Annotated in this window: 94 protein-coding genes and 1 tRNA gene; 65 read left to right on the top strand and 30 right to left on the bottom strand. The window is 64.8% G+C overall.

Features of this window, described 5'->3' with window-relative positions; genetic code table 11:
- Positions 1–137: 137 nt before the first annotated feature.
- Positions 138–599, bottom strand: coding sequence for a transcriptional regulator NrdR (gene nrdR / locus L0D16_RS03785; protein WP_243030116.1), 462 nt, complete (start codon positions 597–599; stop codon positions 138–140).
- Complete coding sequence (locus tag L0D16_RS03780) at positions 596–1,303, bottom strand: SDR family NAD(P)-dependent oxidoreductase (RefSeq protein WP_243030115.1); 708 nt, start codon at positions 1,301–1,303, stop codon at positions 596–598. Before L0D16_RS03780 ends, nrdR begins: the two co-directional genes overlap by 4 nt.
- A 28-nt stretch (positions 1,304–1,331) precedes the next feature.
- Between L0D16_RS03780 and L0D16_RS03775 the strand changes: the two genes are divergently transcribed.
- Positions 1,332–1,811: a macro domain-containing protein gene (locus tag L0D16_RS03775; protein WP_243030114.1), complete on the top strand. Its 480-nt coding sequence runs from the start codon at positions 1,332–1,334 to the stop codon at positions 1,809–1,811.
- A gap of 50 nt (positions 1,812–1,861) precedes the next feature.
- Here the strand turns inward: L0D16_RS03775 and L0D16_RS03770 are convergent, their stop codons facing one another.
- Entirely contained in the window at positions 1,862–2,764 is a 903-nt protein-coding gene (locus tag L0D16_RS03770) for a putative Ig domain-containing protein (RefSeq protein ID WP_243030113.1), read from the bottom strand.
- A 30-nt stretch (positions 2,765–2,794) separates the two neighbouring features.
- Here L0D16_RS03770 and dcd point away from each other — a divergent pair, with 30 nt between their 5' ends.
- From dcd to trmH, 5 genes are read left to right on the top strand one after another with little or no spacing between them, the layout of a single operon-like run.
- Entirely contained in the window at positions 2,795–3,340 is a 546-nt protein-coding gene (gene dcd, locus L0D16_RS03765; RefSeq protein ID WP_243030112.1) for a dCTP deaminase, read from the top strand.
- A gap of 3 nt (positions 3,341–3,343) precedes the next feature.
- Positions 3,344–3,946 (top strand): peptidylprolyl isomerase, encoded by a 603-nt coding sequence (locus L0D16_RS03760; protein ID WP_243030111.1) that lies wholly within the window; start codon positions 3,344–3,346, stop codon positions 3,944–3,946.
- Positions 3,943–5,028: an ATP phosphoribosyltransferase regulatory subunit gene (locus tag L0D16_RS03755; protein ID WP_243030110.1), complete on the top strand. Its 1,086-nt coding sequence runs from the start codon at positions 3,943–3,945 to the stop codon at positions 5,026–5,028. Before L0D16_RS03760 ends, L0D16_RS03755 begins: the two co-directional genes overlap by 4 nt.
- A complete protein-coding gene (gene hisG / locus L0D16_RS03750; RefSeq protein ID WP_243030109.1) occupies positions 5,025–5,648 on the top strand; it encodes an ATP phosphoribosyltransferase in 624 nt (207 codons plus the stop codon). The genes L0D16_RS03755 and hisG overlap by 4 nt, the downstream gene beginning before the upstream one ends.
- The gene (gene trmH / locus L0D16_RS03745; RefSeq protein WP_243030108.1) at positions 5,632–6,207 is read left to right on the top strand and encodes a tRNA (guanosine(18)-2'-O)-methyltransferase TrmH; all 576 of its coding nucleotides are present in this window, start codon (positions 5,632–5,634) and stop codon (positions 6,205–6,207) included. The genes hisG and trmH overlap by 17 nt, the downstream gene beginning before the upstream one ends.
- Positions 6,208–6,360: 153 nt before the next feature.
- On the opposite strand, the gene L0D16_RS03740 is transcribed toward trmH, so the two are convergent.
- Together L0D16_RS03740 and L0D16_RS03735 are read right to left on the bottom strand one after the other, a co-directional pair.
- On the bottom strand, positions 6,361–7,308 hold the full coding sequence (locus L0D16_RS03740; protein ID WP_243030107.1) for a branched-chain amino acid transaminase: 948 nt from the start codon (positions 7,306–7,308) through the stop codon (positions 6,361–6,363).
- 37 nt (positions 7,309–7,345) lie between these two features.
- Positions 7,346–8,242, bottom strand: coding sequence for a hydrogen peroxide-inducible genes activator (locus tag L0D16_RS03735; RefSeq protein ID WP_243030106.1), 897 nt, complete (start codon positions 8,240–8,242; stop codon positions 7,346–7,348).
- Between the two features lie 101 nt (positions 8,243–8,343).
- Between L0D16_RS03735 and L0D16_RS03730 the strand changes: the two genes are divergently transcribed.
- Complete coding sequence (locus L0D16_RS03730; protein ID WP_243030105.1) at positions 8,344–9,252, top strand: manganese catalase family protein; 909 nt, start codon at positions 8,344–8,346, stop codon at positions 9,250–9,252.
- A 39-nt stretch (positions 9,253–9,291) separates the two neighbouring features.
- Here L0D16_RS03730 and dprA read toward each other — a convergent pair whose 3' ends face one another.
- Positions 9,292–10,305: a DNA-processing protein DprA gene (gene dprA / locus L0D16_RS03725; protein WP_243030121.1), complete on the bottom strand. Its 1,014-nt coding sequence runs from the start codon at positions 10,303–10,305 to the stop codon at positions 9,292–9,294.
- 125 nt (positions 10,306–10,430) lie between these two features.
- On the opposite strand from dprA, the gene era reads away from it, so the two are divergent.
- From era to L0D16_RS03710, 3 genes are read left to right on the top strand one after another with little or no spacing between them, the layout of a single operon-like run.
- On the top strand, positions 10,431–11,336 hold the full coding sequence (gene era, locus L0D16_RS03720) for a GTPase Era (RefSeq protein ID WP_243030104.1): 906 nt from the start codon (positions 10,431–10,433) through the stop codon (positions 11,334–11,336).
- 43 nt (positions 11,337–11,379) lie between these two features.
- On the top strand, positions 11,380–12,261 hold the full coding sequence (locus L0D16_RS03715; RefSeq protein ID WP_243030103.1) for an acyltransferase: 882 nt from the start codon (positions 11,380–11,382) through the stop codon (positions 12,259–12,261).
- A 2-nt stretch (positions 12,262–12,263) separates the two neighbouring features.
- Entirely contained in the window at positions 12,264–13,073 is an 810-nt protein-coding gene (locus L0D16_RS03710) for a HesA/MoeB/ThiF family protein (RefSeq protein ID WP_243030102.1), read from the top strand.
- A gap of 146 nt (positions 13,074–13,219) precedes the next feature.
- Here L0D16_RS03710 and L0D16_RS03705 read toward each other — a convergent pair whose 3' ends face one another.
- Entirely contained in the window at positions 13,220–14,353 is a 1,134-nt protein-coding gene (locus tag L0D16_RS03705) for a citrate synthase/methylcitrate synthase (protein ID WP_243030101.1), read from the bottom strand.
- Between the two features lie 77 nt (positions 14,354–14,430).
- The gene (locus tag L0D16_RS03700; protein WP_243030100.1) at positions 14,431–15,576 is read right to left on the bottom strand and encodes a class I SAM-dependent rRNA methyltransferase; all 1,146 of its coding nucleotides are present in this window, start codon (positions 15,574–15,576) and stop codon (positions 14,431–14,433) included.
- Positions 15,577–15,609: 33 nt separating this feature from the next.
- Here L0D16_RS03700 and sppA point away from each other — a divergent pair, with 33 nt between their 5' ends.
- Both sppA and L0D16_RS03690 read left to right on the top strand, forming a co-directional pair.
- Entirely contained in the window at positions 15,610–16,542 is a 933-nt protein-coding gene (gene sppA / locus L0D16_RS03695) for a signal peptide peptidase SppA (RefSeq protein WP_243030099.1), read from the top strand.
- Positions 16,536–16,976 carry an RDD family protein gene (locus L0D16_RS03690; protein WP_243030098.1) on the top strand — a complete coding sequence of 147 codons (441 nt, stop codon included), beginning with the start codon at positions 16,536–16,538 and terminating at the stop codon, positions 16,974–16,976. The genes sppA and L0D16_RS03690 overlap by 7 nt, the downstream gene beginning before the upstream one ends.
- 55 nt (positions 16,977–17,031) lie before the next feature.
- On the opposite strand, the gene L0D16_RS03685 is transcribed toward L0D16_RS03690, so the two are convergent.
- Positions 17,032–17,400, bottom strand: a complete 369-nt coding sequence (locus L0D16_RS03685) for a metal-sulfur cluster assembly factor (RefSeq protein WP_243030097.1) — start codon at positions 17,398–17,400, stop codon at positions 17,032–17,034.
- 216 nt (positions 17,401–17,616) lie between these two features.
- Between L0D16_RS03685 and L0D16_RS03680 the strand changes: the two genes are divergently transcribed.
- Together L0D16_RS03680 and L0D16_RS03675 are read left to right on the top strand one after the other, a co-directional pair.
- The gene (locus L0D16_RS03680) at positions 17,617–18,312 is read left to right on the top strand and encodes a TerC family protein (protein ID WP_243030096.1); all 696 of its coding nucleotides are present in this window, start codon (positions 17,617–17,619) and stop codon (positions 18,310–18,312) included.
- 1 nt (position 18,313) lies between these two features.
- A complete protein-coding gene (locus L0D16_RS03675; protein WP_243030095.1) occupies positions 18,314–18,844 on the top strand; it encodes a DedA family protein in 531 nt (176 codons plus the stop codon).
- 17 nt (positions 18,845–18,861) lie between these two features.
- Here L0D16_RS03675 and L0D16_RS03670 read toward each other — a convergent pair whose 3' ends face one another.
- Entirely contained in the window at positions 18,862–19,164 is a 303-nt protein-coding gene (locus tag L0D16_RS03670; RefSeq protein WP_243030094.1) for a P-II family nitrogen regulator, read from the bottom strand.
- A 3-nt stretch (positions 19,165–19,167) separates the two neighbouring features.
- A complete protein-coding gene (locus L0D16_RS03665) occupies positions 19,168–20,124 on the bottom strand; it encodes a sodium-dependent bicarbonate transport family permease (RefSeq protein ID WP_243030093.1) in 957 nt (318 codons plus the stop codon).
- A gap of 47 nt (positions 20,125–20,171) precedes the next feature.
- On the opposite strand from L0D16_RS03665, the gene purE reads away from it, so the two are divergent.
- The 4 genes from purE to L0D16_RS03645 all read left to right on the top strand — a co-directional run bounded on the left by purE (position 20,172) and on the right by L0D16_RS03645 (position 24,117).
- Positions 20,172–20,666 (top strand): 5-(carboxyamino)imidazole ribonucleotide mutase, encoded by a 495-nt coding sequence (gene purE / locus L0D16_RS03660; RefSeq protein ID WP_243028589.1) that lies wholly within the window; start codon positions 20,172–20,174, stop codon positions 20,664–20,666.
- On the top strand, positions 20,663–21,766 hold the full coding sequence (locus L0D16_RS03655) for a 5-(carboxyamino)imidazole ribonucleotide synthase (RefSeq protein WP_243030092.1): 1,104 nt from the start codon (positions 20,663–20,665) through the stop codon (positions 21,764–21,766). Before purE ends, L0D16_RS03655 begins: the two co-directional genes overlap by 4 nt.
- 37 nt (positions 21,767–21,803) lie before the next feature.
- Positions 21,804–22,940, top strand: coding sequence for a phenylacetate--CoA ligase family protein (locus L0D16_RS03650; RefSeq protein ID WP_243030091.1), 1,137 nt, complete (start codon positions 21,804–21,806; stop codon positions 22,938–22,940).
- A gap of 256 nt (positions 22,941–23,196) precedes the next feature.
- On the top strand, positions 23,197–24,117 hold the full coding sequence (locus L0D16_RS03645) for a carbohydrate kinase family protein (protein ID WP_243030090.1): 921 nt from the start codon (positions 23,197–23,199) through the stop codon (positions 24,115–24,117).
- Here the strand turns inward: L0D16_RS03645 and hisH are convergent.
- Genes hisH through L0D16_RS03625 form a run of 4 tightly spaced genes read right to left on the bottom strand, consistent with a single transcriptional unit; the run spans position 24,088 to position 27,283 of the window.
- Positions 24,088–24,684: an imidazole glycerol phosphate synthase subunit HisH gene (gene hisH / locus L0D16_RS03640; protein ID WP_243030089.1), complete on the bottom strand. Its 597-nt coding sequence runs from the start codon at positions 24,682–24,684 to the stop codon at positions 24,088–24,090. The two genes, L0D16_RS03645 and hisH, sit on opposite strands and share 30 nt — an antisense overlap.
- Positions 24,685–24,687: 3 nt before the next feature.
- Complete coding sequence (hisB, locus tag L0D16_RS03635; RefSeq protein WP_243030088.1) at positions 24,688–25,272, bottom strand: imidazoleglycerol-phosphate dehydratase HisB; 585 nt, start codon at positions 25,270–25,272, stop codon at positions 24,688–24,690.
- Complete coding sequence (locus L0D16_RS03630) at positions 25,265–26,308, bottom strand: pyridoxal phosphate-dependent aminotransferase (RefSeq protein WP_243030087.1); 1,044 nt, start codon at positions 26,306–26,308, stop codon at positions 25,265–25,267. The genes hisB and L0D16_RS03630 overlap by 8 nt, the downstream gene beginning before the upstream one ends.
- Before the next feature lie 39 nt (positions 26,309–26,347).
- Positions 26,348–27,283, bottom strand: coding sequence for a thiamine-phosphate kinase (locus tag L0D16_RS03625; RefSeq protein WP_243030086.1), 936 nt, complete (start codon positions 27,281–27,283; stop codon positions 26,348–26,350).
- Positions 27,284–27,310: 27 nt separating this feature from the next.
- On the opposite strand from L0D16_RS03625, the gene L0D16_RS03620 reads away from it, so the two are divergent.
- From L0D16_RS03620 to L0D16_RS03610, 3 genes are read left to right on the top strand one after another with little or no spacing between them, the layout of a single operon-like run.
- Positions 27,311–28,027, top strand: coding sequence for a 2-phosphosulfolactate phosphatase (locus tag L0D16_RS03620; protein WP_243030085.1), 717 nt, complete (start codon positions 27,311–27,313; stop codon positions 28,025–28,027).
- The gene (locus L0D16_RS03615; protein ID WP_243030084.1) at positions 28,015–28,719 is read left to right on the top strand and encodes a WecB/TagA/CpsF family glycosyltransferase; all 705 of its coding nucleotides are present in this window, start codon (positions 28,015–28,017) and stop codon (positions 28,717–28,719) included. Before L0D16_RS03620 ends, L0D16_RS03615 begins: the two co-directional genes overlap by 13 nt.
- Positions 28,720–28,728: 9 nt before the next feature.
- Positions 28,729–30,621, top strand: coding sequence for a tetratricopeptide repeat protein (locus L0D16_RS03610; protein ID WP_243030083.1), 1,893 nt, complete (start codon positions 28,729–28,731; stop codon positions 30,619–30,621).
- A 36-nt stretch (positions 30,622–30,657) separates the two neighbouring features.
- On the opposite strand, the gene L0D16_RS03605 is transcribed toward L0D16_RS03610, so the two are convergent.
- Positions 30,658–30,733: transfer RNA gene (locus L0D16_RS03605), tRNA-Ala, on the bottom strand.
- A gap of 37 nt (positions 30,734–30,770) precedes the next feature.
- A complete protein-coding gene (locus L0D16_RS03600) occupies positions 30,771–31,133 on the bottom strand; it encodes a hypothetical protein (protein WP_243030082.1) in 363 nt (120 codons plus the stop codon).
- Positions 31,134–31,195: 62 nt separating this feature from the next.
- Here L0D16_RS03600 and L0D16_RS03595 point away from each other — a divergent pair, with 62 nt between their 5' ends.
- The 18 genes from L0D16_RS03595 (at position 31,196) to L0D16_RS03510 (ending at position 47,932) form a co-directional block, all read left to right on the top strand.
- Positions 31,196–31,837, top strand: coding sequence for a Rad52/Rad22 family DNA repair protein (locus L0D16_RS03595; protein WP_243030081.1), 642 nt, complete (start codon positions 31,196–31,198; stop codon positions 31,835–31,837).
- On the top strand, positions 31,834–32,580 hold the full coding sequence (locus tag L0D16_RS03590; protein ID WP_243030080.1) for a metallophosphoesterase: 747 nt from the start codon (positions 31,834–31,836) through the stop codon (positions 32,578–32,580). The genes L0D16_RS03595 and L0D16_RS03590 overlap by 4 nt, the downstream gene beginning before the upstream one ends.
- On the top strand, positions 32,573–33,391 hold the full coding sequence (rsmA, locus tag L0D16_RS03585) for a 16S rRNA (adenine(1518)-N(6)/adenine(1519)-N(6))-dimethyltransferase RsmA (RefSeq protein WP_243030079.1): 819 nt from the start codon (positions 32,573–32,575) through the stop codon (positions 33,389–33,391). The genes L0D16_RS03590 and rsmA overlap by 8 nt, the downstream gene beginning before the upstream one ends.
- 167 nt (positions 33,392–33,558) lie before the next feature.
- Complete coding sequence (locus L0D16_RS03580) at positions 33,559–33,918, top strand: NADH-quinone oxidoreductase subunit A (protein ID WP_243030078.1); 360 nt, start codon at positions 33,559–33,561, stop codon at positions 33,916–33,918.
- Positions 33,909–34,454, top strand: coding sequence for a NuoB/complex I 20 kDa subunit family protein (locus L0D16_RS03575; RefSeq protein ID WP_243030077.1), 546 nt, complete (start codon positions 33,909–33,911; stop codon positions 34,452–34,454). The genes L0D16_RS03580 and L0D16_RS03575 overlap by 10 nt, the downstream gene beginning before the upstream one ends.
- 3 nt (positions 34,455–34,457) lie before the next feature.
- Positions 34,458–35,078 (top strand): NADH-quinone oxidoreductase subunit C, encoded by a 621-nt coding sequence (locus tag L0D16_RS03570; protein WP_243030076.1) that lies wholly within the window; start codon positions 34,458–34,460, stop codon positions 35,076–35,078.
- Positions 35,075–36,295 carry an NADH dehydrogenase (quinone) subunit D gene (gene nuoD / locus L0D16_RS03565; RefSeq protein WP_243030075.1) on the top strand — a complete coding sequence of 407 codons (1,221 nt, stop codon included), beginning with the start codon at positions 35,075–35,077 and terminating at the stop codon, positions 36,293–36,295. Before L0D16_RS03570 ends, nuoD begins: the two co-directional genes overlap by 4 nt.
- A 9-nt stretch (positions 36,296–36,304) precedes the next feature.
- Positions 36,305–36,850, top strand: coding sequence for an NADH-quinone oxidoreductase subunit NuoE (gene nuoE, locus L0D16_RS03560; RefSeq protein WP_243030074.1), 546 nt, complete (start codon positions 36,305–36,307; stop codon positions 36,848–36,850).
- Entirely contained in the window at positions 36,847–38,160 is a 1,314-nt protein-coding gene (gene nuoF, locus L0D16_RS03555) for an NADH-quinone oxidoreductase subunit NuoF (RefSeq protein ID WP_243030073.1), read from the top strand. The genes nuoE and nuoF overlap by 4 nt, the downstream gene beginning before the upstream one ends.
- 2 nt (positions 38,161–38,162) lie before the next feature.
- Positions 38,163–40,511 (top strand): NADH-quinone oxidoreductase subunit NuoG, encoded by a 2,349-nt coding sequence (gene nuoG, locus L0D16_RS03550; protein WP_243030120.1) that lies wholly within the window; start codon positions 38,163–38,165, stop codon positions 40,509–40,511.
- Complete coding sequence (gene nuoH, locus L0D16_RS03545) at positions 40,508–41,602, top strand: NADH-quinone oxidoreductase subunit NuoH (RefSeq protein WP_114313818.1); 1,095 nt, start codon at positions 40,508–40,510, stop codon at positions 41,600–41,602. The genes nuoG and nuoH overlap by 4 nt, the downstream gene beginning before the upstream one ends.
- Positions 41,599–42,147: an NADH-quinone oxidoreductase subunit NuoI gene (gene nuoI, locus L0D16_RS03540; protein ID WP_114313817.1), complete on the top strand. Its 549-nt coding sequence runs from the start codon at positions 41,599–41,601 to the stop codon at positions 42,145–42,147. The genes nuoH and nuoI overlap by 4 nt, the downstream gene beginning before the upstream one ends.
- Positions 42,144–42,683 carry an NADH-quinone oxidoreductase subunit J family protein gene (locus L0D16_RS03535; protein ID WP_243030072.1) on the top strand — a complete coding sequence of 180 codons (540 nt, stop codon included), beginning with the start codon at positions 42,144–42,146 and terminating at the stop codon, positions 42,681–42,683. Before nuoI ends, L0D16_RS03535 begins: the two co-directional genes overlap by 4 nt.
- Positions 42,680–42,967, top strand: coding sequence for an NADH-quinone oxidoreductase subunit NuoK (nuoK, locus tag L0D16_RS03530; protein ID WP_114313815.1), 288 nt, complete (start codon positions 42,680–42,682; stop codon positions 42,965–42,967). The genes L0D16_RS03535 and nuoK overlap by 4 nt, the downstream gene beginning before the upstream one ends.
- A 2-nt stretch (positions 42,968–42,969) precedes the next feature.
- Complete coding sequence (nuoL, locus tag L0D16_RS03525) at positions 42,970–44,787, top strand: NADH-quinone oxidoreductase subunit L (protein WP_243030071.1); 1,818 nt, start codon at positions 42,970–42,972, stop codon at positions 44,785–44,787.
- Complete coding sequence (locus tag L0D16_RS03520; protein WP_243030070.1) at positions 44,781–46,190, top strand: complex I subunit 4 family protein; 1,410 nt, start codon at positions 44,781–44,783, stop codon at positions 46,188–46,190. Before nuoL ends, L0D16_RS03520 begins: the two co-directional genes overlap by 7 nt.
- Complete coding sequence (locus L0D16_RS03515; RefSeq protein ID WP_243030069.1) at positions 46,187–47,467, top strand: NADH-quinone oxidoreductase subunit N; 1,281 nt, start codon at positions 46,187–46,189, stop codon at positions 47,465–47,467. The genes L0D16_RS03520 and L0D16_RS03515 overlap by 4 nt, the downstream gene beginning before the upstream one ends.
- An 81-nt stretch (positions 47,468–47,548) precedes the next feature.
- Positions 47,549–47,932, top strand: a complete 384-nt coding sequence (locus L0D16_RS03510; RefSeq protein ID WP_243030068.1) for a hypothetical protein — start codon at positions 47,549–47,551, stop codon at positions 47,930–47,932.
- Between the two features lie 60 nt (positions 47,933–47,992).
- Here L0D16_RS03510 and L0D16_RS03505 read toward each other — a convergent pair whose 3' ends face one another.
- Both L0D16_RS03505 and rocF read right to left on the bottom strand, forming a co-directional pair.
- A complete protein-coding gene (locus tag L0D16_RS03505) occupies positions 47,993–48,142 on the bottom strand; it encodes a hypothetical protein (RefSeq protein ID WP_243030067.1) in 150 nt (49 codons plus the stop codon).
- A 247-nt stretch (positions 48,143–48,389) separates the two neighbouring features.
- Positions 48,390–49,280: an arginase gene (rocF, locus tag L0D16_RS03500; protein ID WP_243030066.1), complete on the bottom strand. Its 891-nt coding sequence runs from the start codon at positions 49,278–49,280 to the stop codon at positions 48,390–48,392.
- Positions 49,281–49,364: 84 nt separating this feature from the next.
- Here rocF and L0D16_RS03495 point away from each other — a divergent pair, with 84 nt between their 5' ends.
- From L0D16_RS03495 to lysN, 9 genes are all read left to right on the top strand, one after another.
- Entirely contained in the window at positions 49,365–49,901 is a 537-nt protein-coding gene (locus L0D16_RS03495) for a YceD family protein (protein WP_243030065.1), read from the top strand.
- A gap of 59 nt (positions 49,902–49,960) precedes the next feature.
- Complete coding sequence (gene rpmF / locus L0D16_RS03490) at positions 49,961–50,143, top strand: 50S ribosomal protein L32 (RefSeq protein ID WP_243028511.1); 183 nt, start codon at positions 49,961–49,963, stop codon at positions 50,141–50,143.
- Between the two features lie 90 nt (positions 50,144–50,233).
- A complete protein-coding gene (locus L0D16_RS03485; RefSeq protein WP_243030064.1) occupies positions 50,234–51,202 on the top strand; it encodes a beta-ketoacyl-ACP synthase III in 969 nt (322 codons plus the stop codon).
- Entirely contained in the window at positions 51,202–52,119 is a 918-nt protein-coding gene (fabD, locus tag L0D16_RS03480; RefSeq protein ID WP_243030063.1) for an ACP S-malonyltransferase, read from the top strand. Before L0D16_RS03485 ends, fabD begins: the two co-directional genes overlap by 1 nt.
- Positions 52,112–52,849, top strand: a complete 738-nt coding sequence (fabG, locus tag L0D16_RS03475; protein WP_243028508.1) for a 3-oxoacyl-[acyl-carrier-protein] reductase — start codon at positions 52,112–52,114, stop codon at positions 52,847–52,849. Before fabD ends, fabG begins: the two co-directional genes overlap by 8 nt.
- A 53-nt stretch (positions 52,850–52,902) precedes the next feature.
- Entirely contained in the window at positions 52,903–53,145 is a 243-nt protein-coding gene (gene acpP / locus L0D16_RS03470) for an acyl carrier protein (protein WP_243030062.1), read from the top strand.
- Positions 53,146–53,290: 145 nt separating this feature from the next.
- On the top strand, positions 53,291–54,517 hold the full coding sequence (gene fabF, locus L0D16_RS03465; RefSeq protein ID WP_243030061.1) for a beta-ketoacyl-ACP synthase II: 1,227 nt from the start codon (positions 53,291–53,293) through the stop codon (positions 54,515–54,517).
- On the top strand, positions 54,518–55,648 hold the full coding sequence (locus L0D16_RS03460) for a deoxyguanosinetriphosphate triphosphohydrolase (RefSeq protein WP_243030060.1): 1,131 nt from the start codon (positions 54,518–54,520) through the stop codon (positions 55,646–55,648). It abuts the gene before it with no gap.
- Between the two features lie 25 nt (positions 55,649–55,673).
- Positions 55,674–56,867, top strand: a complete 1,194-nt coding sequence (lysN, locus tag L0D16_RS03455) for a 2-aminoadipate transaminase (RefSeq protein ID WP_243030059.1) — start codon at positions 55,674–55,676, stop codon at positions 56,865–56,867.
- On the opposite strand, the gene L0D16_RS03450 is transcribed toward lysN, so the two are convergent.
- From L0D16_RS03450 to L0D16_RS03420, 7 genes are all read right to left on the bottom strand, one after another.
- Positions 56,850–57,791, bottom strand: coding sequence for an RluA family pseudouridine synthase (locus L0D16_RS03450; protein WP_243030058.1), 942 nt, complete (start codon positions 57,789–57,791; stop codon positions 56,850–56,852). The genes lysN and L0D16_RS03450 overlap by 18 nt on opposite strands.
- Positions 57,792–57,864: 73 nt before the next feature.
- Complete coding sequence (locus L0D16_RS03445) at positions 57,865–58,695, bottom strand: ABC transporter ATP-binding protein (RefSeq protein WP_243030057.1); 831 nt, start codon at positions 58,693–58,695, stop codon at positions 57,865–57,867.
- A gap of 42 nt (positions 58,696–58,737) precedes the next feature.
- On the bottom strand, positions 58,738–59,940 hold the full coding sequence (locus L0D16_RS03440; protein WP_243030056.1) for an ABC transporter substrate-binding protein: 1,203 nt from the start codon (positions 59,938–59,940) through the stop codon (positions 58,738–58,740).
- A gap of 41 nt (positions 59,941–59,981) precedes the next feature.
- The gene (locus L0D16_RS03435) at positions 59,982–61,049 is read right to left on the bottom strand and encodes a branched-chain amino acid ABC transporter permease (protein WP_243030055.1); all 1,068 of its coding nucleotides are present in this window, start codon (positions 61,047–61,049) and stop codon (positions 59,982–59,984) included.
- A complete protein-coding gene (locus tag L0D16_RS03430) occupies positions 61,046–61,939 on the bottom strand; it encodes a branched-chain amino acid ABC transporter permease (RefSeq protein ID WP_243030054.1) in 894 nt (297 codons plus the stop codon). The genes L0D16_RS03435 and L0D16_RS03430 overlap by 4 nt, the downstream gene beginning before the upstream one ends.
- The gene (locus tag L0D16_RS03425; protein WP_243030053.1) at positions 61,936–63,870 is read right to left on the bottom strand and encodes a long-chain fatty acid--CoA ligase; all 1,935 of its coding nucleotides are present in this window, start codon (positions 63,868–63,870) and stop codon (positions 61,936–61,938) included. The genes L0D16_RS03430 and L0D16_RS03425 overlap by 4 nt, the downstream gene beginning before the upstream one ends.
- A complete protein-coding gene (locus L0D16_RS03420) occupies positions 63,867–64,628 on the bottom strand; it encodes an ABC transporter ATP-binding protein (RefSeq protein WP_243030052.1) in 762 nt (253 codons plus the stop codon). The genes L0D16_RS03425 and L0D16_RS03420 overlap by 4 nt, the downstream gene beginning before the upstream one ends.
- Positions 64,629–64,791: 163 nt before the next feature.
- Here L0D16_RS03420 and rpmH point away from each other — a divergent pair, with 163 nt between their 5' ends.
- From rpmH to prmC, 6 genes are read left to right on the top strand one after another with little or no spacing between them, the layout of a single operon-like run.
- The gene (gene rpmH / locus L0D16_RS03415; RefSeq protein ID WP_015716485.1) at positions 64,792–64,938 is read left to right on the top strand and encodes a 50S ribosomal protein L34; all 147 of its coding nucleotides are present in this window, start codon (positions 64,792–64,794) and stop codon (positions 64,936–64,938) included.
- A complete protein-coding gene (gene rnpA / locus L0D16_RS03410; protein ID WP_243030119.1) occupies positions 64,908–65,273 on the top strand; it encodes a ribonuclease P protein component in 366 nt (121 codons plus the stop codon). Before rpmH ends, rnpA begins: the two co-directional genes overlap by 31 nt.
- A gap of 5 nt (positions 65,274–65,278) precedes the next feature.
- Positions 65,279–65,536, top strand: coding sequence for a membrane protein insertion efficiency factor YidD (gene yidD, locus L0D16_RS03405; protein ID WP_243028494.1), 258 nt, complete (start codon positions 65,279–65,281; stop codon positions 65,534–65,536).
- Positions 65,533–66,828 carry a YidC/Oxa1 family membrane protein insertase gene (locus tag L0D16_RS03400; RefSeq protein ID WP_243030051.1) on the top strand — a complete coding sequence of 432 codons (1,296 nt, stop codon included), beginning with the start codon at positions 65,533–65,535 and terminating at the stop codon, positions 66,826–66,828. Before yidD ends, L0D16_RS03400 begins: the two co-directional genes overlap by 4 nt.
- 9 nt (positions 66,829–66,837) lie before the next feature.
- On the top strand, positions 66,838–67,425 hold the full coding sequence (locus L0D16_RS03395; RefSeq protein ID WP_243030050.1) for a Jag family protein: 588 nt from the start codon (positions 66,838–66,840) through the stop codon (positions 67,423–67,425).
- Positions 67,388–68,206: a peptide chain release factor N(5)-glutamine methyltransferase gene (gene prmC / locus L0D16_RS03390; RefSeq protein ID WP_243030049.1), complete on the top strand. Its 819-nt coding sequence runs from the start codon at positions 67,388–67,390 to the stop codon at positions 68,204–68,206. The genes L0D16_RS03395 and prmC overlap by 38 nt, the downstream gene beginning before the upstream one ends.
- Here the strand turns inward: prmC and L0D16_RS03385 are convergent.
- Both L0D16_RS03385 and lptB read right to left on the bottom strand, forming a co-directional pair.
- On the bottom strand, positions 68,153–69,580 hold the full coding sequence (locus tag L0D16_RS03385; protein WP_243030048.1) for a DUF3084 domain-containing protein: 1,428 nt from the start codon (positions 69,578–69,580) through the stop codon (positions 68,153–68,155). The genes prmC and L0D16_RS03385 overlap by 54 nt on opposite strands.
- 3 nt (positions 69,581–69,583) lie before the next feature.
- The gene (gene lptB / locus L0D16_RS03380) at positions 69,584–70,312 is read right to left on the bottom strand and encodes an LPS export ABC transporter ATP-binding protein (RefSeq protein WP_243030047.1); all 729 of its coding nucleotides are present in this window, start codon (positions 70,310–70,312) and stop codon (positions 69,584–69,586) included.
- A gap of 54 nt (positions 70,313–70,366) precedes the next feature.
- Between lptB and gltX the strand changes: the two genes are divergently transcribed.
- The 8 genes from gltX to L0D16_RS03345 all read left to right on the top strand — a co-directional run bounded on the left by gltX (position 70,367) and on the right by L0D16_RS03345 (position 79,874).
- Positions 70,367–71,779: a glutamate--tRNA ligase gene (gltX, locus tag L0D16_RS03375; protein ID WP_243030046.1), complete on the top strand. Its 1,413-nt coding sequence runs from the start codon at positions 70,367–70,369 to the stop codon at positions 71,777–71,779.
- Positions 71,780–71,784: 5 nt separating this feature from the next.
- Positions 71,785–72,225, top strand: a complete 441-nt coding sequence (locus L0D16_RS03370; RefSeq protein WP_243030045.1) for a hypothetical protein — start codon at positions 71,785–71,787, stop codon at positions 72,223–72,225.
- A 27-nt stretch (positions 72,226–72,252) separates the two neighbouring features.
- Positions 72,253–73,167 (top strand): signal recognition particle-docking protein FtsY, encoded by a 915-nt coding sequence (gene ftsY, locus L0D16_RS03365; protein ID WP_243030044.1) that lies wholly within the window; start codon positions 72,253–72,255, stop codon positions 73,165–73,167.
- Between the two features lie 75 nt (positions 73,168–73,242).
- Entirely contained in the window at positions 73,243–76,590 is a 3,348-nt protein-coding gene (locus tag L0D16_RS03360) for an Eco57I restriction-modification methylase domain-containing protein (protein WP_243030043.1), read from the top strand.
- Positions 76,587–77,717, top strand: coding sequence for a hypothetical protein (locus L0D16_RS03355; RefSeq protein WP_243030042.1), 1,131 nt, complete (start codon positions 76,587–76,589; stop codon positions 77,715–77,717). Before L0D16_RS03360 ends, L0D16_RS03355 begins: the two co-directional genes overlap by 4 nt.
- A gap of 180 nt (positions 77,718–77,897) precedes the next feature.
- Positions 77,898–78,755 (top strand): hypothetical protein, encoded by an 858-nt coding sequence (locus tag L0D16_RS12380; protein WP_279231148.1) that lies wholly within the window; start codon positions 77,898–77,900, stop codon positions 78,753–78,755.
- Positions 78,756–78,783: 28 nt separating this feature from the next.
- Complete coding sequence (locus tag L0D16_RS12375) at positions 78,784–79,413, top strand: ATP-binding protein (protein WP_279231147.1); 630 nt, start codon at positions 78,784–78,786, stop codon at positions 79,411–79,413.
- A gap of 50 nt (positions 79,414–79,463) precedes the next feature.
- A complete protein-coding gene (locus L0D16_RS03345) occupies positions 79,464–79,874 on the top strand; it encodes a disulfide bond formation protein B (protein ID WP_243030041.1) in 411 nt (136 codons plus the stop codon).
- Here L0D16_RS03345 and L0D16_RS03340 read toward each other — a convergent pair.
- Complete coding sequence (locus L0D16_RS03340; RefSeq protein WP_243030040.1) at positions 79,862–80,587, bottom strand: hypothetical protein; 726 nt, start codon at positions 80,585–80,587, stop codon at positions 79,862–79,864. The genes L0D16_RS03345 and L0D16_RS03340 overlap by 13 nt on opposite strands.
- 4 nt (positions 80,588–80,591) lie before the next feature.
- Complete coding sequence (locus tag L0D16_RS03335; RefSeq protein ID WP_243030039.1) at positions 80,592–82,700, bottom strand: ATP-dependent helicase; 2,109 nt, start codon at positions 82,698–82,700, stop codon at positions 80,592–80,594.
- A gap of 33 nt (positions 82,701–82,733) precedes the next feature.
- Here L0D16_RS03335 and L0D16_RS03330 point away from each other — a divergent pair, with 33 nt between their 5' ends.
- From L0D16_RS03330 to L0D16_RS03320, 3 genes are all read left to right on the top strand, one after another.
- Complete coding sequence (locus L0D16_RS03330; protein ID WP_243030038.1) at positions 82,734–83,630, top strand: phosphohexomutase domain-containing protein; 897 nt, start codon at positions 82,734–82,736, stop codon at positions 83,628–83,630.
- Positions 83,627–84,580, top strand: a complete 954-nt coding sequence (locus tag L0D16_RS03325; RefSeq protein WP_243030037.1) for an MBL fold metallo-hydrolase — start codon at positions 83,627–83,629, stop codon at positions 84,578–84,580. Before L0D16_RS03330 ends, L0D16_RS03325 begins: the two co-directional genes overlap by 4 nt.
- 57 nt (positions 84,581–84,637) lie before the next feature.
- Positions 84,638–85,818 (top strand): AMP-binding protein (locus tag L0D16_RS03320; RefSeq protein ID WP_243030036.1); only part of this gene is annotated, 1,181 nt, incomplete at its 3' end.

The following is an 85,818-nucleotide window of genomic DNA, read 5'->3' as shown; positions in this document are numbered from 1 at the left end:
GCGTTCACCCTGAGCCAGGATCAAACTCTCCAACAAAAAAACGCCTAAAGGCGTTATTGGCTTGGTGTTGGCCTCTGCTCTCCCCTTTTCAAGATCCCCCTGCTTGGGCTTTCGCCCGCGCAGCAAAAGCTATGCTATCAAGCCCCCTCCTTCTTGTCAACACCCCCCAGGCGGCGGATCTCCTCGATGAAGCGCTCCACCGAGTCAAACTCCCGGTACACGGAGGCGAAGCGGATGTAGGCTACATGGTCCAGGTCGCGCAGAAAGGCCATGGCCTTGAGGCCGATCTCCTCGGAGGACACCTCCGGCCCGGCCACCTGGTCCTCAAAGGTATAGGCAAAGCGGCGGAGGGCCTCCGGATCCACGGGGCGCTTTTCGCAGGCCAGGAGGAGCCCCCTCAGGAGCTTATCCGGGTTAAAAGGCTCCTTGCGCCCATCCCGCTTGATGACCATCAGGGGCTCCAGCTGGGTGCGCTCGTAGGTGGTGAAACGGCGGCCGCAGGCCGGGCATTCCCGCCGGCGGCGGATGGCTGCCCCCTCGTCGGAAGGGCGGGAGTCCACCACGCGGGTATCGGGATGGCCGCAGTAAGGGCACTTCATGGCACTTCCCTAAGAAGCTCGTAGATCTCGGGGGATGGGGGAGGCTCGGGAAGCTCCACCTCCAGCACCACCCCCCGGATTCCCTCAGAGACCATGGACCCCAGGCCCAAGGCCGCCCGGACCAGGGCCTGGTCATACACCTCGGAAACCGGGTCCCGGGAGGGCACCACCCCGTTGACCCGCACCCCGGGGAAGGTCCGGGTAACTCCCTCGATGAGCCCTTCCACCGCCCGGCGCACGGAAAGGGTATGGGGCTCGATGCGCACCGCTGGCGGTAGCACCAGGGTGACAAACCCACCCCCGGCCAGGTGGCGCAAACCCTGCTGGAGCACGTACAGGCTGGACTTCACATCCTGGCTCATGAGGTCGTACCACTCCCCCTCCAGAAGCTCCACGAAGGGGGTCTTGCTCTCGGCGGTGGTCACGTGGACGATGCCATCCAGTAGGCCAAAGAGTTCCTCCACCTTTTCAAAGGTGCTGGTCACGTCCAACACCACGCTCATATCGCCCCGAATGGGGATGGCCGTGGCCCCCAGGGCCTCCACCTCCGAGGCCACGCCGGTGGCCATCTCCACGTCGGGGTCCACGGCGATAACCGTGGCCCCATTGCGCCCGTAGCCGTGGGCAATGGCCCGGCCGAAGCCCCTGCCGGCTCCCGTGACCATGACGATCCGCCCCTCGAGGCCCAAGATATCCCGTGACATCAGGCCCATTGTACGGGAAAATGGGGACATGGCCCGCATCCGCGTCCAAGAAGGGGACATCACCGAGTTCCGGGGGGATGCCCTCGTCAACGCCGCCAACAACCACTTGAAGCTGGGCGCTGGGGTGGCGGGGGCCATCCTAAGGAAAGGGGGCCCCTCCATCCAGGAGGAGTGCGACCGGATCGGGAAGATCCGGGTGGGGGAAGCGGCGGTCACGGGGGCGGGGAACCTGGGGGTGCGCTACGTGATCCATGCCGCCGTCTTGGGCGACGAGCCCGCCAGCTTGGAAACCGTGCGCCAGGCCACCCGTAGCGCCCTGGAAAAGGCGGTGGAGCTGGGGCTAAGGACCGTGGCCTTCCCCCTTTTGGGCACCGGGGTGGGGGGGCTTCCCGTGGAAAGCGTAGCCCGGGTGATGCTGGAGGAGATCAAGAAGGCTCCGGATACCCTCGAGGTCACCCTCTACGGCTTTCGCCGGGAGGATGCCGAGGCCATCCGCAAGGCCCTGTGAGACCACCCCGCCTTGCCTGGCCAAAACCCCCCGTGCACGCCCCCACGGTCTCAGGGGGAGCCTTGCTCCTGGGGTGGAGGGGGGCTTTCTTCCTGTCCGGCCGGAGGGGGGCCCCCAGGGGGCACCGGGGCGCTGGCCTTGGGGAAGTAGCCCTGGCCCAGGGCCTGGAGGTCGGCGCCTTCCACCTTCCCGTCCCCGTTCAGGTCCCCTTTGAGCTCCTTCCCCTCCTTGCCCCAGTTCTGGGCCAGCCCTAGGAGTTCGGCAAAGGGCTTGCCCCGCTTCAAGGCCTCCCCCAGGGGTTTCCCCTCCTTGTCGTAGAAGACCACCCGGGGGGCCAGCCTCGGGGTAAGGGGTTTTTGCGGGGTGAGGAGGAGCCGGAAGACCTCCTGGTCCTTCACCGGCCTCAGAAAGGCCATATCCAGGCGCAAAAGCCCCGTTGCCGGGTCATAGTCCACCAGGTGGACAGGGCTTAAGGTCTTCAAGCTGGCCAGGTCCGGCACCAGGTCCCTCAAGGGCAGCTCCAGCTGGAACCCCAGGGCCTCCCGCACCTCTACCCGTCCCAGGAGCACAAAGGGACCCTCCACCTGGGCGGGCGGGGCCACCAGGGTGAGCCGGGGCGGGGGCGGGTCGGAGACGGTGAGGGTAAGCCGCTGCACCCGGCTATTCTTGGCCCCGTCCTCCACGGTGAGGGTAAGGGAAAACTGGCCCTTCTCCTTGGGGGTTCCCGTGATCCGCCCCCCCTGGAAGGTAAGGCCCAGGGGGAGTTGGCCCTCGAGGCTAAAGGCGTAGGGCCGCACCCCCCCTTCGGCGCTGAAGGTGGCGGTGTAGGCCTCCCCCAGGTAGGCGGGGGGCAGGGTGGTGCTGGTGAGGCGCAAAGGTTCCATCCCCACCCCCGTGGGGTCTTGGGTGCCGCAGGCGGCCAGGAGGAGGAAGAGGGGCCAGAGCTTTCGCATAGGTCCAGTCTAGCGGGTATAGTTGAAGGCATGATTAAGCCGGACTGGTGGATCCGGGAGATGGCCAGAAGGGGCATGATCGAACCCTTTGAGGAAAGGCTGGTGCGGGAAGGAGTTATCAGCTATGGGCTTTCCAGCTTCGGTTACGACCTCCGCGCCGCCCCGGAATGGAAGATCTTCACCAACGTCTTTTCCACGGTGGTGGACCCCAAGGGCTTTGACCCCAAAAGCTTCGTGGAGTATGAGGGGGAAGAGGTCATCATCCCCCCCAACTCCTTCGCCCTCACCCGGAGCGTGGAGTACATCCGCATGCCGGAAAACGTGATCGCCATCGCCCTGGGTAAGAGCACCTACGCCCGCTGCGGCATCGTGGCCAACGTGACCCCCCTGGAACCCGGCTGGGAAGGGCATGTCACCCTGGAGATCTCCAACACCACCCCCCTGCCCGCCAAGGTTTACGCCAACGAGGGCATTGTCCAGATCCTTTTCCTGGAGGGCCCAAAGCCCGAGACCACCTACAAGGACCGCCAGGGCAAGTACCAGGGCCAAAGGGGCATCACCCTGCCCCGGGTGTAGGCTATGGGTGTGCGCGCCCTTTTCCTCTTCCTTCTCCTCTTGAGCGCCTGCAAAGGGGAAAGCATGAAGCCGCTGCCCTACCTTTCGGAAACACCGGTGCGCTCCTTTAAGGCTCCAGAAGCCGTTTTGCAGCCCGGAAAAGACTACTACGCCCGCATCAAGACCACCCAGGGGGACATCCTCCTGGACCTCCTGGAAAAAGAGGCCCCCAACACGGTGAACTCCTTCGTCTTCCTGGCCCTCCACCGCTACTTTGAGGGGGTGGAGTGGCACCGGGTCATCCCCGGCTTCGTGGCCCAGACCGGGGACCCCACGGGCACGGGCCGGGGTGGGCCCGGGTACAGCTTTGGCCTGGAGATCGCCCCGGGTCTGGCCTTTGACCGGGAAGGCATGGTGGGCATGGCCCGCACCCAGGACCCCAACTCCAACGGCAGCCAGTTCTTCATCACCCTGGCCCCCACCCCCCACCTCACCGGGCAGTACACCCTCTTCGCCCAGGTGGTGGAGGGGATAGAGGTGGTAAGGCGCCTGGCCCCCACGGAGGGCCCCGGGGCCCGGAGGGAGCGGGACAAGATCCTCAGCGTGGAGATCCTGGTCAAGGAATGATTCCCGAAGGTACCCGCTTCCTCCTCCCCCCGGAGGCCCGGCTCAAGGCCGAGCTCATGGCCCGGCTCCGGGATCTGTTCCTCCGCCACGGGTATGAGCCCGTGGAGCTTCCGGCCCTGGAGGTCTACGACCCCACCCATCCCCTGGCGGAACGGGCCTTCAAGCTGGTGGACAAAACGGGGGAGGTTCTGGCCCTAAGGAGCGAGTTCACCACCCTCTTGGCCAAGCTCTTAAGGCCCCACCTGGGGGAAGGGGTAACCCGCTTCCAGTACGCGGGGCCCCTCTGGCTTAGGGAAGGGGATGCGGAGCTGGGCCGCTACCGGGAGTACACCCAGGTGGGGCTCGAACTCATCGGGGCCACGGGGCCCTTGGCGGATGCGGAGATCCTCTCCTTAGCCTTCGCCGCCCTCGAGGCCCTGGGCCTGGAAGGGGAGGTGGAGGTGGGCCTTCCCAGCCTGGTGGGGGAGGTGCTTAAGGCCTCGGGCCTACCGGAAGAGGCCCGGAAGGAGGCGCAAAAGGCCATTCACCGCAAGAACCTCCCCGAGCTCACCGAGCTCCTCTCCCGCCACCCCGTATCCCCCGAGGCCAGGCGTACCCTCCTGGCCCTCCCCGACCTCTACGGGGAGGTGGAGGTGCTCTCCGAGGCCAAGCGCCTGCCCCTCCCCGAGCGGGCCAGGAAGGCCCTGGAGGATCTGGAAAGGACCCTGGAGCTTTTGGAAAGGCCCGTGCTCCTGGACCTGGGCATGGCCCGGCGCTACGAGTACTACTCGGGGATCTTCTTCCGGGCCTACACCCCAGGTTTCGGCCTACCCCTTCTGGGAGGCGGCCGGTACGACGGGGCCCTCCTCCCGGTGGCGGCGGGCTTCGCCATAGGGGTAGAGCGGGCCTTGGAGGCCTTGAGGCCCCCCCAGGCGGAGGAATCGCCCGAGGTCTTGGCCCTGGACCTTAAGGCCCTCCGCCTCCAGGCAAAGGAAAAACGGGTGGAGCTTTTCCATGGGGAAGACCCGGTGGCCTACGCCAAGGCCCGGGGCATCCGCTACCTGGCCCAAGGGGAGCGGGTCTTCCAGGTGGAGGAGGCATGAAGCGCTTTGCCCTCACCATCGCCCTGCCCAAGGGGAGGATGTTCCGGGAAGCCTACGAGGCGCTAAGCGAAGCGGGGCTGGAACTCCCCGCCATAGAAAACGAGCGGGCCCTCCTCCACGGCCAGGAAGGGGGAATCGCCCTCCTGGAGCTTCGTAACAAGGATGTGCCCGTCTACGTGGACCTGGGGATCGCCGAGGTGGGGGTGGTGGGCAAGGATATCCTTTTGGACTCGGGCCGGGACCTGTTTGAGCCCGTGGACCTGGGTTTCGGGGCCTGCCGGCTTTCCCTCATCCGGCGCCCCGGGGACACCTCCCCCATCCGCCGCATCGCCACCAAGTACCCCTCCTTCACCAACAGACTCCTGAAGGAGCGGGGCTGGGTAGCGGACGTGGTGGAGCTATCCGGCAACATTGAGCTGGCGGCGGTTACGGGCCTGGCGGATGCGGTGGTGGACGTGGTCCAGACCGGGGCCACCCTCAAGGCGGCGGGCCTCGTGGAGGTGGAGGTTCTGGCCCACTCCACCGCCCGCCTCATCGTGAACCGCCAGGCCCTGAAGCTCAAGCGCTGGCTTTTAAAGCCCCTGATCGCTAAGCTGAGAAACCGTGACCGAGGCCCGTAGACGCCGCATTGAGGAGGTCCTAAGGAGGCGCCAGCCCGACCTTACCGTTTTGCTGGAAAACGTGCACAAGCCCCACAACCTCTCGGCCATACTCCGCAGCTGTGACGCCGTGGGGGTCCTGGAGGCCCATGCCGTGAACCCCACCGGTGGGGTGCCCACCTTCAACGAGACCAGCGGGGGAAGCCACAAGTGGGTCTACCTGAGGGTGCACCCCAGCATCCGGGAGGCCATGGCCTATCTCAAGGAAAGGGGCTTTAGGGTCTACGCCACCGCCTTGCGGGAGGATGCCCAAGACTTCCGGGAGGTGGACTACACCCAGCCCACGGCCATCCTCCTGGGGGCGGAGAAATGGGGGGTATCCGAGGAAGCCTTAGCCCTTTCCCATGGGGCCATAAAGATTCCCATGCTGGGCATGGTGCAAAGCCTCAACGTGAGCGTGGCGGCGGCGGTGATCCTCTTTGAGGCCCAAAGGCAAAGGCTGGAAGCGGGGCTTTACCAAAACCCCCGCCTGGACCCTAACCTCTACCAAAGGGTCCTCCAGGACTGGCTGGGGAAATAGCCTCCAGCGAAGCGGTAGGGCCCCGCCCCTCGTACCTCCTCCGCCCGCTTGGCCCTGGCCTTCCCAAAGGGCAGGCAACCCCGGAAGGAGCCCCCCGGCCCCAGGTCCCGGACCTCCTCGCCCATGGGGGGTTTCCGGCCGGCGCTCACGCGGTCACACGTAGGTGAGCCAGCCCTGGTACTCTGGCCTCAGGCCCCGCACCGCCTCCAGGTAGACCTCCCGTAGCCTTAAGGTGATGGGCCCGGCACTCCCCGAGCCGATGGGCCGCCAATCAATCATGGAAACCGGGGTCACCTCGGCGGCGGTGCCGGTGATGAAGACCTCGTCCGCCATGTAGAGCTGGTCCCGGGTGGCCCGCACCACCTGCACCTCATAGCCCAGGTCCTTGGCGATGCGGATCACCGAGTCCCGGGTGATGCCCTCCAGGTTCACCGAGTGCTCGAGGGCGTAGACCACCCCATCCCGCACGAAAAACACGTTCTCCCCACTGCCCTCGGCCACATAGCCTTCCTCGTCCAGCAACAGGGCCTCGTCCGCCCCCGCGGCCACCGCCTCCATCTTGGCCAAGGCCGAGTTCACGTAGTTCCCCCCCACCTTGGCCTTTCCCGGCATCACGTTGGCGGGGAAGCGGGCCCAGGAGCTGGTGATGAGCTTAGCCCCCTTGCGCACCGCCTCCTCGCCCAGGTAAGCCCCCCACTCCCAGGCGGCCACCATCACCTCCGCGGGGTTGTTGGGCAAGGGGTTCACCCCCAGGGCCTTGGCCCCCATCCAGGCCAGGGGGCGGATGTAGCAGCTCCTATACCCGTTTCGCCGCACCACCTCCTTGATGGCCTCCTCTATCTCCTCGGGGGCAAAGGGAATCTCCATGCGCAACACCTTGGCGGAGTGGAAAAGGCGCCGCACGTGCTCCCGAAGGCGGAAGATGGCCGGACCCCTTGGGGTTTCATAGGCCCGTATGCCCTCAAAAACGCTGGTCCCATAGTGAAGGGCGTGGCTTAGGACGCTGGTCTTGGCCTCCTCCTGGGGCAGAAGGGCCCCATTCATCCAGATGAGCCCCGCTTGGATATGCACATCCCCACCTTTGGCCTCGGGCTTGATCATGGCCAACCTCCGCCCCCATCATAACGCTTTTTTACCCTCAGGCCTTCCACCGTAACTCTTGGAAGATACGCTTGGCCTCCTCCCCCAAAACCCGGGCCACGGGTGCCTTCAGGCTCCCCTCCCGCACCAAGAGGTACACGGTCCGCCCAGCACCGGGAGGGCTTAGGGGCCTTAAGTGAGTATGCTTATCCCTGGGCAGGGTCCACAGGGCCACCTGGGGAAGAAGGGTAAGCCCCCCCACCTCTTCCACCAAGAGGACCAAGGTCTCCAGGTTGCCGCTTTGGAAGGACACCTTGGGCCTTTCCAGGCTTGGGCGGCAAACGGAAAGGACCTGGTCGCGAAAACAGTGCCCCTCCGATAGGACCCAGGTGTCCTCGAGGGGTATTTCCAAGGGGTGAAGCCTCTCCTTAGCGTAAAGGGAGTGACCAGGGGACACATAGGCTAGAAACTCCTCGGAAAAAAGGGGCAGGGTTTGCACACCAGGTACCCGCTCTTCTGTACCCACAAGCCCTGCATCTAAGCGCCCTTCCCGAAGTCCCCTGAGAACATCAGGGGTAAGTTCCTCCCGTATTGAAACCTCGAGGGCCGGATACCTTTCCGCAAGCCGAGGCAACAGCTTGGGAAGCAAATAGGGAGCAAGGGTGGGGATAACACCTAAATGGAAAGGACCCAGAAACACCCCCTTCTCCCCCCGGGTCATGGCTTTGATCCTGGCCACCTCCTCTAAAACCTTTCGGGCCTGGGCCGCCACAGCCTGCCCTATCTCGGTGGGTTCTCCCCGCCTGCGGTCAAAGAGCTTCACCTGTAGCTCCTCCTCCAGCTTTCGGATCTGCACGCTTAAGGCAGGTTGGGAGAGGTAGATCCGCTCCGCTGCCCGGGTGAAGCTCCTCTCCTCCACCAAAGCCACCACGTAGCGCAGTTGGTCTAAGGTCATAGTTTTATGTTATCTCATCGGTCATCATAATCTATTAGACTTATAGGCAAAACTTTCTTAAGGTGAAAAGTGCCTGGCTAGACCAGGCAGGAGGTGTAAGGATGTTTTTGAGGATAGATCGCCTACAGATAGAGTTGCCCATGCCCAAGGAACAGGACCCCAATGCAGCAGCAGCAGTGCAAGCCCTTTTGGGAGGGCGCTTCGGGGAGATGTCCACCCTGATGAACTACATGTACCAGTCCTTCAACTTCCGGGGGAAGAAGTCCCTCAAACCCTATTATGACCTCATCGCCAACATCGCTACCGAGGAGCTGGGCCATATCGAGCTGGTGGCTGCCACCATCAATAGCCTCCTGGCCAAGAACCCTGGTCAGGACCTGGAAGAAGGCACGGACCCGGTACAGGCCCCTCTGGGCTTCGCCAAAGATGCCCGCAACGCCGCCCACTTCATCGCCGGCGGGGCTAACAGCCTGGTGATGGGAGCCATGGGGGAGCATTGGCACGGGGAGTACGTCTTCACCAGTGGCAACCTCATCCTGGACCTCCTGCACAACTTCTTTCTGGAGGTGGCCGCGCGCACTCATAAACTCCGGGTCTACGAGATGACCACCAACCCCGTGGCCCGGGAGATGATCGGTTATCTCCTGGTGCGGGGCGGGGTACACGCCGCCGCCTACGGCAAAGCCTTGGAAAGCCTTACCGGGGTGGAGATGACCAAGATGCTCCCCATCCCCCGGATTGAGAATGACAAGATCCCCGAGGCCAAGAAATACATGAGCCTAGGCTTCCACAAAAACCTTTACCGCTTCAGTCCCTCAGACTATCAGGACCTGGGGCTTATCTGGTCCGGCCCTTCCCCAGAGGACGGTAGCGAGGTAAGGGTAGTAGATGGACCCCCCGAAGGCGGACCGGTCTTTGACGCTGGCCACGACGCCGCCGAGTTCGCCCCCGAGTTCCACCCAGGTGAGCTCTACGAGGTAGCCAAGAAACTTTACGAGAAGGCCAAGTAAGCGGGCACCCCCTAGCCGGGCCCTTGGGCCCGGCTAGGGCTATAAAGACCCATACCTCCCCCCCGGCAAGGCCTGGGCCAGGCCCTTCAGCTCCAGGAGGGTGAGGAGGGAAAGCACCCGCTCTGGGGGCAACCCCAAGGCTTGGGCCAGGTCCTCGGGCAAGGCCTCCCCCTGCCGCAGCAGGGCGTAAAGCCCCTCCTCCTCCTGGGAAAACTCCAGCGCCTTCCTGGGCTTTCCGGAAAACCCCAGGTAGGAGAGGACGTCCTCCGCAGAAAGCACCGGGTAAGCCCCGTCCTGGATAAGGCGGTTGGCTCCCAGGGAGTTTTCGTCCGTGGGCCGGCCCGGCACCGCCAAGACCTCCTTGCCCAGTTCCAGGGCGTAGCGGGCGGTGATGAGGGCCCCGGACTCCAAGGGGGCCTCCACCACGATCACCGCCCGGGCAAGCCCAGCGATGATGCGGTTTCTCCGCGGGAAAAACTCCGGCTTGGGACCGGTGCCCAAGGGAAACTCGGAAACCAGGTCCATCCTGTGGGCCAGCTCCCGGTGCTCGGGGGGATAGAGGCGGTCCAAGGCACTCCCCAAAACCCCCAGGGTCCGCCCTCCTCCCTCCAAGGCCCCAAGGTGAGCCTCCCGGTCAATGCCCCGGGCCAGACCGGAAAGCACCGCAACCCCCGCCTCGGCCAGCTCCCGGGCCAGCCTCCGGGTAAAGAAAAGGGCCCAGGAGGTGGCCTTGCGGGTACCCACGATGGCCACCGCCCGCCCTTCTTCCGGAAGTTCTCCCTTCAGGTAAAGATGGGTGGGAGGCTGGGGAAGCCGCCTGAGCCCCTCGGGAAAAGCTTCCTCCCACAGGCCCAGGATGCGCACCCCCAAGGCCGCTGCCCGCTCCCTTTCCCTCCCGGCTTCCTTTTCCGCCTGGGGAAGCCCTATCGCCGCCTGAGGAAAGCGCTCTTTTAAAGAACGCACCGGGTTTTCCTCAGCCAAAAGCTCCAGAAGCCGCTTGGGCCCGATGCCGGGAAGCAGGGCCAGGGCTAGGGATCCACGGCTTAGGAGTATACTGAAAAACCTGGGCCACGGGCAAAGCCCGTATTCCGCCCTTGGTTGCGGGCCAGGCCCGTGGCTGGAAGGTCCGGCCCCAGGCCTCAAGGCCAATCCCCGGGGGCCGGGATGACCTAAGGACCATGGAAGAGAAAACCTATTCCGGATTCGTGGCCATTGTGGGCAAGCCCAACGTGGGCAAGTCCACCCTCCTCAACAACCTCCTGGGGGTGAAGGTGGCCCCCATCAGCCCCAAGCCCCAGACCACCCGCAAGCGCCTTCGGGGCATCCTCACCGAAGGCAACCGCCAGATCGTCTTCGTGGACACCCCAGGCCTCCACCAGCCCATGGACGCCCTGGGGGAGTTTATGGACCAAGAGGTGTATGAGGCCCTGGCCGACGTGAACGCCGTGGTCTGGGTGGTGGACCTGCGCCACCCCCCTACCCCGGAGGACGAGCTGGTGGCCAAGGCCCTAAGGCCCCTGGTGGGGAAGGTGCCCATCCTCCTGGTGGGCAACAAGCTGGACGCGGCCAAGTACCCTGAGGAAGCCCTAAGGGCCTACCATGCCCTCCTTCCCGAGGCGGAAACCCGGACACTCTCCGCCTTGGACGAGCGCCAGGTGGCCGAGCTTAAGGCGGAACTCCTAGCCCTCCTCCCCGAAGGCCCCTTCTTCTACCCCGAGGACTTCGCCAAAAGCGATCAAGACTTCGGGGAGTGGGTGGCGGAGATCATTCGGGAAGAGGCCATGAAACGCCTTTGGCACGAGGTACCCTACGCGGTGGCCGTGAAGACCGAGGAGGTGGCGGAAAGGGAAAACGGCGTCCTCTACATCAAGGCCATCCTCTACGTGGAACGCCCCTCCCAGAAGGCCATCGTCATCGGGGAAGGGGGCCGGAAGATCAAGGAGATCGGCCAGGGGGCCAGGAAGCAGCTGGAGGTCTTCTTGAACCGGAAGGTGTACCTGGACCTCGAGGTCAAGGTCTACCCCGACTGGCGCAAGGACCCCGAGGCCCTAAGGGAGTTGGGCTATCGCTCCAGCCTCGGGTGAGGCCGGCATTCCCCGTTTGGCCTTTTCCGGTTACCATAACCCTATGCCCTGGCTCCTTCCTCGAGGCATCGCCCCCCTTCAGGAAAAGGCCCTGGAGCGTTTCCTTGGGGGTCTGGTGGAAAGGCTTTCCGACCCCAGCGTGGACCGGAGCGCCCTGGTGCGGGAGGAGCTGGCCCGCCTCCTCTATGGCCGGCCCTATGCGGAGCTCTTGGAGCTAAGCCCCTTGGCCGCCATGGGGCTAGACCCCGAGGGCATCACCTTTGAAGCCGAGTACTACGCCGCCACCGACCAGGAGAAGTTCCAAAAGGTGAAGCCCCTCCTCTGGTTCTGGAAGGTTTTGGACCTCACCCCCATCGGCCAGTCGGTGCACTCGGGGGTGGCCATCCGCCGGGCCTTAGCCCCCTTTATCTTCAAACGGGTGGGCAAAAACCCCAAGTTCTTCCAGAACGTGGAGTTTTCCGTGGGCTACAACCTGGAGCTGGGCGATGACGTGGTGGTCCACCGCTACGTGCTCTTGGACGACATCGGGGGGATAAAAATCGGGGACCGCACCTCCCTTTCCGACTACGTGAACGTCTACAGCCACACCCACCACGTCCTGGCCTCCCCCGACGTGACCCTTAAGGAAACCATCATCGGCAGCGGGGTACGCATCACCTACCACGCCACCATCCTGGCCGGGGTGCGCATTGGGGACGATGCCATGGTGGGCACGGGGGCCATTGTCACCAAGGATGTCCCCCCCCACGCCATCGCCCTGGGCATACCCGCCAGACCCGTGCGCTACAAGGTGCGCCACGACTGCCCTTACTGCCGCAAAGGGGAACCTCACCCCTCGGACCTCATTCCCAAGGCTCCCGACCGCAAGGGCAACCCCGACTACCCCGATTTCCTGCCCCCCGGCTTCGGCACCCGGGAGGCCTAGGCATGTGGACCAAAGAGGAGCTGGATCGGTACCACCGGCAGATGATCCTGCCCCAGGTGGGGCCCGAGGGGCAGGAAAGGCTGAAGGGCTCCTCCGTGGTGGTGGTGGGGGCCGGAGGGCTTGGGGTTCCCGTCCTGCAGTATCTGGTGGCAGCCGGGGTAGGCCGGATCGGCATCGTGGAGATGGACCGGGTGGAGGTTTCCAACCTCCACCGCCAGGTGCTCTACACCACGGAGGACGTGGGCAAGCCCAAGGCCCTGGCCGCCAAGGAGCGCCTGGTTGCCCTCAACCCCTGGGTGCAGATAGACCCCTACCCCGTGCGCCTCACCTCGGAAAACGCCTTGGAGATCCTGAGCCCCTATGACCTGGTGGTGGACGCCTCCGACAACTTCCCCACCCGCTACCTGGTCAACGACGCTTGCGTGTTTCTGGGAAAACCCTTGGTCTACGGGGCCATCTACCAGTTTGACGGCCAGATGGCGGTCTTCCACCACCCCACCCCCGAAGGGGAGATGGGACCCTGCTACCGTTGCCTCTTCCCCAAGCCCCCTCCCCCGGGAAGCGTTCCCTCCTGTGCCGAGGCGGGGGTTTTTGGGGTTTTGCCGGCGGTGGTGGGAAGCCTCATGGCCGCGGAGGCCCTCAAGGTGCTCCTGGGTATCGGAAAACCCCTAGCCGGGTCTTTGGTCCTCTACGACGCCCTGGAAGGCCAGTTCCGTAGGCTATCCCTACGCCGCAACCCCGCCTGCCCGGTGTGTGGGGACCATCCCACCCAGCGGGAACTGATGGATTATGAGGCCTTTTGCGGCCTATAGACCGGCCTTTAGGAAGCGCTTGGCTTCCCCACCCCATTGCCCTCCGGGGGCGCTGGAGGGCGTGGCCTGTGCAGGGATTAACCAGGGTCCCCACCTTGGCTTCCGCCAAGGTGGGGTGGGATTGGGCCCCCGCCTCCCCAACGCCCTTAAGCCCGGGCCTCCAAGGGCACGTAGGGCACGCCCAGCTCACCGATGTACTTGGCATCCGGCCTGAGAAGGCGGTTATCCAGAGCCTTGTACTCCAAGATGTGCCCCACCCAGCCGGAGATGCGGGCCACGGCGAAGATGGGGGTAAAGAACTCCAGGCCAAAGCCCAGGTCCGAGTAGACCACCCCGGAATAGAAGTCCACGTTGGGGTAGATGCCCCTGGGGTTCAGAACCTTCCCCGCCTCCTCCTCCACGATCTTCAGGATCTGGTACTCGGTGGAATGCCCGTGGGTTTCCGCCACGATGCGGGCCAGGCGCTCCAGGACCCCGGCCCTGGGGTCAAAGGCCTTATAGACCCGGTGGCCCATGCCCATGATGCGCTCCTTTTTGGCCAGCTTCTCCCGCACCCAGTCCCGGGCCCTTTCCGGGGTGCCGATCTCCTGGATCATCTTCATCACCGCCTCGTTGGCCCCGCCGTGCCTGGGGCCCTTGAGGGAGGCCACGGCGGCGGTGATGGCCGAGTAGAGGTCGGTTTCCGTGGAAAAGGCGGCGATGGCGGTAAAGGTGCTGGCGTTAAAGCCGTGCTCCGCGTGCAGGATGAGGGCAGCGTCCATGAGGCGCTCCTGCTCCTTGGAGGGCTCCACCCCGTTGGCCATATACAAAAAGTTGGCGGCGTGGGAAAGGTCCTCCCGGGGAGGGAGGGGCTCCTTGCCCTCCCTTAAGCGCTTGTTGGCGGCCACGATGGTGGCGAACTTGGCGATGAGGTCTAGCCCCTTACCGTAGAGGGCCTCTTGGGAGATCTCCCCCTCGGTGGGATCCAGCATCCCCAGCTCGGAAACCGCCGTGCGCAGGAAGCTCATGGGATGGGCCCCTAGGGGATACCGGCGGAAGGACTCCAGAAGGTGATCCGGCAAGGCCCGCCTTCGGGCTAGCTCTCGCTTGAAGGCCTCCAGCTCTTCCCCTTTGGGAAGTCTCCCGTGTAGCAGAAGAAAGGTGGTCTCCTCAAAGGTGCTCTTCTCCGCCAGCTCCTGGATGGGGATGCCGTAGTAGTAGAGGCGGCCCGCCTCCCCGTCAATGAAGCACATCCGGCTTTCCGTGAAGAGCACGCCCTCCAAACCCCTTGCCACTTCCATATCCGGCCTCCTTTTCTGCACCCCAAAGGTGCTTCCCTGCTCATCATACCAGGGCCCAACCGGCCTTCTGCTAGACCCTATAGGGCATCCTCCTGCAGGATGAGGGTCTTCAGGTAGAGGCTTTCCGGCACGTGCAGGCTCCAGGGATGGTCCTGGGGCTGGTAGGTGAGGCCGTGCACCCTAAGGCGCATCCCCCGGTCGGCGGCCGCCCGCCGGGCCACCTCCAGAAGGTCGTCCGCCTTTAGGTAGTAGCTACACGTGGAAAGCCAGAGGTACCCCTCGGGGGCCAAGAGGCGCAAGGCCTCCCGCAGGAGGTCCACCAGGTGCCGCTTCATGGGGGAAACCTCATCCGGACGCTTCACCAGGGTGGGCGGGTCCAAGAGGATGTGGTGGAAAGGCCCTTGAAGACCCCTCAGCACCTCCAGGGCCTCCCCGTGGCGGATGTCCACCCTAAGGCTCAGCCGCATGGCCGCCCGGTCCAGGACGGAGAGGGCCTCGAGGTCCTTGTCCACTGCCAGGGCGTAGGCCCCTTTCCGGGCAGCCCTGAGGGCAAAGCCCCCCACGTAGCTATAGACGTCCAACACCCTCTCCCCTGGGCGCACCAGGCCTTCAAAAAGGCGGCGGTTTTCCCGCTGGTCCAGGTAAAACCCCGTCTTCTGGGCCAGGACCAGGGGAATGGGAAAGAGGAGGCCATCCTCCTCCACCTCCAAAACCCCAGGCACCTCCCCATAGACCACCCCTACCCTCTCGGGAAGGCCTTCCTGCCTCCTGGCCTCCACATCGCTTCGCTCATAAACCCCCTTGGGGGACACAACCTCCAGAAGGGCCGGAAACCACACCCCCCTTAAGGCCTCCATCCCCCGGGTACGGACCTGGAGGACCAACACCTCCCCAAAACGGTCCACCACCAGCCCAGGAAGCCCGTCCGCCTCCCCGTGCACCAGGCGGTAGCTTGGGCCCATCCCTTCCCGCCTCCTGAGGGCCCGCTGAAAGCGGGCTAGAAAAAAGGCCCGGTCCAGCGGCCCAGGGTCAAAGCGGTAAGCCCGGAAAGGGATGCGGGAACCGGGGTCCAGGTAGCCCACCGCCACAAAGCTCCCATCGGTAGCCACCGCCTCCGCCACCCCTGCTTGGGAAGGCATCTCCTCCAGCTCATCCCGATAGAGGTTGGGGTAGAAGTTGCGGACCTTCCTCTCCTTTCCCGGCTTGACCACCACCCTAAGCACAGGCCCAGCATACCCTTGTGCTACCTTGGAACCATGAACCGAAAGCGTTGGCTAGCCCTTCTCCTTTTCCTGACGGTGGCCCTTCTGGTGGTGGGCCTGGGGCGCCTAACCCAATCCCGGGAAAACGGCCATCCCTGGCGGGAAACCCCCCTATATGGCCGCGGCGAAAAAGTGGTCCTCCTGGAAGTGGTGGGGAGCATCCCCGCGGGGAAAGACCTCGAGGACCTCCTCTCCAAGATCCGCCAGGCCCGGGAGGACCAAAGCATCCGGGCCGCCGTCCTCTTCGTGAATAGCCCTGGGGGTAGCGTAACGGAAACCGAGGCCATCCACCGGGCCCTAAAGGGCCTGGCCCAGGCAAAGCCCCTGGTGGCCGCCTTCGGCACGGTGGCCGCCAGCGGGGGCTACTATGTGGCCACCGCCGCCCAGGAAATCCTTACCCCGGCCACGGCCATCACCGGCTCCATCGGGGTCATCGCCACCCTCCCCCAGGTCCAGGGTCTGTTGGCCAAACTGGGCGTCCAAGTGGAGGTTCTCAAGGAAGGAAGGTTCAAGGACATGGGTTCTGGCCTAAGGCCCCTCACCCCCGAGGAGCAAGCCATCCTCCAGGGCTATATGCGGGAGGCGTACCGGCTTTTCCTGGCCAGGGTTAGCGAAGGAAGGCGCCTTTCCCCGGAGAGGGTGCGGCTCCTGGCCGATGGCCGCATCTACACGGGAGCCCAGGCCATCGCCCTGGGACTTGCGGACCGGGAAGGCTACCTGGAGGACGCCGCCAGGCGCGCTGCAGAGCTGGCCGGCCTGGCGGAGTTTCGCCTGGTGCGTTATACAAAACCCAAGGGACTTCTGGACGAGCTCCTGGGCGAGAGCCTTCCCCTGGGCCTTTCCTCGGAAACCGAGCAGCTGGTTTCCTGGCTCAGCCAGAAAGGGTTCCGCCTCGAGTACCGCTACCTGGGGGGTGGCCTATGGTGATCGCAAGCCCCTGGCGCCGGCTCCTAGCCTCCCTCATAGACGGGCTTATCCTGGTGCCCCTGAGTTTTCTTTTAATGTCCCTTGCCGGTATCAACCCCTTGACGGCAAGCACCACCTTCCTCCAGGATTTCCTCTTCAACTGGCTACCCAGCTGGGCCTACTACGTGATCTTCACCGCTTTGTATGGGGCCACCCCAGGAAAAATGGCCTTGGGCCTCAGGGTGGTCCGCACGGACGGCCAACCCGTGGACTGGCTCACCGCCTTCATGCGGGAGGTGATCGGCAAGACCCTCTCCACCCTCCCCCTTCTCCTGGGCTACCTCTGGGCCTTCTTCCATCCCCGGCGCCAGGCCTGGCACGACCTCATCGCCGATACCGTGGTGGTGCGCCTAGGCCAGGCCCGGGGCAAGACGGAAGAGGGCAGCCTTGGGTGAAGCCGCCAGGATGGGGGAAGCCCCTTCCGGCGAGGCAGGGAAAGGGGTAGGCCGCCTACACGTTGAAGCCAAACATCCGCATCATGCGCTTGCCCTCCTCGGTCATGCGGGCAGGGGTCCAGGGAGGGGTCCAGACGAACTCCACGTTCACCCCCTGTACCCCGGGCAGGCGCATCACCGCCATCTCCGCATCGGCCTTCACCATGTCCTGGGCCGGACAGCCGATGGCGGTGAGGGTCATGGTGAGGTCCACCACCCCGTTTTCGTGGATTTCCACGTCGTAGACCAGACCCAGGTCCACGATGTTCACGGGAATCTCGGGGTCATAGACCACCTTCAGGGCCTCGAGGACCTGCTCCTTGGTGGGCAAACCCTCCCCAGCTGGCCCTTCCCCTTGGGGCAAGGCTTCCTGGCGCTCGTCCATACCCCCAAGGATACCCCGCCTTCCCACCCTTTGCCTAGCCAAGCTCACCTTCCCCCCTGGATAAAAGAGGGCAAATGTGCCACAATATCCCCGGTTGGGGAGTAGCCCCAATACCAGCCTTCCGTCAGGACGGGTCCACACCCCGGGAGGCTGGGGGCAGAAAGCCCGGGCGAGACCACCGCCATGGCGGTGGTCTTCCTTTTTTGGGAGGTTGACATGGAAGGTAGCGTTCTCTCGGTGATCCTCATCCTGGTGGCCCTGGAGGTAATCCTCTCCGCCGATAACGCCCTGATCCTGGGGGTCATCGTCCAAAAGCTACCCGTTCACCTGAGGCGAAAAGCCCTTTTCTACGGCATCCTGGGGGCCTACGTGCTTCGGGGCCTGGCCCTTTTCTTCGCCGCCTTGGTCATCAAGCTTTGGTGGGTCCAGGTCCTGGGGGCGGCCTATCTCCTCTACATCGCCCTCCGGCACTTCCTGAAACCTGAGGACGCCCACGCCCCACCTCCCCTAGCGGTGAGCGCCACCCAGTTCTGGAAGACGGTAGCCCAGGTGGAGGTCATGGACCTGGCCTTTGCCGTGGACTCGGTGCTGGTGGCCGTGGCCCTTTCCGACAAGCTTTGGGTCATCTACACCGGGGTCTTCCTGGGCATCCTGGCCCTGAGGGTGCTGGCTAGCCTGGTGGTCTCCCTTCTGGACCGCTACCCCCGGTTCAAGCACCTGGCCTATGGGGTGGTGGGGCTTGCCGGGGTTAAGCTCCTCGTGGGCGGCTGGGACAAGCTGATGAAGGAGGTCCTCCACCGCCCCGAGCTGGTGGTGGGCCTGGACAAGGAGACCTTTAGCCTCTTCATCCTGGGGGTGCTCCTTTTGGGAAGCCTCTGGGCCCTGCGTAAGCCGGCGGTCCAACCCTCCTGAGATGAGCCTCTGGGCGTATCTATTGCCAGCCCTCCTCCTGCTCTTGGAAGTGGGCTTTCCCTTAGGCGTCTTCGTGCCCGGAGGGGATACCCTGCTCCTGGCCTTGGGAGCCCTGGCGGGAAAGGAAAAGCTAAGCCTCTTTCCCCTGCTTCCCCTTCTCTTTTTGGAAAGCTTCCTGGGCCATGGCCTGGGGTACGGGTTGGGGCGGATCCTGGGTCCCAAACTGCTGAAGCGGTTTCCGGAGAGGCTTAGGCAACGAGCCAACCGGTTCCTCAACCGCTTCGGCCCCCCGGCCTTGCTCCTAGCCCCCTTTGTACCGGGCCTTCGCACCGCCGTGCCCATCCTGCTGGGGGCCATGGGCTTTCCCTGGCTACCCTACCTGGCCCTCGCCGCCCTGGGAAGCCTTCTTTGGACCCAAGGCCTGGTGCTCCTAGCCTACTTGGTGGGGGAAAGGCTCCCCGCTTGGCTGCTGTGGCCCGTCCTCCTCCTGCTGCTTGCCCTTGCCCTTTTGCGGCGAAAGCCTGGGGACTAAAGCGCCTTGAATCCCGCCTACACGTATTTCTCCCCCCGCACTACCCAAACGTTCTCCACATAGGCGATCACGGCATAGTGGGGGAAGTAGGCCTCCTGCAGCCGGGCTAGGATGCGGAGGGCCACCTCCTCAGGGACGATGGTCTCCAAGCGGATGTTCTGCCCCTCCCAGTCCAGGCTGCGCATGCCCCTAGAACCCTCCCCCCTGGCGGGCACGATGGTGTACCCTTTGGCCCCCAGGCGCTTGATCTCCTCCACCAGCTTCTTCTCCAGGATGCTTTCCGCCACGATGGTCACCAGCTTCAAAGGCACCAGGTCCATGCTTCACCCCCCCATCCACTGGGCCAAGGCGTGGTAGATGGGAATGCCCAAGACCAGGTTAAAGGGAAAGGTCACCGCCAAGCTGGCGGTGAGGTACAGGCTGGGATTGGCCTCCGGCAAGGCGATGCGCACGGCAGCGGGGGCGGCGATATAGCTGCTGCTGGCGGCCATGGCCCCCAAAACCGTTGCCCCTCCCACGGAAAGCCCCACCCAATGCCCGAGATACACCCCGATAGCCCCATGGAAGATGGGCAGGAGGGTGCCATAGAGGACCAGGCGGAAGCCCACCTGTTTAAGGGCCGCGAACCTCGAGGCCGCCACCATCCCCAGATCCAGCAGGAAAAGGGTGAGGACCCCATAGAAGGGATCCACAAAAAAGGGTTTTACCCGGTCCATCCCCCCCTCCCCGGAAAGGGCCCCGATGAGAAGCCCTCCCACCAGGAGGACCACGCTCCTCCCGGTAAGGACCTCCTGGAAGGCTTCACCCAGGTTCCCACCTCCCCGCTTGGCCAAGAGCAGGGCCACCACGATACCCGGCACCTCCAAAAGGGCCACCAGGGTGGGCAAGAAACCCTCGGGCCTGTGGCCCACCCCTTGGGCAAAGGTGAGGGCCGCCAAAAAGGTCACCGCAGAGACCGAACCGTAATGGGCGGCCAAGGCCCCAGCATCCACCCGGCCTAAGGCGAGAAAGCGGCGGGCCAGAAAATAGCTGGAAAGGGGGCGGAACATCCCCAGGCCCAGGGTGGCCAAGGCGGGAAGGAGCAGGGTGGCCGCGGGGGTCTTGGAAAGCTCCACCCCCCCTTTGAAGCCAATGGCGAAGAGCAGGTAGATGGATAGGGCGGTGTACAGGGCCTCGGGAAAGGCCAGGTCGCTCTTGAGAAGCCGGGCCGCCACCCCCAGGGCGAAGGCCAGCACCATGGGGGAAAGGAGGTTGAGCCGAAGCAGTTCCAAGGCATCCATGGCCTGCCTTTTACCACGAGGGGGAAGGCTTGGTACAATCCGGTACGATGCGGCCTTTGGTGGGCGTTATCATGGGTTCTAAGTCTGACTGGGAAACCCTGCGCCATGCGGCGGAGACCCTGGAGGCCCTAGGGGTTCCCTATGAGGTGCGGGTGGTCTCCGCCCACCGCACCCCGGACCTCATGGCGGAGTACGCCAAAACCGCCAAGGAGCGGGGGCTTTTGGTGATCATCGCTGGAGCGGGTGGGGCGGCCCACCTCCCGGGGATGACCGCCGCCCACACCCCCCTGCCCGTGCTGGGGGTACCGGTGGAGAGCAAGGCCTTAAAGGGCCTGGACTCCCTCCTCTCCATGGTGCAGATGCCGGCGGGCGTCCCCGTGGGCACCCTGGCCATCGGCAAGGCGGGGGCGGTGAACGCCGCCCTGCTTGCCGCCAGCATCGTGGGGCTTTCCCACCCCCAGGTGATGGAGCGCCTCGAGGCCTACCGCAAGGCCCAGACCGAAGCCGTCTTGGCCCACCCCGACCCCCGGGAGGAAGGATGAGGATAGGCATCCTGGGCGGGGGACAGCTGGGCCGGATGCTGGCCCTGGCCGGCTATCCCTTGGGACTTTCCTTCCGCTTCCTGGACCCCTCCCCCGAGGCCTGCGCCCGCCAGGTGGGGGAGCTCTTGGTGGGTGATTTTCTGGACGAAACCCTTCTCCAGCGGTTTGCCGAGGGGCTTGATCTGGTCACCTACGAGTTTGAGAACGTCCCCGTGGAGGCGGCCCGCTTCTTGGCAAAGAGGCTTCCCGTATTCCCTCCCCCCAAGGCCCTGGAGGTGGCCCAGGACCGCCTGGCGGAGAAGGCCTTTATGGGAGGCCTGGGGGTACCCACCCCTCCCTTCCACCCGGTGGACAGCCTCGAGGAGCTGGAAGAGGGCCTGAGGGCCCTGGGCTTTCCCGCCCTCCTCAAGACCCGCCGGGGCGGGTACGACGGCAAAGGACAGGTGCGGATCGGCTCTTGGGAGGAAGCGCCTAAGGCCTTCCAGGCCCTGGGGGGAAGGGGATTGGTCCTCGAGGGGCATATCCCCTTTGACCGGGAGCTCTCCATCCTGGGGGTGCGAAGCCGAACCGGGGAGGTGGCCTTCTACCCCCTGGTGGAGAACCGCCACCAGGAGGGCATCCTGCGCCTCTCCCTGGCCCCGGCTCCCGGGACCTCCCAAGCCCTCCAGGAAAAGGCCGAGACCTACGCCAAAAAGGCCATGGAGGCCCTGGGGTACGTGGGGGTTCTGGCCCTGGAGCTTTTCCAGGTGGAAGGGGAGCTCCTCTTCAACGAGATGGCCCCCCGGGTCCACAACTCCGGCCACTGGACCATAGAGGGGGCGGAAACGGGCCAGTTTGAAAACCACCTGCGGGCCCTCCTGGGCCTCCCCCTGGGGAGCACGGCCCCCAGGGGCCATAGCGCCATGGCCAACCTCATCGGCCACAGACCCGACTTCGCCCAGGTCCTCGCCCTTCCCGGAGCCCACCTCCACTGGTACGGCAAGGCGGTGCGCCCAGGGCGGAAGGTGGGGCATATCACCTTGCGGCGGGACACTTGGGAAGGCCTAGCCCAGGACCTTCCCCATCTCCTCACCCTGGCCCAGGCTCCTGAGCGGGTATAATCCCCGTGTTCCCTGCGGGAGCGGAAGGAGGCGATCCATGGACCGGAACGCTCGGCTCAAAGAGGTGGTGCGCGCGGCCAGGGAACACCCCGTCTACCGGGAGAAGCTTAAGGGGATCCACCCGGAGGAGGTCACCCTGGACAACCTGGGGGAGCTTCCTCCCACCACCCGGGAGGAATGGGTGGCCTACCTTAAGGAAAACCCCAGGCCGCCCACAGGGGCCAGCCTCATGCACCTGACCCCGAGCCCTTTCATGGGCTGGATGCCGGAGTACCTCTCCCAGGAGGACCTCCGTTACCAGACCGAGGCCCTGGCGGAACACTACCGGCGGCTTGGCCTCACGGGGAAAAAGGTGCTGGTGGCCTTCAGCTACCACGTGTATGCCGGGGGGTGGCTCTTCCACCAAGCCCTTTGGCGGGCGGGGAACCTGGTCTTCCCCCATGGGCCCGGGGAGGCCAGCCGCATCGCCGAGATCGGCCAGGCCTACGGCTTTGACGTGCTGGTCACCAACCCCTCCTTCGCCCTCAAGGTGGGCCAGGCGGGGGGGCGGTTCGCCCTCCTTCTGGCAGGGGGCGAGCCCTTCACCTCCGTCCCCGGTTTCCGGGAAAAGGTGGAGGCCGTTTTGGGGTGCACCGCCCTGGATGCCTATGGCACCAGCGAGCTGGGGATCGTGGCCGGGGAGCAGCCCGCCAAGGATGGCCTTTGGGAGATCCCCGAGATGGCGGTGCTGGAGGTGTTGGACCCGGAAACCCTGAAGCCCGTGCCCGACGGGGAAAAGGGGGAGCTGGTGGTCACCGCCCTAAGCCGCACCCTCATGCCCATGGTGCGCTTCCGCACCGGGGACCTGGCCATCGCCGAGAGGCGGGAAGGCCTCACCGTCCTACCCCGGGGAGTCTTTGGCCGCACCGACCAGATGGTGAAGGTGAAAGGGGTAAAGTTCTACCCCACGGAACTGGCCCCCATCCTGGGCGGGTTCGGCCTGGACCCCAGGGGCTACCAGGTGGTGGTGGAACGCAAGCTGGAGGGCACGGACAAGCTGGTCCTTCGGCTTAAGGCGGAGAAGGTGCCCGCCGGGCTTCTGGAGGCCATCACCAAGGCCACGGGCCTAAAGGTGGACGAGGTGGAGCTGGTGGGGGAGCTGGAAGGAGGCCTGGTGGTGGATCGGCGCTTTTAATGCCACCCCACCTTGGCTTTCGCCAAGGTGGGGGCCCCGGTAATCCCACCCCACCTTGGCTTTCGCCAAGGTGGGGGCCCTGGTATGTTCACACCCAGAGGGCATGGTGAAGAGAGGGTATAAGGGGGTGTAGAGGCGTCCTCTTGGGGCCACTTGTTACATTCTTCTCATAACCCCGGGGTATACTCCTCCCAAAGCAACGGGGCCCTTGGGCTATAGTAAGGGCAAACCCTGTGCCTTGTGGGAAGGAGGCAAGATGCGGTTTTTCGTGGTGGGCGACGTTTCCGTGGACCTGCTCTTCTTCGTAGAGCGCATACCGGAGCCGGGGGAGGAGGTTCCTTCCCGCCGCGCCCTGATGAAACCAGGAGGCGCCGGAGCCACCCTGGCGGTGCAGCTCGCCAGCCTGGGCCACCGGGTCTACCTGGCGGGCCGGGTGGGGCAGGACCCCTTCGCGGAGCTGGCCCTTTCCCGGGTGCGGGAGGCAGGGGTGGACCTCAGGCACCTTCAGGAGGACCCCGACCACACCACCAGCTCCGTGCTGATCCTTTTGGTGCCCGGGGGGGAAAGGGCCATGGTGAGCGCCGAGGGGGCAAGCCGTTACCTGGATCCCTCCCTCTTCAAGCCCCGTTTCCTAGACCAGGCGGACGCCGTGGTCCTCTCCGCCTACGCCCTGGTGGGAGGGCCCAGCCGCAGCTATGCGGTGGAGGTCCTCGAGGCCGCCCGCAAGCGGGAGATGCCCATCTTCGCCGATCTGGGGACGGGGGCGGTGCGGGTAGCGGGCAAGGAGCTTTTGCGTTACCTCCGGGGGGTGAGCTGGCTCCTCATGAACCAGACGGAGCTCCTGGCCCTGACCCAGGCTTCCTCCCTTTCCGAGGGGGTAGCCCGCCTCCGGGAAGAGGGTTTCCACCATCTGGCCATCAAGGTGGGGGCCCTGGGGTCCATCGTGGTCACCCCGGAAGGGGAGGAGCTCATTGAGCCCTTTCCCGTGGAGGACATCGTGGACTCCACGGGGGCCGGGGATGCCTACACCGCCGCCTTCGCCCACGCCATTCTGAGCGGAAAGAGCCCCCTGGAGGCGGGCAGGCTGGCCAACCTGGCCGGGGCCCTGGCCGCCACTGCCATCGGGGCCCAGGGCAGGCTCATCCGCCTAGAGGACCTGGAAGTAGCGGTGGGCTAAGGACAGGAAGGCCAGCCCGGCCCTCCCGCTTTTTTCCGGGTGAAACTGGGGGGCAAGGAGGTTGTCCTTGGCCAGGAGGGCGGTGAAGGGCGTACCCTCATACTCCCCCTGGCCCAAGGCATGGGGAGTGAGGGGGCCATAGTAGGAGTTGGCAAAGTAAAAGTGGCGTCCCGAAAGCTCCTGGAAGGCCCCAGCAAAGCGCACCCGGTTCCAGCCCATCTGGGGTACCCGACCCCGGGGAAAGCGCCTCACCACCCCTTGCACCAGGCCCAAACCCCTAACCCCGGGGGCCTCCTCGCTTTCCTGGTAGAGGACCTGCATGCCCACGCAGATGCCCAGGAAGGGGAGGCCCCTTTCCAGGTGGGCCAAGACCCTGTCCACAAAGCCGCTGTTTCGGAAGGCCTGCATGACCTGGCCGAAATGCCCCTGGCCGGGGAGGACCAGGAGGCTGGCCTCGAGGTGGGCCCGGGGGTCCGAGGAGACGGCCACCTGGAAGCCGGCCACCTCCAGGGCCTTGGCCGCACTCCGGAGATTCCCCGAACCGTAGTCAATGAGGAGCGCCTGCATGCCCTAAAGGACCCCCTTGGTGCTGGGAAGCCCCTCCCCCGTGATCCGGGTCGCCCGGTGAAGGGCCCGGGCCAGGGCCTTGAAACTGGCCTCCAGCACGTGGTGCACCTCCCTGCCGGAAAGGAGCCTCAGGTGCAGGGTAAGGCGGCCGTGGTTCACCAGCCCCCGCAGGAACTCCCGCAGGTGGTAGTGGTTCACGCCCCCCGCCTCCCCCACCAGGGGCCATTCCTCGGGGCGGTACTCCAGGTGGGGCCTACCCGAAAGGTCCACCACGCAAAGCACCAGGGTCTCGTCCATGGGGGCGAAGGCCTCGGCGTAGCGCTCCAGGCCCATCCCCTCTCCCAGGGCCTCCTTCAGGGCCTGGCCCAGGGTGATGCCCACATCCTCCACCAGGTGGTGCACGTCCACCTCCAGGTCCCCCTGGGCCTTCACCTCCAGGAGGAAGCGGCCATGCCGCTGAAGCTGGAGAAGCATGTGGTCCAGAAAGGGAAGGCCCGTGGCCATCTCGCCCCCTGGGGGCCCATCCAAGCCCAGGCGCACCCGCACCCAGGTTTCCGCCGTGGCCCGCTCCACCGTAGCCTCACGCATACGCCACCTCAAAGGCCGCCTTCAAAAAGGCATCCATCTCCTCCTTGAGGCCCACCGTGACCCGGATACACCCCGAAAGGCCGGGGTAGTGGTCCTGCCGGCGCACCAGGATCCCCTGGGCAAGCAGGTGGCCAAACGCCTCCGCGGCATCCGGGGTGCGCACCAGGAGGAAGTTGGTGTGGCTCCTATGGGGCCGCCAGGTGGGATGGGAAAGAAGCCTCCCATACACCCTCTCCCGCTCAGAGCGCACCGTTTCCACCACTTCCCCGACATACCCCGGGTTCTCCAGAACCACCTCCAGGATGGCCCCGGTATGGGCGGGTAGGACGAAGGGAGGAAGCAACTCCCGCACCACCTGGGCCACCTCCGGAGCCGCAAGCAGGTATCCAGCCCGGATGCCCCCCAGGGAAAAGGCCTTGGAAAAGGTGCGCAGGAGGGCCACATGGGGGTTTCCCCGGCCTAGGTGGCTGAAGTCGGTACCGGCGAACTCCCGGTAGGCCTCGTCCACCACCAGTAGACCCCCCACCTCCTTGGCCCTTTCCGCCAAGGCCTTTAGGGCCTCCTCAGCAAACAAGGTCCCGGTGGGGGCGTGGGGGTTGGGCAAGAAGAAGACCCCGCCTTGGAAGGAGGCCAAGGCCTCTTCCAGGGGAAGGGAAAACCCTTCCCTAAGGGGCAGCGTCCGGTAGGGGGTTCCCGCCATCCGGGCCGCATGGGCGTAGTGGGGAAAGGAGGGGCTTAGGTCCAAGACCTCCTCCGCCGCCACCGCCAGGGCCAGGATGAGGAGGTTGGACCCAGGAGCCAACACGATTCCCTCCTCGGGCCAGTCCAGGAGGCCGGCTAGCCTCCTTCGCAAACCCTCAGCATGGATCTCGGGATAGCGGTTCCAGGGAAGCCGGGCCAGGCGCCTTAGGGCCTCCTCCTTCAAGGGAAGGGGCAGGTCAAAGGGGCTTTCGTTCTGGTCCAGCTTCACCGGGGCCTCCACCTTTTGGTAGGGGTACGGCGCCAGGCCCAGGAGGTGCGCCTTAAAGGCCCGCATGGGTCAAGTATAGCCAAAGGGCAGGAAGCCCCCTCCGGGCTAAAAGTGGGTGTACCCCCTTCGGGGCACAGGCCTGGCCCCAAAGTACACCCCCTTCCCTTCCCCTATATGGCCGGCAAAGAAGAGGGGAAGCCCCACCCCTTGCGCCCGGAGCAGAACCTCCTCTTCCCTCTCCTGGGGCACCACCAGGACCGCTTCAAACTCCTCCCCCCCGTAGAGGACCAGCTCATAGGCCTCCTCCTCCCCACCCGCAAAGGCCAAGACGTCGGGGTATAGGGGTAGGGCCTCGAGGTCCACCCGCACCCCCAGATCGGCAAGCTGCCAAAGGGTTTCCGCCAGGCCATCGGAGGAGTCCAGGCTTCCCCGCAGGAGGCCCTTAAGGCCGAGAAGCTCCAGCCGGGGCAAGGGGTAAAAGGCGGCCTCTTGGATGAGGGGGAAACCCTCTAGGTCCCTACCCCGGTAGTGGGCGGCAATGGCCGCCCCCGTCCTGCCCCAGCGGTCCCCGGCCAAATAGACCCGGTCCCCGGGCAAGGCCCGGCGGGGCAAGGGAGCCTCGGCGTAGGCGAAGCCGGAAACGGTAAGGGCCACCTCTTGGCCCCTATTGGTGTCCCCCCCCAGAAGGCAAGCCCCAAGCCGCCTCGCCGCCTCCGCGGCCCCTTCCACCAGCTCCAAGGCGAAGGCCTCCTCGAGGTCCTCCGGCAAGAAGAGGCCCAGGGTAAACCCTAAGGGCTTGCCCATCTTGGCGATCAGGTCCGAGGCCGTGGCCGCCACCCCCCTAAAGCCCACCGCAAAGGGCCGCATCCCCAAAAGGGCCACCTCCCGGTAGAGGAAGCCGTCCGTCTTCAAAAGCCAGGCCACCCCCTCCACCCAGACCCCCCCGGCGTCATCCCCTGGGGGCAAGGGGGCACCCAGGGGATAACCGATGGGGGCCAGTTTCCCAAGAAGCGCCCGCTCTCCCAAGTCCCTAAGCCGCATAGGCCCAGGCTACGGTATCATGGCGGGGTGTGCCGGGTTGACCTTTGCCTAAGGCCCGCCCCTGGACCCTTGGTGCTGGTGGAGGTCCTCCCCGCAGGAAGCCTCCTCAGCCAGCTCCTGGCCCAGGGGGCCGAGGAGGCCTGGGTAACCCCCGGGCCCAAGGTGGCCCGTCTGCTGGCGGAGGAGTTGGGAAAGGAAGCCCTTCTCCTGGGCGAGGCGGAGGGGTTTCCCCTCGAGGGTTTCCATGGCCGTCTCTCCTTGGTGGAACTGGAAGGCTTGAACCTGAAGGGAAAACGGGCCATCCTGGTGGCCCCGACGCTGAACGCTAGCCTTCTTCCGGGAGAGGAGGAGGTTTACCTGGTGGGCTTCCGTAACGCCAAGGCCGCCTGGGAACTCCTCCGCCCGCTAAAGGGCCTCGTGCTCCGGCCTGCGGGAGCCCCCGAGCCCCTGCTTTCTGCGATGGTGGCGGCGGGTTTCCTGCAGAAAAAGCTGGCCCCCCATGCCCCTTTAAGTCTGGCCTCCGCCCTCCTCAGGGCCTTCCCCGACCCCCAGGAGGCCCTTTTCCAAAGCCCTGAGGGCCAGGCCCTCCACAAGGAGGGGCGCACGGAGGAACTGGCCCGGGCCAGCCTCATCGGGGTGGACCCGGTGGTGCCCCGGCTGGCCGGGGTGCGCTTCTTCCCCAAGTGGGAGTACGGCCTGACCCAGGACCGCTACGCCCAGAGGTTCGTGCCGTGGAACGGCTAGAGATCCTCGGCCTGCCCTTGGACCCCGTGGACATGGAAGGGGCCCTGGCCCGCATCGGGGACTTCTTGAAGGAAGAGGGCACCCATCAGGTGGTGACCCTGAACCCCGAGATGGCCGTGCGGGCCCAGAAGGAGGAGGCCTTAAGGCGGGCCATCCTCGAGGCGGAGTTGGTAACCCCAGACGGGATAGGTATTCTCTGGGCCGCCAAAAAGCTCCTCGGCCTGGACCTCAAGGAGCGGGTCACCGGGGTGGACCTTACCCTGGCCCTCTTGCGGCGCTTTCCCCGAATCCGGGTCTACCTCCTAGGGGGAAAACCCGGGGTAGCCGAGCGGGCCGCGGCCGAGGCCCGGCGGCTGGGGGCCGAGGTGGTGGGTTTCCATCACGGCTACTTCCAGGAGGAAGAAGGGGTGGTGGAGGAGATACGGCAAAAGGCCCCCGACCTCCTCCTGGTGGGCATGGGGGAAAGGCAGGAGGTCTTTATCCACCGGCACAAACCCCACCTGGGCGCCAAGGTGGCCATGGGGGTGGGGGGCACCCTGGACGTCCTGGCCGGCGAGGCGAAGCGCCCCCCCGCCTGGGCCCAGAGGCTGGGTCTGGAATGGCTTTTAAGGGTGGGCCTGGACCCCAAGCGCTGGAAAAGGGCCCCCAGGCTTTTCCGCTTCGCTTACCTTGTCCTTAGGGAAAAGCGCTAGAATGCCTCCATGGCCATCCCACGCTTTCTGGCCCTTTTCCTCCTCCTGGGACTGGGATTAGCCCAGGGGCTGGTCCTGCCCTTTGAAGGCCCCGAGGGCTTCCGCCGGGCCCAGGCTTTCGCGGAGGGCCTTAAGGCCCCTCCCCCCACCCTCCTGGCCCTTCTCCTTCCCGACCTCCCCTGGCAAGGCAGCTACGACCTGGCCGGGGGGCTTTACACCAAGGCCGGGGCCCGATTGGCCCAAGCAGCCACCGGGGCCGATTGGGTTCTCCTGGGCAAAGAGGAGGAAAGGGGCCTAAGGCTTTTTTTGGCCCGCAAGGACGGGGTCAAGGAGGGGCTTTTTGCCACCCCAAGCCTGGCCTGGCTTTGGCTGCAGGGGGAGGGCCTGGCTCCCAAGTGGGTCCCCTTGCCCAGCCCTAGCCCACCTGAGGAGGCGCTGAGAAGCCTTGCCCAAGGGCAGAACCCTGACCCCTTACACCAGTCCGCCTTGGACCTAAAGGAGGGGCGTGGAGCCGGCCTTTTGCAAGGGCTTTTACCGGAAAGGCTGCTCCTCCTTTGGCAAGGGAAACTCCCCCCGGCGTACCAAGCCTTCTTCCTCCTCTCCCAAGGGAAGCGGGAAGAGGCCCTCAAGCAGGCGGAGGCCCTGCTCCAGGGAGATGTTTTGCAGCGGACCGCCGCCCACTTGGTCCTGAGGGCCCTCGAGGACCCGCGCTGGAAGGAGTCGGCCCGCAGCCTAGCCCAGGCCTTCCCCGAGCTTCCCCTGGCCTGGGAGGAGGTGAGCTTTGCCGCCTTCCACGAGGGCAAGGGGGAGGAGGCCAGGGATGCCCTGCTGAAGGCCCTCAGGCTCAGGCCGGATTACTGGCTCTACTGGACCAACCTGGGCTGGGCCTACTACCTCACGGGGGACATCCCCCGGGCCATCCTGGCCTCCCAGCGGGCGGTGGCCTTAAGGCCTAACGCCACCGCCTACTACAACCTGGGGCTTTTTAAGGCCATCCACGGGGACTACCTGGGGGCCAAGGCCGCCTACGACCGGGCCCTGCGGCTAGACGAGGGGGAGGACTTCCCCGAGGCCCTAAAGGACCTGGAGGAGCGCCAGGAACCCCTGGCCCTCTTCTTCCGGGCCTACCTTTCGGAGCGGGCAGGGCTTCCGGCCAAAGCCCTGTACCAAGCCTTCGTGGAAACCCACCCCCGGCATCCCCTGGCCCAGGCGGCAAAGAGGGCCCTGGACCGGGGAGAAGGGGGGCTGGTTTTGGAGGTGAAGCGGCTTTCCCTGATCCCCGGGGACCTTGAGGCCCGGCCCTTCCGCGCCGGGGAAGCCGTTTTCCCCGAGGTAAGGCTCAGCGCCCACCCTTACCTGCCGCGCGGGGAGCTGGAAACCCTCCTCTACCGGGAAGGAACCCTCCTGGCCCAGGAGAAAAAGCCCTTGGGCTTCCCACCCCTCACCGCGGCCCTCGAGGAGGTAGCCCCCGCCGTCACCCTGCCCGAGCCCGGGCGGTATCTCCTGGAGGTCCGCTACGGCCAAGCCCAGGTGGCCATTCCCCTGGAGGTGGGGCCGGAAAGCCTGGCCCGCAAGCTCTACGCCTTGGGCCTGGAGGTGCGGGACTTGGATGGGGCCCTTCTGCTTACCGCCAAAGAAGCGTTGGGCCCTGAGGGGGAACGCCTCCTCGTGGAAAGGACCCTGGAGGCCCTAAGGCAAGCCGCCCCCCTGGCCACGGGAGAGCGCCTCACCGCTCCCCTCGCCCAAGGCCCCTACGCCGGCAAAAGCGTGCAAAGCCTCCTGCAAAGCCCATCCCCGGAGATGGTAAAGGCCTTTTTCCATGCGGTGTTGGAAGCTCCCGAACTCCTGGCGGAAAACGACGTGGTCAACGCCCTGGTGAACTGGCTTCTGGAAAGCCGGTAGCAAGAAAGCCTCCCGCCTTCAGGCGGGAGGCTTTGCTGGTGGAGCCGACGGGACTCGAACCCGTGACCTCCTGAGTGCGATTCAGGCGCGCTCCCAGCTGCGCCACGGCCCCACGCGCCCTATATGGTAGCCGGGGGCCTTGGCCTTGTCTAGTCCCCTTCCTTGAGGCGGACCTCTACCCGGCCCTTCTTGTCCTTCACGGAAAGCTTGGCCTTGGCCTTGCCCTTTTTGTACTCCGCCTTCCACTCACCCTTTTTCACCTCGTACTTCACCCGCACCCAGCCCCGGCGGCGAAGGTCCTCGTCGTGGTAGCGGAAGATGGCCTCCGCCTGGGAGTGACGGTAGACCACCACCATCCCTTGGGGCTCCGGAAGGCGCTCCACCACCACCGCCTGAGGGAAGAGGTTGAAGGAGAGGCTGGCGCTGATGCGAAGCTCCAAAGAGGGGGTGGGGCCGACCTCGAGGGCCCAGGCCAGAAGCAGCAAGGGGAGCATTCCCAGGATCCTGCGCATAAGCCTAGCTTAGCCCATCCTTCCCCCTAACCCCTGAGGGTAGCCTAAAGTACACTTTAACTATGGACGAAGTTTGGCAGAAACTCTCCGAACCCTTCCCCCCCGGCGAGGTGCAGTGGCGCATAGAAGCCCTCTCCCGCGACAAAAAGAGGGCCTTGGTGGTCCCCTACGTGGACGCCCGCACCGTCCTGGACCGCTTGGACCGGGCGGTGGGCCCTGAGGGCTGGCAGGATGCCTACGAGGTCCTGGCCGATGCCGAACGCACGGTCAAGGACGAGCGGGGGGAGCGGCGCGAACGCCTGGTGGAGGTGAAGTGCCGCCTCACGGTCCTGGGGGTGACCAAGGAGGACGTGGGGGAAGGGGATTCCCTAAAGGCGGCCTTCTCCGATGCCCTAAAGCGGGCGGCGGTGAAGTTCGGGGTAGGCCGCTACCTCTACCGCCTGGAAAAGCAGTGGGTGGACTACGACCCGGAAAAAGGACGCTTTACTCCGCCCAGGCTCCCCGAACCCCCAGGGGAAGAAGCCCCGCCGAAAGAGGAAAAACCCGAGGCCTACCGGCTCATTGACCAGCTCCTGGAAAGGCTTAAGGAGAAGGGGCTGGGCAAGGAAGCCGCCAAAATCGTCACCAAATACGGGGGCTACGGCAAAACCCTCGAGGAGACCAAACGCCTTTACGGGGAGCTCAGGGCCCTGCTCAAGGGATGAGGATCATCGCCGTCGGGGACCTCCACGCCGACTTCCCCACCCTCTGGCGCATCCTGAAGGCGGAGGGGTTGGCCGACCCCGGCCTTAGGCCCACGGAGGAGCTGGTTTCGGGAAGGACCCACCTGGTCCTCCTGGGGGACCTGGTCCACCCCAAAACCCCCAGGGGTTACGAGCGCCTCACGGGGCTTAGCCCCTTTGACCCCCAAGACCCCCACCACCTGCGCCTGGCCGCGGGGGCCCAGATCCGGGAACTCTACCGGATCAAGGCCTTCCAGGAAGCCGCCCAGGGACAGGTGACCATCCTTCTGGGCAACCACGACGAGGCGGTGCTGAGAGGGGAGCCCATCCTGGGAAACCAGCACCTCAAGCACCTGGAGTTCCACCCCGAGCACGGGGGGCGCTCCCTTCCCCAGGCCCTAAGGGCCTGGATGGCGGGCTTCCCCCGGGAGGTGGTCTTCCACGGGGTGCACTTCGCCCACGTGGGCCCCGTGCCCTGGCTCCAGGAGTACGACGAACTCTTCTACGCCCAAAGCGAGCCCAAGACCTGGTGGTTCCGCACCCCGGACTACGTGGAGCGCATGGGCTACCGCTTTGGCGTGTACGGCCACGTGCCCATGAAGCAAGGCATCCTCCTAAAGGAACGCTTCGCCCTCATTGACGCCCTGGACCTGGGGGAGTACCTGGAGCTCTTCCCCAAAGAAGACCCCTTGCGCCCCCGGGTGAAACGCCTGAACCATGCTTAAAGACTTGCTTTCCCCCAAAGGGGTGCGGGAGTTGCTGCAGCGCCACGGGCTTTTCGCCGACAAGCGCCTGGGGCAGAACTTCCTGGTCTCGGAGGCCCACCTAAGGCGCATCGTGGAGGCGGCCAAGCCCTTCACCGGGCCCGTCTACGAGGTGGGACCTGGCCTTGGGGTCCTCACCCGCGCCCTGGCGGAGGCTGGGGCCCAGGTCACGGCGATAGAAAAGGACCTGCGGCTAAGGCCCCTGCTGGAGGAAACCCTAAGGGGCCTGCCCGTGACCTTGGTCTTCGCCGATGCCCTCGAGTTCCCCTGGGAAGGGGTACCGGAAGGAAGCCTTCTGGTGGCCAACCTCCCCTACAACATCGCCACCCCCCTCATCACCCGGCTCTTGCAAAGCGGGCGCTTCGCCCGCCTGGTCTTCCTGGTGCAAAAAGAGGTGGCCGAGCGCATGGTGGCCCGGCCCAACACCCCTGCCTATGGCCTCCTCTCCCTGCGGGTGGCCTACCATGCCCAGGCGGAAAAGCTTTTTGACCTCCCCCCAGGGGCCTTCTTCCCGCCCCCCAAGGTGCAAAGCAGCCTGGTCCGCCTCACGCCCCGAAAGTTGCCCGATGACCCCCAGCTCTTCCGGCTCCTGGAAGCCGCCTTCGCCCAACGGCGCAAAACCCTAAAAAACGCCCTTTCCGCCGCAGGCTACCCCAAGGAAAAGGTAGAGGAGGCCCTCAGGAGCCTGGGCCTACCCCCAGAGGTGCGGGCCGAGGCCTTAGACCTAGGCCAGTTTCAGCGGCTTAGAGAGGCTCTTTACACAGGGGTGTAGGGTGCTCACAACCGATAACCAAAGGTCCTACACCGATTAGCCACCCCCCTGGTGTAGCCTGGCCCATTTGTCCCAAGATAGGGGTGATAAGATGGGCGGGAAATGAGGAGGGGGCCCGGGGGTCTTGGGCTTCCTCCTCGTGACAAGAGGCACGAAAGGAGGGGACCTTGGCGCCAATAGCGGAGTATGTGAACATCCTGATCTATCTGGGGGTGGCCCTTTTCATCGGGGTGGCGGCCCTGGTGGTGGGGGCCCTCCTCGGTCCCAAGAAGCCGGGCCGGGCCAAGCTGATGCCCTACGAGTCAGGGAATGACCCCGCGGGGGAGGTCAAGCGCTTCCCCGTGCACTTCTATGTGGTGGCCATGCTCTTCATCCTCTTTGACGTGGAGGTGGCCTTCCTGTGGCCCTATGCGGTCAGCGCAGGGGGGCTCGGCCTTTACGGCTTCTTGGGCGTGGCGGGCTTTAGCCTGCTCCTCTTCGTGGGCTTCCTCTACGAGTGGTGGAAGGGGGTGATGCGGTGGCACTGAAGGACCTCTTTGAGCGGGATGTCCAGGAGCTGGAGCGGGAGGGCATCCTCTTCACCACCCTGGAGAAGCTGGTGGCCTGGGGAAGGTCCAACTCCCTTTGGCCCGCCACCTTTGGTCTGGCCTGCTGCGCCATTGAGATGATGGCCTCCACCGACGCCAGGAACGACCTAGCCCGCTTCGGGAGCGAGGTTTTCCGGGCAAGCCCCCGCCAGGCGGACGTGATGATCGTGGCGGGCCGGCTTTCCAAGAAGATGGCCCCGGTGATGCGCCGGGTCTGGGAGCAGATGCCCGACCCTAAGTGGGTGATCTCCATGGGGGCCTGCGCCAGCTCGGGGGGCATGTTCAACAACTACGCCATCGTGCAGAACGTGGACTCGGTGGTGCCGGTGGACGTCTACGTCCCCGGTTGCCCTCCGCGCCCGGAGGCCCTCATCTATGCGGTGATGCAGTTACAGAAAAGGGTGCGGGGCCAGGCGGTGAACGAAAGGGGCGAGAAACTGCCCCCCGTGGCCGCCTGGAGGCGCACCAGGGGGTGAGGTATGAGGCTGGATAGGGTGCTGGAAGAAGCCCGGGCCCAGGGCTACGCCATAGAGGACAACGGCCTGGGCAACCTCTGGGTGGTGGTGCCCCGGGAGGCCTTCAAGGAGGCAATGGCCCACTACAAGGCCCTGGGCTTCAACTACCTGGCGGACATCGTAGGCCTGGACTACCTGGAATACCCGGACCCTCGCCCGGAGCGCTTTGCTGTGGTCTACGAGCTGGTTTCCCTGCCGGGGTGGCGGGATGGGGATGGGAGCCGGTTCTTCGTCCGGGTCTACGTGCCGGAAAAGGACCCCCGCCTCCCCACCGTCACCCACCTCTGGGGAAGCGCGAACTTCTTGGAAAGGGAGGTGTACGACCTTTTTGGCATCGTGTTTGAAGGACACCCCGACCTGCGCAAGATCCTGACCCCGGAGGACCTCGAGGGCCACCCCCTGCGCAAGGACTTCCCCCTAGGGGAAACCCCCACCCTCTTCCGCGAGGGGAGGTTTATCGTGCCCAGCGAGTTCCGGGCCGCCCTAACCGGTAAAAACCCCGGCCTCACCATGTACCGGGGGGGTAGCCGCAAAGGATACCGGGCCCTTTGGGCCGATCTCACCAAGGCCAAGGAGGTCAAATGAAGGACTACCTGGACCTGGACCCCCCGGTGACGGAGGAGCCCAAAGAACTCCGCACCGAGGTGATGACCCTCAACGTGGGCCCCCAGCACCCCTCCACCCACGGGGTCTTGCGGGTGGTGGTGACCCTTTCGGGGGAAGAGGTTCTGGACCTGGTTCCCCACATCGGTTACCTCCACACCGGGTTTGAGAAAAACATGGAGAACCGGACGTATACCCAGGTGATCACGTATACGCCCCGGATGGACTACCTCCACTCCTTCGCCCACGACCTGGCCTACGCCCTGGCGGTGGAGAAGCTGGTGGGGGCGGTGGTGCCCCCCAGGGCCGAAACCATCCGCATCATTCTGAACGAACTCTCCCGCCTGGCCAGCCACCTGGTCTTCCTGGGGACGGGCCTGCTGGACCTCGGAGCCCTTACCCCCTTCTTCTACGCCTTCCGCGAGCGGGAAACCATCCTGGACCTCTTTGAGTGGGTCACGGGCCAGCGCTTCCACCACAACTACATCCGCATCGGCGGGGTCAAGGAGGACCTGCCCGAGGAGTTCGTGCCCGAACTCAGGAAGCTTTTGCAGGTTCTGCCCCACCGCATAGACGAGTACGAGGCCCTTTTCGCAGAAAGCCCCATCTTCTACGAACGGGCCCGGGGGGTGGGGGTGATCCCCCCCGAGGTGGCCATCAACCTGGGCCTCACCGGGGGTTCCCTACGGGCCAGCGGGGTCAACTACGATGTGCGCAAGGCCTATCCCTATGCGGGCTACGAAACCTACCAGTTTAACGTACCCCTAGGGGAACACGGGGATGTCTTTGACCGCATGCTGATCCGCATCCGGGAGATGCGGGAGTCGGTGAAGATCATCCAGCAAGCCCTGGAAAGGCTGGAGCCGGGGCCGGTGCGGGACCCGAATCCCCAGATCACCCCGCCCCCCAGGCACCTTTTGGAAACCTCCATGGAGGCGGTCATCTACCACTTCAAGCACTACACCGAGGGCTTCCACCCCCCCAAGGGGGAGGTGTACGTGCCCACGGAGTCCGCCCGAGGGGAGCTGGGATATTACATCGTTTCCGACGGAGGCAGCATGCCCTACCGGGTCAAGGTGCGGGCCCCCAGCTTCGTGAACCTGCAAAGCCTTCCCTATGCCTGCAAGGGGGAGCAGGTGCCCGACATGGTGGCCATCATTGCCAGCCTGGATCCCGTCATGGGCGACGTGGACCGATAGGGAGGGAAGATGGGATTCTTTGATGACAAACAGGATTTCCTAGCGGAAACCTTTGCCAAATACCCGCCGGAAGGACGCCGCGCCGCCATCATGCCCCTCTTGAGGCGGGTGCAACAGGAGGAGGGTTGGATCCGCCCGGAGCGTGTAGAGGAGATCGCCCACCTGGTGGGCACCACGGCCACGGAGGTCATGGGGGTAGCCAGCTTTTACTCCTACTACCAGTTCGTGCCCACGGGGCGCTACCACCTCCAGGTCTGCGCCACCTTGAGCTGCAAGCTGGCCGGGGCCGACGAGCTTTGGGACTACCTCACGGAAACCTTAGGCATCGGGCCAGGGGAGGTAACCCCGGATGGCCTTTTTAGCGTGCAGAAGGTGGAGTGCCTGGGAAGCTGCCACACGGCTCCGGTGGTGCAGGTGAACGACGAGCCCTATGTGGAATGCGTGACCCGGGCCCGCCTCGAGGCCCTCCTTTCGGGCCTGAGGGCCGGCAAACGCCTGGAGGAGGTGGAGCTTCCCGGCAAATGCGGGCACCACGTACACGAGGTGGAGGTATGACCGGGCCCATCGTTTCCGGACGCGACCCCCGCTTTGAACGGACCCTCTACGCCCACGTGGGCCGGGAGGGAAGCTGGACCCTGGACTACTACCTGAAGCACGGGGGGTACGAAACCGCCAAGCGGGTGCTCAAGGAGAAGACACCCGAGGACGTGATTGAGGAGGTGAAGCGCTCGGGCCTCCGGGGCCGGGGCGGGGCAGGCTTCCCCACGGGGGTGAAGTGGAGCTTCATGCCCAAGGATGGGAGGCAGCATTACCTGATCTGCAACGCCGACGAGTCCGAGCCGGGAAGCTTTAAGGACCGGTACATCTTGGAGGATGTTCCCCACCTGCTCCTCGAGGGCATGATCCTGGCGGGCTACGCCATCAGGGCCACGGTGGGGTACATCTACGTGCGGGGGGAGTACCGCAAGGCCGCGGACCGGCTGGAGGCCGCCATCCGGGAGGCCCGCGCCCGGGGCTACCTGGGGGATAACCTCTTCGGCACGGATTTTTCCTTTAACGTGCACGTGCACCGGGGAGCCGGGGCCTACATCTGCGGGGAGGAGACCGCCCTCATGAACTCCCTGGAGGGCCTGAGGGCCAACCCCCGCCTTAAGCCCCCCTTCCCCGCCCAGTCGGGGCTTTGGGGCAAGCCCACCACCATCAACAACGTGGAAACCCTGGCCGCGGTGGTGCCCATCCTGGAGCGGGGCGCCGACTGGTTCGCCAGCATGGGCACGGAGCAGTCCAAGGGGATGAAGCTCTACCAGATCTCCGGGCCCGTGAGGCGGCCGGGGGTGTATGAGCTTCCCATGGGAACCACCCTGCGGGAGCTCATCTACGATTGGGCCGGTGGCCCCTTGGAGCCCATCCAGGCCCTCATCCCCGGGGGCTCCTCCACCCCGCCCTTACCCTTTACCGAGGAGATCCTGGACACCCCCATGAGCTACGAGCACCTGCAGGCCAAGGGCTCCATGCTGGGCACCGGGGGCGTGATCCTCATACCGGAAAGGGTCAGCATGGTGGACGCCATGTGGAACGTGACCCGCTTTTACGCCCACGAGTCCTGCGGCAAGTGCACCCCCTGCCGGGAAGGGGTGGCGGGTTTCATGGTGAACCTCTTCGCCAAGATCGGCTCCGGGGAGGGAGAGGAAAAGGACGTGGAGAACCTGGAGGCCCTCCTGCCCCTCATTGAGGGCCGGAGCTTCTGCCCCTTGGCAGATGCGGCGGTGTGGCCGGTAAAGGGCTCCTTGAAGCACTTCAAGGACCAGTACCTGGCCCTGGTGCGGGAAAAGCGGCCCGTGCCCAGGGTAAACCTCTGGAGGTGAAGGTGGTTAGGGTCAAGGTCAACGACCGCACAGTGGAGGTGCCCCCGGGGACCAGCGTCATGGACGCGGTCTTCCACGCGGGGTACGACGTGCCCCTTTTCTGCTCGGAAAAGCACCTCTCCCCCATTGGGGCCTGCCGCATGTGCCTGGTGCGCATCGGCCTGCCCAAGAGGGGCCCGGACGGCAAGCCGGTTCTGAACGACCAAGGCGAGCCCGAGATCGCCTGGCAGCCCAAGCTGGCGGCCAGCTGCGTCACCGCCGTGGCGGACGGGATGGTGGTGGACACCCTCTCGGAGGTGGTGCGGGAGGCCCAAGCGGGGATGGTGGAGTTCACCCTCCTCAACCACCCCTTGGACTGCCCCACCTGCGACAAGGGCGGAGCCTGTGAGCTTCAGGACCGCACGGTGGAGTACGGGCTTTACGAGAAGTATTACCAAAAGGACCCGCTGGCCCCACCCACCTATACCCGCTTTGCGTTCACCCGCCGCCACGTGGACAAGCACCACCCCCTATCCCCTTTCGTGGTCCTGGACCGGGAGCGGTGCATCCACTGCAAGCGCTGCGTGCGCTACTTTGAGGAGATTCCGGGGGACGAGGTCCTGGACTTCATTGAGCGTGGGGTGCACACCTTCATCGGCACCATGGACTTCGGGCTTCCCTCGGGGTTTTCCGGGAACATCACCGACATCTGCCCCGTGGGGGCCCTGCTGGACCTCACCGCCCGCTTCCGGGCCCGCAACTGGGAGATGGAGGAAACCCCGAGCCACTGCGCCCTGTGTAGCCTGGGGTGCGGCATCACCGCGGACACCCGAAGCGGTGAGCTTCTCCGGATCCGAGCCCGAGAAGTGCCCGAGGTGAACGAGATCTGGCTTTGCGATGCCGGCCGGTTTGGGCACGAATGGGCGGACGAAAACCGGATCCACTATCCGCTGGTGCGCAAAGGGGGGAGGCTGGTGGAAGCCAGCTGGGAGGAGGCCTTGGCCGCCCTACGGGAGGGTCTCAAAGGGGCGAAAAAGGAAGAGGTGGGGATATACCTGCCCCACGACGCCACCCTCGAGGAGGGCCTCATGGCCGCGGAGCTGGCCCGGGCCCTCAACACCCCCCACCTGGACTTCCAGGGCCGCACCGCCGCCCCCGCAAGCCTCTTCCCGCCCGCCACCCTTGAGGACCTCCTAAGGGCCGACTTGGCCCTCATCCTGGGGGACCCCACGGAGGAAGCCCCCCTCCTCCACCTCCGCCTAAGCGAGTTCGTGCGGGACCTAAGGCCCGCCCCCAGGTTGGCCCACGGCACCCCCTTCGCCGACCTCGCCATCAAGGAGAGGATGCCCCGCCGCACCGACAAGCTGGCCCTCTTCGCCCCCTACCGGGTGCCCCTCATGAAGTGGGCCGGCATCGCCCAGGTCCATGCCCCGGGGGAGGAGCGGGAAATCCTCCTGGCCCTTCTGGGGGATAAGGAGGGAGGGGAGGCGGTGGCCCGGGCCAAGGAGGCCTGGGAGAAGGCCCAAAACCCCGTTCTCATCCTGGGGGCCGGGGTCTTGCAGGATACGGTGGCCGCGGAAAGGGCCAGGCTCCTTGCCGAGCGCAAGGGGGCCAAGGTCCTGGCCATGACCCCGGCGGCCAATGCCCGGGGCCTCGAGGCCCTGGGGGTGTGGCCTGGGGAGAGGGGAGCGGGCTGGGACGAGGCCGGAAGCCCCTACGCCTACTACGGCTTCGTGCCCCCGGAAAGCGCCCTAAAGGGCAAGCGCTTCCTCCTGATGCACCTAAGCCACCTCCATCCCCTGGCGGAGCGGTATGCGGACGTGGTCCTCCCCGCCCCCACCTTCTACGAGAAGCGGGGCCGGGTGGTGAACCTGGAGGGCCGGGTCCTCCCCTTAAACCCCGCCCCCATCCATAGCGGCGAGGCGGAAGGGGCCTTGCAGGCTTTGGCCCTTCTGGCCGAGGCCCTGGGAGTGCGGCCCCCCTTTAGGCTGGGCCTCGAGGCGGAAAAGGCCCTTAAGGGCAAGGTACCCCCTCCTTTGGGCCTCCTTTCCCACCGCACCAAGGAACTCCGGCCCCAGGCCCAGGAGGGAAGGCTTTACCTTAGGCCCACCATGTGGAAGGCCTGGCAGCTTACCGGCAAGGTGAAGGAAACCGTGCGCCCTGAGCTTTGGGTCCACCCGGAAACCGCCAAGGCCGAGACCCTTTTGGAAGGGGCCTGGGTGGAGGTGGAAACCCCCTTAGGAAGCGTGCGGGCCCAGGTGGTCCACCGGGAGGACCTGGCTAGGGGCTTCCTTTACCTCTCCGCCATGGGCCCCTTGGCGGGGCGAAGGGTGGAGGCCAAGGTATTGGTGCCCACGGGAGGTGAGGCATGAACCCGTACCCCCTGGATCCCTACTGGATGGTGGCCCTGAAGGCTTTTTTGGTGGTGGTGGGCCTTCTCACCGCCTTCGCCTTCATGACCCTGATCGAACGCCGCCTCCTGGCCCGCTTCCAGATCCGCTTGGGCCCCAACCGGGTGGGGCCCTTGGGGCTCTTTCAGCCCATCGCCGATGCCATCAAGAGCATCTTCAAGGAAGACCTGGTGGTGGAGCGGGCGGACAAGGTGCTCTTCGTCCTAGCCCCCTTGATCGGTGTGGTCTTCGCCCTCCTGGCCTTCGGGGCCATCCCCTTTGGCCCTCCCGGGAGCTTCTTCGGCTACCAGCCCTGGGTCTTGAACCTGGACCTGGGCCTTCTCTACCTCTTCGCCGTGAGCGAGATGGCCATCTACGGCATCTTCCTGGCGGGTTGGGCCTCGGGGAGCAAGTATAGCCTCCTGGGCTCCTTGCGCTCCTCGGCCAGCCTCATCTCCTACGAGCTGGGCCTGGGTATCGCCCTCCTCTCCCCAGTGCTCTTGGTGGGAAGCCTCAACCTGAACGACATCGTGAACTGGCAAAAGGAACACGGTTGGCTAGCCCTTTACGCCTTTCCCGCCTTCCTCATCTACGGCATCGCCGCCTTGGCCGAAGCCGCCCGCACCCCCTTTGACCTGCCCGAGGCCGAGCAGGAGCTGGTGGGGGGGTACCACACGGAGTACAGCTCCATCAAGTGGGCCCTTTTCCAGATGACCGAGTACATCCACTTCATCACCGCCAGCGCCCTTATCCCCACCCTTTTCCTGGGGGGCTGGACCATGCCCTTCCTGGAAGTGCCCTACCTCTGGATGTTCCTCAAGATCGCCTTCTTCCTCTTCCTCTTCATCTGGATCCGGGCCACCTGGTTCCGGTTACGCTACGATCAGCTTCTGCGTTTCGGCTGGGGCTTCCTCTTCCCGGTGGCCCTGGTCTGGTTCCTGGTGACCGCCTTGGTGGTGGCCCTGGACCTTCCCCGCTCCTACCTCCTCTACCTCTCCTTGGCCGCCTTCTTGGTCCTTCTGGGAGCGGTGATGTATAGCCCCAAACCCGCCCGCAAAGGAGGTGGCGCATGACCCTAAAGGCCCTGGCCCAAAGCCTTGGCATCACCCTCAAGTACCTCTTTTCCAAACCGGTGACCGTCCCCTACCCCGACGCCCCCGTGGCCCTCAAGCCCCGCTTCCACGGCCGCCACGTGCTCACCCGCCACCCCAACGGCCTGGAGAAGTGCATCGGCTGCTCCTTGTGCGCCGCCGCCTGCCCGGCCTATGCCATCTACGTGGAGCCCGCGGAAAACGACCCGGAAAACCCGGTCTCCGCGGGGGAGCGCTATGCCAAGGTCTACGAGATCAACATGCTCCGGTGCATCTTCTGCGGGCTTTGCGAGGAGGCCTGCCCCACCGGGGCCATCGTGCTGGGCTACGACTTTGAAATGGCCGACTACGAGTACTCGGACCTGATCTACGGCAAGGAGGACATGCTGGTGGACGTGGTGGGCACCAAGCCCCAGCGCCGGGAGGCCAAGATCACCGGTAAACCGGTGAAGCCCGGCTACGTGGTTCCCTATGTCCGCCCCGAGTTGGAGGGGTTCAAGGCCCCCACGAAAGGAGGCGGAAAATGAGCCCCTGGGAAGCCTTGGCCCTTCTCCTACTCCTCTTCTCCGGGGTCCTGGTGGTCACCTTGAAAAACGCCATCCACGCCGCCTTGGCCCTCATCGGGAACTTCCTCATATTGGCTGGGCTCTATGTGGCCCTCGAGGCCCGCTTCCTGGGTTTCATCCAGATCATCGTCTACGCAGGGGCCATCGTGGTCCTCTTCCTCTTCGTCATCATGCTCCTCTACGCCGCCCAGGGCGAGGTGGGGTTTGACCCCCTGGTGCGAAGCCGCCCCTTGGCCTTGCTCCTCTCCGTGGGGGTAGCCCTGGTCCTCCTCTCGGGGCTTTGGGGCCTCAATCTGGCCTTCACCAAGGACCTCCAAGGTGGCCTGCCCCAGGCCCTGGGGCCCCTCCTGTACGGGGACTGGCTCCTGGTGCTTCTGGCGGTGGGCTTCCTCCTCATGGCGGCCACGGTGGTGGCGGTGGCCCTGGTGCAACCGCCAAGGCCCCTGGATGCCCTGAGCCCCGAGGAGCGCAAGGAGGAAAAGGAGGTGGTGCGGTGAGTTACCTATTGGCCTCCGCCCTGCTTTTCGCCTTGGGGGTCTATGGGGTCTTGACCCGCAGGACCGCCATTTTGGTTTTCCTTTCCATTGAGCTCATGCTGAACGCCGCCAACCTCTCCCTGGTGGGCTTCGCCCGGGCCTACGGCCTGGAGGGCCAGGTGGCGGCCCTCATGGTGATCGCCATCGCCGCCGCCGAGGTGGCGGTGGGCCTCGGCCTCATCGTGGCCATCTTCCGCCAACGGGAGAGCACCGCGGTGGACGACCTTTCGGAGCTTAGGGGGTGAAGATGCTTCTCCTGACCATCCTCCTTCCCCTCTTGGGCTTTGCCCTTTTGGGTCTTTTCGGCAAGCAGATGAAGGAACCCCTACCCGGGGTGGTCGCCTCCCTACTGGTCCTGGCCTCCTTCCTGGTGGGGGTGGGCCTTCTCCTTTCGGGTGGGGCCCGGTATGAGGCGGAATGGCTCCCGGGAATCCCCTTCAGCCTCCTTTTGGACAACCTCTCGGGCTTCATGCTCCTCATCGTCACCGGGGTGGGGTTCCTCATCCACGTCTACGCCATCGGCTACATGGGGGGGGATCCCGGCTACAGCCGCTTCTTCGCCTACTTCAACCTCTTCATCGCCATGATGCTCACCCTGGTCCTGGCCGACAGCTACCCGGTGATGTTCATCGGCTGGGAGGGGGTGGGATTGGCCAGCTTCCTCCTCATCGGCTTCTGGTATAAAAACGCCCAGTATGCGGACTCCGCCCGCAAGGCTTTCATCGTCAACCGCATCGGCGACCTGGGCTTCATGCTGGGCATGGCCATCCTCTTTGCCCTTTACGGCACCCTTTCCATCAGCGAGCTCAAAGAAGCCCTGGAAGGCCCCTTGAAAAACCCCAGCCTGCTGGCCCTGGCAGGCCTTCTCCTCTTCCTGGGGGCGGTGGGGAAAAGCGCCCAGGTGCCCCTCATGGTCTGGCTTCCCGACGCCATGGCCGGCCCCACCCCGGTTTCCGCCCTGATCCACGCGGCCACCATGGTGACCGCCGGGGTCTACCTCATCGCCCGTAGCTCCTTCCTCTACGCCAACCTCCCCGACGTTTCCTACACCATCGCCGTCATAGGCTTGATCACGGCCGCCTACGGGGCCCTTTCCGCCTTTGGCCAGACCGATATCAAGAAGATCGTGGCCTACTCCACCATCAGCCAGCTGGGGTACATGTTCCTGGCCGCCGGGGTAGGGGCCTACTGGGTGGCCCTCTTCCACGTCTTCACCCACGCCTTCTTCAAGGCCCTCCTCTTTCTGGCCTCGGGGAGCGTGATCCACGCCTTGGGTGGGGAACAGGATGTGCGCAAGATGGGCGGGCTTTGGAAGCACCTGCCCCTAACCCGCTGGCACGGGCTCATCGGGGCCCTGGCCTTAGGGGGCCTGCCCCTCCTCTCGGGCTTCTGGTCCAAGGACGCCATCCTCACCGCCACCCTCACCTACCCCTTCGGCGGCCTGGGCTTCTACCTGGGGGCGCTACTGGTGGCGGTGCTCACCGCCATGTACGCCATGCGCTGGTTCGTCCTGGTCTTTCTGGGGGAGGAGCGGGGGCACCACCATCCCCATGAGGCCCCTCCGGTAATGCTCTGGCCCAACCACCTTTTGGCCCTGGGCTCGGTGCTGGCCGGGTACCTGGCCCTGCCCCATCCCCTGCCCAACCTCCTCGAGCCCTTCTTGAAGCCCACCCTGGCGGAGGTGGAGGCCCACCACCTCTCCTTGGGAGCGGAATGGGGCCTCATCGCCCTCTCGGGGGTGGTGGCCCTCGGGGGGCTCTGGCTGGGCTTCACCTTCTTCCAACGGAAAACCTTCCCTGCCTGGTACCTCACCTTTGAAGCCTGGAGCCGGGAAAGCTTCTATGCGGACCGGGTGTACAACGCCCTTTTGGTGAACCCCTTGAAGGCCTTGGCGGAGGCCCTCTTCCTGGGGGACCGTAGCCTCCTGCGCGGCTACTTCGGCCTGGGCGGGGGGGTACGTAGCCTAGGCCAAGGGATCACTCGGCTGCAGACCGGTTACCTAAGGGTTTATGCCCTTCTTTTCGTGCTGGGCGCCTTGCTGCTACTGGGGGTGATGCGGTGGTAATCCTGGCGATTCTTTTACCCCTTCTCTTGGGCGGTCTCCTCCTTTTAGGCCTTCCCCGCACCCTGGGGGTTTGGGGGGCGGGGTTAAGCTTCCTCCTCAACCTCTACCTCTTCCTCACCCACCCGGGCGGAATGGCCCACGAGGTAACCCTTCCCTTGCTTCCGGGGTTCGGGGTTTACTGGGCCTTTGGGCTGGATGGGCTTGCCGCCCTCTTCTTCCTCACCATCGGCCTTACCGTCTTCCTGGGGGCTTTGGTGGCCCAGGTGGAAGGCCGGTTCTTGGGCCTGGCCCTTCTCATGTCCGGCCTTCTCCTGGGGCTTTTCGCCGCCCGGGACCTTTTGGTCTTCTACCTGTTCTTTGAAGCGGCCTTGATCCCCGCCCTCCTCATGCTCCTCTTCTATGGCGGTGAGGGGCGGCTTAAAGCCCTCTACACCTTCCTCCTCTTCACCCTGGCGGGATCCCTGCCCATGCTGGCCGCCATTCTGGCGGTGAAGGCCCTGGGGGGGAGCCCCAGCTTCCTCCTCGAGGACCTCCTGGCCCACCCGGTGGGGGGAAGCGTTGCCTTCTGGGTGTTTTTGGGCTTCGCCCTAGCCTTTGCCATCAAGACACCTCTTTTCCCCCTGCACGCCTGGCTTCCCCTCTTCCACCAGGAAAACCATCCCTCGGGGCTCGCCGACGCCATGGGCACCCTCTACAAGGTGGGGGTCTTCGCCTTTTTCCGCTTCGCCATCCCCTTAGCCCCGGGAGGATTTGCCGAACTTCAGGGGCTTCTCCTCTTCCTGGCGGCCATCTCCGCCCTATATGGCGCCTGGGTGGCCTTCTCCGCCAAGGACTTCAAGACCCTTTTGGCCTATGCCGGGGTTTCCCACATGGGGGTGGCCGCCTTGGGGGTCTTCTCCGGCACCCCGGAAGGGGCCATGGGGGGGCTTTACCTCCTGGCGGCCAGCGGGGTCTACACGGGGGGGCTTTTCCTCTTGGCGGGTAGGCTTTACGAAAGGCTTCACACCCTGGAGATCGGGCGCTTCCGGGGCCTAGCCGAAAGCGCCCCTGGGCTGAGCGCCCTGGCCCTTTTCCTGTTCCTGGCCATGGTGGGGCTTCCGGGGCTTTCCGGCTTTCCGGGAGAGCTTATGACCCTCCTTGGGGCCTACAAGGCCAGCCCCTGGCTCACCGCCCTCGCCTTCCTCTCGGTGATCGCCGGGGCCGCCTACGCCCTCACCGCCTTCCAGAAGGTCTTCTGGGAGGAGGGTCCGAGGGGGGCGGAGGACCTGAAGGGGGCGGAATGGCCCTTCGCCTTCCTGACGGTGGCCGCCTTGGTCCTCATGGGCGTCTTCCCCGGGTTCTTCGTAAAGGGCCTTGAGCCTCTGGCGGAGGCCTTCGCCAAGATCCTTGGAGGTGGCGCATGACCCTGATGGTGCTCACCGTGTTCTCCGTGGCCCTTACCCTTTTGGGCTTCTTCGTTTCCGTGCCCCTTTACAAACGGCTCACCATCCTGGGGCTCTCCTTGGCCCTTCTTTCCCTCCTTCTCACCTGGGGAAGGCCCTTCGCCCTTGGCCCCTACCAGGTGGACGGCATCGCCCAGGTCTTTACCCTGCTGGCCCTTTTGGGAGCCCTCTGGACCGTGGGGTTGGTGCGGAGCCGGCGCTTTGAGTTCTACCTCCTGGTCCTCTACGCCGCCTTGGGGATGCACCTTCTCGCCTCCACCCAAAACCTCATCCTGATGCTGGTGGCCCTCGAGGCCCTTTCCCTCCCCCTTTACGCCCTGGCCACCTGGCGGAAAGGGGAAGGTTTGGAAGCCGCCCTAAAGTACTTCCTCCTGGGGGCCTTGGCCGCCGCCTTCTTCCTCTACGGCACCGCCCTCCACTACGGGGCCACGGGCAGCCTCCTGGCGGGGACCCCTGGCGAAGGCCCCCTTTACGCCCTCGCCCTGGGCCTCCTCCTGGTGGGACTGGGCTTCAAGGTGGCCTTGGCCCCCTTCCACTTCTGGACCCCCGACGTCTACCAGGGTAGCCCCACCCCGGTGGTGCTCTTCATGGCCACGGGGGTGAAGGCGGCCGCCTTTGCCGCCCTGCTTCGGGTAGCCGCGCCGGGCGTCCCCGACGCCTTGACCCTCCTCATCGCCCTCTCCGTGATCCTGGGGAACCTGGCCGCCTTGGGCCAGCAGGAGGCGAAAAGGCTTTTGGCCTATAGCTCCATCGCCCACGCTGGGTACATGGCCTTGGCCCTCTACACGGGAAACGCCACGGCCTTGGGCTTCTACCTCCTCACCTACGTGCTGGCCACGGGACTGGCCTTCGCCGTGCTCTCGGAGGTCTCCCCCGACCGGGTGCCCCTAGAGCGGATCAAAGGCCTCTTCCACCGGGACCCTCTCCTCGGCCTGGGCCTTTTTGTGTCCTCCCTCTCCCTCCTGGGCCTACCTCCCCTGGCGGGCTTTTGGGGCAAGTACCTGGTCTTCAGTGAAGCGGCCAAGGCAGGCCAGTGGGGGCTCCTGGTGCTGGCCCTCCTCACCAGCGCGGTGAGCGCCTACTATTATCTGGCCTTGGGCTTGGCCGTGTTCCAGAAGGGGGCTGCCGAGGCCCACCCCCGTCCCTGGGCCCGGAGCGTGGCCCTGGGGGTAGCGCTTCTTCTCATCCTGCTGGGCCTCATTCCCGGAGCCGTGCTCCCCGCCCTGGCCGCGGGCTAAGCCCGTGGCCTTCCGGCCCTGGGGTACGGAAGGTATCCTGGGGCCCGGGACTTTTCCCCACACCAGGTTTACACTCAAGGCATGGAGGACCCCCTGGCCCATCTCCCGCGGGAGCTTTTGCACAAGGATCCCCTGGGGTACGTGGCCCGGGGGGCCCAGGCCTTGCCCAAGCACCTCCGGGGGGCCTGGCTCCTGGGGGTGGTAAGCGGCTTCCTCTGGCCGGAGGCCCCGCCGCCCAAGGACCTCTCCGCCTTTTTCCGCCGGAGCGAGGGGGCCTGGCGGGAGGCAGAGGCGTACTTCCTGGAAACGGGGCTGGACTTCCCGGTGCTGGTGAGCCAGTGGGCCAAGGAGGCCCTGGACCCCCTTCTCCACCGCAAAAAGGAACCTCCCTGGGAAAGCCTGGCCCTGGCCTTCCAGGGAGGGCAGAGGCTGGGACGGTACCTGCGGGGCCAGGCTAGGGGTTAAGCCCCATCCGTACCCCCCGGCACCTTAACTTAACCCCTGGCGCCCCATGACCCAACCGGTTTACGGATCCTCCCGGCGGTAGACCAAGGCCCGGGAAAGCCCTTGCGGTTTGAGCCGCCATTGGCCCCCTTCTTCCAGTCCCGCCTCGCCGGGATTCCTTCCCGTGCCCAGGCTGGCAAGACCCCCGGGCGCAAGCAGGGCATCCACCAAGGCCTGGGGGAAGAATAGCCCTAAAGCCGCAAAGGATAGTCCTGGGCCTTCCCCAGGACGGCATTGCCATCCGCCTCGAGGCCGGGAAAAGACCACGTACCGCTCCAGTGCCGCCGCATGCCGGCGCTCAATGGCCCCCTGGAGCCCCGCGAAAGGACCAGGTGGCCTTCCAAAACCATGAGGAGGAGGGCCCCACCCACCAACGCTTTGACGGGGATATAGCCGGCACAACCCCTGGCGCCAATCCCTAAAGGATACGTTTCCCTAAAAGGCTCAGGGCCAGGCCTACCATCATCTCCGCCGTGCGGTTGCGCTCGTCCAAAATGGGGTTCACCTCCACCAGGTCCAGGCTTCGCACCCGGCCCGAATGGGCCAGGATTTCCATGAGCAGGTGCGCCTCCCGGTAGGAAAGCCCCCCCGGGACCGGGGTCCCCACCCCGGGGGCCAGAGTGGGGTCCAGGACGTCGGCGTCCAGGGACACGTGAAGGGGAAGGCCAGCAAGCCTTTCCAAAACCTCCTCGGCGATGCGGGCCACCCCCAGGCGGTCCACCTCGTGCATGGTGTACACGGTAACCCCCATTTCCATAAGGAGACGCCTCTCCCCAGGGTCTAGGCTCCTTACCCCCACCAGGACCACCCGCTTGGGGTCCACCGCCTGGAAGGCCTCGGTCAGGCGGGGATGCCCCAGGCCGCAGAGCACCGCCAGGGGCATGCCGTGGATGTTGCCGCTGGGGCTGGTTTCCGGGGTGTTGAAGTCCGCGTGGGCATCCACCCAGACTACCCCCAGGGGCTCCCGGGCCACCCCGCTCACCGAACCCATGCTTAGGGAATGGTCCCCCCCTAGCACGATGGGGAACACCCCTTCCGGCAAGGAGCGGAGCCTTTCCCTAAGCTCGAGGGCCGCCTGGCGGATCTCCTCCAGGTAGGTCTGGCCATTCCCATGGGTTCTCCCTTTCCTAAGGGTTTCCGCCAGGGGCACCCCCACATCCCCCAGGTCCTCCACCCAGAACCCTAAGCCCTCCAGCTCCTCGGCAAGCCGGGCGTAGCGCAAAGCGGAAGGCCCCATGTCCACCCCGCGCCGCCCCGCACCCAAGTCCATGGGCACTCCTAGGATGGCCACCCGCTCCATGGGGGGCATGGTAGCAGAAAACCCCATACACCGCTTGGGAACTTTATGCCTCCCCTCTAGGAGAAAGGAGGGGGGAGCGCTATACTTAGAAGGATGGAATACCGCGAGGTGGCAAGCATCAATCTGGCCCGCCTCTTGCGAGAAGGAGGAACGGTTCGCGCCACAGGCGTGGTGCAGGAAGCCTTCTTTGTCGGGGAGGAGCGCTTCCCCTTGGAAGGCGAGGCCACCTGGAAGGTGGCGGTTTCCGCCGTGGGCGGGGACGAGTACTGGCTTTCCGGTGAGGTGGAGGGCGTGGCCCTCATGGAGTGCCGCCGCTGCCTCAAGCCCACCCCTACCCCCATCCACGCCCACTTCCAGCACCTTTTGCGCTACCAGCAGGGCCTGGGCGAGGTGGTCTTCCACGAGGAGGCGGAGGAGGAGTACTACACCTTTGGCGAGCCCGACTTGGACCTTCTTCCCTTCCTGACCGAGGCCTTCGTCACCGAAATGCCCTACACCGTCTTGTGCCAGGACGGATGCAAGGGCCTCTGCCCCGTGTGCGGGGCGGACCGCAACCTGGTGGACTGCGGCCACGAGCCGGAGGTCCACCACCCCTTATTGGGCCTTAAGGACCTCCTTCCCGAACTCTAGCGGGTCTGCTATACTACCAGGGGTTTAGCGGGGGCCTTAGCCCCCCTGGAGGACTGGAGATGGCCAAGCATCCTGTACCCAAGAAGAAGACCTCTAAGGCACGGCGCGATGCCCGTAGGAGCCACCACGCCCTGACCCCCCCGACCCTGGTACCCTGCCCCGAGTGCAAGGCGCCCAAACCCCCCCACACCGTCTGCCCGGAGTGCGGCTACTACGACGGGCGCAAGGTCCTGGAAGTCTAGACCGGGTCAAGATAAGAGGCCCCTAAACCCGGGGCCTCAACTTTTTTCACTGCTAGTGGGTATAGTGGTGCCCATGACGGGAGGTCAGGCATGAGCGGCATCCTGGCCCTGGGGGCTTACGTCCCCGAGAGGGTCATGAGGAACGAGGACTTTGAGGCCTATTTGGACACCTCGGACGAGTGGATCGTGACCCGCACCGGCATCCGGGAACGGCGCATCGCCGCCCAGGACGAGTACACCTCGGACCTGGCCTTCCAGGCGGTGGAGGACCTCCTCAAGCGGCACCCGGGGGCTTTGGAGGGAGTGGACGGGGTCATCGTGGCCACCAACACCCCCGACGCCCTTTTCCCCGACACCGCCGCCCTGGTCCAGGCCCGCTTTGGCATCCAGGGCTTCGCCTACGACCTGTTGGCGGGCTGCCCAGGATGGCTTTACGCCCTGGCCCAAGCCCACGCCCTGGTGGAGGCGGGCCTGGCCCGGAAGGTCCTGGTGGTGGGAGCCGAGGCCCTTTCCAAGATCCTGGACTGGAACGATCGGGCCACCGCCGTCCTCTTCGGGGACGCCGGGGGCGCGGCGGTGGTGGGAAGGGTGCGGGAAGGCTTCGGCTTCCGCTCCTTCGTGCTGGGGGCGGACGGCAGCGGGGCCAAGGAGCTCTACCACGCCTGCGTGGCCCCTAGGCTTCCCGACGGCACCTCCATGCGCAACCGCCTCTACATGAATGGGCGCGAGGTCTTCAAGTTCGCCGTGCGGGTGATGAACACCGCCACCCTCGAGGCCATAGAGAAAGCCGGCCTCACCCCGGAGGACATCAAGGTCTTCGTGCCCCACCAGGCGAACCTGAGGATCATTGACGCCGCCCGGGAGCGCCTGGGCCTTCCCTGGGAGCGGGTGGTGGTGAACGTGGACCGCTACGGCAACACCTCCACCGCCTCCATCCCCTTAGCCCTTAAGGAGGCGGTGGACGACGGCCGGATCCAAGAAGGGGATCACGTGCTCCTGGTTTCCTTTGGGGCCGGGCTCACCTGGGCCGCGGCGGTACTCACCTGGGGGGGAGCCTGATGTACGCCGCCCTCTTTCCCGGCCAAGGCTCCCAGCGGGTGGGCATGGGAAAGGCCCTCTACGAGGCCTTTCCCGCCGCCAAAGAGGTCCTGGACCGGGCCGAGGCCACCTTGCCCGGCCTCCTAAGGCTCATGTGGGAAGGCCCGGAGGAAGCCCTCACCCTCACGGAGAACCAGCAACCCGCCCTCCTGGCGGTGGGCTACGCCGCCTACCGGGCCTTTTTGGCGGCCGGGGGGAAGGAACCCCTTCTGGCCGCAGGCCATTCCCTGGGGGAATGGACCGCCCACGTGGCCGCCGGCACCCTGGGGCTGGAGGATGCCCTTAGGCTGGTGCGCCTCCGGGGCCGGTACATGCAGGAGGCCGTACCCCCAGGAAAGGGGGCCATGGCCGCCATCCTAAAGCTTCCCCTCGAGGCCATCCAGGAGGCCTTGGCCGGGCTAGAGGGGGTGGAGGTGGCCAACCTCAACGCCCCCGAGCAGACGGTGATCTCCGGGGAGAAGGGGGCGGTGGAAGAGGCGGCGGAAAGGTTAAAGGAAAAACGGGCCCGGGTGGTCTTCCTGCCGGTCTCCGCCCCCTTCCACTCCTCCCTGATGGCGCCCGCCAAGGAACGCCTGGCCCGGGACCTGTCAGGGGTGGCCCTAAGGAAACCCCGTTTTCCCGTTTACTCCAACGTGACCGCCAAGCCCGAGGAGGACCCCGAGCGCATCCGTGCGCTTCTCCTGGAGCAGATCACCGCCCCGGTGCGCTGGGTGGAGATCCTAAGGGATATGGAAAAGAGGGGCCTCCGGCGCTTTTTGGAGTTTGGTAGCGGCGAGGTGCTCAAGGGCCTGGTGGCCCGCACCCTGAAGGAAGCCCAGGCCCTTTCCGTGGGAGACCCAGAAGGGGTAAGAAAGGCCTTGGAGGTGGAGGATGCGTAAGGCACTGGTGACAGGGGCCAGCCGGGGCATCGGCCGGGCCATCGCCCTGAGGCTGGCCCAGGAAGGCTACGCCTTGGTGATCCACTACGGCCAGAACCGGGAGAAGGCGGAAGAGGTGGCGGAGGAGGCCAGGAGGCTGGGTAGCCCCCTGGTGGGGGTCCTGGGGGCCAACCTCCTGGAGGCGGAAGCCGCCACGGGTTTGGTCCACGCCGCGGCGGAGATCCTGGGCGGGCTGGACACCCTGGTGAACAACGCCGGCATCACCCGGGACACCCTCCTCATCCGCATGAAGGACGAGGACTGGGAGGCGGTCCTCGAGGCCAACCTCTCCGCGGTCTTCCGCACCACCCGCGAGGCCATCAAGCTCATGATGAAGGCCCGCTTCGGGCGCATCGTGAACATCACCAGCGTGGTGGGCATCCTGGGCAACCCCGGCCAGGCCAACTACGTGGCCTCCAAGGCGGGGCTCATCGGCTTCACCCGGGCGGTGGCCAAGGAGTACGCCGCCAGGGGGATCACGGTGAACGCGGTGGCCCCGGGGTTCATAGAAACGGAGATGACGGGAAAGCTTCCCAAAGAAGTCCAAGAGGCCTACCTGAAGAGCATCCCCGCAGGCCGCTTTGGCCGCCCGGAGGAGGTGGCCGAGGCCGTGGCCTTCTTGGTCTCCGAGGCCGCCGGGTACATCACCGGCCAGACCCTGTGCGTGGACGGGGGGCTCACCCCCCATTGAGGGGGCCAGGCCCGGGGCTAGACCCCGTGGTAAAATCCCCAAGGGAGGTTTTCATGACGGAGCAGGAAATCTTTGAAAAGGTCAAGGCGGTTATCGCGGAAAAGCTCTCGGTGGAGCCGGAGAAAGTCACCCTCGAGGCCCGCTTCATTGAGGACCTGGGGGCGGACAGCCTGGACACCGTGGAGCTGATCATGGGCCTGGAGGACGAGTTCGGCCTGGAGATCTCCGACGAGGAGGCGGAAAAGATCCGCACGGTTAAGGATGCGGTGGCCTTCATCCAGGCCAAGCTGGGCTAGGCTTTACCCCGCCCCACCCTGGTTTTGGCCAAGGTGGGGGCCCCGGTAAATCCCTAGGGGAGAGGGCACGGGTACTAGAGCCTCGAGGAGGGCGCATCCGCGCGCCCTTTCTCCTTTCCCTGGCTCCTTTCGGTATACTACCCCCATGCGACGCGTGGTCATCACCGGCCTCGGCCCCTTAACCCCCATCGGCGTGGGGGCCGAAGCCTACCACAAGGCCCAACTTGCCGGGAGAAGCGGGGTGCGCCCCATCACCCGCTTTGATGCCTCCACCTTGCCGGTGCGCATCGCCGCCGAGGTGGACGTCAACCCAGAGGCGTTCCTAGACAAAAAGGAACTCCGGCGGCTGGACCGCTTCGTCCAGTACGCCCTGATCGCGGCGGAGCTGGCCCTTAAGGATGCGGGGCTGGAGCCCGGGGCCCTAGACCCCGAGCGGGTGGGGACCCTGGTGGGCACGGGTATCGGGGGCATGGAGACCTGGGAGGCCCAGAGCAAGGTCTTCCTGGAGCGGGGCCCAAACCGCATCAGCCCCTTTTTCATCCCCATGATGATCGCCAACATGGCCTCGGCCCACATCGCCATGCGCTATGGCTTCATGGGACCGAGCTCCACCGCGGTCACCGCCTGCGCCACGGGCTCGGATGCCATCGGCAACGCCTTGCGCATGATCCAGCTGGGGGAAGCGGACATCGTGCTGGCTGGGGGCACCGAGGCCGCCATCACCCCCATGGCCATCGGGGCCTTTGCCGTGATGCGGGCCCTTTCCACCCGGAACGAGGAACCCCAAAAGGCCAGCCGCCCCTTCACCCTAAGCCGGGATGGCTTCGTGATGGGGGAAGGAGCGGGGGTCTTGGTGCTGGAAGAGTACGAGCACGCCAAAAAGCGGGGCGCCAGGATCTACGCCGAACTGGTGGGCTTTGGCCGGAGCGCCGACGCCCACCACATCACCGAGCCCCACCCCGAGGGCAAAGGCGCCGCCTTGGCCATGCGCCGCGCCCTCTGGGATGCCCGAGTGGACCCCGAGGCGGTGGGCTACATCAACGCCCACGGCACCTCCACCCCCGTGGGGGACCGGGCCGAGGTCCTGGCCATCAAGGAGGTCTTTGGGGAGCACGCCAAAAGGCTTATGGTCTCCAGCACCAAGAGCATGACCGGCCACCTCCTGGGGGCCGCGGGAGGGATTGAGGCCATCGCCACGGCGCAGGCCCTCTACCACGGGGTCATCCCCCCCACCATCAACCTGGAGGACCCCGACCCCGAGCTGGACCTGGACTTCGTGCCCGAGCCCCGGGAGGCCAAGGTGACCTACGCCCTCTCCAACTCCTTCGCCTTCGGCGGGCAAAACGCCGTCCTGCTCTTCAAACGGGTTTAGATGCTGATAGACCGGGAAAGGCTTCTGGAGGAGGAGGCCCAGCGCCTGGCCCCCTATGCGCAAAAGGCCCGGGACACCCGGGGAAGGCAGCACCCGGAGCCCGAGTCCCCCTACCGCACCCCTTACCAGAAGGACCGGGACCGCATCCTGCACACCACCGCCTTCCGCCGCCTGGAGTACAAGACCCAGGTCTTCCCCAACTGGGCCGGGGACTACTACCGCACCCGCCTGACCCATACCCTCGAGGTGGTCCAGGTGGCCCGTTCCATCGCCCGGGCCTTAGGCCTCAACGAGGACCTCACCGAGGCCATCGCCCTTTCCCACGACCTGGGCCACCCGCCCTTCGGCCACACGGGGGAGAAGGTCCTGAATGGCCTGATGCAGGGGCACGGGGGGTTTGAGCACAACGCCCAAGCCCTCCGGATCCTCACCGAGCTAGAGGTCCGCTACCCCAGCTTCCAGGGCCTTAACCTCACCTACGAGGTCCTGGAGGGTATCGCCACCCACGAGGCCGCCTACGATACCGGTTTCAAGGCCGAATACCCGGGGAAGGGTACCCTCGAGGCCCAGGTGGTGGATCTCTCCGACGCCATCGCCTACGCCGCCCACGACCTGGACGACGGCCTCCGTAGCGGCCTCCTCCGCCCCGAGGAGCTTACCGAGGTCCCCTTTCTGCAGGAGCTGGCCCAGGAAGAAGGCTTGGACCTCTCCCGGCTCACCGAGCTTTCCCGCCGCATCCTGGTGCGCCAACTCCTGGGGTTCCTCATCACCGCTGCCATAGAGGCCATCCACCAGGAGGTGGAACGGGCGGGGGTAAGGAGCGCCGAAGAGGTACGCCGGCACTCCCAGCGCCTGGCCCGCCTCACCCCGGAGGCCGAGCAGGCCCACCAGGAGTTGAAAGGGTTTCTCAGGGAGCGTTTCTACCGCCACCCTGAGGTCCTAAGGGAACGGCGCAAGGCGGAAATAGTTCTAGAACAGCTTTTCCACACCTATACCCGTTACCCGGAAATCCTCCCCAAAGAGGTCCAGGCCCGGATCCCCAAAGGGGGCTTGGAACGGGCAGTCTGCGACTACATCGCCGGCATGACGGACCGGTACGCCCTCGAGGCCTACCGAAAGCTCTTTCCCTGAGGGCCCTAAGCGCTAGAATGGGTGGGTGAAAACCCTGGACTGGAATACCCGTTTTGGCGAGCGGGCAGGGCGCATCCAGGCCTCCACCATCCGCGAGCTGCTAAAACTCACCCAGCGCCCCGGCATCCTGAGCTTTGCCGGGGGGCTTCCTGCCCCTGAGCTTTTCCCCAAGGAGGAGGCGGCAGAAAAGGCAGCGGAAATCCTCAGGGAAAAGGGCGAGGTGGCCCTGCAGTATGGCCCCACGGAGGGATACACCCCCTTAAGGGCCTGGGTGGCGGACTGGCTTGGGGTCAGCCTGGAAGAGGTCCTCATCACCACGGGAAGCCAGCAGGCCCTGGACCTCTTGGGCAAGGTCTTTCTGGACGAGGGAAGCCCCGTGCTGCTGGAAGCCCCCAGCTACATGGGGGCCATCCAGGCCTTCCGGGCCTATGGTCCCCGCTTCCTCACGGTGCCGGCAGGGGAGGAAGGCCCGGACTTAGGAGCCTTGGAAAGGGTCCTGGCCCGGGAAGAGCCCCGTTTCCTCTACCTCATCCCCTCCTTCCAAAACCCCTCCGGGGGCCTAATGCCCCTGGAAGCCCGCAAAGGCCTTTTGGAACTGGCCATGGAGCAGGGCCTCATCCTGGTGGAGGACGATGCGTACCGGGAGCTTTACTTCGGAGAAACCCGCCTGCCTAGCCTCTTTGAGCTTTCCCGGGAGGTGGGCTATCCCGGGGTCATTTACCTCAGCAGCTTCTCCAAGGTGCTGGCCCCGGGCCTTCGGGTGGCCTTTGTCGTAGCCCAACCGGAGGTCATCCGCAAACTGACCCAGGCCAAGCAAGGGGTGGACCTGCACACCCCGGTCCTCAACCAGATCCTGGTGCACGAGCTGGTGAAGGAGGGCTTCCCCGAGCGCCTGGCAAGGATCCGCGCCACCTATAGGGCCAAGGCCCAGGCCATGCTGGAGGCCCTGGGGAAGGAGATGCCCAAGGAGGTGGCCTACACCCGGCCCAAGGGGGGGATGTTCGTCTGGATGACCCTGCCCGAAGGCCTATCCGCCGAGGCTCTTTTCGCAAGGGCCATAGAGGAAAACGTGGCCTTCGTGCCTGGCGGAGCCTTCTTTGCCAACGGGGGCGGGGAGAATACCTTAAGGCTTTCCTACGCCACCTTGGACGGGGAGCGGATCCAGGAGGGAATCCGCCGACTGGGGAAGGCGCTAAAAGGCCTACTGGCCTTGGCCTAGGGCCTGGAGCGCCTCCAATCGTATACCCGCCGGCCACCTCCCCCCCACCCCCTCCCAGGCCTGGACCATATCGGCGGGCACCGGGGCCTGGAACTCCAGGATGCGGCCGGTGCGGGGGTGGGGGAAGCGGAGCTCATAGGCATGGAGGGCCTGGCGCGGGATGTGGGGGCTTAGCCGCCCGTAGACCGCATCCCCCAGGATAGGGGCCTGCAAATGCTTCAGGTGGACGCGGATCTGGTGGGTGCGCCCCGTATGGGGCCGGGCCTCCACCAGGGCCAACGCCCCCGCCGTGGCCAGGATGCGAAACTCGGTCTCCGCATACCGAGGCGCAATCCCCCCGACATGCATCTTGTGCCGCTCCACGGGATGGCGGCCGATGGGGGCGATGAGGGTCCCTTCCCGGGGATGCCCTTCGGTGATGGCCAGGTAGCGCTTCATCACCAACCGGTCGCGGAAAGCCTTGGCCAGGGCCTCGTGGGCCCCTGGGTGCTTAGCCACCACCAAGACCCCGCTGGTATCCTTGTCCAAGCGGTGCACAATGCCCGGGCGCACCAGCTCGGGGCGGGAGGCCTCGGCCTCCTCGAGGGGGAAATGCCGGCCCAAAAGGGCGTTCACCACGGTACCCGTGTAGACCCCAGGGGCCGGGTGGGTGAGGAGGCCTGCGGGCTTGTTGAGGACCAGGAGGTCCTCGTCCTCATAGAGCACGGGGAGAGGGAGGTCCTCCGGAAGCACGAAGGGCTTGTCCTCCTCGGGGAACACCTGGACCTCCTCCCCCTTAAGGCGGTAGGAGGCCTTCGCCACCACCTTCTCCCCCACCTGGACCCGGCCCTGGGCGATCCACTCCTGGGCCCGGCTGCGGCTCACCCCACAGGCCTCGGCCACCGCCTGGTCCAGGCGCACCCCCTCGGCACGAAAGCGCACCATCCCCCTCATGATAGCGGGCCGGGCGGCTTCCTGGCCTTCCCTTACAGGAGGGGGCTCCTTGCGCGCAAACGGGCTACATGAACCGCTTTCGCCGCTTGTAGGCCTTGACCTCTTTAAAGCTTTTCCGCCCACCCCCCTTGGCCACCCCCAGGTAGAACTCCTGCACGTCGGGGTTTTCCAGCAAGTACTCCCGGTCCCCTTCCAGCACGATCCGGCCCGTTTCCATGATGTAGCCGTAGTGGGCAATGGAAAGGGCCACCCGGGCGTTCTGCTCCACCACCAAGACCGTAACCCCTTCCTCCGCATTCACCCGGGCCACGATGTCAAAGATCTCCCGCACCAAAAGGGGAGCCAGGCCCAAGGAAGGCTCGTCCAGGAGGAGGAGGCGCGGCCTGGCTAGGAGGGCCCTACCGATGGCGATCATCTGCTGCTCCCCCCCTGAGCAGTACCCAGCCAAGCGGTTGCGGAGGTCCGCCAGGCGGGGGAAGTAGTGGTAGATGCGCTCCAGTTCCTCCTTTAGGCGCACGGCCTTTCGGGTCAGGGTGCCCACCCAGAGGTTTTCCTCCACCGTGAGGTGCTTAAAGACCCGGCGGCCTTCCAGCACCTGCACGATCCCCATCCGCACGATCTCCTCGGGGGGGCGGTTATGGATGGGCTTCCCCTGGTAGAGGATCTCCCCCCTCACCACCTCCCCATCCTCGGGGATGAGGAGGCCGGAGATGGCCCTCAAGGTGGTGGTCTTCCCCGCCCCGTTAGGGCCTAAGAGGGCGGTGATGCGCCCTTCGGGCACCTTTAGGGAAACACCGCGGAGCACCTGGATGATGTCGTGGTAGACCACCTCGATGTTGTTGACCAAAAGGAGGATGGGGCCTAAGTCTTCGGGGCGTGTGGGGTTCAGGCTCATGGCGAAAGGAATGCCCGGGGGTTGCCCCCCGGGCCTAACGGACTACTTGCCGTAGTGCACCTTGCGGAAGAGGGCCGAGGTGAAGGGCTCGGTGATGGGGACAAAGCGGCCGCCCTTGGCCTCGAGGATCCTCAAGCCCTCCGCCCCGGTACGCTCCGTCTTGGTGAAGTCAATCTCAATGCCCTGCTTGGTGGAAACGGCAAAGCCCGGCTTAAAGGCGTTGGGGCCGTTCATGCCAATGAGGGCCTGGTAGACCGTCTCCCCAGTGATGCGCTTGAACCGCTCCTGGGCCCGGCGCATGGCTTCCACCGCGATGGCGGTGGCCAGCATGCCGTTGGTGTAGTTCACGCTCTCCACGATGGCCTGGGAACGCTTGTACTTCTCCCCCAGCTCCTTCTGCAAACGGATACCCGGGGTGTCCTCGTGGTACATGTAGAAGCTGGTGGCCCACAAGAACCCCTCCGCCGCATCTCCCGCCAGGTTGATGAGGTCAGGGCCGCCCGTGTAGTGGGCCCCAAGCTGCTTGATCTTCTTGTCCAGCCCCAGGCGCTTGGCATCCTTAAGGATGTTGGCCACCGGCCCGGCCACATTCTGGTGCACGATGAACTCCACCCCTGCCGCCTCAAAGCGCTTGAGGAGGGCGGTGTTGTCCAGGTTCCCCGCCCCCACCTCCTGCACGTCCACGATCTGCAGGCCAAGCTGGGCCGCCGCCTTGCGGGCATCGGCCACCGGGGCCCGGCCAAAGGGCGAGGGGTGGACCACTAGGGCCACCTTGGCCCCCTTCTTCTGCTTGGCGATGTACTCCAAAAGGGCCACCACCTGCTCGGAGTAGGTGGTGGTGGGGATGAAGAAGTACTCGTTGTTGGGGGGGTCAATGAGCTCCACGTGCATGGAGGCGGGAATGGTGGGGACCTTTACCTCTTGGATCAAGGACTTCAGCTGCAGGTTGGCCCCGGTGGCGTAGGAGAGGAAAACCGGGATCTTGAAACGGTCCAGGGCCTCCTCAAAGAAGCGCTGGGTGTTGGCGTTGTTGTACTGGTCGTCCCGTACCAGGCAGTTCAGCACCACCCCCGGGATGAGCTTTCTTTCATTGGCGTACTTACAGTAGTCCTCTACCCCCGCGGCATAAGGCGCCCCCGCATCCGAGGTGGGACCGGTGATGGCCCCCGACCACAGGATGGTCACCTGCTGCTGGCCCAAGGCCAGCCCCGCCATGGCTACAAGACCCAACCAAACCTTTCGCATCTCGCTCACCTCCCATTGCCAACCCCATAAGGGGGGGTTGCCTAGTACTTGAAGGGCCAGGTGCGGAAGTAGCTTCGCACCAGGCGCCACCAGTTGTAAAGCCCCCTGGGCTCAAACATGAGGAAGAGGACGATGATGAGGCCAAAGGCCAAGGGCCTGAGGGCGCTGGCCACGTCCACCCCCGCCACGCTGAACCCCAGGGCCTTGATGAGGTTGGAAAGCGCCTCCATGTTCACGTCCAGAAGCTCCAGGAAAGCCGGCCCCAGGAAACTCCCCACCAGGGTACCCAATCCCCCCACGATGGCCATGGCCAAAAGCTTGATGGAAACCGCAAAGGTATAGTCCTCTATGACCACGGCCCGGGAAAGGTAGGCGTAGAGCACCCCCGCCACCCCAGCGTAAAAAGCGCCCAGGGCAAAGGCGAAGAGCTTGGTGCGGCCCGGGTCCATGCCCATGGCGTCCGCGGCCCGGTCGTTATCCCGCACCGCCACCAAAGCCCTCCCGTAGCGGGTGCGAAGCAGGTTGCGGAAGAAGAGGGCCAGGATCACCAAGATGGCCAAGGCGACGTAGTACCAAAAGTGAAAGTGGTTGCGAAAACCCGCCTCATACCCCAGGAAGCTGGCCCGGGGCATGTCCATGGCCCCGCCCTGCTTCAGAAGGGGCAGGTGCCCCACGGTCCACTCAAAGACCACCTGGAAGGCTAAGGTGGCCAGGGCCAGGTAAAGGTGCTTGACCCGCAGGCTAGGGATCCCCACCAGGAAGCCGAAGAAGGCCGCTACCAGACCCCCTAGGGGAACCACCAACCAAAAGGGAAGCCCCTGGGGGGCCAGAAGCGCCGCCGTGTAGGCCCCCACCCCCATGAAGGCCGCCTGGCCGATGTTGATGAGGCCGGCATAGCCCGTGGTGATGTTGAGCCCCAAGACCGCGATGCTGTACACCAGGATCAGGTCCAGGATGAAGACCTGGGTTCGGGAGAGGAACTGGGGGAGAACCAGGAGAAAACCCAGGAAGAGCAGCAAGGAAACCAGCTCCCGGTGGGTGGCGAAGATGCTGGTGTCCTGCCGGTAAGAGGTGCGGTAGTTTCCCGTCTGGGCCCAAGGGTTTCTCATACGCGCTCAATCTCCTCCGTGCCGAAAAGGCCATGGGGCTTAAACCAAAGGACCAAAAGGAGCGCCAGGAAGGGGAAGACGTCCCGGGTACCCCCGCCCGGGACATAGGGGTCCAGGAACCCCGCCGCCAGGTTCTCCAACACCCCTATCAGAATCCCCGCCACCACCGCCCCCGGGATGGAGTCCAGCCCCCCCAGGATCACCACCGGGAAAACCCGCAGGCCGATGTGCACCAAGGCGTCCAGGTTGAGGCCGGAGATGGTCCCCACCACCAGGCCCGCGGCCGCCGCCGTAAGCCCCGCCGCCGCCCAGGCCAGGGCGAAGACCCTTTCCACGGAAACCCCGAGGCTCATGGCCGCCATCTGGTCGTCGGCCACGCTGCGCATGGCCACCCCCAGGGTGGAACGCTGGAAGAACCAGGTGAAGGCCAGGAGAAAGAGCAGGGTGAAGCCCACGGCCAAAAGCTGGGCATAGGAGATCTGCACCCCCAGAAGCGTCACCCCCCCAGCGGGTAGGAAACTGGGATAGCTAAAGTTTCCCGCCCCATAAGGGGTGAGGTGAATCAGGCCGTCCAGCAAGGAGGCCAGGCCGATGGTAGCCATGATGACCGCGATGATGGGCTGGCCCACCATGCGTTTCAGGAAAACCCGCTCCACGCCAAAACCCAGGAGGGCAGTGAGGCCTAAGGCCAAGGCCGCGGCCAATAGGAAAGGAGCCCCCAGGGACACCATGGCCCAGTAGGCCAAAAAGGCCCCGATGGCGATGAACTGGCCTTGGGCAAAGTTCACCACCCGGCTGGCCTTGTAGATGAGGACGAAGCCCAGGGCCGCCAGGGCGTAGACCAAGCCCAGCACAATCCCGGAAAAGAGAAGTTGCAGGAAAAAGCTCACGCCACCACCTCCTCCCGCAGGTGCAAAACCGGCACCCGGGCCCGCACCCGCTGGACGGTCCCGTCCTGGTAGCGGTATTCCGCCTCCACCTCCACCGCCTCGAGGGGGGAGTACAAGGCCTCCACCAAGGGGGCGTACCTCTTGGCGATGAGGCCCCGGCGCACCTTGCCCGTGCGGGTCAGCTCCTCGTCGTCGGCGTCCAAGAGCTTATAGAGCAGGACAAAACGGCGGATTTTGAGGTCCTCGGGCAACTCCCGATTCACCTTTTCCACCTCCTGGCGGATGAGCTCCGCCACCTCCGGCTTTAGGGAAAGGTCCAGATAGGTGGTGTAGGCCAGCCCCCGGTCCTCCGCCCACTTGCCCACCGTCTGGGGATCGATGTTGATGAAGGCCGCCAGGTAGGGCTTGCGGTCGCCGAAGACCACCGCCTCCTTGATATAAGGGGAGAACTTCAGCTTGTTCTCCACGAACTGCGGGCTGAAGACCGTCCCCCTTTCCGTGCGCATGACGTCGGAAAGCCGGTCAATCACCACCAGGTGCCCATCCTCGGTAAGGTAGCCGGCATCCCCCGTGTGCAGCCAGCCGTCCCGGAAGGTCTCCGCCGTGGCCTCGGGGCGTTCCCAGTACCCGGCGCAGACGGCATCGGAGCGGCAGAGGATCTCCCCCTCCTCGCTGATGCGCACCTCGGTGCCGGGAATGGGCAGGCCCACGGTATCGTGGCGCACATCCCCATCCCGGTGGACGAAGGCGATGCCGATGATCTCCGTCTGGCCGTAGATCTGCTTCAGGTTAACCCCGATGGCGTGGAAGAAGCGGAAGACATCGGGGCCCAAGGCGGCACCCCCGGTATAGGCCCGCCTCAGGCGCAAGAAGCCCAACTGGTCCCTTAAGGGCTTAAAGAGCACCTGGTCCGCCACCCAGTAGGCCAGGCGAAGCCCCAGGGGCATGGGTTTTCCCCGCATGCGGTACTCCGCCGCCCGGTAGCCGATCTTAAGGAGTTTCTCGTAGACGAAACGGTTGAAGGCGTAGCTCTCCGACATGCGCACCCAGATGTTGCTCTGGATGGCCTCCCAGACCCTGGGCGGGCTGAACATCACGTGGGGGCCAATCTCCTTAAGGTCCTGCATGGCGGTTTCTACCGCCTCCGGGAAGTTGACGGCAAAGCCCCCGGTGAGGGCCATGGCCACCGACATCATCTGCTCCCCGATCCAGGCCAAGGGTAGGAAGGAGAGGTAGTCGTCGGTAGGAAGAAGGGGATCCACCTCCTGCAGGGCCACCCCCATGTGGATGAGGTTGCGGTGGCGGAGCATGGCCGCCTTGGGCCTTCCCGTGGTGCCGGAGGTGGAGGAAAGGTGGCAGACCTCCTCGGGGCTGGCCTCGAGGAGCAACCGCTCCACCGCATCCGGATACCTCCTCCGGTGTTCCCGGCCCCGCTCCAGCACCTCCTCAAAGGAAAGGAGCCAGGGGTCCCGGTAGCCCCGCATGCCCTTGGGGTCCTCGTAGATCACGTGGCGGACCTTGGGGATTTCGCTGCGGATCTCGTAGAGCTTGTCCACCTGCTCCTGGTCCTCGGCCAGCACGAAGCTGGCCCCGGTGTAGTCCAGCATGTAGGCGATCTCCGGGGGAAGGCTACTTTGGTAGACCCCCACGCTGATCCCCCTCACCGCCTGGGCCCCAAGCTCCGCATAGAGCCACTCCGGGATGTTGTCGGCGATGATGGCCAGCCTCTCCCCGGGTTGGAACCCCAGGTCCAGAAGGCCGTGGGCGAAGAGAAGAACCTTTTCATAATACTCGGCATAGGTGATCTCATTCCAGATACCGTAGTCCTTTTCCCTCAAGGCCACCCGGTCCCCCTCCTCCTCCGCCCTCAGGCGCAGAAGCTGGGGCAGGGTGTAGCGCTTCATCTCGTAGGAGGGCCTCAGGGCCTTCATGCTCCCACCCCCAGGTAGGCCTCCTGCACCCGGGGATTCCTGGCCACCTCCTCGGGAGGTCCTTCGGCGATCACCTGGCCGAAGTCCAGCACGTAGACCCGGTCGGAGATGTCCATGACCACGCCCAAGTCGTGCTCAATGAGGATTACCGTGGTGCCTTGGGCCCGGATCTCCAGGATGAAGCGCACCATGTCCTCCTTTTCCTCCAGGGTCATCCCCGCCATGGGCTCGTCCAGAAGGAGGAGCTTGGGGGAGAGGGAAAGGGCCCGGGCCACCTCCACCCGCTTCCTGACCCCATAAGGAAGGTTGCCCACCAGGGCCTTGCGGTAAGGCTCCAGCTCCATGAAGTCAATGACCTCCTCCACCATCCGGCGGTTTTCCACCTCCTTATCCAGGGCCTTCCCATAAAAAACCCCTGCCTGGAACAGGTTGTAGCCCAGGTAGGTGTGCCGGGCTAGCATGAGGTTTTCCAACACGGTAAGGCCAGAGAAGAGCTCAATGTTTTGGAAAGCCCGGGCGATGCCCTTCCGGGTGACCTCGTGGGGGCTTGAGCGGGTGATCTCCTGTCCCTCAAAGAGGATCCGTCCTCGCTGGGGGTGGTAAAACCCCGAGATGCAGTTTAGGAGGCTGGTCTTCCCCGCCCCGTTGGGGCCGATGACGGAGACCAGCTCCCCCTTCTCCACCGCCAAGGAAACCGAGGTAAGGGCGGCCACGCCGCCGAAGGTTAGGGTGACGTTTTCCACCTCAAGCTGGGCCACGGAGATCCTCCCTAACAACCGTTTGGGGGGAAGTATAAGGGGAACCCCAGCCCATGTCAACGCACTCTTGCCAAGGTGTAAAAAACCGTTAGACCTTCTACCGCCCTCCTTATGCTACACTCTTTAGGGTATTGGGGGCCAAGGCCCCAAAGGAGGGCAATGGATGAAAAGGACCTGGCAACCCAACCGGAGGAAACGGGCCAAGACCCACGGCTTCCGGGCCCGCATGCGGACCCCAGGCGGCAGGAAGGTGTTGAAGCGGAGAAGGCAGAAGGGCCGCTGGCGCCTCACCCCCAGGGTGAACGCCTAAGGCCTGCCCCCCCTAAGGGGGGCAGACTCCTTTCCCTAAAGGGCGATCGCGCCTTTCAGAGGCTCCGCCAAGGCCGTGCTGGGCGGGGCCGTTTTGTAAACGTCAAGTGGCTCCCCGCCGCCCAGCTACGGGTGGGGATCGTGGTGTCCAAGAAGGTGGGCAAGGCGGTGGTGCGCAACCGCATCAAGCGCCGCCTGAGGGAAATCCTCCGCCGTCTCCACCTCCCCAAGGCCCACCTCCTGGTGATCGCCAGCCCCGAGGCCCGGGAGGCCACCTATGCTGAACTCTTCCAGGACCTCACCCGCGCCCTCAAGAAGAGCGGGCTGATACAATAGGCGGCGTGCGCGGCGTACTGATCCTTTTGGTTAAGGCCTACCGCAGGTTCATCTCCCCTCTCAAACCCAGGACCTGCCGCTTCCACCCCACCTGTTCCGCCTATGCCCTCGAGGCCCTGGAGCGCCATGGCGCCTTATGGGGTAGCTACCTGGCCGCCAGGCGCATCCTGAAGTGCCATCCCCTGCACCCTGGGGGGCTGGACCCGGTGCCCTTGGTCTTCCCACCCAGGAGCACCGTCAAGACCCAGAAGGAGGCAAGATGAAAAGGCTTTTACCCCTCCTTTTCCTGCTCGGCCTAAGCGCCATGGCCCTCGAGGCGGGCTTCAAGGACCAGGACGTAAACGGGGACGGGGTGCCGGAAAAGGTGGCCGTCACCAACCTCATGGACCTGGCCTTTGACCAAAAGGGCCAGGTGGTGGGCTGGTACGTGAAGACCTACAAGGGCACGGCCTTCAACGACTACACCCGGGCCCCTAACCTCTCCACCAATGGCCCCGTGGTAGCCCCCATGGGCTTCACCCCGGAAAGAACGGAGTTTTTGCTGCAGGATGGCCGCCTCCTGGCCCGTTTCCAAGGCGCAGAGGGCACCCTCACCTACCGCATAGAAAAGGGCCGCTACACCGTCCAGATTACCGCCGACTTCCCCCTCACCCTAAGGCTTTCTGCCCAAGGAAGCCCTAAGGTGCTCCTGGAGGGCCAAAAGGAACCTACCCCAAGCGGGGAGGGTCCCATGGTCTACCTGGCCTGGCAGACCAAGCCCAAGGCGGGGTACGCCCTGGTGGCCTTTGCCGAGAAACCCTTGGCGGGGAAACTGGTGGGCAAGGAGGGGACCCTCACCCTCGCTCCCGGGGAAACCCTGAGGCTTTACGGGGGGCAGAACGAGCTGGTCCGCTTCCACGTGGAAGGCCTTCTTCCCCTCCCTGGCCTCTTCGCCCCCAACATCTGGGGACAGCTCTCCTTGGGCCTCCTCTGGCTCATGGAGGTGGCCTTCCGCTATACGGGTAGCTGGGGCCTGGCCATCCTCTTCCTGACCCTGGTGGTGCGCCTCCTCCTTTGGCCCCTCATGCACCAGCAGTTCAAGAGCATGGCGGAGATGCAACGCCTCCAGCCCCTCATCCAGAAGATCAACGAGAAGTACAAGGACGACCCCAACAAGCGGGCGGAGGCCACCATGAAGCTCTACCAGGAGCACAAGGTGAACCCCGCTGCCGGCTGCCTGCCCCTCTTCCTCCAGATGCCCATCCTCTTCATCCTCTGGAAGGTGATCGCCAACTACGAGTTCGGCCAAGGCCTCCTCTGGATCCCCGACCTGGCCCTCCCCGACCCCTTCTACATCCTCCCCGCCCTCTACGTGGCCTCCACCTTCCTCTCCACCTGGCTTTCCGCCCACGGCAACAAGGACCTGATCCGGCAGAGCCTTTTCATGAACCTGATCTTCATCTTCCTGGTCCTGCAGTTCCCCTCGGGGGTGACCCTCTACTGGGTCCTTTCCAACCTGATCGGCTTGGTGCAGCAGTGGCTCATCAACAAGAGCCTTAAGCCCTTGGCGGCGTAAACTGAGGGCATGGACGAGAAGAAAAAGAGCATTGACGACCTCCTCTCCGACCTGGGGGTGCTGGAGGAAGCCCCGGTGGAGGTGGAGCTAAAGGAGGCAGGCAAGGAGCCTGCAGAAAAAGGGCCCAAGGAGGTGCTGGAAAACTTCCTGGTGGGGCTTCTCCTGCGGCTGGACCCCGCCCATTACGTGGAGGTCCGCCAGGAAGGCAACGTCCTCAAGGCTGAGGTCAAGGGCGGGGACCTGGGGCGCTTCATCGGCAAGGAGGGGCGCACCCTGAAGGCGGTGGAGTACCTGGCCGGGGTGGTGCTGGCCAAGCATTTCGGCGGGGCCTACCGGGTAGTCCTGGACGCCGCCGGCTACCGCAAGCGCCAGGAGGAAAAGATCCGCAAGATCGCCGAGGAGGCGGCCCTCACCGTGGCCATGACCCAGGAGCCCTTGCACCTTCCCCCCATGCGCCCCTCCGAGCGCCGCATCGTGCACATGCTCCTCAAAAACCACCCCCAGGTGACCACGGAAAGCCAAGGGGAGGGAGAGGAGCGGCACGTGGTGGTCTACCCCCGTGGTCAGGCTCCTGCGGGAACTCCAGGAGAGGCTTAGGACCGCAGGGCTTCCCGAAGGGGAGGCCCTGGACCTGTTGGCCTTGGCCTCGGGCCTTTCCCGCAAGGAGCTTCTCCTCCATCTCTCCCAAGCCCCACCCCCAGGTACGGAAGAAAAAGCCCTGACCCTCTTGGAAAGGCGCCTTGCGGGCTATCCCCTGCAGTACCTTCTAGGGGAGGTGGAGTTTTTTGGCCTGCCCCTCAAGGTGGCCCAAGGGGTCCTCATCCCCCGCCCGGAAACGGAAGGCCTGGTGGAGCTGGCCCTAAGCCTCCCCTTGCCCCATGCCCCCCGCATCCTGGACGTGGGCACGGGTACCGGGGCCATCGCCCTTGCCCTAAAAAAACACCTTCCGGAGGCCCAGGTGTGGGCCACGGACACCGATCCCGAGGCCCTGGCCTTAGCCCGGGAGAACGCCCACAGGCTGGGCCTGCAGGTGGCCTTCCTCCAGGCTCCCCTCACCGGTGGGTTGAAGGATCTGGACCTCCTGGTCTCCAACCCCCCCTACCTGCCCGAGGCCTACCGGGCCCAAGCTCCCCGGGAACTGGCCTGGGAAAGCCCCCTGGCCCTCTATGCGGGAAGGCAGGGGCTGGATGTGGCCCAGCCCCTGGCCCAGGAGGCCTGGCAGGCCCTCAAGCCGGGCGGGTTTCTCCTCCTGGAACTGGCCCCGGAAAACGTCCACCTCCTGGCTGAGGAACTTAAGGCCAAGGGATGGGTAGATGTGGAGGTGCTACGGGACCTGGCGGGTCGGGACCGGTACCTCCGGGCCCGGCGGCCCGCCTAGGAGCTGGAAGGAAAGCAGAGGCTTTTCCGTGGTCCACGCCTCCTTGGCCGCCACCACCCCCACCCGCACCACTCCCCTCCTTCCCTGAAGGAGGTTAAGCCCCCGGGCCAGCTCCTCCGGTGAGGGAAAGGTGGCGTACTCTGGGGGAAAACCCGCCTCCAAGAGCCTTTTCCTCACGGCCTCCCCCAGGGCCTCCAGGACCTCCTGATCCCGGGCCGGGGTGGATAGGCGGAAGGTGCGGGCCGCCAGCACCTCCCCCTGGACAAAGGCCCGGCGCTCCGGATAGAAGCGCACCCGCACCAGAAGCCTCCCCTCCTGGTACCCAGCTCCCTCCAGCACCGCCAGGCCTGGGCCCGTGGCCTCTCCCACAAGCTCCACGCCCCGGAAACCCTGTAGCCGGGCCCGCCGCTCCGCCACCCGCTCCAGGGCCTCCCTCCCCTCCTCCGCCCCCAGGCGCACCTCCCCCAGGTAAAGGCCTTGGCTCAGGCGGACGAGGCTTTGGGAAAGCTGGCCCCGTTCTCCCTGAAGCACCTCGGCCTGCACCAGAAGGCTCCGCACCCGTTCTTCCGTCTGGCGAAGCTCCTCCCGGGCCTTGGCCAGGCTGGCCTTAAGAGCCTCGGCCTCCTGGGCCAGGGCCTGGCGCTCCCGCCGGGTTTCCTCCAAGCGGGCGAGGGCCTGCAGCACATCCCCCTGCAAACGCCTCTTTTCCTCGGTGAAACGGGCTTTTTCCGCCTCCGCCCGCTTGGCCGCCTCCTGGAGGACGGTCAAGCGCTGCTCCAAGGCTTTGAGCTCCCGAGCCTTCTCCGTAAGCTCCGCCGTCTTCTTGGCCAGCTCTTGGTTTCTTTCCTCCAGAAGCTGGGCCAGGGCCTGGCGCTCCGCCAGTAGGGCCGCCCGCTCCTTAAGGAGGGTCTCCCTTTCCCCCTCCAGGGCCTGGACCTGGGAGGCCAGGGCCTTGGCCTCCTCCTCCAGGCGGCTCCTCACCACTCCCGCCTGCTCCAGGGCCTGGACCAGGGTTCTCCTTTCCTCCCTCAGGGCGTTGAGTTCCGCCAAGGCCCTGCTGGCCTCGGCCTCCATGGCCGCCTTGGCCTGCAAAAGGACCTGCTGCTCCCTTCTAAGCTGGTCCCGCTCGGCGCGGATGGCCTGGGCCTCGAGGATCACCTCCCTAGCCTCCCGGAACACCAGGAGAAACCCCAGGTAGCTGATTAGGGCGATCCCCACCCCCGTGAGGACCGCCACCAGGGTGGCCGTCTGCCGGGGCCTTAGGCCAAAGAGGCGGTAGTGGCGCTTCCCCGCCCACTTGGCCACCTTGTCCCCCAGGTAGGCCACAAGGGCCGCCAGGAAAAGGATCAGAAAGAGAAGGGCCCAGAAGGTCATGGCCTAAAGCTCGTAGTCTTCCCCCAGGTAGTGCCTCCTCACCCCCTGGTCCCGGGCAAAGGTCTCGGGGTCGCCGTGGAAGAGGATCTGGCCATCGTACATCACATAGACCCGGTCGGTGATGGCCAGGGTCTCCCGCACCGCGTGATCGGTGATGAACACCCCCACCCCCCGCCTCTCCCGAAGTTCAGCGATGACCTTTTGGATCTCCTTCACGTTTTTCGGGTCCACTCCGGTGAAGGGTTCGTCCAGAAGGATGAAGTCTGGGTCGGTACAAAGGGCTCTGGCCATCTCCAGCCGCCTTCTTTCCCCCCCGGAAAGGGCGTAGGCCATCTGGTCCTTGAGGTGATAGATGGAAAGCTCCTCCAAAAGGGCCTTGGCCTTCTCCAGCTGCTCCTTGCGGGAAAGGGGCTGGAACTCCAAAACGGCCAGGAGGTTTTCCAAAACGGTCATGCGCCGAAAGGCGGAGGGCTCCTGGGGGAGATACCCCAGGCCCAGCCGGGCCCGGCGGTACATGGGGAGGCGGCCCACCTCCTGCCCTTTCAGAAAAATGCTCCCCGCAGTAGGCCGGATAAACCCCACCACCATGTAGAAGGTGGTGGTCTTCCCCGCCCCGTTGGGGCCGAAGAGGGCCACGATCTCCCCCCGCTTGAGGCTCAGGTCCACCCCCCGCACCACCTCCCTGGGGCCGTAGCGCTTGCGCAACCCCTTGGCCAAAAGCTCCCCGTCCATTACCTCCCAGGGTAAGGCCCAACCTTTAGCCCTGGGTGAGATAATGGGCGAGGTATGGTGGTGACCCGCATCGCCCCAAGCCCCACGGGGGACCCCCATGTGGGGACAGCGTATATCGCCCTTTTCAACTACGTGTGGGCTAAGAAAAACGGGGGCCGTTTCCTGGTGCGCATAGAGGACACCGACCGCACCCGCTATGTGCCGGGGGCGGAGGAACGCATCCTGGCCGCCCTAAAGTGGCTTGGCATCCCCTACGACGAAGGCCCCGACATCGGCGGGCCCCACGGGCCCTATCGCCAGTCGGAAAGGCTTCCCCTTTACCGGGAACACGCCGAGGAGCTCCTAAGGCGGGGATGGGCCTACCGGGCCTTTGAAACCCCCGAGGAGTTGGAAAGGATCCGCAAGGAGAAGGGGGGCTACGACGGCCGCGCCCGGAACATCCCTCCTGAGGAAGCGGAGGAACGGGCCAAAAGGGGCGAGCCCCACGTGATCCGCCTTAAGGTGCCCAGGCCCGGCACCACGGAGGTGAAGGACGAACTTAGGGGGGTGGTGGTCTACGACAACGGGGAGATCCCTGACGTGGTCCTCCTCAAGTCCGACGGCTACCCCACCTACCACCTGGCCAACGTGGTGGACGACCACCTCATGGGGGTGACGGACGTGATCCGGGCTGAGGAGTGGCTGGTTTCCACGCCCATCCACGTCCTCCTCTACCAGGCCTTTGGCTGGGAGGTACCCAAGTTCTACCACATGCCCCTCCTGAGGAATCCGGACAAGACCAAGATCAGCAAGCGGAAAAGCCACACCTCCTTGGAGTGGTACCGGGCCGAAGGCTTTTTGCCCGAGGCCCTACGCAACTACCTGGCCCTCATGGGCTTCTCCATGCCCGATGGGCGGGAGATCTTCACCCTGGAGGAGCTCATCCAGGCCTTCACCTGGGAGCGGGTTTCCCTGGGGGGCCCGGTCTTTGACCTGGAGAAGCTGCGCTGGCTCAACGGCAAGTACATCCGCGAGGTCCTCCCCCTGGAGGAGGTGGCGGAAAGGGTGAAGCCCTTCCTGAGAGAAGCGGGGCTGTCTTGGCCGGACGAGGCCTATTTAAGGCGGGCGGTGGAGCTCATGCGTCCCCGGTTTGACACCTTGAAGGAACTTCCGCAAAAGGCCCCGTACCTCTTCAGCGAGGACTACCCCTTTGCGGACAAAGCCCTGGAGAAGCTGCGGGAAGGCCTTCCCATCCTAAAGGAGGTGGAGGCCCGGCTAAGGGCCCAGGAGGACTGGAGCGAGGCCGCCTTGGACGCCCTTCTCCGGGGCTTGGCCCAGGAAAAAGGCCTCAAGCTTGGCCAGGTGGCCCAGCCCTTAAGGGCGGCCCTCACGGGAAGCCTGGAAACCCCGGGGCTTTTTGAGATCATGGCCCTATTGGGCAAGGAGCGGGTACTTTCCCGCCTGGAACGGGCCCTAGGGGTATACTGAGGGCCATGAAGCGGGCTTTTCTCCTCCTTGCCGCCCTCCTTGGCCTAGCCTACGCCCAAACGGCCATCCAGATGCGCTTTGGCTACGGGGAAGGTCTGGGCCTGACCTTTGGAGCCGGGCTGGAAAATCGCCTGAGGCAGAACCTCTCGGGCCGGCTTGCCGCCATGCTGGCTCCGGAACCCCCAGGGGTGGCCCTCGAGGCCGCCCTCCATTTCAAGCCCGACCTAGGCCAGTACGACCCCACCTTGGCAGGCCTCCTCCCCTACTTCGGCGGGGGGCTCAGCGCGGTGGTGGGGCCAAGCCTTACCGCTGGGGTGAGCTTTACCGGGGGGTTGGAGGGGCTTCTGGACCCCTTCACGGGCCTTTTCCTGGAGGCCACCTACGTTTATGGCTTCGCCGACTTCCCCAAGGTCTGGCAGTTCGCCTTGGGGGTGAGCTTCCGTTAGGCCTAAAAACCGGCGCCAAAGGAATCCATGGGCTTTTTTGACCGACTAAAGGCCGGACTGGCCAAAACCCGGGAAACCCTCCTCAAGGCCATCCCCTGGGGGGGAAGTCCCGAAGAGGTCTTGGAGGAGCTGGAGATGGCCCTCCTGGCCGCCGATGTGGGCCTCGAGGCCACCGAAGAGCTCCTCGCCGAGGTGAAGGCCTCGGGGCGGAAGGACCTGAAGGAGGCGGTCAAGGAGAAGCTCGTGCAGATGCTGGAGCCGGACGAGCGCCGGGCCACCCTAAGGAAACTCGGCTTCCGGCCGCAAAACCCCAAGCCCATAGAACCCCAGGGGCACGTGGTCCTCATGGTGGGGGTGAACGGGGTGGGCAAGACCACCACCATCGCCAAGCTGGGCCGCTACTACCGAAACCTGGGCAAGAAGGTCATGTTCTGTGCCGGGGACACCTTCCGCGCCGCCGGGGGGGCTCAGCTTTCCGAATGGGGGAAACGCCTGGACATCCCCGTGATCCAAGGGCCGGAAGGCGCCGACCCCGCCGCCTTGGCCTTTGATGCCGCCAGCGCCCGCAAGGCCCGGGGTTACGATCTCCTCCTGGTGGACACCGCAGGCCGCCTCCACACCAAACACAACCTCATGGAGGAGCTAAAAAAGGTGAAGCGGGCCATCGCCAAGGCAGACCCCGGGGAGCCCAAAGAGGTTTGGCTGGTGCTGGACGCCGTCACCGGGCAAAACGGCCTGGAACAGGCCAAGCGCTTCCACGAGGCGGTGGGGCTCACCGGGGTGATCGTCACCAAGCTGGACGGCACCGCCAAGGGCGGGGTCCTCATCCCCATCGTGCGCACCCTAAGGGTGCCCATCAAGTTCATCGGGGTGGGGGAAGGCCCTGACGACCTCCAGCCCTTTGACGCGGAGGCCTTTGTGGAGGCGCTATTGGAGACGTAGGCCAAGCCCATCTAGGGCCACCCATCCCCTAGCCTGTTTGATTTCCCCACAACTGCCAACCTATAATGCGGGCAAATGAGCCCTCATGATAGGGAAGATATCATCGACAGGTACGCGTCTAAGCTCGCTGAGAGCATAAACCGGATTCAAGGCCAAGACCCCAACGAGGCCGAGTTTCGCCGTGTGGTAGAGCCTATTTTTGAAAGCTTCTTAAAAGAGATCGGCCTCCAGCCCCTAATCCGCCAGGAGTACACCCTGGCGCAAGGACGGGCGGATGCCGTCTTCAACCGGCTGGTCATCGAGTACGAACGCCCTGGCGTTCTTAAGCCCAGACCGGATGCCGCCACCCGGCATGCGGTACAACAGGTCAAGGATTACCTCGCCGGCATCGCCCAAAAGGAACGTCATGCCAAGGAGCGCTTAGCGGGTGTGGCCTTTGACGGTCACTATCTCATCTTCGTGCGCCACATGGGGGAAAGATGGGTGGAAGAACCCCCCGTAGAGGTTAATCTCCACTCGCTTCGGCGCCTCCTCACTTGGCTTGCGGGCCTGGCCTCGGGCATCGCCCTGACCTCGGAAAACCTAAATCGGGACTTCAGCATAGAGCAGCTGCGCACCCAGAACATCCTGCGAGGGCTCTATCAAGCCTTGGAAAAGGCTTTGGCGGAACCAGGTCTGGTCCGTCAACTCTTTGAGCAATGGCGAATCTTTTTCAGCGAAGCCATCGATTACTCTGAGGCTTTCGGTGGGCGCAAACTGGAGCCCCTCAAAAAATGGGTGCGCAAAGCAGGCCTAACCATCCAAACTTCCGAAGAAGCTGAGCGCTTCTTCTTCGTCTTACACACGTATTTTGCTCTGCTGGCCAAGCTACTTGCTTGGTTGGCCCTTTCCCGCCACATGGGGGTTAAACTAGGGGCACCCCAGTTTTCAGATCTGGCCGTAACGGATGGGGAAACCCTTCGGAAAAGGCTGGGGGAAATGGAATCCGGAGGCATTTTCCGGCAATACGGCATCCTCAACCTTTTGGAGGGCGACTTCTTCGCTTGGTACCTCCACGCCTGGAATGAAAAGATGGAGCAGGCCCTTCGCACCCTCATCGAACGCCTAAACGAGTACGACCCCACCACCCTCTCCCTCCTTCCGGAGGAAACCCGGGACCTCTTTAAGAAGCTTTACCACTACCTTTTGCCTCGGGAAATCCGCCACAACTTGGGAGAGTACTACACGCCGGACTGGCTAGCGTGGCGCCTTTTGGTGCAGCTGGACAACCGCTTTTTTGGCGCAACCCCTTCCCCCAACGACGAGGGGATGCGCCAAAAACTCCTGCACACCCGTTTTCTGGACCCCGCTTGTGGCTCCGGCACTTTCCCCATCCTCGTCATAGGAAGGATGCTGGAACTTGGGCGGTTGCTCATGGTCCCGGAAAACGTGCTTTTAGAGGCGATACTCACGAACGTGGTGGGTTTCGATCTCAACCCCCTGGCCGTGCTCACAGCACGGGTGAACTACGTCCTGGCCATCGCCGATCTTCTCCAGTACCGCCAAGGGGATATTGCCATTCCCATCTACCTGGCTGACTCCGTGCGCACGCCTGCCGAGGGGCAAGACCTAATCAACAGGGGAGTTTACCTCTTCCCCACTGCCGTGGGGGAATTCCGGGTGCCGACGGTGCTGGTGGCCGCTCCAAAACGCTTCGACCGCTTTTGCGAGATTTTGGAAGAGAGTGTACGGTCTGAAGTGAATGCTGAGGTCTTCCTGGAAAGAACCCGCAAGGAGCTGGGCCTCGAGGCCAAAGAATGGGATGAAGATGCCCAAAAGCTAACTAAAGACCTTTATGAACGCCTCTTGGACCTCCACCGAAAGGGCCTAAATGGCCTTTGGGCACGCCTTCTTAAGAACAACTTTGCTCCCCTCACCGTGGGACAGTTTGACTACATCATCGGCAACCCGCCGTGGATCAACTGGGAGCACCTGCCTGATGGCTACCGCCAGGCAATCAAACCAATCTGGGAACGCTATGGTCTCTTTCCCCACAGCGGGATGGACACGATTCTGGGCAAAGGGAAAAAGGACATCTCAATGTTAATGACGTACACAGTGATGGACAGGCTACTTAGGAAAGGCGGGAAACTCGGCTTTGTCATCACGCAGTCGCTCTTCAAGACTGCGGGAGCCGGGGCCGGCTTCCGCCGGCTGAGCATCCCCACGGGCAATGGCGGCAACATCCCCCTCCGCATGGTGCACGTGGACGATATGGTGGACCTCAACCCCTTCGAAGGTGCCTCCAACCGCACAGCGGTGATGGTGCTGGAGAAGGGGAAACCCACCCGCTACCCCGTGCCCTACACCGTCTGGCGCAAGAAAAAGGGCGCCCGCTTCACCTACGAGAGCACCTTCGAAGAGGTGCTCTCTGCTACGCACCGGCTCAACTTTCAGGCCGAGCCCGTGGACCCCAACGACCCCACCTCCCCCTGGCTTACCGCACGCCCGAAGGCGTTGCGTGCGGTGAGGAAGATATTTGGCCCCTCAGACTATAAAGCCCGCAAGGGTGTTACAGCAAGTGTTAACTCAGTTTACTGGGTGGAGATAGTCCTGGAACGCCCTGATGGACTCGTGGTAGTACGCAACCTGACCGAGGGAGCCAAGGTCAAGGTGGAGGAGGTAACCGAAGCCATCGAGCCCGACCTGCTCTATCCGCTCCTGCGCGGGCGGGACGTCCAGCGCTGGCGGGCTGAACCCTCGGCGCTCATCCTGATGGTTCAGGACCCGGTTAAGCGACGTGGCATTGACGAAAAAGAAATGCAAACCCATTACCCGCGCACCTACGGCTACCTCAAGCGGTTTGAGCAAGTCTTGCGAAGTAGTGCAATCTTTCGGCGATACTTTGTTCGCAAGGGCAGCAGTGGAGCTGTCGTGGAAGCCGGGCCGTTTTATTCTATCTTCAATGTGGGTGATTACACTTTTGCCGACTGGAAAGTCGTTTGGCGAGAAGTGGCGTCGGAGTTGACTGCGAGTGTGGTGGGGCGCTGGAATAACAAACCGGTTGTGCCTGACCACAAGTTGGTGTTAGTCTCATGCAGGGACGCTCCCGAAGCGTACTTTATTTGCGCGTTACTCAACAGTGCCTTAGTTCGATTCGTTGCCCAGGGATACTCGATACAAACACAGTTTGCGCCACACCTCATGGACTACATACGCATCCCGCGCTACGACCCCTCCAACCCGGTGCATCGGCGGCTTTCGGAGTTATCGGAGGCGGCGCACGAGGCGGCCAAGGCGGGGGATGAGAAAAGGGTGAGGGATCTCGAGGCCCAGATCGATGAGGAAGCCCGCAAGCTTTGGAACTTGACCCCGGAGGAACTCAAGAGCATCCAAGAAAGCCTCCGGGAGCTTTCGGGTGTGGCCACAGAGGCGAGCGTATGACGCCCCTAAGGAACCTACGGGAAGTCCTGGGAAATCTAGCCAAAGAGGTAGAAGTGCTCTCCGCCGTAGGGGGAGCGGTAGAGGACCTCGAGCGGCCCGATTTTGAGGAGCGAGAGGATCAAGCCCTCAACGAAGAGGAGCGTGTCTTCGACACCATCTTTGAGAAAAGCCAGGACGGAACCCGGCCTGCCCTCTACCGACCCACCCTACCTCTTCCCCGACACAAGAGGCATCTCTTCCGATACTTTTTGGATGGCTCCTTTCGCTCCTTCTTCCTCGGCACCCTCCTGGAACACGAACGGGAATCCCCCATCCACTTTGCCCAAATAGGAGCCTGTGTCCTCCACCGCAAGGATGATGGCTCGGTGCGGCGGGAAGATTTAAAAATACGGAACCTACTCCTTGCAGGTAAAAAGCGCCTCTCCCCTGAACTGTGGAACAAGTTGGAAAACGCCGCTCGGATGGCGGGTTTAACGCTCGTGGATTTGGAGGAACGGGACATCGTGTCTGGTGTACTGTCCGACTTCGACCTCCGCAACAAGGCCGCGGGCAAAGTCCGGTTTGAAATGCACAACCTAGAAGCAGAACTTATTAGACAGATTCTGCCTAAGCTGCAGTTGAGCCAGTGGCTGGTGGTGGATGGTTCCCTTCAGTTCCAACCGACCTTCAAAGATTTAGAGCAAAGCGGTGTAATCAAACCCGTCTTGGGGGTAGCCAAGAACTTTCGTAAAGATCCCCTATTTGTATTCGGTCGTGGGCCAGGGGCCGAGCGTCGGTCCATCTACAAGCTCCTTGCCGACCTAAAGCCCTATCATCGCACGGCCGCCTTTAGCGCCCGGCAAGGGAAACTGGTCTTCTGGTACGTGCGCCTTCGGGAGCAAACCCAGGTGGACTACCCCCTGATGGGCGTGGTCAAAGCTGAGCTGGTCAACCCCTCCCAAGAAGCGGTGCCTTCAGAGCTCATCGACCTCCTATCCTGCGCCCTGGTGGCGGAAAGGAGCGTTACCCCCCATGGTCAAGACCGCCGCTGGCATGCGCATCTCTATCCCATTTTCTTGGCAGAAAGGGCCATAAAGGAGAGCCTGGTCTCCCGGGAGGTAGTACAGCAGTTTTTGAAATGGAGGTAAGTCATGCCTGAACCCGCTGAGCGACCCGTGATAGGCCTTTCCTCAGCCACTGCCAACCAACCGAACTCCTCGGATGAGTTCCACTTCTGGCTGGCACCGGAGGTTATTGTCAACCCCTTCGATATCGTGGAGGCCGAGCAGGTAGCCCCAGAGGGGGGGAAAAGCCGCACCTTTGGGATAGTGACCACCCTCGAACACAGCACCGACGCCCCCAGCCACCTTTCCAACTTCATCTCCAATGACTTTGGGCAGGTATCCACAGAGCCTAACACCGTCCGCCAGGGCACCACGGTTGCCCGTGTGGCCGTACTCTCCAACGACCGGGATATCTACATGCCGGTGATGAACGACCGTCCGGTGCGCTTCGCCGACGAGGCGGGGATACATGCGGCTTTGGGCATAGACCAGGTACCCGAGCGTTACCAGGTTCCCGCCGGACTCATCAGGATGTCCAACGGTACCCAGGCGGTGGTTTACCTGGACAGCCGCTACATCCTAGGGCCTGAAGGCGCGCACGTGAACATAAGCGGTATCTCGGGTCTAGCCACGAAGACTTCTTACGCCATTTTCCTCATACAATCCATCCTGCAAAAGGTGGAGAACCGGGACCGGATTGGGGTGATAATCCTTAACGTCAAACACGGGGACCTGCTTTCCATAGACCAGCCTCCCCCAAGGGGCCTCGAGCCTGAACAGCACGAGCTTTGGGAGAAGCTTGGTCTTACCCCCAAACCCTTCCAAAACGTGCGCTACTTGCTCCCCCACGGTAAGGACACACCTACCACTGGCCGGCCCAATAGCTTCCGTATCCCCGAGCGCAACCTGTTTATATACGCCTACTCCTTGCAGGATACCTACAACAAGCTGGACCTCCTCCTCTCCAACATCCCTGACCCCTGGGACACCGTGGGCGCCCTCATCGGGGAGATAACCCAAGGCCTTTCCGATCCCAAAACAGGGCAATGGGGCCCCTCAGGCAAGTGGAAAGGCGTACACGACTGGCAATCCCTGCTCAATCAACGGCGAGCCTTTGGTTAAAGACGGGCAAGCCCAGCCAGTAGGAGATGTGCGCGCCCAATCCGTGGCCCGGTTCCGGCGGTTACTCCGTCGCATCGTCCAAACCCGGCAAACGGGGATTTTCGTCCCCCACCGATCCAGGCACGTCAAAAACCTTAGTGAGGAAATAGCCAAGATCCGGGGTGGGGAGACCATTGTGGTGGACATCGCCCGCCTGGCAGACGATGAACAGACCCTTGTCTTTGGCGACATCCTGCGCACCGTCTATAACCTTTACGCGGAGGAGGGTAGCGAGCGCGAAGACTTGCCGGAAAAGGTTATTATTTTTGTAGACGAGCTCAACAAATACGCCCCGGCTCGGGAGAAAGAGTCGCCGATCCTGGAGCAGGTCCTGGACATAGCCGAACGGGGCCGGTCCTTGGGCGTGGTCCTGTTTGGTGCAGAGCAGTTCATGAGCGCGGTGCACGAGCGGGTAGCGGGAAACGCCTCTACCTTGGTCCTGGGGCGAAGCGGCTCGGCCGAACTTTCCTCTCCCGTCTATCGGTTCCTAGACCCCGCCATCAAAGCCAACATATCCCGTCTACAAAAAGGTGAACTCATCCTGAGCCACGCCACTTTCCGCCAACCGGTGAAAATCTCCTTCCCCAAGCCCGCCTACCTGCAGGAAGGCGCCACCTGAGAGGAGGCCATCTCCTAGGCGCCGCAGGGAGTTGACGGTATGCTCTCCCCATGAACCGCGGCCTTCTCCTGCTCGCCTTCGCCTGGGTGGTGGCCTTGGTGGCCACCTTGGGAAGCCTTTACTACTCCGAGGTGCGGCTTTTTTTGCCCTGCGAGCTCTGCTGGTACCAAAGGATCTTCATGTACCCCCAGGCCGTCCTCCTGGGCCTCGCCCTTTGGCGGCAGGACCTCGCTGTCTGGCCCTATAGCCTGGCCCTTTCCCTGGTGGGAGCCGGGTTTAGCACCCTGCACCTCCTGGAGCAGCGCTTCCCCGACCTCTTCACCCTGGCCTGCAAGCCCCCGGTACCCTGCAACGTGGAGTACATACCCCAGTTCCCCATCCCCTTGCAAGCCCTGATGGCCTTCATCCTGATCGCCCTTAGCATGGGGCTTCTGGCCCGAGAGGCCCGTCAAAGGGGATAGCCGAGCGCCTCGAGGACCCCCCTCACCCTAAAGACCAGGAGGTCCTCCGGGGGATAGACTACCTGCACCCTCTCCCAGAATCCCCTCTCCACCGGGGCCAGGGCCAGAAGGGCGTGAAAGGGCTGGAGGACCTCCAGGCTGAGCCGCCCGCCGGCATAGAGGATCACGTCCACCTTTAGGGAAAGGGCCCTCACCTCCTCCGGCCTTAGGGCCACATGCCCCCGGGCCCTTTCCGGCAGGCGGGAAAGGAAGCGATCCCCCTCGGCGAAGCTTCCGGCCACCACGGAAACCTGGGCCAAGGGCCTGAGAAAAGGGGCCAAGGAGGGCCGTAAGGGCCCCAGCCAAAGCCCCTTGGCCCCGGGGAAGTGGGTGGAAAGAAGCCGTTCCAGGGCCAAGCCTTCCGTATACTGCCCCGCGACCCCCCCCACCCGGGGCAGCAAAAGGTCCACCAGCCTCGCTTCCTTGGCCTCGGGCTCCAGGAAGAGGCTCAGGGGAGGTTTCTCGGGCGGGGGCATAGCCTCCGCCAAGACCGCCCCCGCCAGGCCCAAGGGCCCCAGGCAGGACAGCAAGGCCCAGGGGTCTTGGGCCTCTACCGGATAGGGGAAAAGGGGAAGCCGGGCCGTGGCCACCTCCGCCGCCAAGCGGTCAAAAAGGGGGGAAGGAGCCCGGTAGAGAAAGGCCAAAGGGCGGGTTTTGTGGTACTCGGGCCGCATGGCCTCACCCCAGGGGCCTTAGGTCCGCGTACTTTAGGGAAAGCCGCTTCAGGCCCACCCCTTCAAAGTGCACGGTCACCTCATCCCCCATGGCCGCCACCACCGTGCCCGGGCCGAAGCGGGGGTGGACTACCCTTTCCCCGCCCTTGAAGGCCCCAGGCTTGGGCCGGTGGAGCGGGGGCGTCCTGGAGGGGGTAGGGTAGGGGTCGTATTCCTCATACAGCCCCCCATCCACCTCCTCCAGGAAGCGGCTTGGCCGGCTGGGCTCCAGGCGCCCGTAGACCTCCCTTTCCTCGGCATAGGAGAGGTAAAGCCTCTCCTGGGCCCGGGTCACCCCCACGTAGAAGAGGCGCCTTTCCTCCTCCACACCTTCTGAGGTGTTCCAGGAGGAACGGTGGGGCAACAGCCCCTCCTCCACCCCCACCACGAAGACCACGGGGAACTCCAGGCCCTTGGCGTTGTGCAGGGTCATGAGGGCCACCTTACCCCCAGGCTCCCCAGGCTCCTCGGCCCGGGCGGTAAGGGCCACCCTGTCCAGGAACTCCATAAGCCCCTCCGCCTCCTTGGCGGCCCTTAAGAGCTCCTCCACGTTCTCCAGCCGGTCCTCGTAGTCCTCGGGGTAGGCCTCCTTAAGGTAGGCGGGGTAGTCGGTGGCCTCGAGGAGGTGGCGGAAAAACCCTTCCGCAGGGCCAAAGGCCAGCTCCTGAAGCTCCTCCATAAGGGCCAGGAAGTGGCGCAGGGGAAGGGGACGGGAAAGGCTTTCCGCCGCCACCTTCAACGCCGCAAAGAGGGGAAGGCCCCTTTCCCTGGCCAGGGCCTCCACCTTCTCCACCGTGGCCGGGCCGATGCCCCTCGGGGGGGTGTTCAGGACCCGCTTCAGGCTTACCCCGTCCAGGGGGTTTAGGCTCAGGCGGGCGTAGGCCAGGAGGTCCTTCACCTCCGCCCGCTCAAAGAACCCCACCCCGCCCACCACCCGGGCCGGGATCCCCCGGGAGGCCAGGGCCTGCTCCAGGAGGCGGCTTTGGGCGTTGGTGCGGTAGAGCACCGCCACCCGGTCCAAGGGGGGCCCCAGGCGCCCGATCTCCTCGGCCACGAAGCGGGCCTCGTCCCGGGCGTCCTTAGCCCTATAGAGGCGCACGGGCTCCCCCCCCGGCTTCACCGGCCTCAGGGTCTTTTCCAGGCGGAGGGCGTTATGGACGATGAGGGCGTTGGCAAAGCGCAGGATGGCCTCGGTGGAGCGGTAGTTTTCCTCGAGGCGGTACACCTTGGCCCCGGGGAAGTCCCGGGTAAAGTCCAGGATGTTCTTGATGTCGGCGGCGCGGAAGGAGTAGATCCCCTGGTCCGGGTCCCCCACGGCCATGAGGTTGGCCTCCTCCCCCGCCAAAAGCTTGGTGAAGCGGTACTGCACAGGGTTGGTGTCCTGGTACTCGTCCACGTGGATGAACCGGGCCCGCTTCCTCACCCGCTTCAAGACCTCCTGGTCCTCCTCCAGAAGGCGCAGGGCATGGAGGAGGATGTCCCCAAAGTCCAAGGCCCCCTGGGCCCTTAGGGCCTCCTCGTAGCGCTTAAGCACATCCAAAAGCCTTCCCCGGCTAAGCCCGGCGTAGTAGTCGGGAAGCTCGGAAAGGAGGGACTCGGGTGCCTCCCCCCGGTTCTTGGCCCGGTCCAGAAGGCCCTTGATGGGCCCGGGACGGGCGGCAAGGCCCAGCTCCTTTAGCACCTCCTTGAGGAGGGCGGTCTGGTCGTCCTCATCGTAGACCACAAAACCCGGCCTAAGCCCCACCCTTTCCCCATAAACCCTAAGGATGCGCAAGGCCGCGGAGTGGAAGGTGGAAACCCAAAGCTCTCCCGCTCCTTTCACCATGCGCCTAAGGCGCTCCTTCATCTCCTCGGCGGCCTTGTTGGTGAAGGTGACCGCCAGGATCTCCGAGGGGTACACCCCCCGCTTGGCCATGAGGTAGGCCACCCGGTGGACCACGGTGCGGGTCTTGCCGCTTCCCGCCCCCGCCACCACCAAAGCTGGCCCCTCAAAGTGCAAGACCGCCTGGCGTTGGGCCTCGTTCAGGGAGGAGAGGAGCGCCTCTTCCGAGGGCTGGGTCAAAGGGGCGTCCACGGGCCGAGTCTACCACGGGGTAGACTCTTAGGCATGGAGCTCTACCCCACGCAGGATGGGTTTTTGGGAGAGATGGCTAAGGGCTTCACCTTCGCCCAGGTGGCCAGGCTGGCCGCGGGGTTTGGGGAGCGGGCCAGGGCGGAGGGGATAGACCAGGTGGTGGTGGCCCACGACACCCGTTTCCTGGCCAAGGAGATGGCCGAGGAAGCGGCAGGGGTGCTGGCGGGCCTTGGCTTGGAGACGTATCTCCTAAAAGGGCCTTCCCCTTTGCCCCTTTTCGGCTTCGCCCTAAAGGAGATGGAGGCGGCTGGGTTCTACCTCACCGCAAGCCGCAAGCCCGCCCGCTACCAAGGGGTGAAGCTCCGCCTCGGGCCGGGGAAACCCCTCTCCGGCCAGGAGGTCCCCCTCCCGGAAAAGGCCCTTGAGGCCCGGGGGAGCTTCCAGCTCCTGGACCGGAAGAAAGCCTACCTGGAGCACCTGGCAGGGAACGCCGGCCAGGGGGCCAAGGGGAAGAAGGGTGTGGTTTACCTGGACACCCTAGGGGGTGCCGGGGGTGGCCTTATGCCGGGGGTCTTTAAGCTTTTGGGCCTGGAGGCGGAGCTTCGCGAGCTTCACCCCCTCCCCCACCCCCTCTTCTACGGGGTGGACCCCGACCCCAAGCCGGACAACCTCCCTACCCTCCTCGCCCTCATGAGAGCCGTGGAACCCCCGGCGGTGGGCCTGGCCCTGGATGGGGATGCGGACCGCCTGGCTGCCGTCCTTCCCGGGGGGGAGGTTCTCCCTCCAGAGGAGGTCCTGAAGGCCCTCGAGGAGGCCCTGGAAGGGAAAGAGGTCCGGGGGGATGGCCAAGGTGGCTACCTCTTCCCCTGGCACCTCGAGGAACCCGACCCCTTCTTGGCCGCCTTGCTCCTCTTGGGGAAGCTCCTATGAAAGAGCTTCTCCCTGGGCTTTACCAGATCCCCGTGCCCATCCCCTACCCCCTAAAGACGGTGAACCTCTACCTCTTCAAGGGCAACGGGGAAGTAGCCCTTCTGGACACCGCCTTGGGCACCAAGACCGCCCGGGGGACCCTGGAGCTAAGCCTGGCGGAGCTGGGCCTTTGTTTTCCCGATGTCAAGACCGTCCTCCTCACCCACCACCACCCGGACCACTACGGGCTGGCGGGCTTTTTTGAGGGGCTTGGGGCCCGGGTCCATTTGCACGAGGAGGAGCTAGGCCGGGGCCACCTCTTCTGGCTCCAGCCCGAGGCCTTTGCGGAGCAAAGCTGGCGGCTTTTCCTGGACCACGGCACCCCGGAGGAGGCCCTTTGCGGCATCCAGGAGACCATGGCCAAGACCCGGGAGCGGGTCCATCCTCCGCAAAACCCCCTGTCCCTGAGGGATGGGGACCTGCTGGAAGTGGCCGGCAGGAGGCTTAGGGTGGTCTGGACCCCCGGCCACGCGGACGGACACGTGGCCTTCTTCCTGGAGGAAGAGGGGGTCTTGCTGGCGGGGGATGCCCTCTTGGAGCGGGTCTCCCCCAACGTGGGCCTATGGGCCTACACCCGGGAGAATCCCCTGAAGGACTTCCTGGCCTCCCTAGACCGCCTGGAGGAGCTCCCGGTGCAGGTGGCCTACGCCGGGCATTTCGGCCCCATCCCCCAGGTGCGGAAACGGGTCCAGGAACTAAGGGCCCACCACCAGGAGCGCCTGGAGGCGCTAGCCACCCTCCTGGACACACCCAAGACCGCCTGGGAGCTTTCCCTCAACCTCTTCCCCCAGGAGCTGGACGCCCCTGGCCGGCGCTTCGCCTTCGCCGAGACCCTGGCCCACTTGGAGTACCTGCGCCTCGAGGGGCACGTGAGGCGCGAAGGACCTCCCTACCGGTACTTCCGGGCGTAAGACCCTTGCCCCCAGGATCCCTGGAGGGTAAACTTTGACCCGGTTCAAGGAGGTGCCATGCATCCTTGGTACACCCACTACGATCCCGGGGTCCCCAAAGAGGCCCCCAGGCCCTGGCTGCTCACCGAACTCCTAAAGGAAAACGCCCGCCGCTACCCCCAGAAGGTGGCCTTGGAGTTCCTGGGGCGAAGTCTTAGCTACCGAGGCCTTTGGCAAGAGGTGGAGGCCTTCGCCAAAGGCCTGCAGGAGGCGGGCCTGAAGCCTGGGGACCGGGTGGCCATCATGCTGCCCAACTCCCCCCAGTTCGTCATCGCCTTCTACGGCACCCTTTTGGCCGGGGGGGTGGCGGTGAACACCAACCCCATGTACACCCCCCGGGAGCTACGGCACCAGCTCCTGGACTCGGGGGCCAAGGCCCTGGTGATCCTGGACCTCCTCCTCCCCCGTTACCAGGAGGTGAAGGCGGAGGCCCCGGTGGAGATTCTGGTGCGCACAGGTATCCAAGACTACCTGCCCTTCCCCAAGAACCTCCTCTATCCCCTTGCCCTGAAGCGGAAGGGTCAGGCTCCCAAGGACCTGGAGGGCATCCCCTGGCGGACCTTTCTCAAGCCAGGCCAGCCCCGGCCTATACCCCTGGACTTGGACGACCTTGCCCTCTTGCAGTACACCGGGGGCACCACCGGGGTGGCCAAGGGCGCCATGCTCACCCACCGAAACCTCTCCAGCAACGCCCTTCAGGTCCGCTCCTGGATCCCCGATTTCCAGGAGGGAAAGGAGGTGGTGCTGGGCGCCATCCCCTTCTTCCACGTCTACGGCATGACCGTGGCCATGAACCTGGCCCTTTTGGGCGCAGCCAAGCTGGTCCTTCTGCCTCGGCCTGAACTCAAGCCCATCGTGGAGGCCATAGAGAAGCACCGGGTCACCCTTTTTCCCGGCGTGCCCACCCTCTACGTGGCCTTCAACAACTTCCCGGGGATTGAAGGGCGGAACCTGAAAAGCGTGCGGGCCTGCATCTCGGGCTCGGCTCCCCTGCCGGTGGAGGTGGCCGAGCGCTTTGAAAGGCTCACCGGGGCCAAGCTGGTGGAAGGCTACGGCCTCACCGAGGCCAGCCCGGTAACCCACTGCAACCCCCTCCACGGCCCACGGAAACTGGGTAGCGTGGGCCTACCCTTCCCCGGGGTGGAGGCCAAGGTGGTGGACGAGGAGGGCAAGGAGGTCCCCCTGGGCGAGGTGGGGGA

Origin of the sequence: Thermus altitudinis (genome assembly GCF_022760835.1) — a bacterium.
GTDB classification, from domain to species: domain Bacteria; phylum Deinococcota; class Deinococci; order Deinococcales; family Thermaceae; genus Thermus; species Thermus altitudinis.
This window is presented reverse-complemented; position numbering and strand designations above follow the sequence as displayed.

Bases quoted from the DNA above. Each gene is read 5' to 3' on its own strand.
- L0D16_RS03780 (WP_243030115.1), bottom strand. From the start codon at position 1,303: ATGTCACGGGATATCTTGGGCCTCGAGGGGCGGATCGTCATGGTCACG.
- L0D16_RS03715 (WP_243030103.1), top strand. From the start codon at position 11,380: ATGCCCTGGCTCCTTCCTCGAGGCATCGCCCCCCTTCAGGAAAAGGCC.
- lptB (WP_243030047.1), bottom strand. From the start codon at position 70,312: ATGGACGGGGAGCTTTTGGCCAAGGGGTTGCGCAAGCGCTACGGCCCC.
- L0D16_RS03400 (WP_243030051.1), top strand. From the start codon at position 65,533: ATGAAAAGGCTTTTACCCCTCCTTTTCCTGCTCGGCCTAAGCGCCATG.
- L0D16_RS03330 (WP_243030038.1), top strand. From the start codon at position 82,734: ATGGAGCTCTACCCCACGCAGGATGGGTTTTTGGGAGAGATGGCTAAG.
- L0D16_RS03590 (WP_243030080.1), top strand. From the start codon at position 31,834: ATGAGGATCATCGCCGTCGGGGACCTCCACGCCGACTTCCCCACCCTC.
- rpmF (WP_243028511.1), top strand. From the start codon at position 49,961: ATGGCCAAGCATCCTGTACCCAAGAAGAAGACCTCTAAGGCACGGCGC.
- sppA (WP_243030099.1), top strand. From the start codon at position 15,610: ATGAACCGAAAGCGTTGGCTAGCCCTTCTCCTTTTCCTGACGGTGGCC.
- L0D16_RS03495 (WP_243030065.1), top strand. From the start codon at position 49,365: ATGGAATACCGCGAGGTGGCAAGCATCAATCTGGCCCGCCTCTTGCGA.
- L0D16_RS03595 (WP_243030081.1), top strand. From the start codon at position 31,196: ATGGACGAAGTTTGGCAGAAACTCTCCGAACCCTTCCCCCCCGGCGAG.
- L0D16_RS03370 (WP_243030045.1), top strand. From the start codon at position 71,785: ATGAAGCGGGCTTTTCTCCTCCTTGCCGCCCTCCTTGGCCTAGCCTAC.
- L0D16_RS03665 (WP_243030093.1), bottom strand. From the start codon at position 20,124: ATGGATGCCTTGGAACTGCTTCGGCTCAACCTCCTTTCCCCCATGGTG.
- L0D16_RS03440 (WP_243030056.1), bottom strand. From the start codon at position 59,940: ATGCGAAAGGTTTGGTTGGGTCTTGTAGCCATGGCGGGGCTGGCCTTG.
- dcd (WP_243030112.1), top strand. From the start codon at position 2,795: ATGATTAAGCCGGACTGGTGGATCCGGGAGATGGCCAGAAGGGGCATG.
- era (WP_243030104.1), top strand. From the start codon at position 10,431: ATGGAAGAGAAAACCTATTCCGGATTCGTGGCCATTGTGGGCAAGCCC.
- hisH (WP_243030089.1), bottom strand. From the start codon at position 24,684: ATGCAGGCGCTCCTCATTGACTACGGTTCGGGGAATCTCCGGAGTGCG.
- L0D16_RS03650 (WP_243030091.1), top strand. From the start codon at position 21,804: ATGGACCGGAACGCTCGGCTCAAAGAGGTGGTGCGCGCGGCCAGGGAA.
- acpP (WP_243030062.1), top strand. From the start codon at position 52,903: ATGACGGAGCAGGAAATCTTTGAAAAGGTCAAGGCGGTTATCGCGGAA.
- L0D16_RS03730 (WP_243030105.1), top strand. From the start codon at position 8,344: ATGTTTTTGAGGATAGATCGCCTACAGATAGAGTTGCCCATGCCCAAG.
- L0D16_RS03485 (WP_243030064.1), top strand. From the start codon at position 50,234: ATGAGCGGCATCCTGGCCCTGGGGGCTTACGTCCCCGAGAGGGTCATG.
- L0D16_RS03775 (WP_243030114.1), top strand. From the start codon at position 1,332: ATGGCCCGCATCCGCGTCCAAGAAGGGGACATCACCGAGTTCCGGGGG.
- L0D16_RS03445 (WP_243030057.1), bottom strand. From the start codon at position 58,695: ATGAGCCTGAACCCCACACGCCCCGAAGACTTAGGCCCCATCCTCCTT.
- L0D16_RS03600 (WP_243030082.1), bottom strand. From the start codon at position 31,133: ATGCGCAGGATCCTGGGAATGCTCCCCTTGCTGCTTCTGGCCTGGGCC.
- rsmA (WP_243030079.1), top strand. From the start codon at position 32,573: ATGCTTAAAGACTTGCTTTCCCCCAAAGGGGTGCGGGAGTTGCTGCAG.
- hisB (WP_243030088.1), bottom strand. From the start codon at position 25,272: ATGCGTGAGGCTACGGTGGAGCGGGCCACGGCGGAAACCTGGGTGCGG.
- L0D16_RS03450 (WP_243030058.1), bottom strand. From the start codon at position 57,791: ATGGTGCGCTTTCGTGCCGAGGGGGTGCGCCTGGACCAGGCGGTGGCC.
- L0D16_RS03325 (WP_243030037.1), top strand. From the start codon at position 83,627: ATGAAAGAGCTTCTCCCTGGGCTTTACCAGATCCCCGTGCCCATCCCC.
- rocF (WP_243030066.1), bottom strand. From the start codon at position 49,280: ATGCCCCCCATGGAGCGGGTGGCCATCCTAGGAGTGCCCATGGACTTG.
- L0D16_RS03625 (WP_243030086.1), bottom strand. From the start codon at position 27,283: ATGCGGCTTAGGGACTTGGGAGAGCGGGCGCTTCTTGGGAAACTGGCC.
- L0D16_RS03685 (WP_243030097.1), bottom strand. From the start codon at position 17,400: ATGGACGAGCGCCAGGAAGCCTTGCCCCAAGGGGAAGGGCCAGCTGGG.
- rpmH (WP_015716485.1), top strand. From the start codon at position 64,792: ATGAAAAGGACCTGGCAACCCAACCGGAGGAAACGGGCCAAGACCCAC.
- L0D16_RS03645 (WP_243030090.1), top strand. From the start codon at position 23,197: ATGCGGTTTTTCGTGGTGGGCGACGTTTCCGTGGACCTGCTCTTCTTC.
- L0D16_RS03345 (WP_243030041.1), top strand. From the start codon at position 79,464: ATGAACCGCGGCCTTCTCCTGCTCGCCTTCGCCTGGGTGGTGGCCTTG.
- L0D16_RS03670 (WP_243030094.1), bottom strand. From the start codon at position 19,164: ATGGACCTGGTGCCTTTGAAGCTGGTGACCATCGTGGCGGAAAGCATC.
- L0D16_RS03510 (WP_243030068.1), top strand. From the start codon at position 47,549: ATGGAGGACCCCCTGGCCCATCTCCCGCGGGAGCTTTTGCACAAGGAT.
- L0D16_RS03690 (WP_243030098.1), top strand. From the start codon at position 16,536: ATGGTGATCGCAAGCCCCTGGCGCCGGCTCCTAGCCTCCCTCATAGAC.
- L0D16_RS03395 (WP_243030050.1), top strand. From the start codon at position 66,838: ATGGACGAGAAGAAAAAGAGCATTGACGACCTCCTCTCCGACCTGGGG.
- L0D16_RS03770 (WP_243030113.1), bottom strand. From the start codon at position 2,764: ATGCGAAAGCTCTGGCCCCTCTTCCTCCTCCTGGCCGCCTGCGGCACC.
- L0D16_RS03705 (WP_243030101.1), bottom strand. From the start codon at position 14,353: ATGGAAGTGGCAAGGGGTTTGGAGGGCGTGCTCTTCACGGAAAGCCGG.
- L0D16_RS03385 (WP_243030048.1), bottom strand. From the start codon at position 69,580: ATGACCTTCTGGGCCCTTCTCTTTCTGATCCTTTTCCTGGCGGCCCTT.
- purE (WP_243028589.1), top strand. From the start codon at position 20,172: ATGCGGCCTTTGGTGGGCGTTATCATGGGTTCTAAGTCTGACTGGGAA.
- fabG (WP_243028508.1), top strand. From the start codon at position 52,112: ATGCGTAAGGCACTGGTGACAGGGGCCAGCCGGGGCATCGGCCGGGCC.
- L0D16_RS03360 (WP_243030043.1), top strand. From the start codon at position 73,243: ATGAGCCCTCATGATAGGGAAGATATCATCGACAGGTACGCGTCTAAG.
- nuoE (WP_243030074.1), top strand. From the start codon at position 36,305: ATGGGATTCTTTGATGACAAACAGGATTTCCTAGCGGAAACCTTTGCC.
- L0D16_RS03675 (WP_243030095.1), top strand. From the start codon at position 18,314: ATGAGCCTCTGGGCGTATCTATTGCCAGCCCTCCTCCTGCTCTTGGAA.
- fabF (WP_243030061.1), top strand. From the start codon at position 53,291: ATGCGACGCGTGGTCATCACCGGCCTCGGCCCCTTAACCCCCATCGGC.
- nuoF (WP_243030073.1), top strand. From the start codon at position 36,847: ATGACCGGGCCCATCGTTTCCGGACGCGACCCCCGCTTTGAACGGACC.
- nrdR (WP_243030116.1), bottom strand. From the start codon at position 599: ATGAAGTGCCCTTACTGCGGCCATCCCGATACCCGCGTGGTGGACTCC.
- gltX (WP_243030046.1), top strand. From the start codon at position 70,367: ATGGTGGTGACCCGCATCGCCCCAAGCCCCACGGGGGACCCCCATGTG.
- hisG (WP_243030109.1), top strand. From the start codon at position 5,025: ATGAAGCGCTTTGCCCTCACCATCGCCCTGCCCAAGGGGAGGATGTTC.
- fabD (WP_243030063.1), top strand. From the start codon at position 51,202: ATGTACGCCGCCCTCTTTCCCGGCCAAGGCTCCCAGCGGGTGGGCATG.
- L0D16_RS03680 (WP_243030096.1), top strand. From the start codon at position 17,617: ATGGAAGGTAGCGTTCTCTCGGTGATCCTCATCCTGGTGGCCCTGGAG.
- nuoD (WP_243030075.1), top strand. From the start codon at position 35,075: ATGAAGGACTACCTGGACCTGGACCCCCCGGTGACGGAGGAGCCCAAA.
- nuoL (WP_243030071.1), top strand. From the start codon at position 42,970: ATGCTTCTCCTGACCATCCTCCTTCCCCTCTTGGGCTTTGCCCTTTTG.
- L0D16_RS03735 (WP_243030106.1), bottom strand. From the start codon at position 8,242: ATGACCTTAGACCAACTGCGCTACGTGGTGGCTTTGGTGGAGGAGAGG.
- L0D16_RS03610 (WP_243030083.1), top strand. From the start codon at position 28,729: ATGGCCATCCCACGCTTTCTGGCCCTTTTCCTCCTCCTGGGACTGGGA.
- L0D16_RS03460 (WP_243030060.1), top strand. From the start codon at position 54,518: ATGCTGATAGACCGGGAAAGGCTTCTGGAGGAGGAGGCCCAGCGCCTG.
- L0D16_RS03630 (WP_243030087.1), bottom strand. From the start codon at position 26,308: ATGCGGGCCTTTAAGGCGCACCTCCTGGGCCTGGCGCCGTACCCCTAC.
- L0D16_RS03425 (WP_243030053.1), bottom strand. From the start codon at position 63,870: ATGAAGGCCCTGAGGCCCTCCTACGAGATGAAGCGCTACACCCTGCCC.
- L0D16_RS03755 (WP_243030110.1), top strand. From the start codon at position 3,943: ATGATTCCCGAAGGTACCCGCTTCCTCCTCCCCCCGGAGGCCCGGCTC.
- L0D16_RS03740 (WP_243030107.1), bottom strand. From the start codon at position 7,308: ATGATCAAGCCCGAGGCCAAAGGTGGGGATGTGCATATCCAAGCGGGG.
- L0D16_RS03340 (WP_243030040.1), bottom strand. From the start codon at position 80,587: ATGCGGCCCGAGTACCACAAAACCCGCCCTTTGGCCTTTCTCTACCGG.
- nuoH (WP_114313818.1), top strand. From the start codon at position 40,508: ATGAACCCGTACCCCCTGGATCCCTACTGGATGGTGGCCCTGAAGGCT.
- L0D16_RS03760 (WP_243030111.1), top strand. From the start codon at position 3,344: ATGGGTGTGCGCGCCCTTTTCCTCTTCCTTCTCCTCTTGAGCGCCTGC.
- L0D16_RS03570 (WP_243030076.1), top strand. From the start codon at position 34,458: ATGAGGCTGGATAGGGTGCTGGAAGAAGCCCGGGCCCAGGGCTACGCC.
- ftsY (WP_243030044.1), top strand. From the start codon at position 72,253: ATGGGCTTTTTTGACCGACTAAAGGCCGGACTGGCCAAAACCCGGGAA.
- L0D16_RS03355 (WP_243030042.1), top strand. From the start codon at position 76,587: ATGACGCCCCTAAGGAACCTACGGGAAGTCCTGGGAAATCTAGCCAAA.
- L0D16_RS03535 (WP_243030072.1), top strand. From the start codon at position 42,144: ATGAGCCCCTGGGAAGCCTTGGCCCTTCTCCTACTCCTCTTCTCCGGG.
- nuoI (WP_114313817.1), top strand. From the start codon at position 41,599: ATGACCCTAAAGGCCCTGGCCCAAAGCCTTGGCATCACCCTCAAGTAC.
- L0D16_RS03710 (WP_243030102.1), top strand. From the start codon at position 12,264: ATGTGGACCAAAGAGGAGCTGGATCGGTACCACCGGCAGATGATCCTG.
- L0D16_RS03435 (WP_243030055.1), bottom strand. From the start codon at position 61,049: ATGAGAAACCCTTGGGCCCAGACGGGAAACTACCGCACCTCTTACCGG.
- L0D16_RS03515 (WP_243030069.1), top strand. From the start codon at position 46,187: ATGACCCTGATGGTGCTCACCGTGTTCTCCGTGGCCCTTACCCTTTTG.
- L0D16_RS03655 (WP_243030092.1), top strand. From the start codon at position 20,663: ATGAGGATAGGCATCCTGGGCGGGGGACAGCTGGGCCGGATGCTGGCC.